This is a genomic window from Streptomyces sp. NPDC030165 (genome assembly GCF_055573595.1).
Genome location: NZ_JBVIBD010000024.1, coordinates 1 through 113,559, shown reverse-complemented (window position 1 = coordinate 113,559; position 113,559 = coordinate 1). Strand labels below are relative to the sequence as shown.

The 113,559-nt window shown below is 71.9% G+C and carries 99 protein-coding genes and 3 pseudogenes (1 of these 102 only partly in view); 48 read left to right on the top strand and 54 right to left on the bottom strand.

The window, feature by feature from the left end; all coding sequences use genetic code 11:
- Both ACZ4Z1_RS34430 and ACZ4Z1_RS34425 read left to right on the top strand, forming a co-directional pair.
- Positions 1-1,590: the 3' portion of a SpoIIE family protein phosphatase gene (locus tag ACZ4Z1_RS34430; protein ID WP_468490592.1), read on the top strand. The gene continues 570 nt to the left of window position 1, outside the view; the window shows 1,590 of its 2,160 coding nt (coding positions 571-2,160); the start codon falls outside the window, past its left edge; its stop codon occupies positions 1,588-1,590.
- A 173-nt stretch (positions 1,591-1,763) separates the two neighbouring features.
- Entirely contained in the window at positions 1,764-3,227 is a 1,464-nt protein-coding gene (locus tag ACZ4Z1_RS34425) for a catalase (RefSeq protein ID WP_468490591.1), read from the top strand.
- 83 nt (positions 3,228-3,310) lie between these two features.
- On the opposite strand, the gene ACZ4Z1_RS34420 is transcribed toward ACZ4Z1_RS34425, so the two are convergent.
- On the bottom strand, positions 3,311-5,554 hold the full coding sequence (locus ACZ4Z1_RS34420; protein ID WP_468490590.1) for a transglycosylase domain-containing protein: 2,244 nt from the start codon (positions 5,552-5,554) through the stop codon (positions 3,311-3,313).
- A 237-nt stretch (positions 5,555-5,791) separates the two neighbouring features.
- On the opposite strand from ACZ4Z1_RS34420, the gene ACZ4Z1_RS34415 reads away from it, so the two are divergent.
- The 7 genes from ACZ4Z1_RS34415 (at position 5,792) to ACZ4Z1_RS34385 (ending at position 14,238) form a co-directional block, all read left to right on the top strand.
- Positions 5,792-6,769, top strand: a complete 978-nt coding sequence (locus tag ACZ4Z1_RS34415; protein ID WP_468490589.1) for an SPFH domain-containing protein — start codon at positions 5,792-5,794, stop codon at positions 6,767-6,769.
- Entirely contained in the window at positions 6,766-7,089 is a 324-nt protein-coding gene (locus ACZ4Z1_RS34410; protein ID WP_468490588.1) for a type II toxin-antitoxin system antitoxin, read from the top strand. The genes ACZ4Z1_RS34415 and ACZ4Z1_RS34410 overlap by 4 nt, the downstream gene beginning before the upstream one ends.
- A gap of 217 nt (positions 7,090-7,306) precedes the next feature.
- Positions 7,307-7,993: an ABC transporter ATP-binding protein gene (locus ACZ4Z1_RS34405; protein ID WP_468490587.1), complete on the top strand. Its 687-nt coding sequence runs from the start codon at positions 7,307-7,309 to the stop codon at positions 7,991-7,993.
- Positions 7,990-10,407: an ABC transporter permease gene (locus tag ACZ4Z1_RS34400; RefSeq protein WP_468490586.1), complete on the top strand. Its 2,418-nt coding sequence runs from the start codon at positions 7,990-7,992 to the stop codon at positions 10,405-10,407. The genes ACZ4Z1_RS34405 and ACZ4Z1_RS34400 overlap by 4 nt, the downstream gene beginning before the upstream one ends.
- Positions 10,408-10,515: 108 nt before the next feature.
- Entirely contained in the window at positions 10,516-11,040 is a 525-nt protein-coding gene (locus tag ACZ4Z1_RS34395; RefSeq protein ID WP_468490585.1) for a PadR family transcriptional regulator, read from the top strand.
- Positions 11,037-11,726, top strand: coding sequence for an ABC transporter ATP-binding protein (locus ACZ4Z1_RS34390; RefSeq protein WP_468490584.1), 690 nt, complete (start codon positions 11,037-11,039; stop codon positions 11,724-11,726). Before ACZ4Z1_RS34395 ends, ACZ4Z1_RS34390 begins: the two co-directional genes overlap by 4 nt.
- Positions 11,727-11,790: 64 nt before the next feature.
- A complete protein-coding gene (locus tag ACZ4Z1_RS34385; protein WP_468490583.1) occupies positions 11,791-14,238 on the top strand; it encodes an ABC transporter permease in 2,448 nt (815 codons plus the stop codon).
- A gap of 86 nt (positions 14,239-14,324) precedes the next feature.
- Here ACZ4Z1_RS34385 and ACZ4Z1_RS34380 read toward each other — a convergent pair whose 3' ends face one another.
- Complete coding sequence (locus ACZ4Z1_RS34380; protein ID WP_468490582.1) at positions 14,325-15,281, bottom strand: LysR substrate-binding domain-containing protein; 957 nt, start codon at positions 15,279-15,281, stop codon at positions 14,325-14,327.
- Positions 15,282-15,877: 596 nt separating this feature from the next.
- Positions 15,878-16,225, bottom strand: coding sequence for a histone-like nucleoid-structuring protein Lsr2 (locus ACZ4Z1_RS34375; RefSeq protein WP_468490581.1), 348 nt, complete (start codon positions 16,223-16,225; stop codon positions 15,878-15,880).
- A 369-nt stretch (positions 16,226-16,594) separates the two neighbouring features.
- Here ACZ4Z1_RS34375 and ACZ4Z1_RS34370 point away from each other — a divergent pair, with 369 nt between their 5' ends.
- The 3 genes from ACZ4Z1_RS34370 (at position 16,595) to ACZ4Z1_RS34360 (ending at position 19,523) form a co-directional block, all read left to right on the top strand.
- Positions 16,595-17,149 (top strand): peroxiredoxin, encoded by a 555-nt coding sequence (locus ACZ4Z1_RS34370; RefSeq protein ID WP_360127556.1) that lies wholly within the window; start codon positions 16,595-16,597, stop codon positions 17,147-17,149.
- A 32-nt stretch (positions 17,150-17,181) separates the two neighbouring features.
- Positions 17,182-17,715 carry an alkyl hydroperoxide reductase gene (locus tag ACZ4Z1_RS34365; RefSeq protein WP_468490580.1) on the top strand — a complete coding sequence of 178 codons (534 nt, stop codon included), beginning with the start codon at positions 17,182-17,184 and terminating at the stop codon, positions 17,713-17,715.
- 89 nt (positions 17,716-17,804) lie between these two features.
- Positions 17,805-19,523 carry an alpha/beta hydrolase gene (locus tag ACZ4Z1_RS34360; protein WP_468490579.1) on the top strand — a complete coding sequence of 573 codons (1,719 nt, stop codon included), beginning with the start codon at positions 17,805-17,807 and terminating at the stop codon, positions 19,521-19,523.
- 25 nt (positions 19,524-19,548) lie between these two features.
- Here ACZ4Z1_RS34360 and ACZ4Z1_RS34355 read toward each other — a convergent pair whose 3' ends face one another.
- The 4 genes from ACZ4Z1_RS34355 to ACZ4Z1_RS34340 all read right to left on the bottom strand — a co-directional run bounded on the left by ACZ4Z1_RS34355 (position 19,549) and on the right by ACZ4Z1_RS34340 (position 24,802).
- Positions 19,549-21,054, bottom strand: coding sequence for an AI-2E family transporter (locus ACZ4Z1_RS34355; RefSeq protein ID WP_468490578.1), 1,506 nt, complete (start codon positions 21,052-21,054; stop codon positions 19,549-19,551).
- Between the two features lie 151 nt (positions 21,055-21,205).
- On the bottom strand, positions 21,206-21,907 hold the full coding sequence (locus ACZ4Z1_RS34350) for an aggregation-promoting factor C-terminal-like domain-containing protein (RefSeq protein ID WP_468490577.1): 702 nt from the start codon (positions 21,905-21,907) through the stop codon (positions 21,206-21,208).
- Positions 21,908-22,311: 404 nt separating this feature from the next.
- On the bottom strand, positions 22,312-23,634 hold the full coding sequence (locus ACZ4Z1_RS34345) for a PhoH family protein (RefSeq protein ID WP_468490576.1): 1,323 nt from the start codon (positions 23,632-23,634) through the stop codon (positions 22,312-22,314).
- A gap of 370 nt (positions 23,635-24,004) precedes the next feature.
- Entirely contained in the window at positions 24,005-24,802 is a 798-nt protein-coding gene (locus tag ACZ4Z1_RS34340; protein WP_468490575.1) for an isoprenyl transferase, read from the bottom strand.
- 123 nt (positions 24,803-24,925) lie between these two features.
- On the opposite strand from ACZ4Z1_RS34340, the pseudogene mgrA reads away from it, so the two are divergent.
- A pseudogene (mgrA, locus tag ACZ4Z1_RS34335) lies at positions 24,926-26,003 on the top strand (L-glyceraldehyde 3-phosphate reductase).
- A 235-nt stretch (positions 26,004-26,238) separates the two neighbouring features.
- Here the strand turns inward: mgrA and ACZ4Z1_RS34330 are convergent.
- On the bottom strand, positions 26,239-26,994 hold the full coding sequence (locus ACZ4Z1_RS34330; protein ID WP_468490574.1) for a prepilin peptidase: 756 nt from the start codon (positions 26,992-26,994) through the stop codon (positions 26,239-26,241).
- A 32-nt stretch (positions 26,995-27,026) separates the two neighbouring features.
- On the opposite strand from ACZ4Z1_RS34330, the gene ACZ4Z1_RS34325 reads away from it, so the two are divergent.
- Entirely contained in the window at positions 27,027-27,437 is a 411-nt protein-coding gene (locus tag ACZ4Z1_RS34325) for a DUF192 domain-containing protein (RefSeq protein ID WP_468490573.1), read from the top strand.
- A gap of 375 nt (positions 27,438-27,812) precedes the next feature.
- Here ACZ4Z1_RS34325 and ACZ4Z1_RS34320 read toward each other — a convergent pair whose 3' ends face one another.
- Positions 27,813-28,001: a DUF397 domain-containing protein gene (locus tag ACZ4Z1_RS34320; RefSeq protein WP_468490572.1), complete on the bottom strand. Its 189-nt coding sequence runs from the start codon at positions 27,999-28,001 to the stop codon at positions 27,813-27,815.
- 11 nt (positions 28,002-28,012) lie between these two features.
- Complete coding sequence (locus tag ACZ4Z1_RS34315; protein WP_468490571.1) at positions 28,013-28,864, bottom strand: helix-turn-helix domain-containing protein; 852 nt, start codon at positions 28,862-28,864, stop codon at positions 28,013-28,015.
- Positions 28,865-29,002: 138 nt separating this feature from the next.
- On the opposite strand from ACZ4Z1_RS34315, the gene ACZ4Z1_RS34310 reads away from it, so the two are divergent.
- Positions 29,003-29,452 (top strand): ATP-binding protein, encoded by a 450-nt coding sequence (locus tag ACZ4Z1_RS34310; protein ID WP_468490570.1) that lies wholly within the window; start codon positions 29,003-29,005, stop codon positions 29,450-29,452.
- Positions 29,453-29,461: 9 nt separating this feature from the next.
- Here the strand turns inward: ACZ4Z1_RS34310 and ACZ4Z1_RS34305 are convergent, their stop codons facing one another.
- From ACZ4Z1_RS34305 to ACZ4Z1_RS34240, 14 genes are all read right to left on the bottom strand, one after another.
- Positions 29,462-30,700 carry a Cmx/CmrA family chloramphenicol efflux MFS transporter gene (locus ACZ4Z1_RS34305; protein ID WP_468490569.1) on the bottom strand — a complete coding sequence of 413 codons (1,239 nt, stop codon included), beginning with the start codon at positions 30,698-30,700 and terminating at the stop codon, positions 29,462-29,464.
- 122 nt (positions 30,701-30,822) lie between these two features.
- Positions 30,823-31,404 carry a TetR/AcrR family transcriptional regulator gene (locus ACZ4Z1_RS34300; RefSeq protein WP_468490568.1) on the bottom strand — a complete coding sequence of 194 codons (582 nt, stop codon included), beginning with the start codon at positions 31,402-31,404 and terminating at the stop codon, positions 30,823-30,825.
- An 84-nt stretch (positions 31,405-31,488) separates the two neighbouring features.
- A complete protein-coding gene (locus ACZ4Z1_RS34295; RefSeq protein WP_468490567.1) occupies positions 31,489-32,118 on the bottom strand; it encodes an OmpA family protein in 630 nt (209 codons plus the stop codon).
- Positions 32,119-32,121: 3 nt separating this feature from the next.
- Entirely contained in the window at positions 32,122-32,700 is a 579-nt protein-coding gene (locus ACZ4Z1_RS34290; RefSeq protein WP_468490566.1) for a hypothetical protein, read from the bottom strand.
- A 32-nt stretch (positions 32,701-32,732) separates the two neighbouring features.
- Positions 32,733-33,440 (bottom strand): pilus assembly protein TadG-related protein, encoded by a 708-nt coding sequence (locus ACZ4Z1_RS34285; RefSeq protein ID WP_468490608.1) that lies wholly within the window; start codon positions 33,438-33,440, stop codon positions 32,733-32,735.
- Entirely contained in the window at positions 33,437-33,607 is a 171-nt protein-coding gene (locus ACZ4Z1_RS34280) for a membrane protein (RefSeq protein WP_030020674.1), read from the bottom strand. The genes ACZ4Z1_RS34285 and ACZ4Z1_RS34280 overlap by 4 nt, the downstream gene beginning before the upstream one ends.
- A 577-nt stretch (positions 33,608-34,184) precedes the next feature.
- The gene (locus tag ACZ4Z1_RS34275) at positions 34,185-35,087 is read right to left on the bottom strand and encodes a DUF5936 domain-containing protein (protein WP_468490565.1); all 903 of its coding nucleotides are present in this window, start codon (positions 35,085-35,087) and stop codon (positions 34,185-34,187) included.
- 52 nt (positions 35,088-35,139) lie between these two features.
- The gene (locus tag ACZ4Z1_RS34270) at positions 35,140-36,084 is read right to left on the bottom strand and encodes a type II secretion system F family protein (protein WP_468490564.1); all 945 of its coding nucleotides are present in this window, start codon (positions 36,082-36,084) and stop codon (positions 35,140-35,142) included.
- A 46-nt stretch (positions 36,085-36,130) separates the two neighbouring features.
- Positions 36,131-37,468 carry a CpaF family protein gene (locus ACZ4Z1_RS34265; protein WP_468490563.1) on the bottom strand — a complete coding sequence of 446 codons (1,338 nt, stop codon included), beginning with the start codon at positions 37,466-37,468 and terminating at the stop codon, positions 36,131-36,133.
- On the bottom strand, positions 37,465-37,890 hold the full coding sequence (locus tag ACZ4Z1_RS34260; RefSeq protein WP_468490562.1) for a TadE/TadG family type IV pilus assembly protein: 426 nt from the start codon (positions 37,888-37,890) through the stop codon (positions 37,465-37,467). The genes ACZ4Z1_RS34265 and ACZ4Z1_RS34260 overlap by 4 nt, the downstream gene beginning before the upstream one ends.
- The gene (locus ACZ4Z1_RS34255) at positions 37,887-38,306 is read right to left on the bottom strand and encodes a TadE/TadG family type IV pilus assembly protein (protein WP_468490561.1); all 420 of its coding nucleotides are present in this window, start codon (positions 38,304-38,306) and stop codon (positions 37,887-37,889) included. Before ACZ4Z1_RS34255 ends, ACZ4Z1_RS34260 begins: the two co-directional genes overlap by 4 nt.
- A gap of 3 nt (positions 38,307-38,309) precedes the next feature.
- Complete coding sequence (locus tag ACZ4Z1_RS34250) at positions 38,310-39,677, bottom strand: AAA family ATPase (protein WP_468490560.1); 1,368 nt, start codon at positions 39,675-39,677, stop codon at positions 38,310-38,312.
- A 13-nt stretch (positions 39,678-39,690) separates the two neighbouring features.
- Positions 39,691-40,413, bottom strand: a complete 723-nt coding sequence (cpaB, locus tag ACZ4Z1_RS34245) for a Flp pilus assembly protein CpaB (protein WP_468490559.1) — start codon at positions 40,411-40,413, stop codon at positions 39,691-39,693.
- Between the two features lie 181 nt (positions 40,414-40,594).
- Positions 40,595-41,599, bottom strand: coding sequence for a hypothetical protein (locus ACZ4Z1_RS34240; RefSeq protein WP_468490558.1), 1,005 nt, complete (start codon positions 41,597-41,599; stop codon positions 40,595-40,597).
- A gap of 232 nt (positions 41,600-41,831) precedes the next feature.
- Between ACZ4Z1_RS34240 and ACZ4Z1_RS34235 the strand changes: the two are divergent.
- Positions 41,832-42,203, top strand: a pseudogene (locus ACZ4Z1_RS34235) (chitinase); the annotation flags it as partial.
- A gap of 91 nt (positions 42,204-42,294) precedes the next feature.
- Here the strand turns inward: ACZ4Z1_RS34235 and ACZ4Z1_RS34230 are convergent.
- Complete coding sequence (locus ACZ4Z1_RS34230) at positions 42,295-43,215, bottom strand: S1 family peptidase (RefSeq protein ID WP_468490557.1); 921 nt, start codon at positions 43,213-43,215, stop codon at positions 42,295-42,297.
- 204 nt (positions 43,216-43,419) lie between these two features.
- On the opposite strand from ACZ4Z1_RS34230, the gene ACZ4Z1_RS34225 reads away from it, so the two are divergent.
- Positions 43,420-44,772 (top strand): M14 family metallopeptidase, encoded by a 1,353-nt coding sequence (locus ACZ4Z1_RS34225; RefSeq protein ID WP_468490556.1) that lies wholly within the window; start codon positions 43,420-43,422, stop codon positions 44,770-44,772.
- Positions 44,773-44,820: 48 nt separating this feature from the next.
- Here the strand turns inward: ACZ4Z1_RS34225 and ACZ4Z1_RS34220 are convergent, their stop codons facing one another.
- Positions 44,821-45,387, bottom strand: a complete 567-nt coding sequence (locus ACZ4Z1_RS34220; protein WP_468490555.1) for a class IV adenylate cyclase — start codon at positions 45,385-45,387, stop codon at positions 44,821-44,823.
- 17 nt (positions 45,388-45,404) lie between these two features.
- Positions 45,405-46,253 carry a helix-turn-helix domain-containing protein gene (locus tag ACZ4Z1_RS34215; RefSeq protein ID WP_468490554.1) on the bottom strand — a complete coding sequence of 283 codons (849 nt, stop codon included), beginning with the start codon at positions 46,251-46,253 and terminating at the stop codon, positions 45,405-45,407.
- A gap of 98 nt (positions 46,254-46,351) precedes the next feature.
- On the opposite strand from ACZ4Z1_RS34215, the gene ACZ4Z1_RS34210 reads away from it, so the two are divergent.
- Entirely contained in the window at positions 46,352-46,747 is a 396-nt protein-coding gene (locus ACZ4Z1_RS34210; RefSeq protein WP_468490553.1) for a recombinase family protein, read from the top strand.
- Between the two features lies 1 nt (position 46,748).
- Here the strand turns inward: ACZ4Z1_RS34210 and ACZ4Z1_RS34205 are convergent, their stop codons facing one another.
- The 4 genes from ACZ4Z1_RS34205 to ACZ4Z1_RS34190 all read right to left on the bottom strand — a co-directional run bounded on the left by ACZ4Z1_RS34205 (position 46,749) and on the right by ACZ4Z1_RS34190 (position 50,765).
- A complete protein-coding gene (locus tag ACZ4Z1_RS34205) occupies positions 46,749-48,248 on the bottom strand; it encodes a GntP family permease (protein ID WP_468490552.1) in 1,500 nt (499 codons plus the stop codon).
- Between the two features lie 125 nt (positions 48,249-48,373).
- On the bottom strand, positions 48,374-48,784 hold the full coding sequence (locus ACZ4Z1_RS34200; RefSeq protein ID WP_398750909.1) for a RidA family protein: 411 nt from the start codon (positions 48,782-48,784) through the stop codon (positions 48,374-48,376).
- Complete coding sequence (locus ACZ4Z1_RS34195) at positions 48,781-49,563, bottom strand: IclR family transcriptional regulator (RefSeq protein WP_468490551.1); 783 nt, start codon at positions 49,561-49,563, stop codon at positions 48,781-48,783. The genes ACZ4Z1_RS34200 and ACZ4Z1_RS34195 overlap by 4 nt, the downstream gene beginning before the upstream one ends.
- Positions 49,560-50,765, bottom strand: a complete 1,206-nt coding sequence (locus tag ACZ4Z1_RS34190) for a sugar kinase (RefSeq protein WP_468490550.1) — start codon at positions 50,763-50,765, stop codon at positions 49,560-49,562. The genes ACZ4Z1_RS34195 and ACZ4Z1_RS34190 overlap by 4 nt, the downstream gene beginning before the upstream one ends.
- Before the next feature lie 152 nt (positions 50,766-50,917).
- Here ACZ4Z1_RS34190 and ACZ4Z1_RS34185 point away from each other — a divergent pair, with 152 nt between their 5' ends.
- Entirely contained in the window at positions 50,918-52,258 is a 1,341-nt protein-coding gene (locus tag ACZ4Z1_RS34185) for an amino acid deaminase (protein ID WP_468490549.1), read from the top strand.
- 224 nt (positions 52,259-52,482) lie between these two features.
- Positions 52,483-54,099 (top strand): N-acyl-D-amino-acid deacylase family protein, encoded by a 1,617-nt coding sequence (locus ACZ4Z1_RS34180; RefSeq protein WP_468490548.1) that lies wholly within the window; start codon positions 52,483-52,485, stop codon positions 54,097-54,099.
- Here the strand turns inward: ACZ4Z1_RS34180 and ACZ4Z1_RS34175 are convergent.
- Positions 54,035-55,897 carry a P-loop NTPase fold protein gene (locus tag ACZ4Z1_RS34175; RefSeq protein WP_468490547.1) on the bottom strand — a complete coding sequence of 621 codons (1,863 nt, stop codon included), beginning with the start codon at positions 55,895-55,897 and terminating at the stop codon, positions 54,035-54,037. The two genes, ACZ4Z1_RS34180 and ACZ4Z1_RS34175, sit on opposite strands and share 65 nt — an antisense overlap.
- 195 nt (positions 55,898-56,092) lie before the next feature.
- On the opposite strand from ACZ4Z1_RS34175, the gene ACZ4Z1_RS34170 reads away from it, so the two are divergent.
- The gene (locus ACZ4Z1_RS34170; RefSeq protein ID WP_468490546.1) at positions 56,093-57,304 is read left to right on the top strand and encodes a pyridoxal phosphate-dependent aminotransferase; all 1,212 of its coding nucleotides are present in this window, start codon (positions 56,093-56,095) and stop codon (positions 57,302-57,304) included.
- A gap of 135 nt (positions 57,305-57,439) precedes the next feature.
- Entirely contained in the window at positions 57,440-57,856 is a 417-nt protein-coding gene (locus ACZ4Z1_RS34165; RefSeq protein WP_468490545.1) for an SCO4983 family protein, read from the top strand.
- Positions 57,857-58,003: 147 nt separating this feature from the next.
- Here ACZ4Z1_RS34165 and ACZ4Z1_RS34160 read toward each other — a convergent pair whose 3' ends face one another.
- Entirely contained in the window at positions 58,004-59,827 is a 1,824-nt protein-coding gene (locus ACZ4Z1_RS34160; RefSeq protein WP_468490544.1) for a phosphoenolpyruvate carboxykinase (GTP), read from the bottom strand.
- 242 nt (positions 59,828-60,069) lie between these two features.
- Between ACZ4Z1_RS34160 and trhA the strand changes: the two genes are divergently transcribed.
- Positions 60,070-60,798, top strand: a complete 729-nt coding sequence (gene trhA / locus ACZ4Z1_RS34155) for a PAQR family membrane homeostasis protein TrhA (RefSeq protein WP_468490543.1) — start codon at positions 60,070-60,072, stop codon at positions 60,796-60,798.
- On the opposite strand, the gene ACZ4Z1_RS34150 is transcribed toward trhA, so the two are convergent.
- Positions 60,772-61,044: a hypothetical protein gene (locus tag ACZ4Z1_RS34150; RefSeq protein ID WP_468490542.1), complete on the bottom strand. Its 273-nt coding sequence runs from the start codon at positions 61,042-61,044 to the stop codon at positions 60,772-60,774. The genes trhA and ACZ4Z1_RS34150 overlap by 27 nt on opposite strands.
- Before the next feature lie 147 nt (positions 61,045-61,191).
- On the opposite strand from ACZ4Z1_RS34150, the gene ACZ4Z1_RS34145 reads away from it, so the two are divergent.
- Entirely contained in the window at positions 61,192-61,824 is a 633-nt protein-coding gene (locus ACZ4Z1_RS34145) for a TetR/AcrR family transcriptional regulator (RefSeq protein ID WP_468490541.1), read from the top strand.
- A 76-nt stretch (positions 61,825-61,900) separates the two neighbouring features.
- Here ACZ4Z1_RS34145 and ACZ4Z1_RS34140 read toward each other — a convergent pair whose 3' ends face one another.
- The 4 genes from ACZ4Z1_RS34140 to ACZ4Z1_RS34125 all read right to left on the bottom strand — a co-directional run bounded on the left by ACZ4Z1_RS34140 (position 61,901) and on the right by ACZ4Z1_RS34125 (position 66,946).
- Entirely contained in the window at positions 61,901-62,377 is a 477-nt protein-coding gene (locus tag ACZ4Z1_RS34140) for a MerR family transcriptional regulator (protein WP_468490540.1), read from the bottom strand.
- A gap of 115 nt (positions 62,378-62,492) precedes the next feature.
- Complete coding sequence (locus ACZ4Z1_RS34135; protein ID WP_468490539.1) at positions 62,493-63,527, bottom strand: MDR family NADP-dependent oxidoreductase; 1,035 nt, start codon at positions 63,525-63,527, stop codon at positions 62,493-62,495.
- Positions 63,528-63,635: 108 nt separating this feature from the next.
- Complete coding sequence (locus ACZ4Z1_RS34130) at positions 63,636-65,675, bottom strand: thioredoxin domain-containing protein (protein ID WP_468490538.1); 2,040 nt, start codon at positions 65,673-65,675, stop codon at positions 63,636-63,638.
- Positions 65,676-65,872: 197 nt separating this feature from the next.
- On the bottom strand, positions 65,873-66,946 hold the full coding sequence (locus tag ACZ4Z1_RS34125) for a helix-turn-helix transcriptional regulator (protein WP_468490537.1): 1,074 nt from the start codon (positions 66,944-66,946) through the stop codon (positions 65,873-65,875).
- Positions 66,947-67,186: 240 nt separating this feature from the next.
- Here ACZ4Z1_RS34125 and ACZ4Z1_RS34120 point away from each other — a divergent pair, with 240 nt between their 5' ends.
- Positions 67,187-68,167 (top strand): UbiA family prenyltransferase, encoded by a 981-nt coding sequence (locus ACZ4Z1_RS34120; protein ID WP_468490607.1) that lies wholly within the window; start codon positions 67,187-67,189, stop codon positions 68,165-68,167.
- Between the two features lie 9 nt (positions 68,168-68,176).
- Here the strand turns inward: ACZ4Z1_RS34120 and ACZ4Z1_RS34115 are convergent, their stop codons facing one another.
- Entirely contained in the window at positions 68,177-68,890 is a 714-nt protein-coding gene (locus ACZ4Z1_RS34115) for a helix-turn-helix transcriptional regulator (RefSeq protein WP_468490536.1), read from the bottom strand.
- A gap of 302 nt (positions 68,891-69,192) precedes the next feature.
- Positions 69,193-70,206 carry a type I glyceraldehyde-3-phosphate dehydrogenase gene (gap, locus tag ACZ4Z1_RS34110; RefSeq protein WP_468490535.1) on the bottom strand — a complete coding sequence of 338 codons (1,014 nt, stop codon included), beginning with the start codon at positions 70,204-70,206 and terminating at the stop codon, positions 69,193-69,195.
- Positions 70,207-70,485: 279 nt separating this feature from the next.
- Here gap and ACZ4Z1_RS34105 point away from each other — a divergent pair, with 279 nt between their 5' ends.
- From ACZ4Z1_RS34105 to ACZ4Z1_RS34050, 12 genes are all read left to right on the top strand, one after another.
- The gene (locus tag ACZ4Z1_RS34105; RefSeq protein WP_468490534.1) at positions 70,486-72,429 is read left to right on the top strand and encodes a non-ribosomal peptide synthetase; all 1,944 of its coding nucleotides are present in this window, start codon (positions 70,486-70,488) and stop codon (positions 72,427-72,429) included.
- A 72-nt stretch (positions 72,430-72,501) separates the two neighbouring features.
- Positions 72,502-76,998: a type I polyketide synthase gene (locus tag ACZ4Z1_RS34100; RefSeq protein ID WP_468490533.1), complete on the top strand. Its 4,497-nt coding sequence runs from the start codon at positions 72,502-72,504 to the stop codon at positions 76,996-76,998.
- Positions 76,991-78,157, top strand: a complete 1,167-nt coding sequence (locus ACZ4Z1_RS34095) for a serine hydrolase domain-containing protein (RefSeq protein WP_468490532.1) — start codon at positions 76,991-76,993, stop codon at positions 78,155-78,157. The genes ACZ4Z1_RS34100 and ACZ4Z1_RS34095 overlap by 8 nt, the downstream gene beginning before the upstream one ends.
- Positions 78,154-79,059, top strand: coding sequence for a diiron oxygenase (locus tag ACZ4Z1_RS34090; protein WP_468490531.1), 906 nt, complete (start codon positions 78,154-78,156; stop codon positions 79,057-79,059). Before ACZ4Z1_RS34095 ends, ACZ4Z1_RS34090 begins: the two co-directional genes overlap by 4 nt.
- Positions 79,056-79,892, top strand: a complete 837-nt coding sequence (locus tag ACZ4Z1_RS34085; protein ID WP_468490530.1) for a class-II aminoacyl-tRNA synthetase family protein — start codon at positions 79,056-79,058, stop codon at positions 79,890-79,892. The genes ACZ4Z1_RS34090 and ACZ4Z1_RS34085 overlap by 4 nt, the downstream gene beginning before the upstream one ends.
- Positions 79,873-80,292, top strand: coding sequence for a 4'-phosphopantetheinyl transferase superfamily protein (locus ACZ4Z1_RS34080; RefSeq protein WP_468490529.1), 420 nt, complete (start codon positions 79,873-79,875; stop codon positions 80,290-80,292). Before ACZ4Z1_RS34085 ends, ACZ4Z1_RS34080 begins: the two co-directional genes overlap by 20 nt.
- Positions 80,289-80,537: a phosphopantetheine-binding protein gene (locus ACZ4Z1_RS34075; protein ID WP_468490528.1), complete on the top strand. Its 249-nt coding sequence runs from the start codon at positions 80,289-80,291 to the stop codon at positions 80,535-80,537. Before ACZ4Z1_RS34080 ends, ACZ4Z1_RS34075 begins: the two co-directional genes overlap by 4 nt.
- A 34-nt stretch (positions 80,538-80,571) precedes the next feature.
- Positions 80,572-81,393 (top strand): SAM-dependent methyltransferase, encoded by an 822-nt coding sequence (locus ACZ4Z1_RS34070; RefSeq protein ID WP_468490527.1) that lies wholly within the window; start codon positions 80,572-80,574, stop codon positions 81,391-81,393.
- Between the two features lie 20 nt (positions 81,394-81,413).
- Positions 81,414-82,784, top strand: a complete 1,371-nt coding sequence (ccrA, locus tag ACZ4Z1_RS34065; protein ID WP_468490526.1) for a crotonyl-CoA carboxylase/reductase — start codon at positions 81,414-81,416, stop codon at positions 82,782-82,784.
- Positions 82,781-84,010: an MFS transporter gene (locus ACZ4Z1_RS34060; RefSeq protein ID WP_468490525.1), complete on the top strand. Its 1,230-nt coding sequence runs from the start codon at positions 82,781-82,783 to the stop codon at positions 84,008-84,010. Before ccrA ends, ACZ4Z1_RS34060 begins: the two co-directional genes overlap by 4 nt.
- Before the next feature lie 12 nt (positions 84,011-84,022).
- Positions 84,023-84,823, top strand: a complete 801-nt coding sequence (locus tag ACZ4Z1_RS34055) for an alpha/beta fold hydrolase (RefSeq protein WP_468490524.1) — start codon at positions 84,023-84,025, stop codon at positions 84,821-84,823.
- Between the two features lie 897 nt (positions 84,824-85,720).
- Complete coding sequence (locus ACZ4Z1_RS34050; RefSeq protein WP_468490523.1) at positions 85,721-89,008, top strand: tetratricopeptide repeat protein; 3,288 nt, start codon at positions 85,721-85,723, stop codon at positions 89,006-89,008.
- A 340-nt stretch (positions 89,009-89,348) separates the two neighbouring features.
- Here the strand turns inward: ACZ4Z1_RS34050 and ACZ4Z1_RS34045 are convergent, their stop codons facing one another.
- Together ACZ4Z1_RS34045 and mca are read right to left on the bottom strand one after the other, a co-directional pair.
- Positions 89,349-89,633, bottom strand: a complete 285-nt coding sequence (locus ACZ4Z1_RS34045) for a hypothetical protein (RefSeq protein WP_468490606.1) — start codon at positions 89,631-89,633, stop codon at positions 89,349-89,351.
- A 7-nt stretch (positions 89,634-89,640) separates the two neighbouring features.
- On the bottom strand, positions 89,641-90,513 hold the full coding sequence (gene mca, locus ACZ4Z1_RS34040; RefSeq protein WP_468490522.1) for a mycothiol conjugate amidase Mca: 873 nt from the start codon (positions 90,511-90,513) through the stop codon (positions 89,641-89,643).
- A gap of 95 nt (positions 90,514-90,608) precedes the next feature.
- Here mca and ACZ4Z1_RS34035 point away from each other — a divergent pair, with 95 nt between their 5' ends.
- Complete coding sequence (locus ACZ4Z1_RS34035) at positions 90,609-91,016, top strand: DUF4307 domain-containing protein (protein WP_468490521.1); 408 nt, start codon at positions 90,609-90,611, stop codon at positions 91,014-91,016.
- A gap of 273 nt (positions 91,017-91,289) precedes the next feature.
- Positions 91,290-91,787, top strand: coding sequence for a transcription elongation factor GreA (gene greA / locus ACZ4Z1_RS34030; protein ID WP_468490520.1), 498 nt, complete (start codon positions 91,290-91,292; stop codon positions 91,785-91,787).
- A 119-nt stretch (positions 91,788-91,906) separates the two neighbouring features.
- On the opposite strand, the gene ACZ4Z1_RS34025 is transcribed toward greA, so the two are convergent.
- From ACZ4Z1_RS34025 to ilvA, 3 genes are all read right to left on the bottom strand, one after another.
- The gene (locus ACZ4Z1_RS34025) at positions 91,907-92,767 is read right to left on the bottom strand and encodes an ABC transporter permease (RefSeq protein ID WP_468490519.1); all 861 of its coding nucleotides are present in this window, start codon (positions 92,765-92,767) and stop codon (positions 91,907-91,909) included.
- Positions 92,764-93,864 carry an ATP-binding cassette domain-containing protein gene (locus ACZ4Z1_RS34020; RefSeq protein ID WP_468490518.1) on the bottom strand — a complete coding sequence of 367 codons (1,101 nt, stop codon included), beginning with the start codon at positions 93,862-93,864 and terminating at the stop codon, positions 92,764-92,766. Before ACZ4Z1_RS34020 ends, ACZ4Z1_RS34025 begins: the two co-directional genes overlap by 4 nt.
- Positions 93,865-94,230: 366 nt before the next feature.
- Positions 94,231-95,637: a threonine ammonia-lyase gene (gene ilvA, locus ACZ4Z1_RS34015; RefSeq protein ID WP_468490517.1), complete on the bottom strand. Its 1,407-nt coding sequence runs from the start codon at positions 95,635-95,637 to the stop codon at positions 94,231-94,233.
- Positions 95,638-95,793: 156 nt separating this feature from the next.
- Between ilvA and ACZ4Z1_RS34010 the strand changes: the two genes are divergently transcribed.
- The 3 genes and pseudogenes from ACZ4Z1_RS34010 to ACZ4Z1_RS34000 all read left to right on the top strand — a co-directional run bounded on the left by ACZ4Z1_RS34010 (position 95,794) and on the right by ACZ4Z1_RS34000 (position 97,435).
- Positions 95,794-96,294, top strand: coding sequence for a MarR family winged helix-turn-helix transcriptional regulator (locus tag ACZ4Z1_RS34010; protein ID WP_031007890.1), 501 nt, complete (start codon positions 95,794-95,796; stop codon positions 96,292-96,294).
- Between the two features lie 242 nt (positions 96,295-96,536).
- A pseudogene (locus ACZ4Z1_RS34005) lies at positions 96,537-97,028 on the top strand (sigma factor-like helix-turn-helix DNA-binding protein); the annotation flags it as partial.
- 155 nt (positions 97,029-97,183) lie between these two features.
- Entirely contained in the window at positions 97,184-97,435 is a 252-nt protein-coding gene (locus ACZ4Z1_RS34000; protein ID WP_468490516.1) for a hypothetical protein, read from the top strand.
- Positions 97,436-97,549: 114 nt separating this feature from the next.
- On the opposite strand, the gene ACZ4Z1_RS33995 is transcribed toward ACZ4Z1_RS34000, so the two are convergent.
- Complete coding sequence (locus ACZ4Z1_RS33995) at positions 97,550-98,710, bottom strand: cystathionine gamma-synthase (protein WP_468490515.1); 1,161 nt, start codon at positions 98,708-98,710, stop codon at positions 97,550-97,552.
- Between the two features lie 173 nt (positions 98,711-98,883).
- Here ACZ4Z1_RS33995 and ACZ4Z1_RS33990 point away from each other — a divergent pair, with 173 nt between their 5' ends.
- From ACZ4Z1_RS33990 to ACZ4Z1_RS33980, 3 genes are all read left to right on the top strand, one after another.
- Positions 98,884-99,990, top strand: coding sequence for a hypothetical protein (locus ACZ4Z1_RS33990; RefSeq protein ID WP_468490514.1), 1,107 nt, complete (start codon positions 98,884-98,886; stop codon positions 99,988-99,990).
- 130 nt (positions 99,991-100,120) lie between these two features.
- Positions 100,121-100,786 carry a peptide-methionine (S)-S-oxide reductase MsrA gene (gene msrA, locus ACZ4Z1_RS33985; protein WP_468490513.1) on the top strand — a complete coding sequence of 222 codons (666 nt, stop codon included), beginning with the start codon at positions 100,121-100,123 and terminating at the stop codon, positions 100,784-100,786.
- Positions 100,787-100,889: 103 nt separating this feature from the next.
- A complete protein-coding gene (locus tag ACZ4Z1_RS33980) occupies positions 100,890-101,306 on the top strand; it encodes a hypothetical protein (protein ID WP_468490512.1) in 417 nt (138 codons plus the stop codon).
- On the opposite strand, the gene ACZ4Z1_RS33975 is transcribed toward ACZ4Z1_RS33980, so the two are convergent.
- The 3 genes from ACZ4Z1_RS33975 to ACZ4Z1_RS33965 form a co-directional block, all read right to left on the bottom strand.
- A complete protein-coding gene (locus ACZ4Z1_RS33975) occupies positions 101,281-102,627 on the bottom strand; it encodes a DUF2786 domain-containing protein (protein WP_468490511.1) in 1,347 nt (448 codons plus the stop codon). The two genes, ACZ4Z1_RS33980 and ACZ4Z1_RS33975, sit on opposite strands and share 26 nt — an antisense overlap.
- Positions 102,628-102,699: 72 nt before the next feature.
- Entirely contained in the window at positions 102,700-103,959 is a 1,260-nt protein-coding gene (locus ACZ4Z1_RS33970) for a L,D-transpeptidase (RefSeq protein ID WP_468490510.1), read from the bottom strand.
- Between the two features lie 196 nt (positions 103,960-104,155).
- A complete protein-coding gene (locus tag ACZ4Z1_RS33965; RefSeq protein WP_468490509.1) occupies positions 104,156-104,542 on the bottom strand; it encodes a hypothetical protein in 387 nt (128 codons plus the stop codon).
- Between the two features lie 115 nt (positions 104,543-104,657).
- On the opposite strand from ACZ4Z1_RS33965, the gene ACZ4Z1_RS33960 reads away from it, so the two are divergent.
- Entirely contained in the window at positions 104,658-104,993 is a 336-nt protein-coding gene (locus ACZ4Z1_RS33960) for a hypothetical protein (RefSeq protein WP_468490508.1), read from the top strand.
- 109 nt (positions 104,994-105,102) lie between these two features.
- Here the strand turns inward: ACZ4Z1_RS33960 and hutH are convergent, their stop codons facing one another.
- The 5 genes from hutH to ACZ4Z1_RS33935 form a co-directional block, all read right to left on the bottom strand.
- Positions 105,103-106,647: a histidine ammonia-lyase gene (gene hutH, locus ACZ4Z1_RS33955; RefSeq protein ID WP_468490507.1), complete on the bottom strand. Its 1,545-nt coding sequence runs from the start codon at positions 106,645-106,647 to the stop codon at positions 105,103-105,105.
- Between the two features lie 70 nt (positions 106,648-106,717).
- On the bottom strand, positions 106,718-107,872 hold the full coding sequence (locus tag ACZ4Z1_RS33950) for a GGDEF domain-containing protein (RefSeq protein ID WP_468490506.1): 1,155 nt from the start codon (positions 107,870-107,872) through the stop codon (positions 106,718-106,720).
- Between the two features lie 141 nt (positions 107,873-108,013).
- Positions 108,014-108,808 (bottom strand): enoyl-CoA hydratase/isomerase family protein, encoded by a 795-nt coding sequence (locus tag ACZ4Z1_RS33945; RefSeq protein WP_468490505.1) that lies wholly within the window; start codon positions 108,806-108,808, stop codon positions 108,014-108,016.
- Between the two features lie 68 nt (positions 108,809-108,876).
- Positions 108,877-110,088 (bottom strand): adenylate/guanylate cyclase domain-containing protein, encoded by a 1,212-nt coding sequence (locus ACZ4Z1_RS33940; protein WP_468490504.1) that lies wholly within the window; start codon positions 110,086-110,088, stop codon positions 108,877-108,879.
- A 372-nt stretch (positions 110,089-110,460) separates the two neighbouring features.
- Entirely contained in the window at positions 110,461-111,255 is a 795-nt protein-coding gene (locus ACZ4Z1_RS33935; RefSeq protein ID WP_468490605.1) for a biotin--[acetyl-CoA-carboxylase] ligase, read from the bottom strand.
- Positions 111,256-111,576: 321 nt separating this feature from the next.
- Between ACZ4Z1_RS33935 and ACZ4Z1_RS33930 the strand changes: the two genes are divergently transcribed.
- Both ACZ4Z1_RS33930 and ACZ4Z1_RS33925 read left to right on the top strand, forming a co-directional pair.
- A complete protein-coding gene (locus ACZ4Z1_RS33930; RefSeq protein ID WP_468490503.1) occupies positions 111,577-113,166 on the top strand; it encodes an acyl-CoA carboxylase subunit beta in 1,590 nt (529 codons plus the stop codon).
- Positions 113,167-113,233: 67 nt separating this feature from the next.
- Complete coding sequence (locus ACZ4Z1_RS33925; protein WP_468490604.1) at positions 113,234-113,449, top strand: acyl-CoA carboxylase subunit epsilon; 216 nt, start codon at positions 113,234-113,236, stop codon at positions 113,447-113,449.
- Positions 113,450-113,559 lie beyond the last annotated feature (110 nt).

The window sequence follows — 113,559 nt, the reverse complement described above, 5'->3', positions numbered from 1 at the left end:
GTCTACCTGCGCGACCCTCTGCCGGTGGGCGACGAGCGCCCGACCGGCCCGGTGGTGCTGCGGCTGCGCCGTACCGACCGGATTCCCGAGGAGCCGGACACCAACGGCGGGCGGCTGCCGATGCTGCCCGCGCAGCCGGACCTGAGCCCGGCGATGGGCGGCAGCGCGGCGGAGCTGTCCGAGGTGCTGCCGGGCGGGCCGCTGGCAGAGGTGCTGCGGGGCGTACGGCCGCTGTTCGGCGAGGTGCAGGCGGCGCGTGCAGCGCTGCCGGAGCTGCTCGGCCCGCTCACCCACCTGCCCGCCGGGCACCGGGTGATCCTGGCGCCACTGCGCGGCCGCCGCCGGGTGATCGGCGCGGCGGTGTTCCTGCGCCGTCCGGACCGCCCGGCCTTCGAGGCGGACGACCTGCTGGTGGCGGCGCAGCTGGCGACGCACACGGCGCTGGGCGTCGACAAGGCGGTGCTGTACGGACGCGAGGCGTACATCGCCGACGCGCTCCAGCGCACGATGCTGCCGGACTCGCTGCCGCAGCCCACCGGTGTCCGGCTGGCCAGCCGCTATCTGCCGGCCGCCGAGACGGCGCGGGTGGGCGGCGACTGGTACGACGCGATCCCCCTGCCCGGCAGCCGGGTGGCGCTGGTCGTCGGGGACGTGATGGGCCACTCCATGACCTCCGCGGCGATCATGGGCCAGCTGCGTACCACCGCGCAGACCCTCGCCGGGCTGGACCTGCCGCCGCAGGAGGTGCTGCACCACCTCGACGAGCAGGCGCAGCGGCTCGGTTCGGACCGGATGGCGACCTGCCTGTACGCGGTCTACGACCCGGTCGCGCACCGCATCATGGTCGCCAACGCCGGGCACCCGCCGCCCGTGATGCTGCACCGCGGCGGGCGCGCGGAGGTGCTGCGGGTGCCGCCGGGCGCGCCGATCGGCGTCGGCGGGGTGGACTTCGAGGCGGTCGAGCTGGACGCGCCCGCGGGCGCCACGCTCGTGCTGTACACGGACGGCCTGGTGGAGTCCCGGATCCGCGACGTGTGGACCGGCATCGAGCAGCTGCGCGAACGGCTGACCGAGACGGCCCGGCTGACCGGGCCCAATCCGCCGCCGCTGGAGCCCCTGTGCGACGAGGTGCTGGACATGCTCGGCCCGGGGGACCGGGACGACGACATCGCGCTGCTCGCGGCCCGCTTCGACGGGATCGCGCCGAGCGACGTCGCGTACTGGTACCTGGACCCGAAGGCGCAGACGGCCGGGCAGGCGCGCCGTCTGGCCCGCAGGGCGCTGTCCCGGTGGGGCCTGGAGGAGCTGACCGACCAGCTGGAGCTGCTGGTCAGCGAGGTGGTGACGAACGCGGTGCGGTACGCGGAGCGGCCGATCACGCTGCGGCTGCTGCGGACGGACGTGCTGCGCTGCGAGGTCGGTGACGACGTGCCGCAGCTGCCCCGGCTGCGCCAGGCCCGGCCGTCCGACGAGGGCGGGCGCGGTCTGTACCTGGTCAACCGGATGGCCCGGCGCTGGGGCGCGACGCGGCTGAGCACGGGCAAGGTGGTGTGGTTCGAGCTGTCCATGCCGTTCGGGGGCGCCCCGTAGGCAGCGGCCCGAGCGCGTCGTCGTACGCGGCCGCCGGGGCGCCACGGGGCGGGCCGGCGGCCGGACTTCGTCTCGAACCGGACGGCGTCCAACGGTTGCCGACACCGCGTCGGCGGAGTTGACTTCTCCGGTGGACAGGGACTGACGACCCCACCACCGGGAGGCGCTCCGCCATGACCAGCTCCGCGCACGACGTCCCGCGTACGACGACCAACGCCGGCGTCCCGGTCGAGAGCGACGAGTACTCGCTCTCGGTGGGTTCCGACGGCCCGCTGCTGCTCCAGGACCACTACCTCATCGAGAAGATGGCCCAGTTCAACCGCGAACGGGTGCCCGAGCGGGTGGTGCACGCCAAGGGCAGCGGCGCGTACGGGTTCTTCGAAGTGACCAACGACGTCAGCCAGTTCACCAAGGCGGACCTCTTCCAGCCGGGCCGTCGCACCGAGATGCTGGCCCGCTTCTCGACGGTCGCGGGCGAGCAGGGCTCGCCGGACACCTGGCGCGACCCGCGCGGCTTCGCGCTGAAGTTCTACACCGAGTACGGCAACTACGACCTGGTCGGCAACAACACGCCCGTCTTCTTCGTGCGGGACCCGAGCAAGTTCCAGGACTTCATCCGCTCGCAGAAGCGCCGCCCGGACAGCGGGGTGCGCGACCACGACATGCAGTGGGACTTCTGGACGCTGTCGCCCGAGTCGGCGCACATGGTCACCTGGCTGATGGGCGACCGCGGCATCCCGAAGACGTACCGGAACATGAACGGCTACGGCTCGCACACGTACATGTGGGTCAACGGCGGCGGCGAGCGGTTCTGGATCAAGTACCACATCAAGACCGACCAGGGCATCGACTTCCTCACCCAGGAGGAGGCCGACCGGCTCGCGGGCGAGGACGGCGACCTGCACCGCCGCGACCTGTACGAGTCGATCGCGGCCGGTGACGCGCCCTCGTGGACCATGTACGTCCAGGTGATGCCGTTCGACGACGCGCCGGACTACCGCTTCAACCCGTTCGACCTGACCAAGGTGTGGCCGCACGGCGACTACCCGCTGATCGAGGTCGGCCGGATGACGCTGGACCGCAACCCGCAGGACTTCTTCGTCCACATCGAACAGGCCGCATTCGAGCCGTCCAACATGGTGCCGGGCATCGGCCCGTCGCCGGACAAGATGCTGCTGGGCCGGCTGTTCTCCTACCCGGACACCCACCGCTACCGCATCGGCCCGAACTACGCGCAGTTGCCGCCCAACCGCCCGCACTCGGTGGTCACCTCGTACGCGAAGGACGGACCGATGCGCTACGAGCCGTCCCGTGCGGCGGCGGTGTACGCGCCGAACTCGTACGGCGGTCCGGCGGCCGACACGCAGAGCTTCGGCGACCCGGCGGGCTGGCACGCGGCGGGCGAGATGGTGCGCGAGGCGTACAAGCTGCGCCGCGATGACGACGACTGGGGCCAGGCGGGCACCCAGGTACGCCAGGTGCTGGACGACGCGGCGCGCGGGCGGCTGGTCGACAACGTGGCCGGGCACCTGTCGAAGGGCGTGAGCCGGCCGGTGCTGCTGCGCGCCCTGCAGTACTGGCGCAACGTGGACAAGGCGCTCGGCGACCGGATCGCCGCGCGGTTCAACGGCGGCTGAGCCGCGCCCCGGGCTCCGTGCGAAAGGGCCGTGGCCCCCGCCCGAAGGCGGGGGCCACGGCCCTGCGGTGTGCCGGCCGTCCGTCAGCCGAGGTCGTCGAATCCGCCCGGGCCGCCGTCGTTCCCATTGCCGCCGCTGCCGGTCGACGGGGAGGCCGGAGGCGACTCCGGGGGCGTCGAGGGCGTCCGCGACGGCGTGTGCGACGGCGTGCGGGACGGCGTTTGCGACGGGGTGTGCGACGGCGTCTGGGACGGTGTCTGCGACGGGGTCTGCGACGGCGTCTGGGACGGGGTGTGCGAGGGGGTGTTGCTCGGCGGCGGGGTGTTGGTCGGGGCCACCCCGGCGCCGAGGTCCGTCTCCAGGTCGAACTTGGCCCCGGTGTCGTCGCCGATCGCCGCGGCGGTGTAGGCGGCCCAGACCTCGGCCGGGTAGCCGCCGCCGTTGACGCGGCCGCCGCCGCCGGTGCCCTTGAGCGAGACCTGCTTGCCGCCCTTGGCCTCCTCGCCGAACATGCCGACCGCGGTGACCAGCTTCGGCGTGTAGCCGACGAACCACGCCGACTTGTTGTCGTCGGAGGTGCCGGTCTTGCCGGCCGCCTGGTAGTCGGTGCCGCCGATCGCGTTCTTGGCCGTACCGTCGTTGACCACGCCGCGCAGCACGGAGGTGACGGTGTCGGCGGTCTCGCGGGTCAGTACCTGGGAGCCGATGGGGTCGGGCAGCTCGGTCTCCTGCGTGCCGTGCTGCGCCTTGACGACCAGTGCCGGGTCGACCTTCTTGCCGTGGTTGTCGAGCGTGGCGTAGGCGGCGGCCATCTGGAGCGGGCTGGCGCCCATGCTGCCGAGGGTCATGGCGGGCTGGACGTCCATCCGGCTGCCGTCCATGCCGAGGCCGACCGCGGTCTTCTTGACCTCGTCCAGGCCCACGTCCGCGCCCATCTGCGCGAAGACGGAGTTGACGGAGTTGTTGGTCGCCTGCTGGACACTGATCCGGCCGTAGCTGACCTCGTCCTCGTTCGGCGGCGCGAACGGCTTGACGCTGTTGGTCACCGGGCGGCGGTTGCGGCCGTCGTAGACCGTGTCGGGGGTGATGGGCACCCCGGACTGGGTCTTGGCGTGGTTCTCCAGGGCCGAGGCGAGGATGAGCGGCTTGAACGTGGAGGCGGGCTGGAAGTCGGCCCGTGTGGCGTTGTTCGTGTAGTGCTTGGTGTAGCCCGCGCCGCCGTACATCGCCAGGACGTGGCCGGTCTTGGGGTCGACCGAGACGGCGCCGAGCTGGGCGTCCCGGTCGGCCTTGCGGCGTTCCGGCGCGAGCTTGGAGGTCAGCCTGCGCTGGACGGCCTTCTCCAGCTCCTGCTGCTTCTTCTTGTCGATGCCCAGGGTGATGGTCCAGCCGCCCGCGGCCAGTTCCTTCTCGTCGACGCCCTTGCGGATGAGTTCGTCGTTGGCGGCGTTGACGAAGTAGCCGATCTGGCCGGCCACGCCGGGCAGCGGCTTGGGCTTGACGGGCTGCTGGAAGGCCTGCTTCTGCCGGTCAGCGGCGCTCAGCCACTTCATCTCGACCATGTTGTCGAGGGTGTAGGCCCAGCGCTCCTGCACCCGCTTCTTGCCGGCGGGGGAGGCGATGGCCCAGTCGTACTGGCTGGGGGCCTGGAGCAGGGAGGCCAGGTACGCGCCCTGGCTGACGGTCAGCTTGTCGACGTCCACGCCGTAGTACGCCTGGGCGGCGGCCTGGATGCCGTACGCTCCGCGGCCGTAGTAGCTGGTGTTCATGTACCCGGCGAGGATGTCGTCCTTGCTGAGTTTGTTGTCCACCTTGAGGGAGATGACGATCTCCTGGAGCTTGCGGCTGACCGTCTGCTCCTGGCTCAGGTAGTAGTTCTTGACGTACTGCTGGGTGATGGTGGAGCCGCCCTGCTTGCCCTGGCCCTTGAGGGTGTTGAGGATGCCGCGCAGGGTGCCCTTCAGGTCGACGCCGGAGTCCTGGTAGAAGGTCTTGTTCTCGGCCGCGACGAAGGCGCGCTGGACATGCTTGGGAATCTGTTCGATCTTGACGGTCTCGCGGTTGAGCAGGCCCTTGCGGGCCATGATCGTGCCGTCGGCGTACTTGTAGACGTTGCTCTGGGTCGTGGCCTGGTCGTTGCCCTCGTCGGGGACGTCCACGTACAGGTACAGCCCGATGAAGCCGAGGATGCCCAGCAGGCACACGCCGAGGAAGGCTCCGAGGAGCTTCTTCCAGGTGAAGAACCGGCGTATGCCGCCCTTCTTGCCCTTCGGCTTCGCCCGGCGTTTACGTCCCTGCGCCGCTCGCCTCGCGTCCGCTCGCCCCATCGCTCCCGCAACTCCAGTCGTTCCGCCCCCAATAACTCAGCTCACGAAGCTAACACCGCATCTGTCAACAAATACTCATCGATCAAGGCTTTTGCCGACGTGACAAAGAGCACCCGGACTGGGGGAACCGTCCCGTGATGATGCCGTACCGACCTGAGAGGCTTCTTAAAGTGATATCACTTTGCTAGTCTCACGACAGCACAGCACGGGGTACGTCACGAAGAACGGGGAGAAGACATGTCCGACCAGACACCGGCCGGCGGCAACGACGGAACGGGCGGCGGCGCGCAGCTCGCGGCCGACGCCCCGCATATGCCGCGCCCGCAGGTCCGCGAGACGGTGGCGCACAGCATCCCGGGCGGCCTGGGCCTGCTGCTCACCGTCCTGGGCGCGTTCGCGGGACTGGCCCTGATCATCGTCGGCGGCGTCACCGGCTCGCACGGCGACAACGCGGTGGGCGTGCCGCTGGTCGTCGTCGGCGTCCTGCTGCTGGTGGGCTCGCTGTTCTGCATGACGGGCGTGAAGATGGTCGCCCCGGGGGAGGCCCGGGTCATCCAGCTCTTCGGCCGCTACGTCGGCACCATCCGCGAGGACGGCCTGCGCTGGATCAACCCGCTGACCACCGCCCGCAGGATCTCCACCCGCGTCCGCAACCACGAGACCGCGGTCCTGAAGGTCAACGACGCGTACGGCAACCCGATCGAGCTGGCCTCCATCGTCGTGTGGCAGGTCGAGGACACCGCGCAGGCACTGTTCGAGGTCGACGACTTCCTGGAGTTCGTCGCCACCCAGACCGAGGCGGCGGTGCGGCACATCGCGATCGAGTACCCGTACGACGCGCATGACGAGGACGCGCTGTCGCTGCGCGGCAACGCCGAGGAGATCACCGAGAAGCTGGCCGTCGAGCTGACCGCCCGGGTGCAGGCCGCGGGCGTACGGATCATCGAATCCCGCTTCAGCCACCTCGCGTACGCTCCGGAGATCGCCTCGGCGATGCTCCAGCGGCAGCAGGCCGGCGCGGTCGTGGCGGCCCGCCAGCAGATCGTCGAGGGCGCGGTCGGCATGGTCGAGATGGCGCTGGCCCGCATCAGCGAGCAGGACATCGTGGAACTGGACGAGGAGCGGAAGGCGGCCATGGTCAGCAACCTGATGGTGGTGCTGTGCGGCGACCGGGCCGCGCAGCCCGTACTGAACACCGGCTCCCTGTACCAGTGAGTGAGGGCGGCTCCCACGACGCGTCCGGGGCCGCCGGCCCCGGGGGCGGCGAGCAGGACCCGAAGCGGCGGGCGCAGCGGCGCAAGCAGATGCTGCTGCGGCTCGATCCGCTGGTGCACGACGCGCTGGCCCGCTGGGCCGACGACGAGCTGCGCAGTGCCAACGCCCAGGTGGAGTTCCTGCTGCGCAAGGCGCTGGCGGACGCGGGGCGGCTGCCGAAGGGCGCGGGCGGGCTGCCCCGCAGGGGGCGGCCGCCGAAGGCCGCCGCGCCGGAGCCGGAGGGCGGCGGGGAGCCGGAGGCGCCCGGTCAGGGCGTGTGAGGACGAGGGATGCCGGAGGTCCGGCCCGTGCGCGGGCCGGACCTCCGGCTGTTGTCGGAGTGCGTATACACCATAGGTATACACGCAATGTAGAGTGACGTCGTGTCCTACCGGGCATGCTGCGGGCACCCTGCGCGGTACCCGCGGCAGGCCCCGCCGCGGAGCCCCCGGCCCCGCCGCCCGGACCGTCCCTGTCCGCACTTCCGGAGGCCCTCGTATGACCCCGGCCGGTTCTCTGCTCAAGGCCAGCGCCCTGCACAAGGCGTACGGCTCGACCCGCGCGCTCGACGGCGCCGAGTTCTCCATCCACCCCGGCGAGGTCGTCGCCGTCATGGGCCCCTCCGGCTCCGGCAAGTCGACCCTGCTGCACTGCCTCGCCGGGATCGTCCGCCCGGACTCCGGCAGCGTCCTGTACGGCTCGCGCGACCTGACGCAGATGAGCGACGCCCGGCGCAGCGCCCTGCGCCGCGCCGACTTCGGCTTCGTCTTCCAGTTCGGGCAGCTCGTCCCCGAACTGACCTGCCTGGAGAACGTGGCCCTCCCGCTGCGCCTGAACGGCGTCAAGCGCAAGGAAGCCGAGCAGCGCTCCCAGGAGTGGCTGGAGCGGCTGGAGGTCGGCCCGGTGGCGGCCAAGCGGCCCGGCGAGGTCTCCGGCGGCCAGGGCCAGCGCGTCGCGGTGGCCCGCGCGCTCGCCGCCCGCCCCCGCGTGATCTTCGCCGACGAACCCACCGGCGCCCTCGACTCCCTCAACGGCGAACGCGTGATGACCCTGCTCACGGACGCGGCCCGGGACACCAACGCCGCCGTCGTCCTCGTCACCCACGAGGCCCGGGTCGCCGCCTACTCCGACCGCGAGATCGTCGTACGCGACGGCAAGGCCCGGGAAATGGCGGGCACCGTATGACCGCCGTCGACCACCGCCCCGGCCCCACGGGCCACGACGAGAACCCGGCCAAGGCCCCGGCCGGCCTCGCCGTCTGGTTCCGCGACCTGGTCATGGGCATGCGCTTCGCCGTCGGCAGCGGCCGCGAGGGCTGGACCCGTACGGCGCTGACCGCCGTCGGCGTCGGCCTCGGCGTGGCCCTGCTGCTGGGCGCGTCCTCCGTACCAAGCCTGCTGGCCAACCGCTCCGAGCGGAGCAACGCGCGGAACATCGAGATCGGGGACCAGCAGGCGCCGCGCTCCGACAGCTCCTTCCTCTTCCACCGCGTGGGCTCGCAGTTCCGCGGCGACAGCGTGGACGGCGTCCTGCTGCGTCCGGAGGGCAGCCACCCCGCGCTGCCACCCGGCGTGGACAAGATGCCCGGACCGGGCGAGGCGGTCGTCTCCCCCTCCTTGAAGCAGCTCCTGGACTCCCCGGACGGCAAGCTGCTGCACGACCGGCTCCCGTACCGCGTGGTCGGCACCATCGGCGAAGCGGGACTGATCGGCCCCACCGAGCACTACTACTACGCGGGCAGCGACCAGCTCTCCCTGAAGGACAGCGGCACCAACCGCGCCTCCGCCTACGGATGGCAGATCCAGTCCCCCGGCATGGACCCCGTCCTGCTGGTCCTGATCCTGATCGGCTGCGTCGTCCTGCTCATGCCGGTCGCCATCTTCATCGCCACCGCCGTCCGCTTCGGCGGCGAGCGCCGCGACCGGCGGCTGGCCGCACTGCGCCTGGTCGGCGCCGACAACCACATGGCGCGCCGGATCGCCGCCGGTGAGGCCCTTCTCGGGTCACTGTTCGGGCTGGCCGTCGGCGCCGGGCTGTTCCTGTTCGGCCGGCAGTTCATCGGCACGCTCGACATCAGCAGCCTCAACGCCTTCCCCACCGACCTGTCGCCGGTCCCCGCCCTGGCCGTCCTGATCCTGCTGGCCGTACCGGCGTCGGCCGTCGTCGTCACGCTGTTCGCGCTGCGCGGCATCGCCATCGAGCCGCTGGGCGTCGTCCGCAGCGCGGTACCGCGCCGCCGGCGGCTGTGGTGGCGGCTGCCGATCCCGCTGGCCGGGCTGGCGATGCTGGCGGCTTTCGGCTCGATCGACGAGAAGAAGGGCACCGCCAACACGTACCTGATCGGCGCAGGCGCGGTCCTGACCCTGCTGGGTCTGACCATGCTGCTGCCCTGGCTGGTGGAGGCGGTCGTGGCGCGCTTCGAGGGCGGCCCGGTCCCCTGGCAGCTGGCCACCCGCCGGCTCCAGCTGAGCAGCAGCAGCGCGGCCCGCGCGGTCAGCGGCATCACGGTCGCGGTGGCCGGTGCCATCGCGTTGCAGATGCTGTTCACCGGCGTCGGCGACGACTACACCAAGCCCACCGGGCAGGACGCGTCGCGGGCGCAGCTCCAGGTGCTGCTGCCGGCCAGGGACGGCGCCGCCACGCAGAAGATGATCGACGCGTTCGAGGAGACCAAGGGCGTCAGCGGCGTCATCGCCACGGTCGGGTCGCGGGTCGTCTCCCCCGGTCCGGAGCGCGGCCAGGGCGGCTTTCCCCTGAGCACCTCGCTGACGGTCGGCAGCTGCGAGACGCTCCAGGAGATCTCCCGCCCCGGCCCGTGCAAGGACGGTGACGTCTTCCTGATCAACGGCAGCGGCCCCGACGCGTTCGTGGACGAGGACCTGCCCAAGGTCGTACGGCCCGGCGCCCAGGTGCTGCTGAACGACTTCGACGAGAACGGCAAGATCGTGGGCCGGCCCGGCCCGTGGACCCTGCCCCGTACGATCCGTCCCGTCACGGCCCGGCCCGACCCGGCCGGCGAGCAGGCCACCGGCCTGTTCGCCACCACGGGCGCGGTCGACGTCAAGAAGCTGGCCGGGCCCACCGCCAGGGCCTTGGTGCGGCTCGACCCGTCCGTCCCGGACGCCGCCGAGCACGCCCGCAACACCGCGGCCCGTATCGACGTGACGGCCAACGTCTTCCAGCTCATGGACACCAGCGACGACCGGCGCTTCGTCAGCGTGCGCAACGGCCTGCTGATCGCGTCCGTCGCGACCATGACGCTGATCGCCGCCAGCATGCTGGTCACCACCCTGGAGCAGCTGCGCGAACGCCGCCGCCTGCTGTCGGTCCTGGTGGCCTTCGGCACCCGGCGCGGCACCCTCGCCTGGTCCGTGCTGTGGCAGACCGCCGTCCCGATGGTCCTCGGCCTGACGCTCGCGGTGGCCGGTGGTCTCGGGCTCGGCCGGGTGCTGCTGGGCCTGGCGGACAAGAGCGGTGTCGCGTGGTCGGTGGTGTGGCCGCTGCCGCTGTTCGGCGCCGGTCTGATCCTGCTCGTGACGCTGCTCAGCATGCCGCCGCTGTGGCGCATGATGCGCGCGGACGGGCTGCGTACGGAGTGATCCGGCGCCGCCGGAGTCCCGAGGTCCGCGCGACGGACCCAGGGCTCCGGCGGTGCTATGCACAACGCGTATACACCACGGCTGTAGCGACGAAGTAAGGTGGTCGGCATGTCAATCGGTCATACGCTTCTGGGCCTCCTGGAGTCCGGCCCCCGCCATGGCTACGACCTGAAGCGGGCGTTCGACGAGCACTTCGGCCACGACCGCCCGCTGCACTACGGACAGGTCTACTCGACCATGTCCCGCCTGCTGAAGAACGGCCTCGTCGAGGTCGACGGCATCGAGGCGGGCGCCGGACCGGAGCGCAAGCGGTACGCCATCACGGACGCCGGCGTCACCGATGTCGCCCAGTGGCTGGCCCGGCCCGAGAAGCCCGAGCCGTACCTCCAGTCGACGCTCTACACGAAGGTGGTGCTGGCCCTGCTCACCGGACGGGACGCCGCCGAGCTGCTCGACACCCAGCGCACCGAGCACCTGCGCCTGATGCGCGGCCTGACCGAGCGCAAGCGCAAGGGCGACCTCGCCGACCAGCTCATCTGCGACCACGCGCTGTTCCACCTGGAGGCGGACCTGCGCTGGCTGGAGCTGACCGCCGCCCGCCTGGACAAGCTGGCCGCGGTGGTCCGCGCGTGACGCCCGAGGGTTCGCTGCTGGTCGCGAAGGCCCTGCACAAGTCGTACGGGCAGACGGCCGCGCTGGACGGGGTGGACTTCTCCATCCACCCCGGTGAAGTCGTCGCCGTCATGGGCCCCTCCGGCTCCGGCAAGTCGACCCTGCTGCACTGCCTGGCGGGCATCGTCCTGCCGGACTCCGGCACGGTCCGCTACGGCGACCACGAGGTGACGGGGATGAGCGACGCGCAGCGCAGCGCCCTGCGCCGGACGGACTTCGGCTTCGTCTTCCAGTTCGGGCAGCTCGTCCCCGAACTGACCTGCCTGGAGAACGTGGCCCTCCCGCTGCGCCTGAACGGCGTCAAGCGCAAGGAGGCCCAGCGGCACGCCCGCGAGTGGCTGGAGCACCTGGAGGTCGAGGACACCGAGACCAAGCGGCCCGGCGAAATCTCCGGCGGCCAGGGCCAGCGCGTCGCGGTGGCCCGCGCGCTCGCCGCCCGCCCCCGCGTGATCTTCGCCGACGAACCCACCGGCGCCCTCGACTCCCTCAACGGCGAACGCGTGATGACCCTGCTCACGGACGCGGCCCGGGACACCAACGCCGCCGTCGTCCTCGTCACCCACGAGGCCCGGGTCGCCGCCTACTCCGACCGCGAGATCGTCGTACGCGACGGCAAGGTGAAGGACATGCTGGCGGGCCTGCGGTGAACCCGCCCGACGACCGCACCGCGCCCGCTCCGGGCGGGACCGGCGCCACGGACGGTACCGCCGGATGACGCTGCTCGGCCCGCGTACCAAGGCCGGAACCGCAGGCCCCGGCGGGCGCGGCGCCCCGTCCGCCGCTCCAGGGGAACCGGTCGTACCCGGCTCGTCTCCCGCCGGCCCGGCCGTCTGGGCCCGCGACCTCGCCACCGGACTGCGCTTCGCCGCGGGCGGCGGCCGGGAGGGCTGGATCCGTACGGCGCTGACCGCCGTCGGCGTCGGTCTCGGCGTGGCCGTCCTGCTGCTGGGCGCGTCCGTGCCCTCCCTGATCGACTCCTGGCACGGCCGGGAGAAGGCCCGCGAGAACCTGGGTCAGGCGCACCCGCCGCGCCCCGCCGACGACACACTGCTGTACGCCCACGCCGACACCCGCTACCACCACCAGAACATCCGCGGCCGGCTCGTCAAACCCGACGGGACGCACCCGCCGAAACCGCCGGGAATCGCCGCGCTCCCGGGCCCGGGAACCATGCTGGTCTCCCCCGGCCTCAAGGAGCTGCTGGATTCGCCGGACGGCTCGGCGCTGCGCGACCGGCTCCCGTACCGCGTCGTGGGCACCATCGGCGACGCCGGCCTGCAAGGACCGGCCGAACTGACCTTCCTCGCGGGCAGCTCAGCGCTGACCGAACGGCTCGGTGCCGACCGTATCGACCACTTCGGGCTGGAGTTCGTCCAGCGTCCGATGCGGGCCCCCGCGGTGGTGCTGGTGATCATGACGTGTGTGGCGCTGCTGACGCCGGTCATGGTCTTCATCGGCACCTCCGTACGGTTCGGCAACGAACGCCGCGAACTCCGGCTCGCCGCACTGCGCCTGGTCGGCGCCGACATCCGCACGACCCGGCGGATCGCCGCCGGGGAGGCGCTGCTCGGATCGCTGGCGGGCCTGGTGCTGGGCGCCGGGTTCTTCCTCGGCGGGCGGCAGTTCGCCTCGGTGGTGACCCTGTGGGACATCAACGTCTTCCCGTCGGACATCGTCCCGGGCCCGCTGCTGGCCGCGCTGATCGCGGTGCTGGTGCCGTCCGCCGCCGTCCTGGTGACACTGTTCGCGCAGCGCGGTGTGACGGTCGAGCCGCTGGGGATCGTCCGCAGCCGGCCGCCCGTCCGGCGCCGGCTGTGGTGGCGGCCGCTGGTGCCGCTGGCCGGCGCCGGGCTGCTGGTGACCGTCTCACGGGACGTCGACCGGGTGGACAGCGCGCTGAACACCTCCCGGCTCGCCATCGGCGCGACCCTCCTGCTGCTCGGCGTCACGGCGCTGCTGCCGTGGCTGGTCGACGCGGTGGTACGACGCCTGCACGGCGGCCCGGTGCCCTGGCAGCTCGCCACCCGGCGGCTCCAGCTCAACAGCGGGGCGGCCACCCGCGCCGTCGCCGGGATCACCGTCGCGGTCGCCGGGGCCATCGCCGTCCACATGACGTTCACCGGGATGCAGGCCGGGTTCGCCGAGACCTACGCCCGCAACGGCCGCCCGGTGGTCGAGATGACCGGGGGCACGGAAGGCTGGGACCAGACCCGGCGCGCGCTCGCGGTGCTGCGCGGCACCGACGGCGTCAGCCGGGCGGGCGGCACGATCGAGTCCTCGGTGTCGGCCGCGGGCGACCGGGGCCGGGTGATGGAGGGCAGCGGCTTCCGCATGGCGGACGGCGTGTTCGTCACCGTCGGCGACTGCGCCGAGCTGGCCCGGCTGGCCGAAATCGGCCCGTGCCGGGACGGTGACGTCTTCCGCACCGACAACCTGGACAAGGACACCTTCGCGCGGCCGGGCGCCCTGCTGAACCTCGACCCGCCCGAAGGCACCGGCCCCACCCGCCCGCCGCAGCTGTGGACGCTGCCCGCCACGGCCCGGACCGTGCCCGCCAAGACCGGCGACGACGGCCTGCCCACCCACGGCATCCTGAGCACCCCGTCCGCGGTGGACGTGCACCGGATGCACCACCCCCTGATGCACCTGACGGTCCGCTACGACCCCGCCACCCCGGACGCGGTGGAGCACGTCCGTACGGCGGCGGCACGCGTCAACCCGTCGATGGCCGTGGTCTCACTGGCCGAGAACCGGCACGACGGCCAGTACGACAGCCTGCGCACCGGCCTGTTCCTCGGCGCGGTGGTCACCCTGCTGCTGATCGGCGCGGGACTGGTGATCTCCACCGTGGAGCAACTGCACGAGCACCGGCGGCTGCTGTCCGTACTGGACGCGTTCGGCACCCGGCGCGCCACGCTGGGCTGGTCGGTCCTGTGGCAGACCGCGATCCCCGTCGTCCTGGGCCTGGTGCTCGCCGTCGGGGGCGGGCTGGCGCTGGGCACACTGCTGCTGTGGATGATCAACAGCGCGGTGTTCGTGGACTGGCCGGTGGTGGCGGGCATGGCGGGCGCCGGGGCCGGGGTGATCCTGCTGGTGACGGTGGCCAGCCTGCCGCCACTGTGGCGGATGATGCGGCCGGACGGGCTGCGGTCGGAGTAGGCGGGCCGGGGCCGTCAAGGGCGCGTGTGCGCCAACCGGTCACGTACGGGTGCAGGAGAGCGTACGAGCGTGCCGTACGGCCGGGGTCACTCGACGATGCGTACCGGCAGGCCCCTCATCGCCTCGCGCAGCGCCGCCGCGAACTCCTCGAACTCGCCCTGCCGCGCCGCGCCCGCCCGCATGGCCAGCGCGATCCGCCGGGACGGCGCCGGGTCGGCGAAGTACCCGGTGGTCAGCTGGTCGTTGCGGGCCGTCTCGACCCGCAGCGCGGTACGCGGCAGCAGCGTGACGCCCAGGCCGCCCGCGACCAGCTGCACCAGGGTCGACAGCCCGGCCGCGCTGGTCGTCACCGGCGCGCCCTCGTCGCGGCCCGCCTCCCGGCAGATGTCCAGCGCCTGGTCGCGCAGGCAGTGCCCCTCGTCCAGCAGCAGCAGGTCCATGTCCTTGAGCGCCTCGCGCGGGATGTCACCGCGCCCGCCCAGCCAGTGGTCCTGCGGCGCGACCAGCACGAAGTCCTCGTCGAACAACGGGAGTTCGGCGACCGTCGGCGCGCCCAGCGGCACGGCGAGCAGCAGCAGGTCCAGCCGCCCCTGCTGGAGGCCGTCCAGCAGCGAGCCGGTCTGCTCCTCGTGGACCTGGAGCTCCAGGTCGGGGTAGGTGTCGTGCACCAGCCGCAGCACGGTCGGCAGCAGGTACGGCGCGACGGTCGGGATCACCCCGAGCCGCAGGACGCCGGTGAACGGCGCACGGGCCGCCTCCGCCTCCTCCATGAGGCCACCGACCGCTTCCAGGACCGTGCGGGCGCGGGCGGCGACCCGCTCCCCGGCGGGCGAGAGCAGCACCTTGCGTGTCGTACGCTCCAGGAGCTGCACCCCGAGGGCCTCCTCCAGGGCCGACACGGCGCCGGACAGCGCGGGCTGGCTCATGCCGATCTCCGCCGCCGCCTCCCGGAAGTGCAGGTGCTCGGCCACCGCGACAAAGGCCCGCAGCTGCGCCAGACTGGGCTGCCGCGGCCGGGCCCCGGGATTCGAGGGGGATGCCACCGATAGCCACCTCCGATCAGAGTGATCCAGTCTAATGGCGCGGGAGGCGCCTCCCGGGGGAGGACTTTCCGGGAAGGGCGGCGGTGAAGGCCGTGGTGTACGGCCGGCCGGACAATTGCCGCAGCGTGTTACCGACGGGTTTCGGCGCGGTGCCGGCCGGTACCTCCCGGCAGCCGCGCGCAGCACATTCCGCGGTCCGGGATTCACCTCATGCTTTTCTCGGCGATCACCCGAGGGGATTGCGAACCGGCCGCCCGGCCGGATTCTCCGGACTCGGCACCGTTTCCCTTCGCCGGGCACAGCACACGCCACATGGGCACCCCACCTCCGGCGCCGTACCGGATACGGCCCCGGCGGGTGCGGATACGTCCTGGCGGGATACGGGCCGGAGGGATTCGCACCGGCGGGATACGGGCCGTTCCGGCCGCCGTACCGCCGATTTCCCGACGGTCGCGGCCCACCGCAATTCGGACGGCGGCAGCCGACGCCGATTCTCCGGCACACCGGCTGCCACCAGCACCGTTCACCAGGCCACCGGCCTGGACCGGCCGAAATACGCCCGCCGTCACGACGTCTTCGGCCGGTGCGGACGAGACCTACTTGTTGGCGTTCTGGTACGCCTCACGGATATCGGCGGACACCCGGCCGCGCTCGTTCACCTCGTAGCCGTTCTCCTTGGCCCAGGCGCGGATCTTCGCGGTCTCACCCGAACCCGAGGCGGAGCCGCTCGCCTTGCGCGCCCCGGCGGCACCCGCCTTCACCCGCCCGGTACGGCGGCCGGCCTTCAGGAAGGGGCCGATCGCCTCCAGCAGCTTGTCGTAGCTGTCCGGGGCGAGGTCGACCTCGTATGCAATACCGTCGACCGCGAGGGAGTGCGTGGCGACCTCTGCGGATTCTTCTCCGGTGAGGTCATCCGTGTAAATAGTGACGATCTTCTGTGCCATGCGGGTGATTGTACGTCTCACGGCTCGCGATGGGACCAGTCTTGGTGAGGTGCGTGAACCGGGGAACATCGTTTCGGAGATAGCCGGTGGATTCCCCGGATTACCGCCCCTTTTCGACCGATCCGGCATTGTTGTGCACGGCCGTGCATACATCACGGCGGACCGGTTCCGCCAGAGGGACATATCACTTCCGCCCGGGACCCACCCGGGATCCACCCGCCAGCGCCTCGGCAACTGATAGCCAGCCCCGATCAACGAGGCATGATCTGGCTATTTCCCCGATCAATGCCCCCTGTGGCAGTGTAGGGAACCGTCCAACCCCTCGCGTAAGCGCCTGAATCAGGACTTACGGCACACGAAGGAGAGCCTGTGCTCACTGTCGGTGACAAGTTCCCCGAGTTCGATCTGACCGCCTGCGTGTCGCTGGAGAGCGGCAAGGAGTTCGAGCAGATCAACCACAAGACCTACGAAGGCAAGTGGAAGATCGTCTTCGCGTGGCCCAAGGACTTCACCTTCGTCTGCCCCACGGAGATCGCCGCCTTCGGCAAGCTGAACGACGAGTTCGCCGACCGCGACGCCCAGATCCTCGGCTTCTCCGGTGACTCCGAGTTCGTGCACCACGCCTGGCGCAAGGACCACCCGGACCTGACCGACCTGCCCTTCCCGATGCTGGCCGACTCCAAGCACGAGCTGATGCGCGCGCTCGGCATCGAGGGCGAGGACGGCTTCGCGCAGCGCGCCGTCTTCATCGTGGACCAGAACAACGAGATCCAGTTCACCATGGTGACCGCCGGTTCCGTCGGCCGTAACCCCAAGGAGGTCCTGCGGGTCCTCGACGCCCTGCAGACCGACGAGCTGTGCCCCTGCAACTGGAGCAAGGGCGACGAGACCCTCGACCCGGTCGCGCTGCTCTCGGGCGAGTGAACCGCGGCTAGCGAACCGGAAGGAGATCCGACATGGCTCTCGACGAACTGAAGTCCGCCGTCCCGGACTTCGCCAAGGACCTGAAGCTGAACCTCGGTTCGGTGATCGGCAACAGCGAGCTGCCCAAGCAGCAGCTGTGGGGCACCGTCCTGGCCTGCGCGATCGCCTCGCGCTCGCCGAAGGTGCTGCGTGAGCTGGAGCCGGAGGCCAAGGCCAACCTCTCCGACGAGGCGTACGCCGCGGCCAAGTCCGCCGCCGCCATCATGGCGATGAACAACGTGTTCTACCGGACCCGGCACCTGCTGTCGGACCCGGAGTACGGCACGATGCGCGCCGGCCTGCGGATGAACGTCATCGGCAACCCGGGCGTGGAGAAGGTCGACTTCGAGCTGTGGTCGCTGGCCGTCTCGGCCATCAACGGCTGCGGCATGTGCCTGGACTCGCACGAGCAGGTGCTGCGCAAGGCGGGCGTGGACCGCGAGACGATCCTTGAGGCCATCAAGATCGCTTCCGTCCTCCAGGCCGTCGGCGCCACCCTCGACGCCGAGGCCACCCTCGCCGAATAGGTGAACCGGGGGTGTCCGACGGGCGCCCGGCCGGTACGACAGAGCCCCGCGGACCACGTGTCCGCGGGGCTTTGCGCATAATGGGGCAAATGTCCGCGCCGCTGCACCTTCTCGTCCGGTGGATCAAGCGCCCGTACTGGGACGCCCCCGATCCCTCCTGGCTCGTCCGGCGCTGGCCCGACCTCACCGCCTGCTGCGCCGCGGCGCTCTTCTTCTGGCTCTCCCTCACCCCGTCGCTGCTCCCCCGCCCCTGGTACCTCCAGGGCCTGGTCGGCGGCATCACGGCCGCCATCGGCTACGCCGCCGGCGCCCTGGCGAGCAGCCTCTTCCGCGCCCTGTGCCGGTGCCGCCCCGCCGAACGCGCCCGCGCCCGCTGCTGGCTCGCCTTCCACGTCCTGGGCATCGCGCTGTCCACGGCGGCCGTCTCCTGGAGCGCCCACGCCCAGCGCCGCCTCCGCCGCCTCCAGGAGGTCGAGCCCTCCCTGGTCTGGCACACCCCGATGATCATCCTGATCGCGGTGGCGGTCTGCGCGCTGTTCGTGCTCCTCGCCCGCTGCGTACGCCTGGTCGCCCGCCGGCTCGCCCGGTTCTTCGGCCGCTGGGTGCCGCGCCCGGCCGCGTACGTGATCGCCGCGGCGCTGACCGCCCTGCTGGTCGCCATCGGCTCCAAGGACGTCCTGTACGAGCGCGGCTTCATCGACATCGTCGACCGGGTCTCCAAGGCCGCCAACCTGAGCACCGCCGACGGCATCACCCAGCCCGCCTCCGCGTACGTCTCCGGCGGCCCCACCTCCGTCGTCGACTGGGAGGAACTGGGCGCCGAAGGCCGCAACTTCATCGGCTCGGTGCCCCGCAAGCAGGACATCGCCGCGTTCACCGGCCGGCCCGCCAAGGACCCGGTACGCGTGTACGTCGGCGAGCAGGAGGGCGGCGACACGCACTTCCGGCGCACCGCCGACCTCGCCGTACAGGAACTGGAGCGCACCGGCGGCTTCGACCGCAAGGTGCTGGCGCTGCTGGGGACCACGGGCAGCGGCTGGGTGGACCCGCGGATGCCGGAGCCGCTGGAGTACATGTACGGCGGTGACTCCGCGATCGTCGCGACCCAGTACTCGTACCTGCCGTCGTGGATCTCCTTCCTCGTCGACAAGGAGAAGGCGGCACGGGACGCCCGCGCGGTGTTCGACGCGGTGTACGCCAAGTGGTCCGCGCTGCCCGCCGACGACCGCCCCAAGCTGGTGGTCGGCGGCGAGAGCCTGGGCACGTACGCGACGGAGGCGGGCTTCGACGGCCTGGACGACCTGCTCGGCAAGGTGGACGGCGCGCTGCTGGCCGGGCCGCCCAACGTCAGCCCCATCTGGAACGAGGTGACCGCCGGACGTGACCCCGGCAGCCCGGTGTGGCGCCCGGTCTACGACCACGGGCGGCACGTGCGCTTCGCGCAGTACCCGGAACGGGATCTCGCGCGCGCTGACGGCCCGTGGGAGCACCCCCGGGTGGTCTACCTACAGAATGCCTCGGACCCGGTGGTCTGGTGGTCCCCCGACCTGCTCTGGCACCGTCCCGCCTGGCTGGACCGGCCGCTCGGCCCGGACGTCACCGGGGAGATGCGTTTCTGGCCCGTCATCACCTTCTGGCAGACGACCGTCGACCTGGCGGTGTCCTTCGGCGCGCCGCCGCCGCACGGCCACCGGTACGGCACCGGCGCGGTGGACGGCTGGGCGGCGGTCGTTCCGCCGCCGGGCTGGACCGACCGGGACACGGCCCGGCTGCGGGCGTACGAGGGCGCGAAGGACGCACCGTACTGAACCGCTGCCCGGGCCCGGCATTCGGTCAGTCCTGCGGGTCGGTGCCCTTCGGCAGGTCGCTCCCCTTCGCCGGATCGCTCCCCTTCGGCGGGGTCGGCGCGACGTCCAGCGCCGTGGCGCCGTGCGGGGGCGGCGCCATCCTGAGGGCCTGTTCCGTGGAGTACGAGCGCAGATAGCCGACGACGGTGTTGGTGACCGCGACCAGCGGGACCGCGACCACCGCGCCGCCGATACCGGCGACCAGTCCGCCCGCGGCCACCGAGAGGATGACGGCGAGCGGGTGGACCCGTACCGCGCGGCCCAGGATGAAGGGCTGGAGGATGTGGCCCTCGATCTGCTGCACGGCCAGGACGACCGCGAGCACCATCAGCGCGGCGAAGACGCCCTGTGTCACCAGCGCGACCACGCACGCGAGCGCGCCGGAGACCACCGCGCCCACCAGCGGGATGAAGGCGAACAGGAAGATGAAGACGGCGAGCGGCACGGCGAGCGGCACGTCGAGGAAGTAGATGCCGATGCCGATGAAGATGGCGTCGATCAGGGCCACTATCACCGTCCCGCGCACGTAGGCGGTCAGCGTGCGCCAGGCGCGCGGCCCGGCGCCCGCGACGCCTTCGCGCGCCGCGCTCGGCACCAGCTTGAGCACCCAGTTCCAGATCCGCCGGCCGTCGTACAGCAGGAAGAGCGTGGTGAACATCGCCAGCAGGATGCCGGTGAGCACCTCCAGGACGACGGTGACGCCTTCCAGGCCGGCCGAGGTGATCGCCTCCGTGTTGGCGCCGACGGCGTCCTGGAGGTTCTTGGCGATGTTGTTGATCTGGTCCTCGGTGACGTGGAACGGGCTCTTGAGGAGCCAGCCCTTCAGCTCGGTGATGCCTTCCTGGATCCGGCTGGAGACCGAGTCGATGTTGTCTTGGACCTGCCAGACGACGAACCAGCCGACCAGGCCCATGATGACGAACCCGGCGATGAACGTCAGGGCCGTGGCGAGCCCCCGCGGCACGCCCCGGCGCTTGAGCCAGGCGACGGTCGGCTGGAGCAGCGCGGTGATCAGCAGCGCGGCGACGAACGCCAGCACGACGAGCTGGATGGAGGTGATGACCTTGGCCAGCACCCAGATCGCCGCGGCCAGGATCAGCAGCCGCCAGCTCGCCTCGGCGGCGACCCGCACCCCCCACGGCACCGCGGCCACCGGGTCGGGACGGGCCGCGACGGCGGGCGCGTACGTCGGCGGGGCCGGTACCGAGTCCGGCTGCCGGTGCGTGTCTTGCGATGCGCCCGGCGCGTCGGCCGGCCCACCGTCGGGCTGCACACCGGCGTACGTGTCGTCGTGGGGCGCCTGGGACCCGGGCGCGTGCCCGGCACTCCCCAGCTGTCGCGGGTGGCTCTCTTCCTCACCCAAGGAGTCCGACGGGCTCCCTTCAGGGGGGATCCCCATCGCCTCCGCGCGGCGCCGCTGGTCCTCCAGCCGCTGCGCGATCCGCGTCAGACCTGCGCCGAGGCCACCGACCCACTGCGGCAATCTGGACATGTCGCTTCCTCTTCCCCTCCCGCCCCCCGGTGCTGTCAGGACGACGTTACCGGTGCGGGACGCACAAAACCCCCGACGCCGTCGCGGCCGGGGGTTTCGCGTACGAAGCGGAGAGGCGGACCACTTTACGCGGTGGGCCGCCACGACCGTTCTAGTACCAGTGGTTGTTCTGCCAGAAGGACCAGGCACCGCACGGGCTGTTGTAGCGGCTGTTCATGTAGTTCAGCCCCCACTTGATCTGGGTGGCCGGGTTGGTCCGCCAGTCGGAGCCCGCGGAGGACATCTTGGTGCCGGGCAGTGCCTGGACGAGGCCGTAGGCGCCGGACGAGGCGTTGGTGGCGCGGTAGTTCCAGCCGGACTCGTGGTCCACGATGTTGCTGAAGCACTGGAACTGGTCGGCCGGCAGCATCTGCCGGGCGATGGCCTGCGTCTCGGCGATCGAGTACGACGCCTTGGCGGTGAAGGTGGACGCGTCGCGCGCGGCGGAGCGGGAGGCTTCCTTCTCCTTCTCGCGCTCCTTGGCGTCCTGCTCGGCCTTCGCCTTCTTCTCGGCGGCGTCCTTCTTGGCCTGCGCGTCCTGGGCGGCGGCCTTGCGGGCCGACTCCTGCGCGGACTTCAGCGCGGCGGCGTCCGCCTGGGTGGACGCTTCGTCCGCCTGCTGCGTAAGGGAGGCCGTCTGCACCTGGGCCTGCAGGCCCGCGGGGACGTCGGCGATCGTCGCGTCGGCCGCGGCGGCTTCGGTGTGGGCGACCGAGCCCTGCTCCTGGCCTGACGCGACACCGACAACGGCGCCGACGGTGGTGACCGCGGTGGCGGAGGCCACGGCGAATCCCCGGACCGAAATCCGGCTCACACGCTTTCCTTCCAGCATCGTCCGCATAGGTGACCTCGCGGACGCAATCGTGCCCCTGGCGCTGGCCTCCCCTTGTTCCGCCCCCGGTCGAGCGGAGGGGACGGCTGGTCACGGGAGGCGCTGGCCCGGTACGTCCCCCTCGGGGTCCGCGTGGTGCTCGGGCGGCATACGGCGACGCTATGCAGTTCTGGGGTTCCGCACCGCTGGGGGTGCTGGTGTGCCGTATGCGGGGCCTGACAGGACCCAGACTCTGCCCGAACCGGACGCGCGGAATCAATTCATCGTTGCGTGTGAAAGCTCACACCCCGTTTGCCGCCGACGATTTGCGGAAATCCCCGCGCAGCACGGCGCCGCCCGGCTAAGCTCCTGCGCTCCTGCCGGGCGGCGCCGTACTCCACGAACGGTCAGATCCTGCCGTCCTCCAGCATTTCGGTCACCAGGGCCGCGATCGGCGACCGCTCCGAGCGGGTGAGGGTGACGTGCGCGAACAGCGGATGGCCCTTGAGCTTCTCGACGACCGCCACCACGCCGTCGTACCGGCCGACCCGTAGGTTGTCGCGCTGCGCGACGTCATGGGTGAGCACGACACGCGAGTTGGCGCCGATCCGGGACAGCACCGTCAGCAGCACGTTGCGCTCCAGCGACTGCGCCTCGTCGACGATGACGAAGGCGTCGTGCAGCGACCGGCCGCGGATGTGGGTCAGCGGCAGCACTTCCAGCATGCCGCGCCCCACCACCTCTTCGATCACGTCCGAGGTGGTCACCGCCGACAGCGTGTCGAAGACGGCCTGGGCCCACGGGCTCATCTTCTCCGCCTCGGTGCCCGGCAGATAGCCCAGTTCCTGCCCGCCGACCGCGTACAGCGGCCGGAAGACCATCACCTTGCGGTGCTGCCGTCGCTCCAGTACCGCCTCCAGGCCCGCGCACAGCGCCAGCGCCGACTTGCCCGTACCGGCCCGGCCACCCATCGAGACGATGCCGACCTCCGGGTCCAGCAGCAGGTCGAGCGCGATCCGCTGCTCGGCGCTGCGCCCGTGGATGCCGAACGCCTCCCGGTCGCCGCGCACCAGCCGTACGCTGCCGTCCGCCGTGACCCGGCCGAGCGCCTTGCCGCGCTCGGACTGGAGCACGAGCCCGGTGTGCACGGGCAGCCCCTCGGCCTCGGGCAGATACGCGCTCTCCTCGGCGAACAGGCCGTCGATCTGCTCCGCCGTCGCGGTCAGTTCCGCCATGCCCGTCCAGCCGGAGTCCGTGATGGCCAGTTCGGCGCGGTACTCCTCCGCCAGCAGGCCCACCGCGGACGCCTTGATGCGCAGCGGCAGGTCCTTGGAGACGACCGTGACGTCGTACCCCTCGGCCTGGAGGTTGCGGGCCACCGCGAGGATCCGCGAGTCGTTGTCGCCCAGGCGGAAGCCGGCCGGCAGGACGCCGGGGTCGGCGTGGTTCAGCTCGACCCTGAGGGTTCCGCCCAGTTCCCCGATGGGGATCGGGGCGTCCAGCCGCCCGTACCGCACCCGGTACTCGTCGAGCAGGCGCAGGGCCTGCCGGGCGAAGTAGCCGAGTTCCGGATGATGCCTCTTGGCCTCCAGTTCGGTGACCACGACGACCGGCAGCACGACTTCGTGCTCGTCGAAGCGGGACATTGCGCCTGGGTCCGCCAGCAGCACGCTGGTGTCGAGGACATAGGTGCGCCGGCCGTTCTCACGGCGCTGCTTGCTGTTCACCACGGGTGGACGTACCCCCTCGGATGAGGTCGGGGTGCGACGGCGTCGCGGAAGTGGGGTCGCCGCGCCGTCGGGCGGCGGGCGACGAGGCCGGGCTCGGGCCGCGATGCACGGGCCGAACGCCGGCCCTCCGCGTCGTCCGTGCGGTCCGCACGGTCGTCCGTGATGCGCAAAGGGCCTCCCGGGCGGACGGCCCCGTGCCGTCCGCTGAGATACGGCATCCGATGACTGGTACTGCCGGATACCGACCTGGAAGGGATATTCCCGCGAACGTGCGCACCCATGCAATGGCATATGACGCACGGTCGGTGAACGCTTGGTTACGGATTTGGCGCGGGAGCACTCCCGCGCCTGAGGGGGCGGGCCGGGTGGCCTAAAACCCGTAACGCCGGTGACGGGCGGCGTAGTCGCGCAGGGCGCGCAGGAAGTCCACCTTGCGGAAGGCCGGCCAGAAGACCTCGCAGAAGTAGTACTCCGAGTGGGCGCTCTGCCAGAGCATGAAGCCGGAGAGCCGCTGCTCACCGCTGGTGCGGATCACCAGGTCCGGGTCCGGCTGGCCTCGGGTGTAGAGGTGCTCGGAGATCAGGTCGATGTCGACGATGTCGGCCAGTTCTTCGAAAGAGGTGCCGCGCTCGGCGTGGTCCAGGAGCAGCGAGCGCACCGCGTCCGCGATCTCCTGCCGGCCGCCGTAGCCCACGGCGACGTTCACCAGGATGCCGGTGTGGTCGGCGGTGGCCTGCTCGGCCTCCTTGAGCACCCGCTGGGTGTCGGACGGCAGCAGGTCGCGGTTGCCGACGTGGTGGACCCGCCAGCGGCCGTCGGCGGCCAGGCCGCGCACGGTGTTCTCGATGATCCGCAGCAGCGGGGTCAGTTCCTTCTCGGGCCGGTCGAGGTTGTCGGTGGACAGCAGCCACAGCGTGACCACCTCGACGTCGGTCTCCGCGCACCAGCCCAGCAGCTCGGTGATCTTTTCGGCGCCGGCCTGGTGGCCCTGCACGGTGGTACGGCCGTCGGCGCGCGCCCAGCGGCGGTTGCCGTCGAGGATGACGCCGATGTGCTTGGGAACCTGGTCGTGATCGAGGCGGCCTTCGACCCGGCGGGCGTAGAGCCTGTAGACGAGGTTGCGCAACGCGGGCGGGTACGGGATGCGCACCCCGGAAGATCGCAGCATGTGTGGTCAAGCCCCTCCGTGCAAATGGCGGTCGCCCCCGTCGCCTCAAGTCGGCAACTTTACGTCGCTCACGTCCCGGCGACCCAATCAGGTGTGTCACAACTCCGTGATAAGGAGATGACCATGACTGATGCCTCTGTCCACATTGCCGCGAAAACGCGTTACGACTCCATGGAGTACCGCCGCACCGGCCGCAGTGGTCTCAAACTCCCCGCCGTCTCCCTGGGCCTGTGGCACAACTTCGGCGACGACCGCGCCCTGGAGTCCCAGCGGGCGATCCTGCGCCGCGCCTTCGACCTGGGCGTCACCCTCCCCCAAGAACTCCGATGAACTCCGTTCAGGGGGGACCCCCACCGACCTGGCGAACAACTACGGTCCGCCGCCCGGCTCGGCCGAGCTGAACTTCGGAAAGATCTTCTCTCAGGACTTCCGGCCCTACCGCGACGAGATCGTCCTCTCCACCAAGGCCGGATATCTCATGCACCCCGGTCCGTACGGCGAATGGGGTTCGCGCAAATATCTCCTCTCGTCGCTGGATGCCTCACTGAAGCGGATGGGTGTCGATTACGTCGACATCTTCTATTCGCACCGTTTCGACCCGGACACCCCGCTGGAGGAGACGATGGGCGCCCTGGCGTCCGCCGTCCAGCAGGGCAAGGCGCTGTACGTGGGCGTCTCGTCCTACTCCTCCGAGCAGACCCGCGAAGCCGCCCGCATCCTGCGGGAGATGGGCGTGCGGCCGCTGATCCACCAGCCCTCGTACTCGATGATCAACCGGTGGACCGAGGACGACGCCCTCCTGGACACGCTGGAGGCGGAGGGCATGGGCTGCATCTCCTTCGCGCCCCTCGCCCAGGGGCTGCTGACGGACAAGTACCTGGACGGCATCCCGGAGGGCTCGCGCGCGGCGCAGGGCAAGTCCCTCGATCCGGGCCTGCTCTCGGACGACGTACGGCGGCGGCTGCGCGGCCTGAACGGGATCGCCGCGCGGCGCGGCCAGTCCCTGGCCCAGCTGGCGCTGTCCTGGGTGCTGCGGGACGAACGGATGACCTCGGCGCTGATCGGGGCGAGCAGTGTGGCGCAGCTGGAGGCCAACGTGGCGGCGGTGGGCGCGCCGAAGATCACGGATGAGGAATTGTCCGAGATCGAGGAGTTCGCGAAGACGACCGACGGTGTGAACATCTGGGCCAAGCGCGGCTGATTCTGTTCGGTCCGTGACACCTTCGCGAGACGTGCCCCGCATCCCGTAGAAACGTTCGCACCACCCGTGTACGAAACCCGCCCCGTCATGATCATGGCGGGATCCGTACCCGGGCAAAAAAGCGGGCCGGTCCGTGGGGGGGGATACGGACCGGCCCGAGGGGGGTTTCCACCATAACCCCGCCGAGGGGGTGCTCAGTGCAACTTCGGGCGGAGCGGCGCGGCCGATTTCTTGATCAAGGTGCCGCCGCAGCCCCCAGAAGCACCCCCAGGAGCGCCCCGATGATCATGAATGGGCCGTACGGCATGGCCTGTTTGAGCCCATCATCACGGCGTTCCACGCCCCCGGCACGCCTCAGCAGGAGCCCGCAGCCGTAGAGCGCGCCGAGCAGCAACCCCGCGAACGCGCCAGTGATCAGAATTGCCCAGCCGTACCACCCAAGAGTGACCCCCAGCCCGATCGCCAACTTGACATCCCCAAGCCCCATTCCCGCCGGATTGACCAAATATAGGACGAAATAGAACCCTCCGAGGGCAAGCCCTCCGGACAACGCTCCACCCCACGCTCCCGCCCCTCCCCCACCCAGCGCGACGAGCCCCAGCAGCAGCACGGCACCGGCCGCCAGCGGCAGAGTCAGCACATCGGGCAGACGCCGCACCCGCCAGTCCACGACGGCGAGCAGCACCGCCACGGGAGCAACCGCGAGCCACACCGCCAGTTCAGGCCGCGCCCCGGTGGCCGCGGCGAGCAGCGCGCACACCAGAGCCGTGACCAGGGCGGTCGCGACCGCCCCCGGCCCGTACGCCCCACAGTCACGACAGCGCCCCAGCCCCACCCAGCCCCACAGCGGCCCGGCAACCGGCCGCCCGCACGGACAGCGGGCACGCCGGGCCTCCCCCGCCTCGACAGCCAGCCGGTACGCGGGGCGCGGCACCAGCAGCCCGGCCACGACCCCGTACCCAGCGGCGAGAACCATCAACATCACAGCCACACGGCCGACCCTAGGCTGATAAAACGCTTCCCATGCCCCACTGGCAGAACGGATCAGGAACGCTCCGCTTCGTACAGCCCGGCGCCCCGGAAACGACGCCCGCGGACGGAGCACCCGCCGGCAACCCGCCCGGACGTGCGCCCATCCCCCTGGAGATCGCCGCCTCCTACCGGGCGCGCGCCCGCGGCCTGCTGGGCCGCGACGGCATCGACGGCGCCCTGCTCCTCACCCCGGCGAGCGGCGTACACACCTTCCGCATGCGCTTCCCGCTCGACGTCGCCTACCTCGACCGGAACCTCACCGTCCTGGCCGTACGCACCATGCGCCCGGGGCGTCTCGGACGCCCCCGCCTCCGCGCCCGGCACGTACTGGAGGCGGAGGCCGGCGCGATGGCCCGCTGGGACCTGCGCCCCGGCACCCGCGTCAGGATCGACACTCCCTGACCCTCCACCCGCCCGGAAGCTCGGCACCGCCGGCACGCCGCATCAGCTGGTGGCTCGTCTCCCTGCCGCGGACCGGCCACTCCCAGGGCAGGAGCAAGCAGGCAGGCCCGCGCGATGCGCTTCCAGCTGATCGCGTGTGAGCGGTGCGAAACCGACCATAGGGCACATACCCGCATATGTACTATCTTCCAGCACCAACCCACCTCCCGAAGGCCCGCAATTACCCCTTCCAGTCGGCACGCCCGACCGTCGGCCCCGGAAACAGCGCCCCGGACCGTCAACACGAGCATGACCGCGCCACTCCGGCCCTCACGGGGCGCCCCCTGGCGCGGTTGTATGACTGTGTGCGCACCAGTCGCACCCGGCCCTACCGCCTCATCGGCCGAGCGCGCCCCCCTGGACGGACCGCACCAGCCCACCAAGCGCGGCGGGGCTGACGGTGACGACCATGGAAGGGGCGTCGCTTTCGCGGAGCAGCACCGCCTCCCCGGAAGGCGCCGCAAGTTCGATGCAGTTGCTGGCGTTGCCGCTGTATGAAGACTTCTGCCAGTCGGGTACGGACACGATCGAGCCCTTCAGAGGTCGTTGATGATGGTGTGAATGAAGTCGCGTGAAGCGGTCTCTTCGAGTGCCATGGCTTCGAAGCGCTTCATGAACGTGCGGTACCTGTCCAACTGGGCGTCCGCATACTCGAACACCGCCCCGTGCTCAGTGTCGAGTTGCACCGTGTCCAGTTGCGGGACCACCCCCTCCGCGTAGACCACTGTCTGCCCGGCACCTGGGAAGATCCCCGCCGAGAACGGAATCACCAGCACCGTGATCCGCTCCCGCTCGCTCATGGCGACGATGTGCTCAAGCTGCTTCCGCGTAAGGGAGTGCCCGCCGAACTCCATACGCAACGCAGCCTCGTGAATGATTGCCGTGTACGGCACCGGAGGGTCTCGGTACAGAACTTCCTGGCGTTTGATCCAATGGGAGACCAGGTGCTCCACGTGCGGCGGCGAGGGCTCGGGGACATTCTGCAGGAAGGTCAGGCGAGCGTAGTCAGTCGTCTGCAACAGGCCGGGCAGGTGCGAGACTTGCGCGGTCCATATGGCCGTCGCGTGCCGCTCCATCTCCGCGAGGTCGAGCAGGTCGGGAGGCAGCTTCTCCCGGTAATCCTCCCACCAGTCGCGTTTTCCGCCGGCCGCCATGACGGCAAGCGCCTCCACAAGTGCGGCGTCGGCGCAGCCGTAAGCCCGCGCCAAGGTGCGCACCCGCTCCGCGCTCACACCGATGCGTGCCACTTCGATGTTGCTGACCCGCGATTGCCCCAGACCGGTCAGGGTGCCGGCCTCAGTGGCGCTCAGACCGGCTCGCTCACGCAGCTTTCGCAGCTCGCCTCCTAGGCGCCGCTGCCGGACAGTCGGCGCTTCCCTGGCAGGCATACGGCACGCACCTTCCGATCGGGTGAGCACCAAATCTACATCGGGGTACTGAAGTACCCGCAGTGCGTGGACTACAGAACCCGGCATGCACTACCTTCCGTATCGGACCAACTACTTCTCGCAGTAGTGGAGATGCACATGCCCCTGCACGCAGTCACCCCCCTCCGGCACCCCGCCTACCGCCACGGCAACTGGGAATACAGCCTTCGGCTCCCCCACAGCCCGCTCAGCCCCGGCATCGCCCGCGCCACCACACGACTCGTACTGGACCGGCACTCGCTCGACGAACTCGGCGACAGCGCGCAGCTCCTGGCCTCGGAGCTCGCCACGAACTGTTACCTGCACGCGCCCGGACCGGCGCGGCTTCGGCTCTCCTGGGAGACCGGTGTGGTGCGGATGAGCATGTGGGACACCGGCCGCATTCTGCCCGGCGTCGCCGAGCGGTCGACGGTGGACGGTGCCATCGCCGGCGCCGGACGCGGCCTGCGGCTCGTGGGGGCGTACGCCGACGACTGGGGCTGGTACGCGCTCGACCCGAACCGCCTGGGCGTCGACGGCAAAATCGTGTGGTGCGAGCTGTACCGCTGACCTCGCCGCTCAGTCGGCCGCCGCCATCGCGTCCGGCGTCCGGGCCGCCACCGTACGGGAGTCCATACGGGATTCCGTACTGGATTCCGTACGGGACTTCGTGCGGCGCTCGGCCAGGGCCGCCCACAACGCCGCGCCCAGCGCGGTCACGCCGACCGCCGCGCCCACCCAGGCCACCGACGTGAAGCCGTAACCGGCGTCGATCGTCAGGCCGCCCAGCATCGGGGTGAGGGTGATGCCGACGTTGAAGGCGGAGGTGTTGACCGCGGGGGCCAGGGTCGGTGCGCCCGGGGCGATGGTGAACACCCGGGACTGGACGACCGGGTTGGTGACGTAGCCGGTCAGGCCGAGGGCGAAGACGAGTGCGATGGTCACGGCCAGGTTCCCGGCCGTGAGGGCGAGCAGGGCGGAGGCGGCGGTCAGGCCGCCGATGCCGAGGAAGAGGGTGCGGAGCGGGTGGCGGTCGGCGGTGCGTCCGCCGAGGGTCATGCCGAGGAGTCCGCCGACCCCGTACAGCGCGAGTACGGCCGGTACCAGGCCCGTCGGCAGGCCGCTCACCTCCGTCAGCAGGGGTGCGAGGTAGCTGAAGGTGACGATGGCGGCGCCGAAGCTCAGCGTGGTGAGGAGGTAGGAGATCCAGAGGGCGGACCGGGCCATGGCGGCGCTCTCGCGGCGTACGGAGGGGAGTTCGCCGTGGTCAGGGCGCCCGGCGGGCAGGGCGGCCAGCAGGGAGATCAGGCTGATGACGGTGAGGGCGACCACGCCCCAGAAGGCCGCGCGCCATCCCACGTGCTGGCTCAGCACCGTGCCGGCCGGTACGCCCACGATGGTCGCGAGCGCGAGTCCGGTGCCGACGACCGACAGCGCCTTGCCCTTGGCGTCGGCGGACACCAGGCTCACCGCCGTCGCGGCGGCCACCGCCCAGAAGCCCGCGTACGCGAAGGCGCTGACGATCCGCGTCGCGAACAGCACTCCGTACCCCGGGGCCAGCGCACCGACCACGTGCCCGGCCACGAAGACGAGCTGGAAGGCGACCAGCGCGGTCCGGCGCGGCAGGCGCAGGGTGCCGATGGCGAGGACGGGCGCGCCCACCACCATGCCGATGGCGAACGCGGACACCAGCAGTCCGGCGTCGGGGATGGAGACGCCGAGGTCGGCGGCCACGTTGGGCAGCAGTCCGGCGAGCATGAACTCGGAGGTTCCCTGGGCGAAGATCCCCAGTCCGAGGAGGTAGACGGCTATGGGCATGGCTTGCGTACTCCTGTGGGTGAGTTGTGAAACACGGATTATGTATTGACCAGTCCAAAACCAGGACAGAAAAAGAGGGCCGGAGGGAGCCGGCCCGATCGCAACCGCGTGGGGGCGCCCCGTCAGAACGCCGCCATGAATCCCTCCACGATCCCTTCGAGCGCCGCGCGATCGGCCCCGCAGCGCGCCGAGACGCGCAGGCCGCCGACAGCCGCGATGACCAGGTGGGCGAGAGCGCGCGCGTCCTTGTCCGCGCCGATGTCGCCGTCCCGCTGCCCGGACGCGATCGCGGCGCGGATCGCCTCCAGCCGCAGCCGGTAGTCCCGCGCCAGCTCGCCCGCGACCTCCTCGTCACGGTCCGCCATCTCGACGGCGGCGTTCACGACCAGACAGCCACGCCGGGCACCCTCGTCGCCGCACTCCTCGTCGACGACCCGCTGGAGGTGCGTACGGATCTTCTCCCGCACGGGCAGACCGCTCTCCAGGAGCGCGAACAGTTCGCCGTTCCGGTCCGTCATGTACCGGTCCAGCGCTCGCCCGAAGAGGTCGTGCTTGCTCTTGAACGTGTTGTAGATGCTGCTGCGCCCGAGGCCGGTCGCCTCGCACAGGTCCTGTGTGGACGTGGCTTCGTAGCCGGCGGCCCAGAACGCGTCCATCGCGGCGTCGACCGCCCGCTCCTCGTCGAACTTCCTGGGTCGGGCCATGGGGTGAGGCTACAGGTATTGGAACAACCAGTCCAATACCTGGCGGAGTGGCCTGCCCGGCGAACTCCACCGGGCAGTCACGCCCTACGACCCCGTACGCGGAAAGCTCACCTCGACCCGCCGGTTCTTCTTGCGGCCGTCCTCGGTGGCGTTGTCGGCGATCGGGTACTGCTCGCCGTAGCCGCGGATCTGGAAGGTGATCGTCGGGCCGAGGTCCTCGGCCAGTTCCCGCTGGACGGCGTTGGCGCGTTCCTTGGAGAGGACCAGGCCGTGCGCGGCGGTGCCCAGGTTGTCGGTGAAGCCGAAGACGCGCAGGTTGGTGGCGTGCTGCTTCTTGATCTCGGCGGCGATGGTGGTGATGCGCGACCGTGCGTCGGGGGAGAGTCCGGCGCTGTCCTTGGCGAACAGGACCTCGGCCTGGAGGGCGAAGGTCACGTTGGAGTTGGTGTCCTGGCGCCGCTCCGCGCCGTCGTCGGTCTCGACGATGGACTTGATGTTGAGCACCTTGGCGGGGGCGAGGGTGGCGCCCTGGACCATCCGGAGGTCGGGGTCGCGGGGGTCGATCCTGACCGGCGCGGTGGTGTCCTCGGAGACGCCCGGCGGGTCGTCTGCGTGTGCGGCCGGCAGGGCCGGGGTGAGGGTGAGCAGGAGGGCCGCGGCCGCGGTGACGGCGGCCCGTGCCGTGCGGGTCGTGGTCCCGGACGTGGTGGCCATGGGTCAGTCCGAGAGCGGGACGGTGGCGGGCGGCATGGTCGGCAGCTGGAAGTCGACTTCGGTCACCTTGGCCGGCGGGGCCGGGAACTGTGCGAAGACGGGCCGGCTCTCCCCAGGTTTCAGGCCGCTCAGCCCGGTGGTGCACAGGCACTCGCCCTCGGTGTCCCGTAGTACCAGGTAGCGCTTCTTGCCGGCCTTGTCGACGAGGGTGGCGCCGGAGACCGAGGAACGCGAGCGCATGCCGGTCTCGTTGGACCGCCAGTTGATCGCGTTGAAGATCTTGTTGCCGTTGTTGGTGACGGTGCCGCTGACCGTGACGAAGCCGCCGGTGTCCCGGACCGCGGAGTGCAGCGTGACGACCACCCCGTCCGCCCCTTTGACCTCACCGATGGCCTGCTTGGTGTCGGCGGCCGGGGTGCCGCGTCCGGTGTCCTTCGGGGCGGCGGCCCGCGTCGACGGCTTGCCGTCCGCGCCGCCGCTGCCGTCCTCCCCGCCGCAGCCGCTGACGACGAGAGCGAGGCCGGCGGCGATCGCCGCGGCGGCCACTCTCCTGGTGGCCTTCGAAGGGCGCCCGGTCTTCATGGATGCGATTCCCTCTGCTCGTCGTCGGCTGGTCATTCGGCAAGGCGTACGGAGAACAGGTCGGCGGCTTCGGGCAGGCCGCGGGGGTCGGCGGGGTCGACGGTCCACTCTTTGCCGTCCTCGCAGGTGAGATGCGCGGCGGGGGGCCCGGGGGGCGGGTCGTCAGCGGGCGGGTCACCTGCGGGCGGGGGGCCGCCGTCGCCCTGGCCCGTGTCGGAGCCGTCGCCCTGTCCCTGGCCGTCGCCCTCCCCCGGCGCCGGTTCCGGTCCCGGCGTGCAGCGCGGCTCGACCACCGCCCTGGCCCGCGCCGAAGCGTGGGTGTTCTCGGTCCCCGGGATCACCGAACGGCCCACCGTCTTACGGGTGTCGGCCTCGACGGCGAACGAGGTGGGATACGAGTCCGGGGTGCAGGTCGCGTCGGCGTCGTTGCGGCCCGCGAACCACTGGGCGTTCGCGCACGCCTCGTCGCCGGGGACACCGCGGGCGCCCAGCAGGTCCTCCCAGGGCGCGCCCGTACGGATCGCGTCGAGGAGTTCCGCGCTCAGCTGGTCGCGATACTTCTGCCCGGCCGCCAGCGCGGCCGCGTCCGCCGCGGTCTGCGCGGAGTTGCGCGTCGCGGCGGCCTGCCCGACCGCGAAGAACGCGAAGGCGAGGAAGAGCAGGCCCGCCACGGCCACGATGTACACGGGAAACGCCTGGCCGGCGTCGCTGCTCCGGCGGCGGGACGCCGCCCGGGTCAGATGCCCACGACCTCGGAGATCTTGTTGGAGATGGCCGTCGCGATCTGACTGCCGAAGTCCGTGGTCGACAGGACGAGCACGATCGCCACCACCACGGCGATGATGCCCAGGTACTCGATCGAGGTCTGTCCCCGGTCGTCGCCCTTTCCCCACAACCGCTTCGCCATCGTGTTCCCCTCCATGGGCGGCCGGGCCGCTCCGGTCCGGATGGTCTGCCCCCGTGGTGCCGCACCGCGCGCACGCGTCGTACGGCGGGCCGCCGTACGGGCGAGGGCCGTACAGGCGCACACCGAACACACGTACACCGGACGTGCGCACGCTGCGCACGCGCACGCTCGCGACACGAGAAAAATACGCCGGAACACCGGTCCCGGGACAGGGCGTCCGCCCGCATTCCTTTCCCATGGGCCCGGGTTGAAGCATCGGCCGGTGAATTCGGGCGCCAGGACTGCCTGACTCATCCACAACATCCGGTAAGGCGGGTTTCTCCGGTGCGCCCGGATCATCCGGTACGCCCGTCCCGTCCGACGGCATCGTCCCCACCCCCGCCCGTCCTCGTCGACAGCGCCGTTGCCACCCGCCCCGGTGTGCCCGGCGGTGCGGCCGGGGCCGGGGAACACATGGATGCCGACTGTGCCATATACCGTTGCGTACGCGAAGGGTGTTTGCCCAACAGGAGCCGTTTCGAGACGCGGAAGAGGGCCTGGGGGCACCGGAGTTGACGCCCGGCCCGCCCGGCGCACCTCAGTCACCCATCAGTGAGCCGAAGTTCGTTCCCGAGCCGAGGAAGAAGCCCGCGACGAGCAGGATCATCGTGGCCGGGACCATGAAGGTGGTGACCACCATGGTCGCCTTGGGCACCGCTCGGGCGGCGCGCCGCCGGGCGTTCTGCGCGTCGGTGCGGCGCATGTCGTCGGCGATCTGGATGAGCGTGTCGACGATCGGGGAGCCGAGCTCCTCGCCCTGCTGGAGCGCGGTGACGAACTGGGCCACCTGCTCGGAGTCGTTGCGTCTGCGCAGTTCCTCGAACGCCTCGCGGCGGCTGACGCCCATGTCCATCTGCCGCAGGGTGATCCGCAGCTCGTCGGCCCACGGGCCTTCGTACTTGCCGGCGACCCGGTCCAGGGCCTGGCGGAAGCCCAGTCCGGCGCTGACCACGACGGCCAGCACGTCGAGGAAGTCGGGCAGGGTGCGTTCGATGGTGTCCTTGCGTTGGCGAATCGCGGCCCAGATGCCGACCTCGTTCCAGAGGAATCCGAAGGCGACGAGGAGGAGGGCGAGCAGGAACTGGGAGCGCAGCAGCATGACGAGCGCGCCGCCGAAGCCGAGGAAGCCGTAGACCGCGCGGCGGGCGGCGTAGCGGTCCACGGTCAGGCCGCCGGGGTTGCCCGCCAGATCGATGCGCCTGCGTACTCTGGCCACCCGCTTCTCCCCCATCAGACGTAGCACGAGGGGCGCGTAGCGCATGCCCGCCCGGTCCACCGCCGAGCCGACGACGGTGGTCCGGGAGGAGCCGACCTCCAGGGCGACGGCGATGTCCGGGGGCAGCCTGGCCTCGCGCCGGTAGAGCGCGACGCCGTAACAGATGCCCGCCACGGAGAGGGCCAGGGCGAGGGCGAGGAGCAGTCCGGTCGTTCCGATTCCCATGGGTGGGTGCTTTCGGGTGGGGAGTGGGCAGGGCGGTCGGCGGCCGGGGCCGTCAGACGTCGATCTTGGAGATGCGGCGGATCACGAAGAACCCGACGGCGTACAGGACGAAGGCCACGACCACCGCGGCCTGCCCCGGGAACGTGGCCGTCATCCGGTCGATGGCCCCGGGCGCGATGCGGTTCATCAGCAGCAGCGTGCCCAGGCCGAGCAACGGCACGACGTACGCGGTGACGACGACCTGGGAGAGCTGTGTGCGCACCTCGCGCCGGGTCTCCTTGCGCTCCTCCAGGGTCTTGGTGAGATTGCGCAGCGAGCCGACGACCGTGCCGCCCGCGCGGTTGGACAGCACCAGGGTGGTGACGAGGACGACGAGTTCGCGCGAGGGCAGGCGGGCGGCGAGTTCGTCCAGGGCCTCGTCGAGGGAGTGGCCGACGGCCAGCTTGTCGGAGACCTTGGCCAGTTCCTCCCCGGCGGGCGCCTCCAGTTCCTCGGCCGCCATGCCCAGGGCCGTACGCAGCGCCAGCCCGGCCTGGGTGGCGTTGGCGAGGATGCGGGACAGCTCGGGCAGCTGGTTGATGAACTTCTCGATACGTTTCTGCCGCTGCCAGTTGAGGAAGGCGTACGCGGACCAGACGGCCGCCAGCGCCGCGAGCGGGCCGAAGAAGGGCGCCAGGACCGCCTGCGCGACGAGCCAGACCCCGGCGACCACCGCGAGCAAACCGATGAAGAACTCGCCGGGGGTCACGTCCAGACCGGTGGCGGCCAGCCGCAGTTCCAGGCCGCGCCCGAGGCGGGTGGCGCGCAGCCGTCGGTCCACGGCGGCGAAGCGGCGGCCGTGGCCGTCGCGGGGCAGGCCGTGGTCGTCGGAGAGCCGGTCCACGAGGGCCTGGTGGCGCTCGCGTCCGGTCGCGTACAGCCGCAGGCCCACGACGGCCAGCACCGCGCAGAGCAGGGTGATGCCGAGGGTGAGCAGGGCGATGTCGTCCAGGGGCATGGGCGCGGGTCCGTCCTCCGGTGGGTGAGTCGGTGGGAGCCGGTGGCTAGGAGGCTTCGCGGGTGGCGAGCTGGTCGGCGGTGGCCGCCACGCCGAAGGCCGGGGGTACGGGTTCGTCGGCGAGGTAGAGGCGTTCGGCGACGCGGCGCGGCAGCGGGTGGTAGCGGAAGCGGCCGCGTACGGTGCGGTCGGCGCCGCTCGGCTCGGCCTCGAAGCGGCAGACGGTGGCGATGCGGTAGTCCGCGTGGCCGTGCGAGTCGAGGATGGCGATCTCGCCGATGCGGCGGGAGCCGTCTGCGTGCCGGGTGATCTGCACGATGCAGTCGACGGCGCTGTTGATCTGGTCGCGCAGCGCCTCGAAGGGTACCTTGACGTCGGACATGGAGGCGAGCGTCTGGAGGCGCATCAGGGCGTCCTCGGCACTGTTGGCGTGCACGGTGGCGAGCGAGCCGTCGTGGCCGGTGGACATCGCCTGGAGCATGTCCAGGGTCTCGCCGCCGCGGACCTCGCCGACGATGATGCGGTCGGGGCGCATGCGCAGGGAGTTGCGTACGAGGTCGCGAATGGTGATGCGGCCCTTGCCCTCCACGTTGGGCGGCCGGGACTCCAGGCGGATCACATGGTTCTGCTGGAGCTGGAGTTCGGCGGCGTCCTCGACGGTGATGATCCGCTCGCCCTCGGGGATGAGGCCGGAGAGGGCGTTCAGGAGGGTGGTCTTGCCGGCGCCGGTGGGCCCGGAGACGACGACGTTGAACTTGGCCCGCACCAGCCCGGCCAGCAGCATCACCATCTGGTCGTCGAGCGTGCCCATGCCGATCAGTTCGGGCAGCGTGTACGCGCGGGGGAAGCGGCGGATGGTGAGGGTGGCGCCGTTCAGGGCGAGCGGCGGGATGATGACGTTGACGCGCTCCCCGGAGGGCAACCGCGCGTCGACCATCGGGTTGGACTCGTCGACCCGGCGGTTGACGGTGGAGACGATGCGCTCGATCGTCTGCATGAGCTGCTCGTGGGAGGCGAAGCGGACGGGTACGAGTTCCACCCGGCCGTGCCGCTCGACGTACACCTGGTCGGGGCCGTTGACCATGATCTCGGTGACGGAGGCGTCCTCCAGGAGCGGTTCCAGGACGCCGAGGCCGAGCGCCTCGTCCACCACACGCCGGATGAGCTGGGCGCGTTCGGCGGTGGACAGGACCGGGCCCTCGCGGCTGATGATGTGGCCGAGGACGCGCTCCAGGCGGGTACGGCGCTCGGCCGCGGCGAGCGCCGACATCTCGGCGAGGTCGATCTCCTCCAGCAGCTTGGCGCGGTACACGGCGACGAGGTGGCCGTCCTCGCGGCCCGCCGGGGGAGCCTCCGGCGCGGCGATGCGGGCTTTCAGGCTCATGGGGTGGTGGGTCCTCCGGGTTCGGCGGGCAGGGCCATGGTGGCGCTGCGGGTGGCGTGCCAGGGGCCGGCGCCGGGGATGACGGACGGGATCTCGACGGTCGCGGTGGCCTGGACCTCGCCGCCGCCCTCGGACGCCTGGACGTCGGCGTCCGCGCCGACCCAGTTGCTCATGGCCGCCTTGCCCGCCGCTTCCGGGCTCGTCTTGCGGTCGGCCTCGTCGAGGGTGGCCGTACGGGCCGCCGCGCGCGCTCCCGTACCGGCCTGCTGGACGGCGTACGCGGCCAGGCCGAGCTGGATCACGGCGAGGGCGACGACCAGCAGGAGCGGCAGGAAGCCGAGGAATTCGATGGAGACCTGGCCGCGGTCGTCGCGCCACGGACGAGGCCTTCGCTGTCTCCGGGTACGCACCGTCGTCGTCACGCCCCCTCCTCCGCCACGCCCGCCGTGCCCGTGACGCTCCACGGGAAGTCCCCGGCTCCGGGGAAGAGCACCGGCACCTTGAGGCTGACCTTCGCCTTCCACAGGCCGTCCTCGGCGCCGCAGGAGATCGTGGCGCCGCCCTGCCACGCGCCGGGCAGGTCCTCCTTGGCCGCCGCCACGCACGCGCCCGCGCCGCCCGTCTCGGTCGCGGTGCCCGCCCGGGCACCCTTGTCCGCCGAGTTGGCGGCGAGCGCGTACGTGTAACCGACGAGCACGAACTGCCAGAGCAGGACGAGAGTGATCAGGATCAGCGGGGCCAGGCCGAGGAGTTCGACGGAGACCTGGCCGCGGTCGTCGCCCGGCCGTGGGCGGCGCTCCGCCCCCGTGGCCGCCGCCCGCCCGGCTCTCCCCCGCACGTCTCAGCCCTCCTCGTACGGACCGGCCGGGCCGAAGGCTCCCGACGCCCCCGGTGCCCCCGGCTCCCCCGCGACGGCCCCGGCCGTCAGCGCCTTGCGCCGCCGCCCGGTCAGCGGCGTACGGGCACGGTGGCTGCCCCGCCCCTGCCGTGCCGCGGCCGGCGCGTCGACCAGGCCCAGCTCGCCCGCCAGCGCCCACAGCGCCTGCCGGACGGCGGACCGGGCGTCCAGGTCCTGCATCCGGCCGGCGTCGACGTACGGCTGGAGCTCCTTGAAGCCGGCCGGTACGGGGGTCCGGGCGACCCGGGTGCCGGTGGCCTTGCCGACCAGCGGCGGCTGGATCTCGGTGTTACGGGTGAGGCGGTTGACGACGGTCGTGGTGTCCTCCGCCTTGCGGACCTGGAGCCGGTCCCACAGCCGTACGAGGCGCTTGGCGGCCCGTACGCAGACCACGTCCGGTGTCGTCACGAGCAGGGCTGTGTCGGAGAGCTCGACGGCGGCGGCGTTGGCGGACTGCATCTGGGACCCGCAGTCCACCACCACCAGCTCGTAGCGCGAGCGCAGCGCCGCCAGGACCGTACGGGCGGCCCGGTCGTCCACCTCCTCGCCGCGCTCGCCCTCCTCCGGAGCCAGCAGCAGGCCGAGGCCGGTGTGGTGGGCGTGCACGGCGTCCTGGAGGACGCGTACGGAGATGTCCTGGATGTCCGCGAGGTCGACGATCGAACGGCGGAACTGGACGTCCAGATAGGAGGCCACGTCGCCGGACTGAAGGTCCATGTCGACCAGCGCGACGCTGCGCCCGGCGGCGCGCGCGGCGAGCGCGAGCTGTACGGCGGTGACCGTCGTGCCGACGCCGCCCTTGGCGCCCGTGACGGTGACGAGCGTGCCGGCCGGGCCGGACGCCGCCTCGTGGCCGCCGCCCAGATGGACCCGTACGCCGGACGCCCACTGGGCCGCGGCCTGCACCCGGGCGGCCAGTTCGTCGTAGCCGAGCGGCAGCCCGACGATGCCGCGCGCGCCCGCGTCCATGGCGGCGGCGAACAGGGCCGGGCCCGCGTCGGTGGTGATCAGTACGACGCCGACGGCGGGGAAGCGCAGCGCGATGTCGCGGATCAGCTCCAGCGCGGGCACCGGGCCGATGCGCTCGTGCACGAGGACGACCTCGGGCAGCTCGTCCACGGCGGACGGCGGCCCCGGCAGCTCCGGGGACCCGGCGGCGGCCCGGGACGCGGCCTGGTCGAGCGCGTCGGCCAGGGCCGTGGAGTCGGCGACCGGCGGCGCGGGCTCGGCGCCCGGCAACTGGCTGAGCAGCGATGACACGGCGCGGGCGGCGTCGGGTTCACCGACCGCCGGGAGGATGCGGATGGTCACCAGTGCCTCCGGGTCATTTGTCGCCGTCGAGGGTGTAGGTACGCTCGCCGGGCGGGATCCCGGCCTCGGTGCCGGGGGCGACGAGGGCGAGCCGTACATGGGTGGCGAAGGACTCCGCGTAGGCGACGCGCTGGGCGTCCTGGGTGCTCAGCGCGAAGGTGATCGGTACGGCGTCGGTGGCGCGGCGGGTGCTGGAGGAGCGAGTGTCGCCGGGGTCCTTGTTCTCCAGCGGCGTCAACTTGCCCCGGTCGATGACCTGGGCGTTCGCCACGATCACCTTGGAGACGGGCCGGTCCTGGGCGCGCTTGCCCTCGAAGGTGGCGTAGATGTTCACCCGCGCGCCCGGATTGATCTTCCCGGCCACGCCGGTGGCCGCGTCGATCATGATGGCGATCTCCTGCTGCCCCGGTTTGAGCGCCGGGCGGTCGACGACCATGTCGTCCTGGAGGAGCGAGCCCTTGTGCAGCGGCGTCACGGCGATCTTCCCGCGGACCCGGGCCAGGTCGGTGACGGCGGTGGACGGCAGCCAGCGCTCCGGTATGTCCACCTTCTCGAACTGCCCGGGATCGAGCGCCTGGTAGGCCGCCACGTCCGCCTTCAGCCGGTACGCGGTGCGCTCGGGGCCGACCTTGGACTCCACGTTGCGGATCACCGACAGCACGCCGACGAACGCGCCGAGCGCGCACAGGACCGACAGGAGCAGCAGGATCACTCCGCGGCGCTGGCGTGAGTTCATGAGTGCGGGACCTCGTCGTGATCGGTACGGGCGGGGGCGGGGCGGACGGCTCGGGGCGGTCGCGGCGGATGCGGTGTCCGGTGGAGCCGCCCGCGGCAGGGCGGTCCGCACGGCCGGCACGGGTCCGGCGCGAGACCGGGCGGGTCCGGCGCGAGACCGGGCGGGTCCGGTGCGGGGCAGGTCAGCGTGCCCGTACGGCAGCCCGCCGCCCCGGCTCGGGCCCGGGGACGCCGCCCGGTGAGACCGGTCCCAGGCCCCGGCGGCGCAGCAGGGACGAGGCGGGCGTGGCGGCGTCCGGCCCGGGAAGGGAGCGCGCGGAACCGCTCGTACGCCGCCCGCCGCCCGTACCCGGTACGGCGGCCGTCGCGCAGCAGAACGCACACCGGTCGCCGATGAGTTCGAGACCGCACCAGCGGCACTCCTCTCTCCGTACGGACGCCACGAGCTGGTAGAGCACCGAGAGATCCGGGATGGCCGCCGCGAACTCGGCGACCTTGTGCGTGCCCCACCACGCCGCCGACTCGGCGGGCAGCGGGACCTCGTACGCGCCCTGCACCTGCCAGGACCGGGCCAGGACGCCGCCGACCCACTCGCCGGACAACTGGCCGCGCGCGTAGGCGAGGCGGGTGGCGAAGCCGGGCGGGCGCAGACCCGCGTCGGCGGCCCGCTCCGCGTGCCGGTCCAGGTGGACGAGGTGCGGCTCCGGGTTGGCGAGCACCGCGAAGTGCGTGCCGGGCACCCAGGACCGCAGGTGGGAGCGGAGGTCCGTCGGCACCCTGTCGAGGCGGGCGACGCTGCCGAGCAGGGCGCCCGCGTGCACGTAGTGCGCCAGCAGGCGGGCGGCGCAGGCCAGCAGCCCGGGGCTGAAGTCGCACAGGGACAACTGGCGCAGCTGGTGGGCCAGGACGGCGAGCCCGAGCGGCGGCAGATCCAGCGGCAGGATCGCGAACCGGTCGCTCTCCAGGACCGCGCGCAGGGTGTGCAGCCGCCGGACGTGGTCCGGCGGGCAGGCGGTGGAGTAGAGCGCGACGAGGTGGCCGTGGTGTTCGAGCACCGCGCCCAGTTCGGTCAGCGCGTCGTCCAACGGCTGGGCGTGCGGGGCCCGTACGACCACGGCGGCCGGGGTCTGCCGGTCGGTGGCGGGCAGCGCGAGGTCGGCGCTGGTGACTGCAATCGCGGTCGGCACGTCGCGTCCCCCACTGCTCTGCTGGCGCTGTCGGCACTGTTGGCGCTGTCGGCACTGCTGTTGGCTCAGCACCTTATCGGCGAGTTCCGCCCCGGAGAACATGTTCTGGGGTACTGGGCGCCCGGCTTGGCATCTCCGTACCCCTGCGAGCCCAACTCCCCCCACGGAGACACCAGTGGTACGCGCACGTTCAGAACAGCAGGGGCAGCAGGGGCATACGGGCCAGCAGGGGCAGCCGGTACGGAACGAGTACTTCAAGGCGGCCCTGAACATCAAGGGCTTCCTGACGGTCGTCACCATGCAGTACTACAAAAGCGGCTCGATGAACGGCTGCGACGGCAAGGTGTACTCCCAGGGCACGGTCGACTTCCTCACCACGCTCGCCTGCGTCCAGCTGGAGGGCGGGCTCGACCCGTCGCAGGTGGGACTCGGCGTCCCGGCGTCATCCCCCGCGGCGGGCGGCGGGCACGCGCCGCCGTCCGTGGTGAACGCGGCCCTGGACTGCCTGACGCAGGGCAAGAACTGCGGCTCGTTCAAGCCGCCGAAGACCTACCCGGGGCTGCGGCGGGGCGCGATGGCCTGGTCCACGAACTGGGACGCGGCCGGACGCGCGGTGCTCGGGGCGCCGCGCGGCCGGATCACGTTCTACGGGCTACGGGCTACGGGCTACGACGCACCCTGCGTGCCGTCAGCCGTCACGGCTTGGGAAGCACGCACCCCTGCCGCCCCAGGTCCAGCTTGTTGCCGGTGCCGAAGCACTTGGGAATGGTGTAGATCTGCTGGGCGTAGTTGATGCCCTTGCGGACGGTGACCTTGCCGTTCTCGTCGACCTCGCACGGGTTGTTCATCGTGCAGCGGCCGCCGCTTTCGTTGCCCGTGTTGTTGATCGCGGCGACCTTGCCGGTGGCGGTGTCGATGACCGGCGAGCCGGACGTGCCGCCGATCGTCTTGCAGGCGGAGGTGTAGCGGACCGAGTCCTTCATGACGTAACCCCCCTCCTTCAACTGATGCACGAACCCGTCGATGTTGCAGGAGTAGGTCTTCTTCCAGTACCCGGAGACGACGGTGATGCCGGCGCCCTTGGCCGGGTGGGTGGTGGCGATGTCGAGCGCCTTGATGCCGTAGCGCTGCTTTATCTGGGCGTAGGTGGAGGAGAGTTCGTAGAACGACACGTCGGTGTCGGTCATGGTCGCGTACGCGACCTTGGTGGCGCGTACGGTGCCGAGGTTGCCGGCCGAGGCGCTGAGCACGGTGAAGCTGCGGCTGGAGGGCTGGTCGACGACGACCTCGCCCGGGTCGGGCATGCCGCTCTCCAGACAGTGGCCGTTGGACATGACCAGGGCCGGGTCGTTGTCGGTCGAGGTGGGCATCCGGACGATCGAACCCGAGCAGTTGCTGAGCGCGACCGTACCCGCGAAGTTCACGGCCTTGGCCTTGGCCTGCGGCGCGGCCGGGGCGGCCTGCACCGGCTGGAGCTGCGGCGCCGCCGCGGTCCGGGCCGCACCCCGGTCCGCCGTGTCCGGCGTCGTGACGGCGTTGGCCGTGCCGGCGGCGCCCACGAGCGCCGTGGCGCCCAGGACGGCCGTGGCCAGGGCGCCGACGAGAGGTCTGTTCATGTGGGGGTCCTCTCAGACTGGTGAGTCCGGCGTGGCGCCGGACTTGTCGTGCGCATTGTTGGTGCGGCACAGGCCGCTGGCAACAATCTTCCGGAAACCGGCGCGAATTTGGCGTGTTTGCGTCAACGCGAAGCATTGACCGAGCCATGCCACGGCAAAACACTGGCGCCGTCGCTCGCCTCACACCCCCACGGAGGTCACACCATGCGACCACGATTACGCGGCAGACGGACCACCGTCCTCACCGCACTCCTCTCCCTCGCCCTGGCCGCACCCCTCGCCGCCCGCGCGGAGGACTCCCCTCGTCAGTCCCCCTCCACCAGCACCGCTGCCGCCGGCACCACGGCGGCCGACACCGGAACACCCCGCCAGTACGAGATCACCGGCCTCGCCACCGCCGCCCAGCGCAGCGCACTCGCCTCGGCGGGCGTGTCCATCGACGAGGTGCACGGCCGCACCGTCGTCATCACCGCGGACACCGCGCAGGCCGCCCTCGTACGCAAGCTCGGCCACCGGCTGCGGGCCCTGCCCGCGCCCCCGCCGGGCACCGGCGACCGCGTCAAGGACTTCCCCTCCGGCTACGGCAAGTACCACAACTACGCCGAGGCCACCGCCGAGATCAACGCGCTCGTCGCCAAGTACCCGGCCATCCTCAGCAAGCGCGTCATCGGCAAGTCCTACGAAGGCCGGGACATCCTCGCCCTCAAGCTCAGCAAGAACGTCGCCCAGGACGAGAACGAACCAGAGGTCCTCTTCACCGCGCACCAGCACGCGCGCGAACACCTCACCGTCGAGATGGCCCTCTACCTGCTCAACGACTACACGTCCAAGTACGGCAGCGACCCACGCGTCACCAAGATGCTCGACTCCCGCGAGATCTGGGTCGTGCCGGACGTCAACCCGGACGGCGGCGCGTACGACATCGCCACCGGCTCCTTCCGCAGCTGGCGCAAGAACCGCCAGCCCAACAGCGGCTCCGCGAACGTCGGCACCGACCTGAACCGCAACTGGGACTACAAGTGGGGCTGCTGCGGCGGCTCCTCGGGCAGCACCGGCTCCGAGACCTACCGCGGCCGGGCCCCCGCATCCGCCCCCGAGGTCAAGGTCGTCGCCGACTTCGTGCGCGGCCGGGTCGCCGGCGGGGCCCAGCAGATCAAGACGGCCATCGACTTCCACACGTACAGCGAACTGGTGCTGTGGCCGTACGGCTACACCTACAGCGACACCGCCCCCGGCATGACCCAGGACGACCGCGACGCCTTCGCCGCCGTCGGCAAGTCCATGGCGGCCAGCAACGGCTACACCCCCGAACAGGCCAGTGACCTCTACATCACCGACGGCTCCATCGACGACTGGCTCTGGGGCAACCAGAAGATCTTCGCCTACACCTTCGAGCTGTACCCCTCCTCGGCGGGCCAGGGCGGCTTCTACCCGCGCGACTCCGTCATCACCCGGGAAACCGCGCGCAACCGCGACGCGGTCCTGCAGCTCCTGGAGAACAGCGACTGCATGTACCGGTCGATCGGCAAGGAATCGCAGTACTGCACGACGGGGTGAGGTGGCCCCCCTCTTGTGGCCGGGCCCGCCGCGCGGCGGGCCCGGCCGTCAGGATTCCCGGGTACGCCGCGCCCGTACAGCGTCGGTGTACAACTCGGCGGTCAGGTCGCCTTCTCCGATCCCCAACCGAGCGAGCACCGCCCGCACGTCCCCCAGAGCGTCGCGCAATTCTCCTCGACCCGCCACCTGCGTCTCCAACTCGACGTACGTCCCGTCGATTTCCGGAACGCGGACGAGGGTGGCGAGCATCGGCCGGCCGTACGCGGTGAACTCGTAGTTCCGGCAGCGCTTCTCGAAGGCGATCACCTCGATGTATCCGAGCCCCTTGAGCATGGCCCGGACGGCTGCCGGGTCGCCGATAGCCGTCTCGTACTCCGGCTTCGACCCCGACCCTTCGTCGACTCGCGCTTCTTTGTACGTCAGCAGGGACCGCGTTCCGTCCGGACCGTCCACGGTACGGAGCCGCAGCTCCCGGTCGCCCGCCTCCAAATTCGCGCCCGAGGTATCGAAATACGTGTCCCGATACACCTCGTCACGCCCGGCGGCCAACCGCTCCAGACGCTCCTGCACCACCGCAGGTCCGCGCACGTGCGCTTTCAACTCGGCTTCGATCATGGCCCTGCCCCCAGTTGTCATACCGTACGTTCACCGTCGGCCACGGTCGTTTCCACCATGCGCCGGAAGCCACGGAACAGCGGACCGTGCGGCGTCTCCACCACCTTGTATGTCGCGGACTCGTGTCCTTCCCATCCGGAATCGAAAGCAGACACGAACATGGTGGAGTCCAGTCGGATGATCCGCCATGTGGGCAAGGACCTGTACCGGTACACCGCTACGTCACCGCCGTCGGCAAGTTCTCGTAGCCGCGCCTCGGCGAGTCGTACCCCGCCGGCCAATGATTCCGCCGACTCACCGATTTCTGCCGCCCGGCGCGCCAGTGCAGGTGCCGCGGGATCCAGCAGGAGAACCCGCACGCGCGGGGACGTTTCCTGCGGCCGGGTCAGGCAAGGGCGCAGCAGCGAGTCTTTCAGACCGATGAGGCCGAGTCCGCGTACGGCCAGTACGTCCCACTCCGACGCGGTACGCGCCTGCTCACGAATGTCCTGCGCCGCTGCCGACTGTGTTGGGTAAACGCGGACCACTTCGGGGAACGACGCCAGGTCGAAGGCCGGGCCACCAGCACGGCGTTTCCGACCCGCCGCCAGGCCGAGCAGGTGGCGTGCGTCATCCGGCAAGCTCAGTCCGTCGGCGACCCGCTCGAACACGTCGAGGCGTGCCACTTCACGGCGCCCGTTGATGACCTCGTTGACGCGTGCCTGCGTCATGCCCACCGCCATGGCGATACGGGCCTGGCTGGCGCCACCGTACTGCTGCACATGACGGAACACAGCGCCGATGTCTCGTGATCTCAACGCCTGGCGTACATCCGCGTGCTGCCAGGCACAGTCCGGCAATTCGACCGGCACCATCGCCGTCACCATCGGCGCCCCTCGTGCTCACGGTGGGATGGAAAGTCATCCCACCGTGAGATTACCGGCCGGGTATCGAGATCCGAGTCGCAAAGCACGAAGCTCACGGGGTGAACACAGCTACCTCGTCTCCGCTCGTCTTCATCTACGACCGCAACGCGACGCGGTCCAGCGCCATCCTCGATCTACGTCTTTCCGGCTGCGTCAACTACGCCGACCGCCATGGCTGGCAGATCGCGGGGCTGTGGGTTGACCGGGGGGACAACGCTCTCAGCACCACGCGGCCGCAATTCTCGGCGCTTGTCGAGGCGATGCGCGCCCAAGCGGGGCGCCGGGCCACGATCTGCCTCGTGCATCACTGGTGCAGGCTCGCTCATGACGAGGCACTGCGCCGCGCGCTTCAGCAGCGCGTCGCCCGGACCCACGGCTGTACGGCCACGACCTTCGGTGATTCCGACGAGCAGGAACACACGCTGCTGGCGGGACTCGGCCGTGGGAGAAGCTGAACTACACCACCAGACTCACCGCCGCCGCCACCGCGAACCCCACCACCGACAGCACCGTCTCCAGGACCGTCCACGACTTCAGGGTGTCGCGTTCGGAGATGCCGAAGTACTTGGCGACCATCCAGAAGCCGCCGTCGTTGACGTGGGAGGCGAAGATCGAGCCGGCCGAGATGGCCATGATGATCAGGGCGAGGTGGGCCTGCGGCAAACCCTGGCCCTCCACCAGGGGAAGGACGATGCCGGCCGTGGTGACGATGGCGACCGTGGCCGAGCCCTGGGCCACGCGCAGGACCACGGAGACCAGCCAGGCGAGCAGGATCACGGGCAGGCCGACGTTGTGGAAGGTGTCGGAGAGGGCGTCGGCGACGCCGCTGCCCTTGAGGACGGCGCCGAAGATGCCGCCCGCGCCCACCACCAGCAGGATGTTGCCGACCGGCTTGAGGGACGCGGTGGAGACGGTTTCCAGGGACTTGCGGGACCAGCCGCGGCGGATGCCGAGGAGGTAGTAGGCCAGGAGCAGGGCGATGGTCAGGGCCACGAAGGGGTTGCCGAAGAATTCGACGACGGAGCGGAGAGTGGAGGGGGAGAGGGTGATGGAGGAGAAGGTGGCGAGGAGGATGAGGACGAGGGGGGCGCCGATGATGGTGAGGACGGTGCCCAGGGCGACGGGCTTTTCGCGGGGCTCGACGCCTGCGGCGGTCTGTTCGGCGATCACCGCGGCGCGGGCCTCCTCCGCGGCTTCGACCATGTCCTGCGGTACGGGGACGAACAGGCGCTTGCCGATCCACGCGGCGTAGCCCCAGGCGGCCAGGACGGCGGGGATGCCGCAGACGACGCCCATGAGGATGATCCAGCCGAGGTCCACCTTGAAGAGACCTGCCGCGGCGACCGGGCCGGGATGCGGGGGGAGGAAGGCGTGGGTCATGGAGAGGCCGGCGAGCAAGGGCATGCAGTAGAGGAGGATGGACTTGCCGCTCCTCTTGGCTGCTGCGTAGACGATGGGCGCCAGGACGAAGATGCCCACGTCGAAGAAGACCGGGATGCCGAAGATGAGGCCGGTGAGGCCCATGGCGAGGGGCGCGCGGCGTTCGCCGAAGACGCCCAGCAGGCGCACGCTCAGGACTTCCGCTCCGCCGGAGACTTCGAGGATCGCGCCGAGCATGGTGCCCAGGCCGATGATGATGGCGACGTGTCCGAGGATGCCGCCCATGCCGCTCTCTATGAGGGAGGGGAGGCTGGATTTCTGGACTGTGCCGAAGAGTTCGGTGACGGAGAGGCCCGCGGAAAGGCCTACGGCTATGGAGACGCCCAGTAGCGCCACGAAGGGCTGGAGGCGGACTTTGATGATGAGGAAGAGGAGCAGGAGGATGCCGAGGGCGGCGACCGTGAGGAGGCCGGGGGTGCCCGGTATGAGGGCGAGCAGGCCGCCGGTGTGGGGTGGCGTCGGTGGTGCGGCGGGGGCCGCGGCAGCGGCGAGGGCAGCGTGGTCAGCATGGATCATGTGACGACTCCGTTGTCGGACAGGGAAGTTCCAGGCAGGGGGGACCGCGGCACGGCGCCCCGGGCGTGCGGGGCGCCGTGCCGTGCGGCGGGTTCAGCGGCGGTAACGGCAAGGGGAGGCCCTGGTCAGCCCAGCACCGCGAGGGCGTCGATCTCGATGAGCAGGCCCTTGGGGAGGCCGACGTACACCGTCGTACGGGCGGCCGGCGCCTCCTTGAGGCCCTCGGCCTCGAAGTAGGCGTTGTAGATCTCGTTCATCTCGGCGAAGTGGCCGGTGTCGGTGAGGTAGACGCGCATCATCATCACGTCGTCCCAGGTCGCGCCGCCCTCTTCGAGGATGGCCTTGACGTTGGCGAAGGTCTGGAGGGTCTGCTCGCGCAGGGTGGGCCCGGCCGGGGTGGGGGCCTGGCCCTCGACGGCGGGCAGGAAGCCGACCTGGCCGGCGACCTGGAGGATGTTGCCCTTCTTGACGCCGTGGGAGAACTTGGCGGGCGGGGTGGTGTGGGTGGCCGGGGTGAGGGCGGTCTTCTCGGTCATGGGCGGGCTTCCTTCTGGTCGTGCGTGTCGGGTACGGGGGCGTTTCCTGAGTACTCCCGGCTGATGGCGTCCGCGGTGCGGCGTACCAGCGGGAGCAGGGTGAGGAGTTCCTCGGCCGTGACGACGACATTCGGCGCGGAGACCGACATGGCGGCGACGAGCCGGCCGTCCGCGCCGCGGATGGGGGCCCCGACGCAGTTGATGGACTCCTCGTGGCCGCCGAGGTCGGTGGCCCAGCCCTGTTCGCGCACCTTGGCCAGCTCGGCCAGGAAGGCCTGCGCGTGGGGTGTCGAACGGGACGTGTAGAGGGGGTATTCGAGCTTTTCGGCGAGCGCGCGGCGCTCGGGCTCGGGCAGGTCGGCGAGGAGCAGTTTGGCGACGGCGGCGACGGTGATGGCGACCGGCTTGCCGATGCGCGAGTACATCCGTACGGGGTAGCGGCTCTCGACCTTGTCGATGTAGAGGACCTCGTTCTCCTCGTACACCGCGAGGTGCACGGTGTGCCCGCACTTCTCGTTCAGCTCGACGAGGTGGGGGTGGGCGATCTCGCGTACGTCGAGGTTCTCCACGGCCTGCTGGGCGAGGGCGAAGAGCCGGGCGCCGAGGCGGTAGCGCTGGTCGCTCTGGCGGTAGACCATGCCGTGCTCGTGGAGCGTGCGCAGCAGGCGCAGGGCGGTGGACTTGTGTACGCCGAGACGGCCCGCCACCTGTTCGAGGTTGGCCGGGCCTTCCGCCAGCAGGGGCAGGATGCTCAGTGCGCGGTCGACTGTCTGACTCATCGTGTACGGACCTCCACCCGTGGGTTGTGCACCCCATGGCTGGTGGTGCCGCTGCTGCGGTCAGTGGGTGCGTCACCGTCGGTGGTCCAGCCGGGGCCGAGTCGCAGTCTCCCCCAGGCGGCGGGGTCGAGGCCCGCAAGGCGGTCGGCGAGCTCGCGGGACGGGGGTGTGCCGACGTCTCCGGAGACGGTGAGGGAGGCGGCGGCCATCAGGTGGCCGTGCCGGATGCGGGTGAAGACGGGCAGGTCGCGGAGGGTGGCGGAGAGGAATCCGGCGGCGAAGGCATCTCCGGCGCCGACGGGCGCGACGACGTCGACGGTGAGGGCGGGGGCGGTGGTGACCGTGTCGGTGCCGTCGGCCTGGCGGGCGTACGCGGTGGCACCGTCGGCTCCCTGCTTGACGACGAGGACGGGGGGCTCGGGCAGGGCGTCGCGTACGGCGTCGGGGCCGTGCAGGTCCCAGGCGGCCGCGGCCTCGTCCTCGCCGACGAAGACCAGGTCGCAGCCGCGGGCGAGGTCGAGGAGGAGTTCGGGGCCGCGTACGGTGCGGTCGCGCCAGAGGCCGACGCGGTAGTTCACGTCGAAGGAGACGAGGGGGCGTCCGGGGGCCGGGGCCGTGAGGGTGCGCAGTACGCCGAGGCAGCTGTCGGACAGGGCTGCCGTGATGCCGGTGAGGTGCAGGACGCGGGTGTCGCGCAGGGCGTCGGTGTCGAGCAGCGCGGGGGACATGGCGGAGGCGGCGGATCCGGCGCGGTAGTACGCCACCTCGGCTTCGCCGGCCGCCGTCTCCGTACCGGTGGCGCGTTCGCCGGCCGTACGGAAGTAGACGCCGGTGGGGCGGTGCGGGTCGCGTTGGACGTGGGAGACGTCCACGCCGCAGGCGGCGACGGTGTCGCGGACGTGGTCGCCGAAGCCGTCGGCGCCGAGCCGGGAGATCCAGCGGGTGCGGTGGCCGGTGCGGGCGAGGGCGCAGGCGACGTTGGACTCGGCGCCGCCGATGCCGCGCTCGAAGGAGGGCACGTCGGCGAGTCGGCCTGGCCGGGTGGGCATGAAGGTGACCATGGTTTCGCCGAGGCAGACGACGTCTACGGCGTCGGACTGCGGCCGGGCGGGCGCGGTGCCGTCCGGCGCGTCGGTCCGGGCGGGCGCGGGACCGTCCGGCGCGTCGTTGCCCTCGGCGCTGACGGTGCTGGACGTGGTCACGATCTTCTGCACTCCTTTGCGTACGGGCTCGTTGAGCCGTTCCGCGACGTGTTACGCACCATTGACCCGGCGATGGCTCGGATGTTAGACAGCAGTAAGCGATATGCGCAATGGGTGTTGCAGAGAATGCAACAAGGACTTGAGGAGGCCCCATGGCCGCCGCGCCCCACGCCGACAGCAGCGCCACCGGCGCCGCCCCCGGCGCCGACGCAGCCACCGCCGAGCGCCGCGCGAGGACCCTCGCGGACGAGCGGGTCGACCACCGCTTCAAGGGGCTGCCCCCGGACGCCGAAGGCCGTACCGTCGGCGAGCTGGCGGCCGACCGCCGCAACCTGTTCACCGGCGGCTTCACCACCCCCGTCCTCGCCCTGTCCGCCGAGTCGCTGGAACACAACCTGGCGCTGATGGAGACCTACGCCGAGCGGCACGGCCTGGCCTTCGCCCCGCACGGCAAGACCTCCATGGCCCCGCAGCTCTTCGCCCGCCAGCTCGCCCGCGGCGCCTGGGGCATCACCGCCGCCGTCCCCCACCAGGCCCGCGTCTACCGCGCCTACGGCATCCAGCGGATCTTCCTCGCCAACGAGGTCGTCGACGCCGCCGCGCTGCGCTGGCTCGCCGCCGAACTGGACGCCGACCCCGGCTTCCGCTGCGTCTGCTACATCGACTCGCTGCGCGGCATCGAGCTGATGGACGCCGCGCTGCGCGAGGCCGGCGCCACCCGCCCGGTGGACGTGGTCATCGAGCTGGCGGCCGGCGAGGGCGCCCGTACCGGCGCCCGCACCGACACCGAATGCGTCGAACTGGCCGACGCCGTGGCGGGCGTGGACACCCTGCGCCTGGTCGGCATCGCCGGGTACGAGGGCGAGGTGCCCGACGCGACGCACGAGCGGGTGACGGCCTGGCTGCGCCGCCTCCTCGCGCTCACCGTCACCCTCGACCGGGCCGGGCGCTTCGCCGACCTGGACGAGATCGTGCTCAGCGCGGGCGGCAGCGCCTGGTTCGACGCGGTCGCCGAGGTCTTCGACGAGGCGCCCGAGCTGTCCCGGCCGCTGCTGAAACTGCTGCGCTCCGGCGCGTACGTCTCCCACGACGACGGCCACTACCGCCGCCTGACACCCTTCAACCGCGTCCCCGACGAGGGTGCCCTCCAGCCCGCCTTCCGGCTCTGGTCCCAGGTCGTCTCCCGCCCGACCCCGGAGCAGGCGTTCCTGAACGCGGGCAAGCGCGACGCGGCGTACGACCTCGATCTGCCGCGGGCCCAGGCCGTACGGTCCGGCCGGGACGGCAGCGAGCGGCCCGCGGACGGCGTCACCGTCACCAAGCTGTCCGACCAGCACGCCTGGGTCACCACGGAACGGGCCGGTGACCTGGAGGTCGGCGACTGGGTCGGGCTGGGCCTGTCGCACCCGTGCACGTCCTTCGACAAGTGGCAGCTGATCCCGGTGGCCGAGGCGGACGGCACGGTCGTGGACTACGTCCGTACGTTCTTCTGACGGACCCGTGGCCCCTTCGAGGGCCGCAGACTCCGGCGCGGGGCACCACCCCCGAGTCCCGCGCCGGACGCCGGGGGCACCCCCGCCCCCGGCCGGCGCGCCCCCGGGCGCGCCCGGGTCCCGCTCCGGTGCATCCCCCCGTCACCGGAGCGGGGCCCGATCACCCTGGCCGCGCGGCGCGGCCCGGATCAGAGCCTGTGTCTGACAGGAAAGGCAGTTCGGTCATGGACACCGTGGTCCGCGACGTACGCGTCATCGACGGCTCCGGCACCCCCTCCTACCGGGCGGACGTCGCCCTCTCCGGCGGCCGGATCGCCGAGATCCGCCGGGAGACGGACTCCGGGCCACGCCCCAGCGCCCCCCGCGTGGTGGACGGCGCGGGCCTGGCCCTCTCCCCCGGCTTCATCGACATGCACGCGCACAGCGACCTGGCGCTGCTGCGCGACCCGTCGCACGAGGCGAAGGCGGCGCAGGGCGTCACCCTCGAAGTCATCGGGCAGGACGGCCTGTCGTACGCGCCGGTCGACGACCGTACGCTCACCGAGGTCCGCGCGCAGATCACCGGCTGGAACGGGGACGGCTCGGACATCGACTTCAGCTGGCGCACGGTCGGCGAGTACCTCGACCGCCTCGACCACGGCTTCGACGGGCAGGGCATCGCCGTCAACGCGGCGTACCTCGTCCCGCAGGGCACGGTCCGTATGCTCGCCCTCGGCTGGGACGACCGCGCGGCCACGCCCGCCGAGACCGCCCGGATGCGGCAGCTCCTCGCCGAGGGCCTGGAGCAGGGCGCCGTCGGCCTGTCCTCCGGCCTCACCTACACGCCCGGCATGTACGCGGACGACGCCGAACTCGCCGAACTGTGCCGGGTCGTGGCGCGTTACGGCGGCTACTACTGCCCGCACCACCGCTCGTACGGCGCGGGCGCCCTCGGCGCGTACGAGGAGATGATCGGCCTGACCCGGCAGGCGGGCTGCGCCCTGCACCTCGCCCACGCCACCATGAACTTCGGCGTGAACAAGGGCCGTGCCCCCGAACTCCTCGCCCTCCTGGACCGCGCCCTGGAGTCCGGCGCCGACATCACCCTCGACACGTACCCGTACACCCCCGGCTGCACGACCCTGGTCGCCATGCTGCCGAGCTGGGCGAGCGAGGGCGGGCCGGACGCGGTTGTGGACCGGCTGCGGGACGACGCGGCGGCCGAACGCATCCGGCACGTCATGGAGGTGGAGGGCGCGGACGGCTGCCACGGCGTGCCGATCGAGTGGGACACCATCGAGATCTCCGGCGTCTCGCATCCGGCGCTGGAGGGGTACGTCGGCCGGACGGTGGCCGAGTCGGCGCGGGAGCGCGGCGAGGAGCCGTGGACGACGGCCCGGCGGCTGCTGGTCGAGGACCGGCTCGGCTCGACGATCCTCCAGCACGTCGGCCACGAGGAGAACGTCCGCGCGATCATGCGCCACCGCGTGCACACCGGCGGCAGCGACGGCATCCTCCAGGGCCACAAACCGCACCCGCGGGCGTACGGCACGTTCCCGAAGTACCTGGGCACGTACGTACGGGAGCTGGGCGTGCTGCCGCTGGAGGAGTGCGTCGCGCACCTGACCTCGCGCGCCGCCGCCCGGCTGCGGCTGCCCGACCGCGGCCTGGTCCGCGAGGGCTACCGCGCCGACCTGGTCCTCTTCGACCCGGACACGGTCGGCGCCGGGTCCACCTTCGATGCGCCGCGCACGCTGCCGACGGGCATCCCGCACGTCCTGATCGACGGACGGTTCGTCATCGAGGACGGGCGGCGGACGAATGTGCTGGCGGGGCGGTCGGTGCGGCGAACGCGCGTCTGACCAGGCATAACAGCTCGTCGCCGTCCGCAGCGACGCCCAGTGCGCCCAGGGCGCGGGCGGTTTCCTGACGGGCGGGTGTGACCCGGCCGGCGTAGAAGACGACCGGGCCGGTGTAGCGCTCTTCCCGGCGCAGCGACTCCACGTGGGTGAATCCGGCCCGGCCGTCCGAGCCCCGGGCGATGTCAGAGATGATCAGGGACGGCGTCCGGGCGGCGATGGCGGCGTCGGCGGACCGGGAGTCGATGGCGGTCTCCACGACCGCCCCTTCCCCCCGGAACCAGGCGACCAGGGTGACGTTGTTCTCGGGATGGTCGTCGACCCAGAGGATCGTACGGCTGGTGAAGGGCTCGATGGCGGCCGCGGGCATGGGCGGCCCGTAGTCGATCGTGCCGGGTTCCGGCCCGTACACACCGGCCCGTACGGACGGCACGTCGGTCACCGAGGCCGGCTCCCGCCGCGGCAGCGTCACCATCGACGGCGCGCCCTCGCGCAGCCTGCGCACCAGTTCCCCGGAGCGCGGCAGGCCGAGCAGGCCGTCGAGCAGCGAGTTGAAGCCGGGGTCGGTGACCATGCCGGGGAAGACGGTGGGCAGTTCGCGCTCCAGGCGTTCCAGCGCCGCGCGTGTGTTCACCGGATCGGGCGCCACGTCACGCTGTTCCAGGAAGGCGTTCACCAACGGCCGCTCCTCCTCGGGGACGTTCCCCGGGGCCCGCAACAACGTCCGCACCCTCCGGTACGTACAGAAGTCCGCGATCACGTCGCCCGCGTCGGCCCCCGGCGGGCTCGTCATCATCCGGTAGAAGTCGGCGTAGAAGTACTGGATCAGCAAGGTGCGCAGCACCGCCTCGGGCGGGTGATCCGCCCACATCGGGTTCAGGGTGGCCTCCAGGACGAAGCCGTTGACCAGCCGTTTGATGCGGCGGGGGTTGCGGGCCGAGCGCTCGGCGAGCAGTTCGACCAGCGGCTCGTCGAGCAGCTGCTCGATACCGGCGGTGCGCGCGCACCACTTGATGTACTCCTGTACGCCCTGGCCGTCGGCCACCGGGATGCGGTAACTGGTCTGGAATATCTTCTCCATGAACGTGGTGCCGGCGGGCGACAGGTCGCGCAGCAGACCGCTCGGGCCCATCGCCGAACGGTCGCAGCCGATGACGAACGCCAGCCCCGGCACGTCCAGGTAGACCTTGACCGCCTCGCACACCGCGAGCACCGTCTCCTCGGAGCAGCGGTCCAGGTCGTCGATGAAGACCACGAGCATCCGCCGCGGCGCGTACGCCGCGTTCTCGGCCCACTCCTGGGCCAGGTCGCGGATCGCGTCGCGCATCTCGTTGCGCGCCTGGGAGTTGACGGACAGATGGCTCCACAGCTCGTCGACCAGCCCGGCGGCGCCCAGCGGGCCGGCCGCCACGGTGGCGAGTGCCCGCAGGACGCGCAGCAGCGCCCGCTGTTCGGAGGCCCGGTGCAGCGCCCGCCGCAGCAGCCTGCGGTCGAAGCGCATCAGCACCGACTTGATCAGCCCTTCCAGGGCGTCCGCGCCGGTCGAGGTCCAGGCGTTGTACCAGACGGTGTGCACTTCGGGCGCCGAGGTCAGTTCGGCGTCCACCAGGCGCATCAGGCTGCTCTTGCCCATGCCCCACCCGGCGTCGACGGCGAGCGTGAAGGGGGTGGCGGAGCGGGAGGCGATCAGCAGATCGGCGAGCTGCTCGGCGGCGCGGCCCGCGCCCAGCAGGTCGGTGCCGGCCGAGTCCACCGGCTCGTCGTTGAGCAGCGCGAGACGCTGCGGTGCGGATGCCGCCATGTCACCCCCATGCCGCCCCCGTGGTCGTGTGCCCCGGAGCGTACCGCCGGCGCGCGAGCCGCGGAGGCCGTTCACCTACGCGCCCGTGCGCCCCCGCCCGCCATGACACCGGGTGAGCAACCCCACACCTCCGGCTCCCCCGGCGTGAACTAAAACACCAGGCGGGGCGTGTTACGCGCCCGTATGGTGGCTGACATGCAGGTGATCCAGTCAACGAAGCTCGCCAACGTCTGCTACGAGATCCGGGGTCCGGTCCTTGAGGAGGCGATGCGGCTCGAAGCGGCGGGTCATCGCATCCTCAAGCTGAACACCGGCAACCCGGCGGCGTTCGGATTCGAGTGCCCGCCGGAAATCCTGGAGGACATCCTCCGCACGGTCGGCACCGCGCACGGTTACGGCGACGCGAAGGGCCTGCTCTCCGCCCGGCGCGCGGTGATGCAGCACTACCAGACCAAGGGCATCGAGCTGTCGGTCGACGACGTCTACCTCGGCAACGGCGTCTCCGAGCTGATCCAGATGTCGATGCAGGCACTGCTGGACGACGGCGACGAGGTGCTCGTACCGGCCCCGGACTACCCGCTGTGGACCGCCTCGGTCTCGCTGTCCGGCGGTACGGCGGTGCACTACCGCTGCGACGAGCAGGCGGACTGGATGCCGGACCTCGCCGACATCGAGCGCAAGGTCACCGACCGCACCAAGGCCATCGTCGTCATCAACCCGAACAACCCGACCGGCGCCGTGTACGACGACGAGCTGCTGCGCGGCATCGCGGAGATCGCCCGCCGGCACAACCTGATCGTCTGCGCCGACGAGATCTACGACAAGATCCTCTACGACGGCGTCACCCACACCCCGTTCGCCGCCCTCGCCCCCGACCTGCTGACCCTGACCTTCAACGGGCTCTCGAAGTCCTACCGGGTGGCGGGCTACCGCAGCGGCTGGATGGCGGTCTGCGGCCCCAAGGCGCACGCGGCCTCCTACATCGAGGGTCTGACGATCCTGGCCAACATGCGGCTGTGCGCCAACATGCCCGCACAGCACGCCGTCGCCACCGCCCTCGGCGGCCACCAGTCGATCAACGACCTGGTGCTGCCGGGCGGGCGCCTGCTGGAACAGCGGGACACCGCGTACGACCTGCTCACCCGGATCCCGGGGATCACCTGCACCCGGCCGAAGGGCGCGCTGTACGCCTTCCCGAAGCTGGACCCGAAGGTCTACAAGATCAAGGACGACCGGCAGATGGTGCTGGACCTGCTGCGCGCCGAAAAGATCATGATCGTGCACGGCACGGGCTTCAACTGGCCCGAGCCGGACCACTTCCGCCTGGTCACACTGCCCAACAAGGACGACCTGACGGACGCGGTGACCCGCATCGGCAGGTTCCTGGACGGCTACGGACAGTACTGAGCGCGCCCGGGCGTGCCCCGGGGGCCGCGCCCCGGGGCACACCACGCCGCACTCCGACTGTACGGATCACAACTTTAGACACTGTCTAAGCTAGGATGGTCTCCTAGCCGTTGAGCGTTGCCAGGAGGCCGTCCCATGTACGAACCGATCCGCACCAAGTCGGTCCACTCCATGGCCGCCGACCGGGAGGTCCCGCACCGTTCCCGTACCGAGGAACTGGACATCCGGCTCGCCGGCCATCTGACCGCGCTGCTCACCGTCACCGACGAGCTGCGCGCCACCGCGCCCGACCCCGCGCTGGACGACGCCGCCGAGCGCATCGCCGAGCAGGTCACGCGGCTGCGCGGCGGGGCGTACCCGCTGCGGGCCGCACCCACCGGCGGCGGCGACCCGGCCCGCGCACCCCGGCTGCACCGGCGGGCCCGGATGCTGGCCGGGAGCGCCCTGGCCGTCGCCACCTCGCGCGCCGACACCGCGGCCGCCGCACTGGCGGCGGAGCGGATGGAGACTCACGAGGCCCGTGCGGCGGGTCAGGAGCTGGCGACGGTCTGAGCGACGGGCCGCCGGGCGGGGACCAAGGAGAAAGAGACGGCCGGAGCCGCGTGTTCGTGCACGCGGCCCCGGCCGTCGATCGTGGCGGTCCGGCGCGCGCCTGCGTCCGCTTTCGCGTCTGCGTCTGCGCCGGACCGTTTCGCCGTACTACCCCAGGCGGCGTACGAGCGCGTGGTACTCGTCCCACAGCTCCTTCGGCGTGTGGTCACCGAAGGTGTTCAGGTGCTCGGGGATGAGCGCCGCCTCCTCACGCCACACGTCCTTGTCGACGGTGAGCAGGAAGTCCAGCCCGGCGTCGTCCAGACCGAGGCCGTCGGTGTCCAGCGCCTCCTTCGTCGGCAGGATGCCGATGGGCGTCTCGACGCCCTCGGCCTTGCCTTCCAGGCGCTCGACGATCCACTTCAGCACCCGGCTGTTCTCGCCGAAGCCCGGCCACACGAAGCGGCCCGACTCGTCCTTGCGGAACCAGTTCACGTAGTAGATCTTCGGCAGCTTCGCCTGGTCCTTGTCGGCGCCGACCTTGATCCAGTGGCCCATGTAGTCGCCCATGTTGTAGCCGCAGAACGGCAGCATGGCGAACGGGTCCCGGCGCAGCTCGCCGACCTTGCCCTCGGCCGCCGCGGTCTTCTCGCTCGCCACGTTCGCGCCGAGGAAGACACCGTGCTGCCAGGTCAGCGACTCGGTCACCAGCGGTACGGCGCTGGCGCGGCGGCCGCCGAAGAGGATGGCCGAGATCGGCACGCCCTTGGGGTCCTCCCACTCGGGCGCGATGATCGGGCACTGGCCGGCCGGGACGGTGAAGCGGGCGTTGGGGTGGGCCGCCGGGGTGCCGGACTCCGGCGTCCAGTCGTTGCCCTTCCAGTCGGTCAGGTGCGCGGGCAGTTCCTCGGTCATGCCCTCCCACCACACGTCGCCGTCGTCGGTCAGCGCGACGTTGGTGAAGACCGAGTTGCCCCACATGGTCTTCATGGCGTTGGCGTTGGTGTGCTCGCCGGTGCCGGGCGCGACGCCGAAGAAGCCGGCCTCGGGGTTGATCGCGTACAGGCGGCCGTCCTCGCCGAAGCGCATCCAGGCGATGTCGTCACCGATGGTCTCGACGGTCCAGCCGGAGATCGTGGGCTCCAGCATCGCCAGGTTCGTCTTGCCGCAGGCGCTCGGGAAGGCGGCGGCGACGTACTTGGCCTCGCCCTGCGGCGGAGTGAGCTTGAGGATCAGCATGTGCTCGGCGAGCCAGCCCTCGTCGCGCGCCATGACGGAGGCGATGCGCAGCGCGTAACACTTCTTGCCCAGCAGGGCGTTGCCGCCGTAGCCGGAACCGAAGGACCAGATCTCGCGGTCCTCGGGGAAGTGCGAGATGTACTTCGTGGAGTTGCAGGGCCACGGCACGTCGGCCTCGCCGTCGGCCAGCGGGGCTCCGAGGGTGTGCACGGCCTTGACGAAGAAGCCGTCCTCGCCCAGTTCGTCCAGGACGGCCTGGCCCATACGGGTCATGGTGCGCATCGAGACGGCGACGTACGCCGAGTCGGTGATCTCCACGCCGAGCGCGGCGAGCGGGGAGCCGAGCGGGCCCATGCAGAACGGGACGACGTACATCGTCCGGCCGCGCATCGCGCCGCGGAAGATGCCCTGCTCACCGGTGAAGATGTCGCGCATCTCCGCCGGGGCCTTCCAGTGGTTGGTCGGGCCGGCGTCCTCCGCCTTCTCGGAGCAGATGAAGGTGCGGTCCTCCACCCGGGCCACGTCCGACGGGTCGGACGCGGCGTAGTACGAGTTGGGGCGCTTGACCGGGTCCAGCTTCGTGAAGGTGCCCTTCGCGACGAGCTCCGCGCACAGGCGCTCGTACTCCGCCTCCGAGCCGTCGCACCACACGACGCGGTCCGGCTGGGTGATGGCTGCGATCTCGTCGACCCAGGAGATCAGTTCCTGGTGGTTGGTCGGTACGGGGGAGGGAGCCGCGTTGTCGCGCGCCACGATCGCTCCTAGATGAGGGTTTGGTCGGACCACTGTCCGCTCACATGCCGGCAGAGCCCGCTTCTGACGTTGCCTGCCCCTTGGGGGCTGCGACCCGGATGCTTCGCGACCGCTCATCCGGTGCCGACCGCACTCATTTGATCATCCGGTCCCGATCCGCATCTGTCCAGAGGAGGTTCTCGTGACCGTCACCACTTCCGGACCGATCCGTAACTTACGGTTGCGTAGGTAGCATTGCGGCCATGACTTCCGCGCCCGACGCCGCCGAAAGCCGCACTTCGCCCGTGACCAGCGCGGCCGCCGACGCAGCATCCGCGGTCGCCACCATGGCCGCACCACTCAAGCCCAAGCTGCGGGGCTGGCTGCACGCGGGAATGTTTCCCGCCGCCCTCATCTCCGGTGTGGTGCTCACGGCCCTGGCCGACAGCACCCGCGGCCGGATCGCCTGCGCCGTCTACACCCTCTCCGCCTGCCTGCTCTTCGGCATCAGCGCCCTCTACCACCGCGGCAATTGGGGCCCGCGCACCAGCGCCCTGCTGCGGCGGCTGGATCACGCCAACATTTTCCTGATCATCGCGGGCACCTACACCCCGCTGACCATGCTGCTGGTCCCCGGCGGCCGCGGCCAGGCGCTCCTGTGGGCCGTCTGGGCGGCCGCCCTCGCCGGGATCGCCTTCCGCGTCTTCTGGGTGGGCGCGCCACGCTGGCTCTACACACCCTGCTACATCGCGATGGGTTGGGCGGCCGTCTTCTTCCTCCCCGACTTCCTGCGCAAGGGCGGCATCGCCGTACTCGTCCTCGTCATCGTCGGCGGTGTCCTCTACAGCGCCGGCGGCATCATCTACGGCATCAAGCGCCCCAACCCCTCACCTCGGTGGTTCGGTTTCCACGAGGTCTTCCACTCCCTGACCCTGGCAGCGTTCGTGGTGCACTACGTCGGCATCTCACTGGTCGCCTATTCGCACGCCTGAGGCGCCCGGCGCGGCACCCGCGCCGCCCGCGACACCGCCGGCGCCACGCGCGCCGGCGCCCCCGCGCCGGCGCGCGGTCCCCGCGCCTGTCCGTGGCCGTGGCATCGAAGCCGCGGCCACCTGCCATGCCAGGGCCGCCACCCCGGCCAGGACCAGCGCGACCACCGCGGCCGTGCCACCGACGAGGAACCCTCCGACGCACAGCGCTGCCGCGAACACGGCGAACACATCGATCGCGGTACGCATACCCGCAACACCCCCTCCAGGCATCACTGACAGTGACCTTGCCCTTGTTGAAGCGTTACACACACCACTGACAAACAAGGAGATATCAAGGAACACCGCGGGAGCGACACCCCTGACGCATCCGGGAGCAACGGTCACCGGCCGACAATGACGTCCATGGCCCCAGTACAGAAACCCGCCGCTCAGCCCGGCACCGCCAAGGTCGGACTGCGGGAGCGCAAGAAGATCCGGACCCGGCAGGCGATCCGCCGGGCCGCCTACCGGCTCTTCGAGGAGCAGGGATACGAGGCGACCCACGTCGGCCGGATCGCCGAGGCCGCCGACGTCTCCCCCAGCACGGTCTTCCGCTACTTCCCCACCAAGGAGGACATCGTGCTCACCGACGAGTACGACCCGCTCCTGGAGGAGGGGCTGCGGGCCAGGCCCGCCGGCGAGCCGATGACCGAGTCGCTGCGGCATGTGGCCGTCGAGGCGCTGCGGCGGCTCTCGGCCGAGGAGCGCACCGATCTGGTCCGGCGCGTCCGGCTCGTCCGGGAGGTGCCCGCGATCCGCGGCCGTACGGCCGAGAACGCCGCGCGGGACAGCGCGATGATCAGCGCCGTACTGGCGGAACGGACCGGCCGCTCCCCTGACGACCTGGAGGTCCGGGTGGTCGCCACGGCGGTCCTGGCGGCCCTCCAGGAAGCGCTGTTGAACTGGGCCGAGGAAGGCCGGCGGGACGATCTCGGGACCGTCGTCGGCCGGGCCATGGACGTGCTGGCGCGGGGGCTGACGCTGTGAGCGGGCGCTGCCCTTGTGCGCGAAGGCTGGCTCCGGGAGCGGAGGCTGACGCGGTGAACGGGGGGGCGCGCCCGCCTCACTCCCGCAACGCCCTCCCGTACGGCGCCACGCGCCCCGGCTCCCGGGCCGGCTCCCCCAGTCGCCGGGCCAGCCGTCCGCGTAGCCGCGTCAGCCGTTCGATCCGGGCGTCCAGGTCGGCCAGCCGGCGGCGGGCCACCTCCTCCGCCGTACGGCAGTGTCCCGGCCCGCCGTCCGCCGCGCCGCCCGCCGGGCTGTCCCCCTCGCCGCCCGGGGCGCGGTCCCATGCGAAGAAGACCTCCGGTACGCCGTCGGGCGGCAGCGCGTCGAGGAGCGGAGCGAACGACCGGATGTCGCCCACGGTCAGTCCGGCGTCGAGCAGTTCGCGCACCGTGCGCAGCCGCCGTATGTCCTCCGGCTCGTACACCCGGTGCCCCGACGGCGTACGCCGGGTGATCACCAGCCCCTGCTCCTCGTAGTAGCGCAGTGCCCTGGCCGTCATACCCGCCGCGGCCGCGGCGTCCCCGATGCGCATCCGGTCCTCCCCCGCCGGGGCCCGGTCGGTGGTGCCCCGCTGCGTACGTCAACTCCCTCAGACCGTACGTCGTCGGTCCGGCGCCCACCGACGGCCGGCGCCACGGGGAGGCTGCTCACAACTCCACGAGTACGGCCCCCAGGTGCCGTCCCTCGACCAGTTCCCGCAGGGCGACCGGGGCCTCTCGGATGCCGTGCAGTCGCGCGTGCGGGAAGGTGAGCGTGCCGTCCCGGAGGCCGCGCCCGAACACCTCGTTCCACTCGGCGACCAGGTCGTAGTGGTCGTAGAGCGCGACGCCGCGCAGGGTGATGCTGCGCGCCACGAGGGACAGCGTGTCGATCCCGGTGGTGTCCCCGCCGGAGCCGGAGAGCTGGTGGGAGAGCGCACCGACGAGCGCGATACGGGCGCCGCGGTTGGCGAGCGCGACGGCGGCCTGCAACTGCTCACCGCCCACGTTGTCGAAGACGGCGTCGACACCGTCCGGTGCGGCCTTGCGCAGCTGCTCCTCGATCGGGCCTGCGCCGCGGATCACCACCGCGTCGTACCCCAGCTCGCCGACCAGGTGGTCGGCCTTGCGCTGCGACCCCGTACTGCCGATGACCCGCCCGGCGCCGCGCAGCCGGGCGATCTGGCCGGCCAGCGACCCGACCCCGCCGGCCGCGCCGGACACGAACACGGTGTCGCCCGCGCGCACCTCGGCGCCCCGGACGATACCCATGTAGGCGGTCGGTCCCTGCGACAGGTAGGCGGCCGGGTCGGGCAGCAGGTGCCGGTCCCGGCGGTGCGCCCCGGCGGCGTCCACCAGGGCGTACTCCCGCCATCCGAAGTTGTGTTCCACCAGGTCGCCGGGGGCGAAGTCGGTACCGGGCGCGTCGACCACCTCACCGACGGCCGACCCGTACAGCGGCTCCCCCGGCACGAAGGACGGCATCGGGACGGTGGTGTCCTCGTCCATGAGTGTCCGCATGACGGCGGCGACGGCCATGGTGGTGTTGCGTACGAGCACCTGCCCGGCCTTCGGCTCGGGCACCGGCACCTCGACGACCTCGAACAGATCGTCGGTGAGCGGACCCTGCGGGCGCCGGGTCAGGCGGACTTCGTGGTGGGTGGCGGGGAGGGCGCCACCGGTACGGTTCGTGCGGTTCGTCATGCCGTCACGCTAGAAGTTGACGCCCGCGTGAAGTTCAAGTCGGCTTTGGGCTTAGGACTTCGGACGGAGGGGCGGCGGGACCACGGGACCGGCCACGGCCCTTCCCCGTCAGCCCCCGCGCAGCTTCTCCCCCAGCTCCTCGGCGTCCACCGTCGGCCGCTCGCACGTGAAGTGGCGGCAGACGTACGCGGCGGGCCGGCCGTCGGCCAGCGGGCGGTCCTTCAACAACGGCACCTCCTCCGTACCGGGCGCCCCGAAGGCGACCACCGCGCCGGGCGCGGTGCTCAGGAGAGCGGCGCGGTGCAGTGCCCGGGTGGCCGGGTCGCCGTCCGGGCCGACGACCGCGACCTCACGCGGCCCGTCCAGCGCGGCCTCGGCGACGGCCAGCCCCCACCCGATGAAGCGCGGCGCCCGGCCGCTCAGCGCCTTGACGATGCCCAGGGCGCGTTCGGCGGCGTCCCGGTGCGGGGCGCTGCCGGTCAGCGCCGCGTACGACAGGAGTGCGCCGGCGGCCGCGGTCCAGCCGGACGGCGTGGCGTTGTCGGTGGGGTCCTGCGGGCGGCGGATCAGCTGCTCGGCGTCGTCGGCGGTGTCGTAGAGCGTGCCGTCCCCGGCGGTGAAGTGGACGAGCACGGTGTCCAGGAAGAGGCCCGCGAACTCCACCCACACGCCCTCGCCGGTGACCGAGGAGAGCGCGACGAAGCCCTCGGCGACGTCCGCGTAGTCCTCCAGGACACCGGCGTTGGCGCCCGCCACGCCGTCGCGCGAGGTGCGGTGCAGCCGCGCCTGCCAGTCCATGTGGACGCGGACGAGCAGGTCGGCGGCGTCCGTGGCGGCCTGCACCAGGTCCGGGCGGTCGAAGTAGGCGCCGGTCTCGGCGAGGGCGGCGATGGCCAGGCCGTTCCAGGCGGCGACGACCTTGTCGTCCCGGCCGGGGCGCGGCCGGGCGTCACGGGCCGCGCGCAGCCGCTCCTTGATGCTCGCGATCCGCGCCGCGTCCACCAGGTCGTCGGTGTCGGGCAGTTGCAGGACGGAGGCGCCCTCCTCGAAGGTGCCCTCCTCCGTCACACCGAAGTAGTGCGCGGCGACCGCGGCGTCCTTCTCCCCCAGGACGTCACGCAGCTGCTCGGGCGTCCATACGTAGTACGCGCCTTCGACGTGCCTGCCGCTGCCGTCGTCGGAGTCCGCGTCCAGCGCGGAGGCGAAGCCGCCCTGCTCCGTACGGAGCTCACGCACCATGAACTCGGCGGTACCGACGGCGACGCGGCGGGCCAGGTCCGACCCGGTGGCGCGCCACAGGTGCGCGTACGTACGGCACAGCAGCGCGTTGTCGTACAGCATCTTCTCGAAGTGCGGCACCGTCCAGGACGCGTCGACCGCGTAGCGCGCGAAGCCGCCGCCGAGCTGGTCGTAGATCCCGCCGCGGGCCATCGCCTCCGCGGTCGCCTGCACCATCTGCAGGGCCGCCTCGGACTGCGTACGGGCGTGGTGGCGCAGCAGGAACTCCAGCGCCATGGACGGCGGGAACTTGGGCGCCCCGCCGAATCCGCCGTGCACGGCGTCGAAGTCGCGGGTCAGGGTGAGCAGCGCGGTGGCCAGGTCCTCCGGGCCCGGCGGCACCGGATCGCCCTTGGCCAGCGATGCGGAGAGCGACCGCGCGGACAGGTCGGCGACGATCCGCCCGGCGACCTCGCCCACCTCGTCGCGGCGGTCCGCCCAGGCGCTCCGCACGCCCTGGAGGACCTGCGGGAAGGACGGCATCCCGTGGCGCGGCGCCGGCGGGAAGTACGTACCGAAGTAGAACGGCTGGGCCTCGGGCGTCAGGAAGACGGTCATCGGCCAGCCGCCCTGCCCGGTGGCGGCCTGCACGGCCTCCATGTAGACGGCGTCCACGTCGGGCCGCTCCTCGCGGTCCACCTTCACCGGCACGAAGTGCTCGTTGATCAGCGCGGCGATGCCCTCGTCCTCGAAGCTCTCGTGTGCCATCACGTGACACCAGTGGCACGCCGAGTAGCCGACCGACAGCAGAACCGGGACATCACGCCGCCGTGCTTCCTCGAACGCCTCCGGCGTCCAGGGCCACCAGTCGACGGGATTGTCGGCATGCTGTAGCAGATAAGGCGAGGTCACACCAGCCAACCGGTTCATACGACCCAGCCTCTCACAAGGCCCGGCCCCACCGGCGGGGCCCGCACAGGCCCTGCCTCGCATGGCCGAGCCGCGTTCAGGTACACGGATGCCCCAGGTCGGGCAGCGCGGCGTCCGCGGCCGCGGTACGGACGACGGGATGGTGGACGTCGCCGGTGGCGTCGTACCGGCCGGCAGGCCCCTGGAACGGCGGGAGTTCAGTCCGCCGGCCCCGGGTGCCTCCGCTCCAGCATTCCCGCGTGGGCGGCGGAGACGCCGGCCTGGAAGCGGCTGCGGGCGCCGAGGCGGTCCATGATGGTGGCGATGTGGCGGCGGACGGTGCGTTCGGAGATGCCGAGGCGGCGGGCGATGAACTCGTCCTTGTGTCCGGCCGCCAGCAGCCGCAGGATGGCGCTCTGGACGGCGCCGAAGGTCTCGCCGTAGCCGGCGGCGCAGGGCTCGAAGTCCATGGCGGACTCCCAGGAGTGGGCGTGCAGCCGGCCGAGGACCTCCACCGCGGCCGCGTCGTAGAGGACGGTCGCCTCGGGGGGCTCGGTGACGAAGGCGAAGGCCGCGCCGCGGCCGAGGACCAGCAGGCTCTGCGGCGGCGCGTTGCAGGTGCGCACGTGGGCGCCGGCGTCCGCGAGGCCGCTGAGGAGTCTGCGGGCCCGGGCGTGGGCGCGCACCGTGTGCGGGGCGACGACGCGCACCTCGGCGCCGCGGTCCAGCAGCGCGGCGAGGAACGGTTCGACCAGGTGGAGCGGGTGGCCGTCGGGGCTTTCGCCGGACTGCATGAACAGCGCCTCGCCGGTGCAGCGGGAGACCGCGTCCGCCAGCCGTCTCCGCGTCTGGTGGCCGTCGCGGAGGGTCACGGACGCCTCGGTGTACGGCTCGGAGCGCTGCACCGTGTCGAAGACGTCGCCGAAGCGCTTGAGCTGGCCCTGGATGCCGGTGAGGGTCAGGCGCCGGTCGTAGATCTCCCGTTCGAGGGGTGCGACGAGTTCCCCGTGCGCCGTGCTCGGGCCGACGGCGACCAGCCGGCTGCGGTCCTCGTCGAGGAAGGAGACCAGCCGCAGCGCCGCCAAGTGCCGCAGCGCGCCGTCGACCCGCGCGTACGGGGCGTCGAACGCCGTCTGGATCTCGGTCGCGGAGGTCGACGGGCGGCGCAGCACCCAGCCGTAGATCTCGGCGGAGAACTCGTCGTCGTAGACCATCTCGTCGAGGTCCATCCGGTGGATGTCCGCTTCGTCGAGGGGCGTCTTGTCGCGGAGGGCCACGTCGTCGCGGGCCATGGGCAACACTCACCTCCGGTGCGCTGGATGGTGCCGTGCCGGACGCGAGGCGACGGTCGGCGTTGACGGTCCGCGTCCGTGGTGATCATGCCTGATCGGCGGGGTGCGGTGAACGGCTGTGATTCCAAGGGAGGATCCGGGCGGCGGGAATCTGCGACTTTGGTTGTAGTTCAGCTTGCAACCAGATCGCGGCAAGGGTTCCGGTCCGGTGGGGTGTCTAGGCTGCGGCGCGTGACTGAGATGGGGGAGCCGTCCACACCGGGCGGGCAGATGACATGTACAGGACGTAGACGGACAGGCGGCGGCGTACCGGTCGTACGGCTCGCGCGGCTGTGCCTGGCGGAGGCCAGGCCGCAGGTGCAGGGGATCTTCCTGCTGCGGTTCGCGGTGGGAGCGGCCGGAGCACTGCCCGCAGCCGCAGGCCGGGGTCCGTCCGCCGTGGGAGCACTGGCGGCGGGGGCGGTGGCCTGGTGGGGCGCCGTGGTCTTCGCGTACCTGCTGAACGGGGTGACGGACGTCGTCGAGGACCGGGCCAACGGGTCACGGAGGCCGATCGCGCGGGGAGCGCTGCCGGTCCGTACGGCCGGGGGAACCGCCGCCGCGGTGGCGGTGGCCGCCCTGGGGCTGAGCGCGGCCGCCGGCGGCGGACTGGTGTGGTGGACGGCCGCGTTCCTGACGCTGGGCTGGGCCTACTCGGCACCGCCGCTGGCGGCGAAGCGGTGGAGCCTGTCCTGCTCGGCGGTGGTGTTCGGGCTGGGCTGGACCAGCTATGCCGCCGGGGCGGCCGCGGCCGGAAGCGGACTCGGGCGCACGGAACTGGTGTTCGGCACCACAATGTCGGCGTGGATGGCACTGGTCGGCGCGGTGGTGAAAGACCTGTCCGACGCCGACGGGGACGCTGTCGGCGGGCGGCACACCCTGGCGGCGCGGCGCGGGCTCGGCGCCGCACGGCGGCTGGCCGTCCTCGGCGCGACGGTCGTCGGAGTGGGCGCGCCGGTCGCCTCGCTGGTGTGGGCGCCGGTGGCGCTGGCCGGGGCCCTGCCGCTGTCCGCCGGGGCCGGGTGGGTGGTGGCGGAGTGCCTGCGGGCGGGCCGCGGCGACCGCCGGGCGGACAGGCAGGACCGGCAGGTACGGCGCGGCGCGTACCGGGCGTTCATGGCCACTCAGTACGCGGCCAACCTCACCATGCTGGGAGCCCTGTCGGTCCGCGCCGCGGTGTAGCGCGCGGCCTCAGCGGTCGGTGTGGCCGCCGAACGCCTTGTGCACGGCGTCCATCCGGGACGAGGCCCCTAACTTGGCGAAGATGTTGGACAGGTGGCGTTTGACCGTGGGCTCGGTGATGCCGAAGCGGCGCGCGATCTGCCGGTTGGTCATCGCGTGGGCCACCGCCTCCAGCACCTCTCGCTCCCGGGCGGTCAGCGTCGCGCCGGACGGGCCGGGCTCCGCCTCCTCCGGCGCCGGGCCCGGTCCGTCCGGCGCGGCACGGCCGGAGGCCAGGATGCGGCCGCGGGCCTCCTCGTAACCGAGCATGCCCGCGTGCAGGCGGCCCCCGGCGGCGGCGCGGAAGGCGGCGTTGACACGCGTCCACACCTCCGGCCGGTGCACCAGGGCCTCCTGGTCCGTGGCCTTCTGCACCGCGGGCTCCAGGGAGGACCAGAGGATCTCCACGGCCCGCACCGACTCGGCGGCCGGTATCTGCTGCAGCGCCCGGTAGGAGCCGAGCAGCCGGGTGTACTCCTCCGGCCCGTCCGTCTCCTCGGGCTGGGCGGACTCCAGCGCGTCGGCGCACTCGTTGAGGATGGCCAGCGCCTGCCGCCGGCACTGCCGCCAGACCTCGGGGCGGGTGGCCAGCGGGCTGTCCACGCGCAGCAGACTGGCCCAGTACGCCACCATGACCTCGGGGATCCTGGCACGCAGCGCCCGCGCAGCCCTCGCATACGCCATGCTTCCCCCCTCTTGTCCCCCGGGCAGCGGACCGCAGCGGAAGGGCGCGACAGGCGCCCGGCCAACGATCGTACTCGGGGCAGGAGAGAAGCCGGATCGAGCCAGGCGGAAGCCCTGGCCGGTCGTGCGGCCGAAGAAGCCGCCGGAGACCGACTGTTCAAGGGCTTCGGTGGCCTCGTACCCTCCGGCGGGGAAGTCCTGGTACAGCCGCGCAGAACGGCCGGGCCGGACCGGCATCCGTACGGCGTACGGCATGTTCTGCCGTCTCCCTCGGGAGCGGGCCCGCGGCCCCCTGGCGGGGATCAGCCGAGGTTGCCCAGGAGGCTCACCACGTCCAGGGTGCGGTGGGAGAAGCCGGCCTCATTGTCGTACCAGCCGACGACCTTCACCAGAGAGCTCTCGCTGCCGTCGTCGACGACCATGGTGAGCGGCGCGTCGAAAGTGCAGGAGGCGGACGTGCCGATGATGTCCGTGGAGACCAGCGGGTCCTCGCTGTACACCAGAAGGTCCTTGAGCGGGCCGCGGGCCGCCTCCGCGTAGGCGGCGTTGACCTCCTCCACCGTGACCCGGCGGCCGACCTCGACGGTCAGGTCGACGATCGAGCCGTCGACGACGGGGACCCGCATGGACAGGCCGTCCATCAGCCCGGCCAGCTCCGGCAGCACGGTGCCGATGGCGCGGGCGGCACCGGTGGTGGTGGGCACGATGTTGTTGGCCGCGGCGCGGGCGCGGCGGAAGTCGCGATGCGGCGCGTCGTGCAGGCGCTGGTCGCTGGTGTAGGCGTGCGAGGTGTTCATCAGGCCGCGGCGCAGGCCGAAGTTCTGGTGCAGCACATGGGCGAGCGGGGCGGCGCAGTTGGTCGTGCAGGAGGCGTTGGAGACGATCCGGTGGTCGGCGGTCAGCTCGCCTTCGTTGATGCCGTAGACCACGGTGAGGTCGACCTGTTTGGCCGGGGCCGAGATCAGCACGCGCTTGGCGCCCGCGTCCAGATGGGCCCCGGCGGCCGCGCCGTCGGTGAAGACGCCGGTCGACTCGACCACGACGTCGACACCCAGGTCGGCCCAGGGCAGTTCCGCCGGATTCCGCTCCCGCAGGGCGGGGATCGTGCGCTCGCCGATCACGAGGTTCCCGTTCTCGGCCGCGACCGGCTCGGCCAGCCGGCCGTGCACCGAGTCGTAGCGCAGCAGACTGGCCAGGAGTTCGGGGTCGGTCAGGTCGTTGACGGCCACGATCTCGATGTCCGGCCGGGACAGCGCGATGCGGGCGACCGTGCGTCCGATGCGGCCGAAGCCGTTGACGGCGATGCGCGTTGCCATGGTGTCGGCGTCTCCTCGGGGTGACGGAATCTTGCCGGGAACGGGCGGATGGAGCTGCCCTCCGGCAGCCTAGGGTCTTTCGCCCGCCGAGCGGCGCGCCGGCCACTGGCCGCTACCGGACAGTCCGCTTCCGGCAATTGAACCGCCACTCCCCCTCGTATAGCTTTGCCGCGCCCTCGAATTGCCGGGCCGCTCAAGAGATTGCATCCTGTGCAACTGCGCCAAGATCCACGGCAATTCGAAGAACTCACAGTTGCGGGGGAACGCATCGTGGAATCGGTGAGGCATGCGGACGCCGGAACCATCTCGATCGTGGAACAGCTCCACCGAATCGCACGGAACGCGCCGGACACACCGGCCGTTTCGGACGCGACGGAATCCCTGACCTATGCGCAACTGTGGGCCCGGACGGAGGCCATGGCCCGCCTGCTGCGCGCGGGCGGCGGCGTTCCCGGCCGGCCCGTCGGCATATGCATGGCGCCGACGGCCTCCCGGCTGGCGGCGATGCTGGGCACGATGCGGGCCGGCTCCCCGTACGTGCCGATCGACCCGCACTCCCCGGACGGCCGGATCCGCGCCGTCGTCGAGGGGGCCGGGGTCGAGCGGGTGCTCGTCGACGAGACCACCGCGGGGCGGTTCGCCACGCGGCCGCACGAGACGCTGGACGCCTCCGCGTGGCCGTCGTTCGCCGGCACGGGAGGGGACGCGGGAGTGGACGCGGGAGTGGACGCGCCAGCCTCCGCCCCGGCCTGGCCGCGCGGCTCCGACCTCGCCTACGTCATCCACACCTCCGGGTCCACCGGCAAACCCAAGGGCGTCGCGGTGGAACACGGCAGTGTCAGCCACCTCTTCGACGCGCTGGACGAGGTGATCCCCCAGCTGCCGGACCGCTCGGCCCAGTGCTGGCTGGCGGCGGCGAACTTCTGTTTCGACATGTCGATCGTGGACCTGTACTGGCCGCTCACACGGGGAATCCCCCTCGTCATCGGCGACATCGACGCCCTCGCCGGGCGCTCCGAGGAGGGGGCCGAGTTCCTGACCGGGCAACTGGCGAGCGGCCGGGTCACGCACTTCCAGTCGACGCCCTCGCTGGTGCAGCTGATGTTGCAGGACCCCGTGCTCGCCGACGCCGTGCGCGGGCTCCACGTGCTGGTCATGGGCGGCGAGATCGTGCAGCCTGAGCTGGTCGCGCGGCTGCGCCCGGTGCCGTACGTCTTCAACGGTTACGGGCCCACCGAGACCACCGTCTACACCACGCTGCACCCCTGTACGGACGCGGACGCCGCCGCCGGGCAGGTGCCTGTCGGGCGGGCGCTGCGCGGCGTGCAGCTCCGCGTCGTCGGCGAGGACGGGCGCGATCGGCCGCACGGAGAGCCCGGGGAGCTCCTGATCGGCGGCACCGGGCTGGCCCGGGGCTACCTCGACGACGCCGAGCTCACGGCCCGCAAGTTCCCGGTACTGGGAGAGGGCGCGGACCGGCGGCGCTGGTACCGCACCGGGGACCTGGCCACCCTCGGCGCGGACGGCACCGTGCGCTACCGGGGGCGCATCGACAGCCAGGTCAAGGTCCGCGGATACCGGGTCGAGCTGGGCGAGGTCGAGGCGGCGATCCGCGCGGTGTCCGGCGTCGAGGAGGCCGCGGTGTTCCCGGCGCGGGACGACAGCGGCCGGGTGGTCCGGCTGACCGCGGCGGCGAAGGCCACGGCGGGCGGGGTCACCGGGGACGACGTCCTCGCCCGCGTCGGCCGGGTGCTGCCCCCGTACGCGGTGCCGCAGTCGGTGACGCTCTTCGAGGAGCTGCCGCTCGGCCCCACCGGGAAGCTCGACCGGAAGGCGCTGGAGCGCCGGCTGGCGCAGCCGCCGGCGTCCGCGGTCCGTACGGGTTCCGGTGGCGCGGAGCCGGGCCGCGGGGGCGTGGAGCGGGCCGTCGCCGAGGTCTGGAGCGCGGTCCTCGGCACCGATGTGCCGGCCGACAGCGACAAGAATTTCTTCGACCTCGGCGGGAATTCGGTGCTGCTCGGCTCCGTCCTCACCCGCTTCCGCCGGCGCTTTCCCGAGGCGCAACTCAAACTCGTCGAGATGTACCGCTATTCCACGGTGCCCGCGCTGGCGGCGCGAATCCGCAGCGGGCCGGCCGCGGGGGCGCCCGCCCGGCAGGGAGTACGCCGGTCCGCCCCGCTGAGCGCGGCCGACCGCAGGCGGCTGGCCCGTCACGCCGAATAGCCGGGCAACATATTCCGATCACGATCGCCGTACGCATTTCCGGCCATGGGCATGGAAGACAAGGATTCGGCAGTGAACCACCGCGGATTGAGTGAACACGACCCACAGAACATCGCCATCATCGGCCTGGGCTGCCGTTTTCCGGGCGCGGAATCCCCGGCGCAGTTCTGGTCGAACCTGGTCGCCGGGGTCGAGTCGGTGCAGGTGGCGGGAGACGCCCCCGACGGATGGCTGCACGCCCGGTCGACCCTGGACGGAATCGAGGACTTCGACGCCGGCTTCTTCGGTTACAGCCCCCGCGAGGCCGCCCTGCTCGACCCGCAGCACCGGCTGTTCCTGGAGGTCTGCTGGGAGGCCCTGGAGGACGGCGGCGCGGCCGGGCGGCGGCGTACCCCCGGCATCGGGGTGTACGCCGGCAGCGGCACCAGCCTCTACCTGATGCACCACCTCAGCGGCCAGGCCGGCAAGCCCTTCCCCAACTACCTGGACTCCACCGGGGACCTGCAACTGGCGATGGCCGCCGAGCGCGACTACCTGACCAGCCGCGTCTCCTACAAGCTCGACCTGGACGGCCCCAGCGTCAACGTGCAGGCCGCCTGCGCCACCTCGCTCTACGCGCTGCACCTGGCCTGCCAGGCGCTGCTGGCCGGCGAGTGCGACCTGGCGCTGGCCGGGGGCGCGCACGTGCCGGTGCCGCAGATCGACGGGTACCGGCCCGAACCCGGGCTGGTGATGTCGCAGGACGGGCACTGCCGTGCGTTCGACGCCGGCGCCACCGGCACCGTCTTCGGCAGCGGCGTCGGCGCTGTGCTGCTCAAGCCCCTCGGACAGGCACTGGCCGACAACGACCGGGTGTACGCGGTCGTACGGGGCACCGCGGTCAACAACGACGGCGCGGGCAAGCCCGGCTTCAGCACCCCGAGCGTGTCCGGGCAGGCCGCCGTCATCCGCCAGGCGCTGGCCGCCGCCGACGTCGAGCCCGCGACGGTCGGTTACGTGGAGGCGCACGGCACCGCGACGCCGACCGGCGACCCGATCGAGGTCGAGGCGCTCACCGAGGCATTCCAGGGCGCGGCCCCGCAGTCCTGCGCGCTGGGCTCGGTGAAGACCAACATCGGGCACCTGAGCTGGGCCGGCGGCATCGCCGGGGTGATCAAGACCGCGCTCGCCCTGTGGCACCGCAGACTGCCGGCCTCGCTGCACTTCCGTACGCCCAACCCGGCGATCGATTTCGCCGGTTCACCGTTCTACGTGCAGTCCGAGACCGCCGACTGGCCGCGGGGCGACGGCCCGCGGCGCGCCGGGGTCAGCGCGTTCGGGCTCGGCGGCACCAACGCGCACGCGGTGCTGGAGGAGGCGCCCGCGCCCGCCGGCGCCGGCCGCGCGGAAGGCCCCCAGGTGCTGCCGCTGTCCGGGCGCAGCGAGTCCGCGCTCCGTGAGCTGGCCTCCCGGGTCGGCACGGCCCTGCTGGCCGACGCGGCGCCGGAGCCCGCCGACGCGGCGCACACCCTCGGCACCGGGCGCCGCCACTTCGCCCACCGGGCGGCGGTCGTCGCTCCGGACCGCAAGACCCTCGCCGCGCTCCTGGGCGCCGTGGCGGACGGCCAGGAGGACGCCGCCGACCGCTTCGAGGGCGAGATCGGCCTCGCCGCCGGGAAGGCGCCGGGCGTGCCGCCGCGGCTGACGATGCTCTTCTCCGGGCAGGGCGCCGAGTACCTGGAGGCCGGCCGCGACCTGTACCGGCACGAGCCGGTCTTCCGCGAGGTCCTCGACGGCGCCGACCCGGAGTTCGAGCGGCACACGGGGCAGCCGCTGACGGAGTTCCTGTACCAGGACGCCGCCCGCCGCGGCATGCCGGTCGCAGGCATCCGGCTGGCGCAGCCGGTCGTGTACACGCTGCAAGTGGCACTGGCACGGCTGTGGGAGAGCTGGGGCCTCACGCCGGACACCCTGGTCGGGCACAGCCTGGGCGAGTACGCAGCGGCGCACTGCGCCGGGGTGTTCGACTTCGGGACGGGGCTGTACCTGGTGTGCGAGCGCGCCCGGCTCCTGGAGACGCTGCCCGAGTCGGGTGCCATGGCCGCGGTCTTCGCCGGCGCGGAAGAGGTACGCGAACTCCTCGCGGGACAGGACGAGATCGGCATCGCGGCGGTCAACGCCCCCAACCGTACGGTGATCTCCGGCGACCGGAGCGCGCTGGAACGCGTACTCGCCGAGGCCGAGCGGCGCGGCCTGACCTGCCGGCGGCTGCGCATCGGCCGCGCCGGTCACTCCGCGCAGATGGACGCCATCCTGGACGACTACACCGCCGTCCTGGAGACGGTCGAGATGCGCCCGCCCACGCGCACCCTCGTCTCCACCCTGACCGGCGCCGAGGCCGGTGCGCAGATCGCGTCCAGCGGGTACTGGCGGCGGCAGCTCCGCGAGCCGGTGCGATTCCTCGAAGCGGTCCGGACGGCCGCCTCCGGGGGCTCCGATGCCGACGTCTTCCTGGAGATCGGTCTGTCCAACACCCTCACCGGCCTCGTCCCGCTGGCACTGGACGACGGCGGGCCGGGCGAACCGGTCTGCCTGGAGGCGCTGCGCTGGGAGCGTGACGATCTCGCCTCCACCCGGCTGGCGCTGGCCGGCGCGTACGTGGCCGGGGCCGAGGTGGACTGGGAGGCGGTGGCGCCGGGCGGCCGCACGGTCTCGCTGCCCACCTACCCCTTCCAGCGCAGCCGCCACTGGGTCGCGCCGGCCAAGGCCGCCTCCGGCGCCGCCGACCGCGTGGACAGCGACGCCATGGGCGCCCTCGACGCGGACCCGCAGCACGACGGCACCGGGCACTACGTGGTCACCTGGACCGACGCCCCCGAGCCGGTCACGCCGCGGGCCGTGGACCGCTGCCTGCTGCTCGCGCCCTCGGCGCCGTCGGCCACTGAGCTGTCTCGGGAGCTGACACGGCTGGGCGCACAGGTGCGGGTCCACGTGCTCGACGAGGACGAAGACCAGGAGGCGGCCGTCGCGGCCGTCGCGCAGGCCCTCACCGACCACCGCCCCGACCTGCTCCTCAACGCCATCCCGGCGCTGCGCAGACGCGGCGCCGACCTCGCCGGGCTCCCGTACGCCACCGGATCGGTCGCCGACGACGTGGCGGCCGCCGGCGGCCCGGCGACCCTGCTGGCCTTCCAGGCGGCCTCCGCGGCGAACCTGCCCGGGCTCACCCTCTGCACGGTCACCTCCGGCGCGCACCGGGTGCTGGCCTCGGACGACGTAGTGCCCGCGCAGGGCGCGGTGACCGGTATGGCGCGCACCGCACGCACCGAGTTCCCGACCATGCGCCACCTCCTCGTCGACCTGGGCGCCGCCGACACCCGGCAGCGCTGGCCCGAGACGGCCGCGCGGCTGGCCGCGGCCCCGGCCGCGGCACCGGACGGGGACGCCGAACTGGCACTGCGCGGCGAGCGGGTGCTGCTGCCCCGGCTGCGTCCCGCCGCGCCCCCCGACGGGGGGCCGCGCGTCCGTGTCGGCCCGGACGGCTGGTACGTCGTCACCGGGGGCCTGTCCGGGGTCGGCCTGGAGTGCGCGCAGGCTCTGCTGGAGCTGGGTGCCCGGCGGCTGGTGCTGTGCGGCCGCCGCGCGCCCGGAAAGGAGAGCGCCGGGCGGCTGGCGCGGATGGAGCGGCAGTACGGCGCGCAGATCCGCACGGAACGGGTGGACGTCACCCAGCGGGCGCAAGTGGACCGGCTGTTCGCCGAGTACTGCGCCGGGGATTCGGCGGTGCACGGCGTCGTGCACGCCGCCGGCCTGGTCGACGACGCCATCATCGACCGTACGGACTGGGCCATGATGACCCGGGTGCTGGGCCCGAAGGCGCAGGGCGCCTGGAACCTCCACCGAAGCGCCGCCGCGCATGCGCCGGACCTCCGCCTGTTCGTCCTGACCTCCTCCTACGGCGGCCTGTTCGGCAACCCCGGACAGGCCGGGCACGCCGCGGCCAACACCTTCCTCGACGCCCTGGCGGGCCACCGCCGCGCGCTCGGGCTGGCCGGGCTCTCCCTCGACCTGGGTTCCTGGTCGGACGTCGGCTTCCTGGCCGGGAACGAGGAGTTCCTGCGGGGGCTGGAGCAGCAGGGCATCGGCACCATCTCCGCCGACGAGGGCCGAGCCGCCGTGCGGGCCGCGGTCGAGGGCTGGCCCGCCGGCCAGGTCGCCGTACTGCCCACCCGCTGGGACCGGCTCGACCCCGAGCACCATCTGGCGTCCAACCCCGTGCTCTCCGGGGTGACCGGGAGCCGCGGTGCGCAGGCCGAGGCGGTCCCCCCGGCGCCCGCGGGCCCGGACGACGTCCTGGCCGCCTGCCGGCAGGTGGTCTCCCGAGTGCTGGGCTACGGCGACGCGGAGCTGGCCGGGCTCGACCTGACGGATTCCGGCATGGACTCCCTCAACGCGCTCACCATACGCAACCAGCTCCAGCGGCTGCTGTCGGTGCCGCTGCCGGCCTCGATCTGCTTCGACCGGCCGACCCTCACCGAGCTGGCCGCCGACATCGAGAAGCGGATGACGGAGATACGTGACCGTGACTGACCTGGAAATGGAGCACATCACCGGCACGGCCGCGGAGGAATTCCGCCCGCTGGCCGAACGGTTCGAGCGCCTGCACCGCGACGGCGCCGACTCCGGCGCCGAGCTGTGTGTGTACGTGCACGGCGAGGAGCGGGTCGCCCTGCGCTCCCGCGGGCGGGAGCCGGACCGGCTGCAGAACGTCCGCTCGGTCAGCAAGGCCCTGCTGTCGATCGTCACGCACGCCCTGCACGAGCGCGGCGACATCGACATCGACGCCCCGATGGCCGACGTCTGGCCGGCCTTCGCCGCCGAGGGCAAGGGCTCCCTGACCCTGGCCACCTTCCTCAGCCACCAGGCCGGGCTGATCGGCGTCGACCGGCCGCTCACCGTCGACGACGTCCTCGAACGGCACCCGGCCGTCGAGGCGCTCGCCGCGCAGCGCCCCTACTGGGAGCCCGGCACCGACCACGGTTACCACGACCTGACCTTCGGCTGGGGCGTGGGCGAATACCTGCGGCGGTCCACCGGGAAGTCGGTGGACGAACTCTTCGAGGCGGAGCTGCGCAAGCCGCTCGGCGCCGAGGTCCGTATCGGCATCGACGACTTCACCCGCTTCGTCCCCTTCCAGGAGTCCGGCCCCGCGCGCACCGGCACCGCCGCCGAGGTCATCCACCTGCTCGGCGACCGGTCCTCCTTGCTCAGCCGGAGCCAGCTGAACCCCAACCTGCTGAACGCCGAGAAGTCCCTGCGCTACCTCAGCGCCGAGATCCCCGGCTGCAACGCCGTCTCCACCGCCCGGCCACTCGCGCGGATCTTCGCGGCGACGCTCGGACCGGTGGACGGCGTGCGGCTGTGGAACGAGGACACCCTGCGGCGGGCCTCCCGGCTGCGGCGGCGCGGCACCGACCGGGTCTTCGCCCGGGAACGCGCCTACGCACAGGGCTTCATGCTGCCGGACAGCCACCTGCCGCAAGCAGGCCTCGACGTGGCCTCCTTCGGCCACTACGGGCAGGACTGCTCACTGGTCTTCGCCGTGCCCGAGGACGGCCTGGCCTTCGCCCACACCTCCACGCAGCTCAACCACCGGCTCGACCAGTACGCGAAGACCGACGACCGCGCGGCCCTGCTCGGCCGGGCCGCCGTCGCGTGCGTACGAAAGACGATTGGGGACTCGCCATGACCGACACGCTCATCACCGGTAGTCCGCGCCTGCAGAGCATTCTCGAACGGCTGAGCTCGATGTCGATCGAGGACTACTACAACCCGTACAAGATGTTCGAGTGGCCGGACACGCTGCCCGAACAGATGTGGTGGATGAGCCCCGAGCTGACCACGACGTACGGCACCGAGGTCGCCGAGGAGCTGTCCCAGGAGCAGCTGTACGCGCTGTCCAAGTACGAGAGCGTCAACTTCTACAGCCTCAACGTGCACGGCATCCGGGAACTCCTCATCGAGGTCACCCACCGCATCCACACCGACGACTTCGCCCTCTCCTCGGAGTTCTTCCACCACTTCATCGGTGAGGAGAACGAGCACATGTGGTTCTTCGCCGAGTTCTGCCGGCGCTACGGCAAGAAGATCTACAAGCAGATCCGGGGCGGAGCCGAGACCGTACCGCCGGGGAACGCGGCGAGCCTGCTGGTCTTCGCGCGGATCCTGATCTTCGAGGAGCTGGTCGACCACTTCAACGAGCGGATGGGCGCCGACGAGCGGCTGCACGAGACGGTCCGGGGCATCAACCGCATCCACCACCAGGACGAGTCCCGGCACATCGCCTTCGGCCGGGAGCTGGTCAAGGTGCTCTTCGAGAACTTCCGCAGCCGGGCCACGAAAGAAGAGCTGGAGCAGGTCAGCAGCTATCTGAAGCGGTACCTGACCTACAGCTTCGAGACGCTCTACAACCCGCAGGTCTACAAGGACGCCGGGATCCCGAAGCCGCTGGACGTGCGGCGGCGGCTGCTCGACGGGCCGCGGCGGCGAGAGTTCGAGGCGCAGGTGTTCCGCAAGACGCTGCCGTACCTGACCAGACTGGGCATCGTCCAGGACGGGCCCGCGGAAGCCGTCGAGGGGGCGGCGCAGTGACCGCCCCGGGAAGCAGCCGCATCGATCAGGGCCTCGCGCTCCTCGGTCCGCAGGAGACGGCGCTGCTGCGGCTCCTCGACGACACCTTCGGCCGCTGGGGGGCCGAGGCCGGCGCCGGGGAGATCTCCGCGCCGCCGCTCTACCCCGTGGACACCCTCGCGCACCTGGACGTGTACGTGAACTTCCCCCACCTCGCGCTGGTCGCCGGCGGGCTGGAGACGCCCACCGACGGGCCCGCGCAGGGCCGGTTCGCGGCCGGGCAGACGGCCGAGGCGCACCTCGGCCTCTCCACCGCCACCTGCTTCGGCGCCTACCTCCTCTTCCAGGACACCCGGGTGCCCCCGGACACCCTGGTCACGCTCGTCAACCGCTGCTTCCGCAAGGAGGACCACTTCGACGGGCTGCGCCGGCTGCTCAGCTTCCAGATGCGGGAGATCGTCGCGATCGGCACGCACACGCACACACAGACCGTGATCGCCCGCTTCCGGGAGCGGATCGAGAAGTTTCTCGCGCTGCTCCTGCTCGACGTGCGGGTGGAGGCCGCGACCGACCCGTTCTTCCAGGCCGGGGGCGCACGGGCGCTGCTGCAGAAGATGGAGCCGGTGAAGTACGAGTTCCAGGTCGACGGCCTCGCCATCGCGTCGGTCAACACCCACCGGAACTTCTTCGGCGAGCGCTGCCGGATCACCGTCGAGGACGGCGGGACCGCGTTCACCGGCTGCGTCGCCTTCGGGCTGGAGCGCTGGCTGGCCGTCCTCATCGACCGCCACGGGAGCGCCGACAAGGCCCGCACCTCCGTCGAGCAGGCGCTCCGTGAGCTGGGCCCCGTCTAGCGCGCCGCGGGTCGCGGTGGACCTGGTGCTGCTCTCCCGCGCCGAGGAGCTGCTGCGGCCGGACCGCCGCCCGGTGCTCGACCGCATGCTGCTTCCTGAGGAGACCACGGCCTGCACCCGAGGGGGCGTGCTCGACGCCAGCGCGGTTGCCGGGGTGCTCGCCGTCAAGGAGGCCGTCTTCAAGCTGTTCCACGTACGCGACCGGCCGCTGCCCTGGCGCTCCATCCGGGTGGCAGGCGGGCCGGGCACCTGGCCCGCCGTGCAACTGGACGGACCGGCCGCCCAGTTGGCCGAGGCCGCCCGACTGCAGTCCGGGATATCGGTCAGCCTGGCCCACGACGGCGCCTACGCCGTGGCGGTCGCGGCGGCCGTCCACACCACCGAAGGGATGCCCCTGTGACCACCCAGCCGCAGACGACCGGGTTGGACGCCATCAAGCACTGGATCCTCGCCAAGCACGAGGACCGCACCGACATCGCCCCCGACGAGGACCTCATAGAGAACCGCCTCGTCGACTCCCTCTCCTTCGTCGAGTTCGTCTTCCTGATCGAGCAGGCCGGCGGCCGGGAGATCGACATGGACAGCCTCGACCTGGGCGACGTGCGCACCCTGGCCGCCATCGAGAAGCGCTTTCTGGCCGGCTGAGCCCGTCCGCCGCGACCGAAAGGGAAGACCCCGCGTGGAAGACATCTCCTACACCGCCCAGTGGACCGCGGCCGCCCGCGCCCTGGAGGGTGACCGCAGCGACGGACTGTTCACCGACCCGTACGCACAGGCGCTCGCCGAGCCCCGCGGCTTCGAGCTGCTGGAGCGCTACCGGGGCGCCGCCGTCAGCGACTTCATCGCCGTACGCACCCGCTACATGGACGACGCCATCGGCCGCATCCTCGGCGGGACCGGGATCCGGCAGACCGTGCTGCTGGCGGCCGGCATGGACGTGCGCACCCACCGCCTCGACTGGCCCCGGGACGAGGCCGTCTACGACGTCGACCACGGCGCGCTGCTCACCGAGAAGCAGCAGCGGCTGCGGCGACTCGGGGCCGAACCGAAGGTGCCGACGGTACCGGTCGCCGCCGACCTGGCCGGGGACTGGCTGACAGCACTGAAGTCGGCCGGCTTCGACCCTGCCGAGCGCACCCTGTGGGTCGCCGAAGGCCTGCTCTTCTTCCTCACCGAGGAGCAGGCCGGGCAACTGCTGGAGACGGTGGCCGGGGCCGCCCCGGCCGACAGCCGCCTCGTCGTCGACATGACCAGCGCGACGCTCCTGCGGCACCCCATGACCCAGCCGTTCCTGCGCTCCCTGCGCGAGGACGGCACGCCCTGGCAGTTCGGCACAGACGATCCGGCGGGCTTCCTGGCCGGGCACGGCTGGCGCGTCGAGGACCTGAAACAGCCCGGCGAGCCGGGTGCAGGCCAAGGCCGCTGGCCCTACCCGGTGGCCCCGCCCGGCACGCGCGGCGTACCGCGGAACTGGCTGATCAGCGCCGTCGCGGCGGCGTGAGGCGACAAGGAGGAACCCGGATGAGTGTGAGCGCGCAACCGGAAGCCCTGGCCCACGGCACCGCCACCAGGGAGCAGGCCGAGCAGGTCCCGGTTCCTGACGCATATGTCGCCGCGCATCTGCGCGCGGAGGACGTCGGCATGTTCGGCGCCGCCTCCGACAAGGACGTACGCAAGTCACTGCGGGTCGGCCAGGTGCCGATGCCCGAGCTGGCGCCGGACGAGGTGCTGCTCGCCGTCATGGCCAGTTCGGTGAACTACAACACCGTGTGGTCGGCGATGTTCGAGCCGGTGCCGACCTTCCGCTTCCTGCGCCAGTTCGGCGAGCAGGGCGGCTGGGCCGAGCGGCACGACCAGCCGTACCACCAGGTCGGCTCCGACGCCGCCGGGGTGATCCTGCGCACCGGCTCCGGGGTCCGCCGCTGGCAGCCGGGCGACCACGTGGTGGTGAGCCCCGCCTACATCGACGACCAGGAGCCCGGCACCCAGGCCGACGGCATGCTCGGCGCCGAACAGCGCGCCTGGGGGTACGAGACCAACTTCGGCGGGCTCGCCGAGTACGCCGTCGTGCGGGCCAGCCAGCTCGCCCCCAAACCGGCCCACCTGACCTGGGAAGAGGCCGCGACCAACACGCTGTGCGCGGGCACCGCCTACCGGATGCTGGTGGGCGAGCGCGGCGCGCGGCTCAAACAGGGCGACGTGGTACTGATCTGGGGCGCGGCCGGCGGACTCGGCGCGTACGCGGTGCAGTTCGCGAAGAGCGGCGGGGCGATCCCGGTCGGCATCGTCAGCTCGCCGCACAAGGCCGAACTGCTGCGCAGGATCGGCTGCGACATCGTCATCGACCGCAACGAGATCGGGCTCACCGGGGCGGCGGACGACGACCCGCTCCGGGTGCTGGAGATCGGCAAGCGGCTCGGCGCGCTGATCCGCGAACGGGCCGGACGGGACCCGGACATCGTCTTCGAACACGTCGGGCGGGCCACCTTCGGGATCTCCGTGTTCGTGGCCCGCCGCGGTGGCACCGTGGTCACCTGCGGTTCCAGCAGCGGCTACCAACACTCCTACGACAACCGCTATTTGTGGATGCGGCTGAAGCGGGTGATCGGCAGCCACGTGGCGAACCTTCAGGAAGTATGGGACTGCAACCGGCTGTTCGAACTCGGCCGCCTCGTACCGACACTGTCGGAGGTCTACCCGCTGGACCGGGCGCCCGAGGCGGCACGGCTGGTGCAGACGAACCGGCACGCGGGCAAGGTGGCCGTGCTGTGCCAGGCGCCGAGGGAAGGACTCGGCATCACGGACGCGGCGCTGCGCGCCGCCGTCGGCGAGGAGCGGCTGCGGCTGTTCCGGGAGACCGGCGGACCCGAGGAGGAGAGCGAAGAACAATGAGCAACAACGAGGAGACCGCGCAGGCGGTCGGCGACGCGACGGCACCGGCCGCGGACGCCCCGGCGAAGGAGACCCCCTGGCGGGGGCAGACGGCGATCCTGGCACTCGGCGCCTTCATGGTCGGCACCGACGGGTTCATCATCGTCGGGCTGCTGCCCGAGATCCGCACGACGCTGCACGTCAGCACGGGCGCGGCCGGCCAGATGGTCAGCCTGTTCTCCCTCGCCTACGCGCTGCTGGGGCCGGTGCTCGCCGCGTTGACGGGGAAGTGGTCCCGCAGCCGGGTACTGGTGGCCGGGGCGTTGCTGCTCGCGGCGGGCAACGCCGTGACCGCCTCGGCGGACTCCTTCCCCCTGGTGCTGGGCTCGCGTGTACTGGCGGGCGCGGGCGCCTCGCTGTTCATGGCGAGCGCCGTGGCGACGGCCGCGTACCTGGCCGGGGAGGCACGGCGGGGCCGGGCCATCGCCATGGTGACCGCCGGGGCGACCCTCGCGCTGGTGCTGGGGGCGCCGCTGGGCACCCTGATCGGCGGGGCCTGGGGCTGGCAGGCGGCCATCTGGTTCGTCGCCGCGGTCGCCGCGGCGGTCGCCGCCGTGCTCGCCGTACTGCTGCCGCCGGTGCACCTGGGCGCCGGCGCCTCGCTGCGGGAGCGGATCGCACCGCTGACCGACGGGCGGGTGCTGCGGGTGCTGGTGGTCACACTGCTGGCGTTCGTCGCGATCTTTCTGCCCTTCACGTACATGAGCGCCGTCTTCGAACCGGCCGTCGGCGGCGAGCAGTCCCGCCTCGCGCTGCTCCTGCTCGTCTTCGGCACCGCCGCCACCTGCGGAAACCTGGGCGCCGGGGCACTCGCCGACCGCTACGACCCGCGGCGCGTCGTCATCGGCGCGACCATCGGGATCGCCGCGGTGTTCCTGGTGATGCTGCCGATCCGGGAGAGCTTCGTGCCCGTGGTGATCGCCACGGCCTTCAGCGGCGTCGTCTCCTACTCGGTGATCGGCCCGCAGCAGCACCGCATCATCGCCTACGCCTCCCCCGGGGGCGCCCCGCTGGTGACCTCCCTCAACACCTCCGCCGCCTACCTGGGCAACTTCCTCTCCAGCGCGCTGGGCGCGGCGATCCTCACCCGCTCCGCGGCCCTGGTGCTGCCGGTCGCCGCGGCCTTCGCCGCCGTCGCGTCGCTGCTCACCTGGTGGCTCTCGCGCGGCCGCACCCCGACAGAATAGGAAGACCACCGCATGGTCAGCATGACGCAGTACAGCGTCGACGTCGCCGGCATACCCGTCGGCTACTACAAGGAGGGCCAGGGCCCCGAGCTCGTCCTCGTCCACGGCGGCACGGGGCACCCGGAGACCAGCTTCGCCGGCCTGCTGGAGGAGTTCACGCCGTACCGGACCGCGATCGTGCCCGGCTATTCGGGCAGCCACCTCACCCCGCTGCCCGAGGGCGGTACCGACGCGGTCGACGTGGAACTGCTGGCCGACCAGGTGCTGGGCGCGGTACGGGACGCCGCCGACGGCCCGGTGGACCTCTTCGGCATCTCCACCGGCGCCGTCGTCGCCGCCGCGGCCGCCGCCCGGGCGCCCGAACTGGTGCGCCGCGTCGTGCTGCTGGGCGGCTTCGTGCACTACCGGGAGCCCTGGCAGCGCCTCCTGGTCCGGGTCTGGCGCCGCCTCGCCGAGCTGGACGCCAACGCCTTCGCCGAGTACACGCTGCTGCACGTCCTCTCGGACGCCCACCTGGACGCGATGAGCGCCCAGGAACGCCTCGCCCTGCGGGCCGGACTGGCGCCCACGGAGGGCATGGTGGCGCTGATCGACTTCGTCAGCAAGGTCGACATCAGCGCGTACGTACCGAAAATCGAGGCGCCGACGCTGGTCGTCGGGATGAAGCACGACCAGCTGGTACCGGTGCGCTATGCCCGGAGGTTCCACGCCGCGATCCCCGGCAGCGAGTACGTGGAGATCGACTCGGGGCATGCGGCGGCGATCGAGAAGCCGGCCGAACTCCAGAAGATCATCGGAGAGTTCCTGGCCTGACCCGCGCTTCGCCGGGGCGCTCCGCGTCCGGTGAGGTCGGTCGCCCGGCAGGTCGGGGGCATCGTCGAGACGGGTTCCGCGTGGCGGGGGGGGCGGTTCCTGGTTCGGGGGCGCCCGGCCGGTGCGACTGATCTCGGTGGTCAAGCCGAAGCAGCGGCGCGCGTTCCCGGCGCGGCGCGCCTTCCCGCCGCAGCGCGCGTTCCCGGCGCGGCGCGCGTTCCCACCGCAGCGCGAACTCCCCTCACAACACGACTCCCCCTCACAGCACGTCTCCCCCGTCACGACCCGCCTTCCCGTCACAGCACGTCTTCCTGCGCGGCAAGGCGGGTCGGCAGGTCGGCTGCCGGCCGGTCTCGCCGCGGATGTTCCTGGGCGACCCCAAGTCGGCGGGTGAGACCGGCTACCGGTATCTCCGCGAGACTTCCTCCTCGCCCGCCCGCACGGCGCCCTCGTCACCGGCGCGCGCGATGCGCGCAGCGCGGGTGGCCTGCCAACGGGTGAATCCGCTCGTCGTTGCCGGCCTCTCTCCGGCGCGGTCCCTTGCGTGGGCAGCGCGGCGTCAGGTGCCACGGCGCCGCCCGACCGGTGGGTTTCCGGGCAGGCCCGGCGGTCACCGGCGTGCCGGAGCGGAAACGGGGAAGCCTCCTGAGCCAAGTGGTTCGGCATGAGGCGGTCTTCCCCGGGAAGGCCCCGCGGTGGACGGCGGGAGGACCGTGCGGGGAGTTATCCACAGGCCTGCCGGATTTCGCGCGGAAGCGGAACACTGTGGGTACGGAAACCGATCACCGCGGGCCGGGACGGGGGCGCTGCCCCGGCCGTCGGGGAGCGCTGGGAGGCCGGCGGGTCCGGGAGCACCGGAACCTGCCGGGACGCTGGGAACTGCAGGAGGGGGAAGGCATGGCGGGCTCACTGGCTGTGCTGCGTGACAGTCACCGGGCGGATGCGGAAGGGCTGTTGTCGCGGGCCGTCGAGGAGGAGGTCCGGCGTTCGGACGGGACGCTGGACCGGGGCGTACTGCTGGCCCGGGCGCACGCGGTGCTGGACGATCTGGCCGGTACGGCGTCCGAGGAGTACGGCGCGTACGTGCACGCGCTGGACGAGTCGGCGGCCGGGCAGCGCCCGCTGTCCGAACGGCTGTCGCGCAAGGAGCTGAGCACCCCCGCTGTGGCCACCGCGGTCGCGGCCGTCGCCGCCTTCGGCACGGACCTCGCGTTCGGGACGGGGCCCGGCACGGCCCTCGGCGCCGGTGCCGCGGTGGCGGCCGCGGGCGCCGCGGCCACCGTCGTGAAGCTGACGGCGGGGCACTGGCCCGCGGCCCACCGGCAGGCAGGGATGCGCGGGCAGCCGGGCGGCCCCGAGCAGCTGCGGCTCCAGTGGCTGACGGCGCTGGAGGTGCGCGGCATCCGGCCGTTCCTGGACCAGCAGCGGATGCTGACGGCGGCGACGCGCGGCGGCTCCTCCGGCGCGCCCGCGGCCTCCCGCAGCAGCCGGGTGCCGCAGCTGCGCGGCGCGGACCGCAGTGCGGCGGCCCGCCAGCGGTCCGTGCTGGAGCAGTCGTTCGCGCATCTCCCGCAGCCGGAGCAGCCGTTCGCGGGACGGCGGGCCCATCTGTCGCAGATCGCGCAGTGGGTGCACGCGGCCCGCGCGAGTACGGAGACCCGGCCGACGGTCGTGGTGCTGCACGGCGAGCCCGGTTCGGGGCGTACGGCGCTGGCGGTGCGGGCGGCGCACCAGCTGCGGGACCAGTTCCGCGGCGCGTGCGTGGTGGACCTGCGCGGAGACACCCCGGGCGAGACGCCGCTGCCGACGCGGGACGCGCTGCTGCATCTGCTCAACCGGCTCGGCGCGCCACGCGAGCAGCTGCTGTTCCGGGAGCGGCCCTCCCAGGAGCAGCACGTCAAGCGGCTCGCGGAGCTCTATCACAAGCACCTGACGGGCCTGCCCGTGACGGTGCTGCTGGACGACGCCTCGGACCCGGAGCAGGTGCGTCTCCTGGTGCCGGACCGCTCCGACAGCCTGGTGCTGGTGACGACCCGCGAGCCCATGGAGCTGCCCGGCGACCTCCAGGCGTGGGTGCACCAGCTGCCGGTGGGCGCGCTGGACTCGGCGGGCACCGAGGAGCTGCTGCGGGCGGCTGCCGACGAGTCCGAGGGCGAGACCGGGCCGTACGACCACCGGTCCGTGGAGCGGATAGCGCAGCTGTGCGCGGGGCTGCCACTGGCCCTGCGGGTGGCCGGCTCGTCGCTGGGTCCCCGGTCGCCCGCCACGCTGGCGGCGGACCTGGAGGAGAGCGCCGCGCGCTGCCCGGCCGCGGGAGGCCGGGCGACTCCGGCGGAGGCGGCACTGTGGCTGCGCTACGGCGACCAGCCGGAGACGGCCCGCCGGCTGCTGCGCCGGCTGGCGCTGGTGGGGCGGGCCAGTCTGGGGGCGGCCGCCGCGGCGGCGCTGCTGGGCGTGGACGTGCCGGAGGCCGAGCGGCAGCTGTCGGCGCTGGCCGCCGCGGGCCTGATCGAGCACGTACGCAGCGACCGCTACCGCCTGCACGCCCTCGTGCACCACTTCGCCCATGCCCGCCTGGTGGACGAGGAGGACCCGGCCGAGCGCGGTACGGCCCAGGAGCGGCTGATCCGCAGCTACGCGGAGCTGGCCGACTCGGTGATCCGCCTGGTGGACGGCCGTACGTCCACCCGCGCCGACCGCTTCGGCTCGCACGGCTTCACCTCGCTGGACGCGGCGCTCCGGTGGCTGGACGACGAGTCCAGCTTCATCACCGCCGCGCTGCGCCACGCCGACCAGGACGTGGACCAGGCGACCGTCTCGCACCTGCTGGGCGCACTGGCCGACTACTGCCTGCTGCGCGGCGACCTGTACCGCCTCGGCGAGCTGAGCGAGCTGACCAAGGCCGCCGACCGGGGGCTGCTCGTCCGGTCCGTGCAGTGGCGCACCGGCGTCGCGGCCCGTCAGCTGGGTGAGCTGGACAAGGCCCGTACGACCCTGAGCTCGGTGGTCGACCTGTATTTCGAGGCGCAGCACCCGGTAGGTGCCGCGCGGGCCCTGCGTGACCTGGGTATCACGCTCCAGCAGCAGGGCAATCTGACGGAGGCCGCGGCCAAGCTGCGCGAGGCCATGGAGATGCAGTCAGGCGAGGACGTACGCGGTGACCGGGCGTGGACGCTGCACGCGCTGGCGGCCGTGGAGCGCGACCGCGCGCAGGTGGCGGAGGCGCTGTCGCTGCTGCGCGAGTCCCTGGACCTGCACCGGGAGAGCGAGAGCCTGCACGGCCAGGCGTGGGCGCACTTCCAGCTCGGCCAGGTGTATCTGCGGATGGGCGAAGTCCCGGAGGCGGAGCGCGAGTTCCACGCGGCCCTGGACCGGTACGGCCGTACGCGCGACGACCGCGGCGAGGCGTGGGCGATGACCCAGCTGGCGCGGGCCCGGCTGGTGGACGGCGACCCGGACCCGGCGGTGGACCAGCTGCGCCAGGCCCTGCCCCTGCACCGCCGCCACGAGGACGCACGCGGCGAGGCGTGGACGCTGTACTACCTCGGCCAGTCGCTGGAGGAGCAGGGCGACCTGGACGCGGCGCTGCGGCACCTGGAGCGTTCCCGGACGATGTTCAGCCGTATGCAGGACGGCTACGGCCTCGCCTGTGCCCGGCACCACTCCGGGCGCGTCACCCGGGACCTGCGGGCCGCGCAGACCGGCTCGCTGCGCAACAGCGGCTTCGCCCGGCAGCTCCTCCAGGACGCCCGCAAGGACTTCCAGCGGATCGGCGTCCCGCACGGGGAGGCGTGGTCCTGCCTGGAGTTGGTGATCATCGACGCGGGCAACGGGCGGACGGCGCAGGCGCTGCAGCTGGCCGACGAGGCGGCGCGGACGTTCGCCGGGTACGGCGACCGGCGCGGCGAGGACTGGGCCCGTTTCCTGCGCTGCACGCTGCTGCCGTTCGCCTCACCGGGCGGCTCGGTGGTCGGCACGGCGGTCGCGCAGGAGGAGCTGGCGCAGCTCGCGCAGGACGGACACGCGACCCGCGACTCCAAGGTGGAGGACTGTGCGGAGACGTTCGCACTGCTGCTGGAGCGCGGCGTCGAGCCGGAAACGGGATGGGAGGCCTGGCGGCTCGGCATGGTCCCGAACCGCCACGCGCGCGAGGTCATGGGGGTGACCATATCTTCGACGCCGTGAAGGGGCTCCCCTGGGCGCCGTAGAGCCGGGGGGCCTCGTCGCCGTGACGGGAGGGCACCTCGTCGCCGTGGCGCGAGGCGTTCCCCGTCGCCGTGACGCGAGGTGACCCGCGTCTCCGTGGCGCGAGGTTCCCCTCACTCACCGTGACGCAGGGCGTTCCTCCTCGCCGAGACGGGAGAGGCCCCTTGCCGCCGTGACGGGGAGGGGCCTCGTCACCGCGACGAGAGGTGCCGCCCCTCGCCACGATGACGCCGGACGGGCCGATGGGCAGCGCCCCACCCCGCCCGGCGTCGAGGGACGCCGCTCAGCCCGCGCCGGGCGCTGAACCCGCCGCGAGCGCTCAGCCCGCCTTGGGCTGGGCCTTCCCCGAGGGCTGCCCCTTCACCTGGCCCTTCGCCTGGCCCTTCGCCGCCTCCGTACCGCCGGAGGCGGCGGGCGTCTCCCGGGGCTCCTCGAAGTCGACCTTCTTCATCTGCTTGTTCATGGACTTCATCAGCAGCCACACGGCGCCGCCGATGACCGCGAACACAATGAAGCCGAGGACGCCCGGGGTCACCTTGTCCTTGTCGAAGCTGTCGGCAAGGGTGACGAAGTGCGTCACGGCGAGGGTGCTAGTCGCGCTCATCATGGAGTCAATTGTTGCGGATGCCCGCGAAGAGGTCGTCCTCGGGGAGGGACGTGTCGACGAGCGACTTGGCGAGCTCGTACTCCTCCGTCGGCCAGACCTCCTTCTGGATGTCCATCGGCACCCGGAACCAGCCGCCGTCGGGGTCGATCTGCGTCGCGTGCGCGATCAGCGCCTTGTCGCGGATCTCGAAGAAGTCGGCGCAGGGCACGTACGTGGTCAGCGTGCGCTCGCGGCGCTCGAACTCCTTCCAGCGCTCCAGCCACTCCCCGTACGGGGACTCCAGGCCGCGCTCCAGCAGCGCCTCGTGCAGCGCGACGGTGCGCGGCCGGTTGAAGCCCTGGTTGTAGTAGAGCTTCTGCGGCTGCCAGGGCTCGCCGGCCTCCGGGTACTTCTCCGGGTCGCCGGCCGCCTCGAAGGCCACCATCGAGATCTTGTGGGTCATGATGTGGTCGGGGTGCGGGTAGCCGCCGTTCTCGTCGTAGGTCGTGATGACCTGCGGCTTGAACTCGCGGATCAGCTTCACCAGCGGCTCGGCCGCGGCTTCGACGTCCTGGAGGGCGAAGCAGCCGTCGGGCAGCGGCGGCAGGGGGTCGCCCTCGGGCAGCCCGGAGTCGACGAATCCCAGCCACTCCTGCTTGACGCCCAGGATCTCCCGGGCCTCGTCCATCTCCTTCTTGCGCACCTCGTGGATGTGCTCCTCGATGTACGGGTCGCCCTGGAGCTTGGGGTTGAGGATGGAGCCGCGCTCCCCGCCCGTGCAGGTGGCGACCAGCACGTCCACCCCCTCGGACACGTACTTGGCCATGGTGGCCGCGCCCTTGCTCGACTCGTCGTCGGGATGGGCGTGGACTGCCATCAGTCGCAGCTGCTCAGTCAAGACTCGATCCTCAGTGAAAGGCCGGAGAAGATGTTTCCTATAGTGACCGAAGCGCGGGGCGATTAATTCCGTAGCCCCCGGCAGGAGGAGCGATCATGACCGCGGTGCGCGAAGGGCTGCCCGACGGACGCTACGGCCGCTCCGCCGACCAGCGCGCCGACCGCAAGCTGAAGATCATCGGTGCCGTGCTGGGCGTGGCGCTGCTCGGCATGGTCGGCTGGTCCGGATTCTCCTACATCTCCGGGCAGGACCTCAGCGGCCGGGTGATCACCTGGAACCGTGTCTCGGACAGTGCCGTCAAGGTGCACCTGGAAGTCGTCAAGGGCAAGGACGACACCGGTACGTGCACGCTGCGCTCGCAGGCCGACAGCGGCGCCGAGGTGGGGCGCAAGGACGTCACCGTCGACGCGCCGAAGGAGCAGGTGGACGTCGAGGTCACGATCCGTACGACGGCCAGGGCGACCAACGCCGTACTGGTCGGCTGCACGTCCTCGGACGGCTGACCGCAGGCCCGCAAGCCGTGGCCGCAGGCCCGGAGACCGGAGCCCGGAGGTCGGCCCCCGGAACCCGGGCCCGTGCCGCAGGCCCGCGTGTCGCCGGGTCCCTCCCGGCCCGGCGCTCTGACCGGCCACGATCTGGCCCGATGACGTTCCCGGCGATTTTCCCCTTCCCCGTTTTGTGCCGGAATTGTTAGGCTCGTGGTTTCGCCCACCCGTGGAGGCGCAGCCTTCCTGGTAGGGCGTTTGATTTATCCCCAGCACCGACGAGGAGCACCTGTGACCCAGACCAGCGACAACGTCACCTGGCTGACCCAGGAGGCGTATGACCAGCTCAAGGCCGAGCTGGAGTACCTGTCTGGTCCCGCACGCGCCGAGATCACCGAAAAGATCGCGGCGGCCCGCGAGGAAGGTGACCTGAAGGAGAACGCCGGGTACCACGCGGCCAAGGAAGAGCAGGGCAAGCAGGACCTTCGGATGCGCCAGCTCAAGCAGCTGCTGGAGACGGCGAAGGTCGGCGAGGCTCCCGCCGCCAGTGGTGTCGTGGCCCCCGGCACGGTCGTCACCATCGCGTTCGACGGAGACCCGGACGACACCCTGACGTTCCTGCTGGCCTCGCGGGAGTACGCGAGCTCGGAGATCGAGACCTACTCCCCGCAGTCCCCGCTGGGCGCCGGGGTGAACGGCAAGAAGATCGGCGAGACCGCCGAGTACGAGCTGCCCAACGGCAAGACGGCCTCGGTGAAGATCCTTGAGGCGAAGCCGTACACGGGCTGAGCGCCCGGCGGCCCTGCCCGCAGCCTGACGACGACCGGCCCGGAGCCCCAGCGGCTCCGGGCCGGTCGCTCGTGCGTACGAGCCGGTGGGACGCTCCCCGGCCCCGGCCTGCCCCCGCCTCAGGCTGTGGCCGACCGGTACTTGCGTACCGCGAGCGTCCGGAAGATCACGATGATCACGACGGACCAGAGCAGCGACGCCAGCACCGGCTGCTGCATGGGCCAGGCGTCGGGCACCTTGTAGTTCGGCGGCAGGTTGCCGAACAGCTGGCGGGCGGCCTGGACCGTGGCGCTGAAGGGGTTCCACTCCGCGATGTGCCGCAGGAACGTCGGCATGTTGTCGGACGGCACGAAGGCGTTCGAGATGAACGTCAGCGGGAAGAGCCAGATCAGCCCGCCCGAGGTGGCGGCTTCCGGCGTCCGTACGGACAGGCCGATCAGCGCGCCGATCCAGGAGAACGCGTAGCCGAGCAGGAGCAGCAGGGCGAAGCCCGCCACGATCTTGCCGATGTTCTCGTGGGCGCGCCAGCCGACCAGGAAGGCGACGACGGCGAGGACCACCAGCGTCAGCGCGGTCTGCACCAGGTCCGCGAGCGTACGGCCGGTGAGGACGGCGCCGCGGGCCATCGGCAGCGAGCGGAACCGGTCGATCAGGCCCTTGTGCATGTCGTCGGCGATGCCCGCGCCCGCTCCGGCGGTGGCGAAGGTGACCGTCTGCGCGAAGATGCCCGCCATCAGGAACTCGCGGTAGGCCGCGGGTGAGGTGCTGCCGCCGACGGCGATGGAGCCGCCGAAGACGTAGCTGAACAGCACCACGAACATGATCGGCTGGATCAGCCCGAAGATGACCATTTCGGGGATCCGCAGCATGCGGATCAGATTGCGCTTGGCGACGACCAGGGAGTCCCGTACGGACTGGCTGACCGCGCCGCGCCGCTTCGGTATCCCGGCCCGCGGCGCGGGGTGCGTGACGGTGCTCACTTGGCGGCCTCCTCGGTGTCCTGGGCCCGCTTCGACGCGGCGTCCTGGGCCCGCTCGGACCTGGTGCCCCGGCCCCGTTTCGACGCCCGGCGCGACGGCCGGCCCGCGGGTCCGCCGCCGTCCGCGCCGTCCCCGTTGCCGCCGTTGGCCTCCGCCGTCTCGGCGGCGTGGCCGGTCAGGGAGATGAACACGTCGTCCAGGGTCGGCCGGCGCAGTCCGATGTCGTCGATCTCCACGCCACGTACGTCGAGTTCGCGGATGACCTCGGCGAGCAGCTTGGCGCCGCCCGTCACCGGCACCGTGATCTTGCGGGTGTGCCGCTCGACCTTGCTGTCGCCCTTGCCGAATCCGCGCAGCACCTCGTCGGCCGTGGCGATGTGTTCGGCGGCGTGCACGACGACTTCCACCCGCTCGCCGCCCGTACGGGCCTTGAGCTGGTCGGAGGTACCGCGGGCGATGACCTTGCCGTGGTCGACCACGCAGATGTCGTGCGCGAGGTGGTCGGCCTCTTCGAGGTACTGGGTGGTGAGCAGCAACGTCGTACCGCCGGCGACCAGTTCCTGGATGACCTCCCACAACTGCTGGCGGTTGCGCGGGTCCAGGCCGGTGGTGGGCTCGTCCATGAACATCACGGGCGGGCTGACGACCAGCGCGGCCGCCAGGTCGAGCCGGCGCCGCATGCCGCCGGAGTAGGTCTTGGCCGGCCGGTCGCCGGCGTCGGAGAGGTGGAAGCGTTCCAGGAGCTCGGTGGCCCTGGCCTTCGCGTCGCGCCCGCTCATCTGGTAGAGCTGGCCGACCATCATCAGGTTCTCACGCCCCGTCAGGTATTCGTCCACGGCGGCGAACTGGCCGGACAGGCCGATGGAGCGGCGTACTTCGTCGGGGTGCTTGAGGACGTCGATCCCGGCGACGACCGCGGTGCCGCGGTCCGGCCGGAGCAGGGTGGTCAGGACCCGTACGGCGGTGGTCTTGCCCGCACCGTTCGGGCCGAGCAGTCCGAGGACGGTTCCTTCGGGGACGTCGAGGTCGACGCCGTCCAGAGCCCTCACCTTGCCGAAGGTCTTCACCAGACCCTCGGCGTAAATGGCGCCTGGCATGTGGTTACTCCCAAGGTATGGGTTAACTCCAGGAAGAATTTTACGTTTGCCGGACATATGGCGCATGAGGGGCCATATGGGCTGCTTGAGCAACGCGAACCAGCATGAGCCGTTCTATGGGCATATACCCGGCATCGAGGGTGCGCCGAACCCGCGGCATCGCCCCCGTGAACCCGGACCATACCTCAACGCGATACATCGCGATATACGTCAGATGGCGTTTGCGGATGCGCGGCGCCTCAGCCGCGCGCCGCGGCACGCGCCGCTCCACGACGGAGTGACCCGCCGCCGGCCCATGACGATGCGCCCCACCGTCAGTCCACGACGACACACCCCGCCATCAGCCCATGACGACGCGCCCCGCCGTCACCCCATGACGGTGTAACCCGCCGCCCGCAGGGCCGAGCTGACGTCCGTGCAGTGCTCCGGGCCCTTGGTCTCCAGATGCAGCTCCACCTCCGCCTCCGTGAGCCCGAGCCGCGGATCGGTCCGCACATGGCTCACGTCCAGGACATTGGCGTCGACCTCCGACAGCACCGCGAGCAGCGTCGCGAGCGCCCCCGGCCGGTCCGTCAGCCGCAGGCGCAGCGACAGGTAACGCCCCGCGGCGGCCATGCCGTGCCGCAGGATGCGCTGCATCAGCAGCGGATCGACGTTCCCTCCGGACAGCACCGCGACCACCGGCCCCTCGAAGGAGTCGGGCCTCGACAGCAGCGCCGCCACCGGACTCGCCCCCGCCGGCTCCACGACCAGCTTGGCCCGCTCCAGGCAGAGCAGCAGAGCGCTGGAGAGCTCGTCCTCGGACACGGTACGGACTTCGTCGACGAGATCGCCGATGATCTCGAACGGCACATCGCCCGGCCGCCCGACCTTGATGCCGTCCGCCATCGTCGTGGGCGCCTCGATCGAGACCGGCCGTCCGGCCGCCAGCGAGGGCGGATAGGCGGCCGCACCCGCCGCCTGCACTCCGATGATCTTCACGTCCGGCCGCAGCGCCTTGACCGCCAGCGCGATGCCCGCGGCCAGCCCGCCGCCGCCGATGCCCACGACGATCGTGCGCACCTCCGGGCACTGCTCCAGGATCTCCAGGCCGACCGTGCCCTGGCCCGCGATGATGTCCCGGTGATCGAAGGGATGGATGAAGACCGCGCCCGTCCCGTCAGCGTACTCCCGGGCGGCGGCCAGCGTCTCGTCCACGACCTGGCCGTGCAGCCGCACCTCGGCGCCGTACTCGCGGGTCGCGGCGACCTTCGGCAAAGGGGCTCCGACCGGCATGAACACCGTCGAGCGCACCCCGAGCAGCGAGGCCGCCAGCGCGACGCCCTGCGCGTGGTTGCCGGCGCTGGCGGCGACCACGCCGGCCGCCCGCTCCCGCGGCGACAGCCCCGCGATGCGTACGTACGCGCCACGTATCTTGAAAGAGCCGGTACGTTGCAGGTTCTCGCACTTCAGATGCACCGGCGCGCCCACCGAACCGGACAGGTGCCGGCTCCCCTCCAAGGCGGTGGACCGCGAGACGCCGGACAGGATCTTCTGCGCCTCCCGTACGTCCTCCACGGTCAGGGCGGCGGAGGCGGCGGCCACCGGGCCCGCGCCCGGCCCGGAAACGGAGGCGGAACCGGAACCCGACGCCGGTGCCGCGCCCGCACCGGGCGCCTCTTCGCGTGCCGGGACCGAGACCGGGCCGGACTGCCGGCCGGCGGCAGAAGCGGAAGCGGAATCCGAAGGGGAACCGGGGGCGGGAGTGTGCTCGTGCGGCGTGTGATCGGCCATGAAGCCCAGTCTTACAGTTCGGACGGCGGCGGGTACGCGGGGCCGCCGGACCGGTGCCACAGGGGCACGTCTTTGGGCAGCGCCGGTACGGTCCGCGCCGGGGCCGCGTACTCTGTCCCCCAATCCGTACGCATCCCATGAAGCGAGCTCCCGGCCATGCCCACCTCTTCGGACATGACGACCCACACCGACCCCGCTCTTCTCGACGCGCTGCAACACCAAGTCGCCGTTTTCGCCCGCCGCGCCGAACAGAGCCGGCTCGGCGGCGTCGGCCAGGCACGCAATTCCATGGACCGTGCCGCCTACCTGCTCCTCAACCGCCTGGACAAAGAGGGCCCGATGGGTGTCAAGGCGCTGGCCGCCGGCATGGGCATCGACTCCTCGACCGTCACCCGGCAGGTCGCCCCGCTGGTCGACTCCGGCCTGGTCAACCGCGCCTCGCACCCCGAGGACGGCCGGGCGGTCGTGCTCCAGCTCTCCGAGCGCGGCCGGTCCCGGCTGGAGGAGGTACGGGCCTCGCGCCGCGCGCTGATGGCGCTGGTCACGGAGGAGTGGACGGAGGAGGAGCGGGACTCGTTCTGCAGCCTGCTGACGCGCTTCAACGCCTCCCTGTCCACGGTCACCGCGACACTGCCGCCGGTACCGTCCAGCTCTTGAGGCGGACCGGCTCTTGAGCCCGGTTGGGCTCCTGGGGTCGGTTGGCGCCTGAGGTCGGCTGGGGCCGGCCGCCGGGGCCGGCCCTGAGACGGGCATACGGGCGGCCGGGCCCGCGGAAGGCAGGAGGGCCGGCCTGCCTCGGGGCGCTTCCCCGCGCGGCTCCCGCCGTCCGCGCCCGACGCGGCCCCGGTTTTTCCCTGCCGCCTCTTGACCGCGTGCCGGGCCTGCCGTGCCATGGAGCTGTGCGAGAGCGGCGGGCAGCCCAGGAACGCCGTCGTGCCCGGGAGTTCGAGGCGTTCGTCGCGGGCGCGGCCGGCCGTCTGCTGCGTGCCGCCACGCTCCTGACCGCCGAGCCGGAGGGCCGGCCGGCCCCCGGCGCCGAGCGCCTGCTCACGCTGGCACTGGCCCGTACGTACGCGGCCTGGGACCGGCTGCGCGGCGAGGACCCGTACGACCGCACGCGCCAGGAGATGGCCGCCCGCTTCGCGCACTCCGCCTGGCGGGAACGCCTCCCCCGCGCCCTCGGGCGCGGCGGGCGCCTGCCGCCCGGCGGCCTCCTGGGGCGGCTGTCCCCGCAGGAGCGGCTGGTACTCGTCCTGCGCCTCTACGAGGGCGTGGCCGAGGAACAGGCCGCGGCGCAGCTCGGGCTGCCCGCCGAGCGCGTCCACACGCTGTGCCTGCGGGCCGTGGGGCGGATGCGCAGCAATCCTCCTGCCGGGCGCGCGGAGCCGCCGGTACGGGCCGACGCGCGGGCGCCGAAGCCCGACCGCGTACCGGACGTACCGGATGCGCCAAACGCACCAGACACGCCAAACACGCCTAACGCATCAGGCACACCAGACACACCGCAACCGCTCCTGCCACCCCCGCACACAGAAGCGGCGGCGCCATGAGCCTTCCGGACCGCAAGGAGGCCGAAGTACGGCGGATGCTGGACGGGCCGCACCCGCCGGTCCCGCCCGGCCTGGCGCTGCGCGCCGCCGTGAGCGGCCGCCGGCTGCTGGTCCACCGGCGGCTGGCGCGTCAGGCGCTGTGGCTGCTGGCCGTGGCGGCACTGGCGGCACTCCTGGTCTGGGCGGCCGTCGACCAGCCGTGGCTGCCGCCGCCGGCGCACACCACCCCTCCGTTGGAAGGGTGGTGAGCGGGGGCCGAGCGCTCCGAGCGCCGCTGTCCCAGCGCCCGGGTGCCGCTCGGCCCGGCGCCTGACGCCCGGGCCTGGGCCTGGATGCCGATTGCCCCAGCGCCTGGGCGGTGCTTAGCCCAGCGCCTGGGTCAGGTCCGCGACCAGGTCGTCGATCGACTCGATGCCGACCGAGAGGCGTACGAGGTCGTTCGGGACCTCCAGCAGCGAGCCCGCCGTCGAGGCGTGCGTCATCTTGCCCGGGTGCTCGATCAGCGACTCCACGCCGCCCAGCGACTCACCGAGGGTGAACAGCCGCGCACGGTTGCAGACCTCGACCGCGGCCTGCTCGCCGCCCGCGACGCGGAAGGACACCATGCCGCCGAAGGAACGCATCTGCTTGGCGGCCGTCTCGTGGCCCGGGTGCTCCTTCAGGCCCGGGTAGTAGACCTGCGTCACCTTGTCGTGCGAGGCGAGCAGCTCGGCGATCCGGGCCGCGTTGGCGCTGTGCCGGTCCATCCGTACGGCCAGCGTCTTCAGCCCGCGCATCACCAGCCACGCGTCGAACGGGCCGGCCACCGCTCCCATGGCGTTCTGGTGGTAGGCCAGTTCGTCACCCAGCTCTGCGTCGTTGACGACCAGCGCGCCGCCGACCACGTCCGAGTGGCCGCCCATGTACTTGGTCGTGGAGTAGACCACCACGTCAGCGCCGAGGGCCAGCGGCTGCTGGAGGTAGGGGCTGGCGAAGGTGTTGTCCACGACCAGGCGGACCCCGGCGTCGCGCGCGACGGCCGCGAGCGCGGGGATGTCCGTGATGCCGAGGAGCGGGTTGCTGGGCGTCTCCACCCAGATCGCCTTCGTACGGGGGCGCAGCGCGTCCCGTACGGCCTGCGGGTCGGAGGAGTCGGCGACCGACCACTCCACACCCCACCGCTCGACGACCTTCGAGATGAGGCGGAACGTGCCGCCGTACGCATCATTGGGGATGACGACGTGGTCGCCGGGGACCAGGAGGGTGCGCAGCAGGCAGTCCTCGGCCGCGAGCCCGGAGGCGAAGGCCAGGCCGCGGCGGCCGCCGTCGAGGGCGGCCAGGTTCTCCTCCAGGGCGGTACGGGTCGGGTTGGCGCTGCGGCTGTACTCGTAGCCGCCGCGCAGCCCGCCCACGCCGTCCTGCTTGTAGGTGGACACCTGGTAGATGGGCGGTACCACCGCGCCGGTCGCCTCGTCGGGCTCCTGACCTGCGTGAATGGCAAGGGTCTCGAAATTCTGTGGGCGCTGCTCGCGCTGATCGCTCATGTCTGCCGAGGGTAGTCGTCCACACCCGCGAACTTTTCGGAACTTTCTGCTTCGCTGGATAGTGGATACATACAAGACACATTCGCGCTCCGCCCCCGCACCACCCTGCTGCCCCGCGCCGCCCCCATCCTCACCCCATCCGCATCCCACAACCGGAATCCGAGACTGACCACATGGACGCTCTGCTGGTTCTCTTCGCCGCTGCCGCTCTCGGCGGTCTCGTCCTGTTGCCCTGGCTGCGGCGCCGGCAGGCCGCCCAGCAGCAACAGCAGGGGCTGGCGGTGGCCGCCGACCCCATGGTGGGCTACGGCTTCGTACCGGCCCAGGAGCTCGACGTACGGCTGCCCGGCCCCGACCAGGAGCTGGAGGACGCCCTCGACGAGATCCGGCGCAGCCACGACTGGCGCCCGGCCGCGCAGCTGCTGAGCGCCACCGGCGACGACTGGGAACGCCGCTGGCAGCGCGTGCAGACGCTCGCCGGGGCCGCGGCGTTCGAGCTGGCGGAGCGGCCCGGGCAGGGCGGCATCTGGCTGCGTACGTGGCGCTCCGAGGCGCCCAAGGACCCCGGAGGCGCCCAGACGCACGCCCAGTTCCTCGTCATCCAGGCGCTGCGCGACCCCGGCTCGCAGGACTTCCGCATGATCCTGGAGGAGGCCCGGACGGTCTGCCACGAGGCGGCGCTGCTGGCCCCCGGCAGCCCCGTCCCGTACCTCACCGAGCTGGCCGTCGCCCGCGGCCTCGGCGACCGCCGCGCGGACTACGACGCCCTGTGGTCGAAGGTCACCCAGCGTGCCCCGCACCACATGGGCGCGCATCTGGCCGCCCTGCCCTACTGGTCGCAGAAGTGGCACGGCTCCAAGGAGGAGGCCGCCGCGTTCACCGAGAGCGCCGCCGCGGCCGCCCCCGCCAAGAGCCTGCTGCCCGCCCTCCCGCTCTTCGCCGTCTACGACCATTTGCCCGAGGCCAACATGGTCCGCGGCCTCTTCCAGAGCTCCGTCGTGGAACGCGCGATAGAGGGCGCCCACTTCGCCCTGCGCGAGGCCCCCGCGGACCACCCCGTGGCCCCGCACGTCCGGCACCTGCTCATCTGGTTCCTCGTACACGCCGAGCGCTACGAGGAAGCCGTGGAACAGCTCCGCCTGGTCGACGGCCACGTCGGCGCCGTCCCGTGGTCGTACGGCAGCAGCCCCGCCGCCGAGTACGCCGCGTTCCGCGCCTTGGCGGTGGCCGGCTGGCAGCGCGGCGGCGGCACATCGTCGCAGTTCTGGCCGCACCCGTGACCACCGGCCCGGCGACGGTCCGCGCCCCCGGAACGCGCCTCGCGACGCGCCCTGGAATGCGCTTCCCCCTCCCCGCGTTGTCCCAGCGGGCCGCCACCGCCCCTTCCGCCGACCCCTGGAGCGAGACCCCATGCTCTTCAACCGCTTCAAGAACGCCCTCCCCTCCCCGGAGGAGGCCCTGAAGGGCCGCCCCGAGCGGGACTTCACCGTCCCCGACCGGCACACGGTCCTCGGCAACCCGCTCCTCGGCCCCTACCCGGCCCACCTGCGCATCGCCGACTTCGGTCTGGGCTGCTTCTGGGGCGCCGAGCGCAAGTTCTGGCAGACCGAGGGCGTCTGGACGACCCTGGCCGGCTACCAGGGCGGCCACACCCCGAACCCCACCTACGAAGAGGTGTGCAGCGGCCTGACGGGCCACACCGAAGCGGTCCGCGTCGTCTACGACCCCGCCAAGGTCTCCTACGCCACCCTCCTGAAGCTCTTCTGGGAGTCCCACGACCCCACCCAGGGCTTCCGCCAGGGCAACGACACCGGCACCCAGTACCGCTCCGCGATCTACACCCACTCCCCCACCGACCAAGAATCCGCCGAAGCCTCCCGCACGGCCTACCAGTCCGTCCTGACCGCCTCCGGCCACGACACCATCACCACCGAAATCCTCCCCGCCGCCACCCGCCCCTTTTATCCGGCCGAGGCCTATCACCAGCAGTACCTGGACAAGAACCCGGGCGGGTACTGCGGGATCGGCGGGACAGGAGTCTCGTGCCCGGTGGGGGTGGCGAAGGCGGAGGGGTGAGCCGGGGGGCGGCGGATGTCTCCGGCGGAAGTCGCGGTCTCACTTTCAGACGGACAACTCCTGCCGGGCGTCATCGCTTCCCTGAGACGCCACCCTTTTCTTCATGGCTACTTCGGGGGCACGCGGCGGTCGTCTCGGCGGACTGGGTCAGTGGTGGGGTGTTCTGGCCGGCGCCTTACTGATCGCGGCGTGGGTCAATGCCGCGGCGGGCCCGGCCGTGGTGGTCACCCTGTCCGCCGTCGTGTTCCTGTGGAGCTTCTTCCAGGCACCGGTGACGTGCGGTGCCCCGGTGCGGGGCCGCATGGACGGCTGCCGCAACAATGCCTCCGGGCTGCTGCTGGGCTGCCACATCCGCCAACACCGGTGGCAGAAGCTGAAGTTGCTGGTCGTCCGCCGGCAGGTGCGCGCGTTCTGTGCCGGGCTGTTCTCCGACGGCAAGGCGACGGTCGTCACGCTGGCCGGACTGGGGAGCTTCGTCTCCGGGCTCGTTGCCCTCATCCCGGGGGCCGTCGTTCACTGAGCCGACGTCCGGGCGCCGCCTCCGGGCGTCGTCCCAGGTGGGCGCGGTTGGCCGCGGCCGCGCCCTGTTCCCAGCCCGCGGCGTCGCGTACGCCTCGCATGCGGACGGCGGCGGTGTCGGGGAACAGTTCGCCGGTGGTCTCGGCCACGGCGACCTCGCGGGCGGCCAGGACCGGGAGGAGGTCCGGGGCGTCGGTGGCGGCCTCGGCGGTGGTCTCCTCGGTGGCCGTGGCCAGACGGGTGCGGATGCGGTCGGCGTAGGCGACGAGGAAGGTCTGGCGGAAGTCGCGGGTACGGCGGGACCGGCCGCGGCTGTGGTGGGCGTCGCCCGCGCGGTGCATGGCGGTGGTGGCCTGGAGGAGCAGTGAGGTGTAGAGCAGTTCGGCGGCCTCCAGGTCGGCTTCGAAGCCGATGAGCGTGGAGAAGCCCACGTCTTCGGACCAGACGGCCTGGCAGCGGTTGGCGGCGGCGACGGCGTCGAGCAGCAGTGCCTTCGCCTGCTCGTACGGGCCTTCGATGCCGATGCGGATGGCGGAGGGGGCGGGGGAGGCGGCGCGACCAGCGCCGTGGCGAAGCCCGGGCCCGGCGCCGTCGCCGGTGCCTGCGTCGGCCCCGGCGTGGTCGAGCAGCGCCTCGTCGATGCTGTGCCGCGCCATCAGCTCCTGGGCCTTGGCCGACAGCGCTTCCGCCTCGTCCGGGTAGTCCGTCGCCTCGGCCTTGGCCAGCAGGCCTCGGATGCGGCCCAGCGTCCGGGATTCGGCGGGCGTGTTCGCACGCACCGGCCGGGCGGCCGGTAGGGGCGTGATGCGGGGCAGGCGCCCCAGGACGCGCAGCGCTGCCAGTACGTCGTACGTCGTCTCGAAGCGCGAGGTGCGGCGGCGGTGCGCCAGCTCCTCCAGGTAGGACGTCTCGGACGTCCACCAGGTCACGGCTTCCAAGTCGCGCAGCTGCGTCGCCCAGCGGGGGCCGCGGGCGCGCTCCGCCGCCCGCCCCGCGCGCTGTGCCTCGGCCGCCATCGCGTCCACGACGACGGCGGTGCGCGGGCCGCCGCCCGTCTCCCGCCGTACGATCCGCTCCAGGTCGGCGGGCTGCCAGCCGCCCAGCCAGCAGCGGTGTACGCCGTCCTCCGCCGCGGCCAGCAGCGCGGCGCTGACGGCCTCGGGGCCCGCGGGCGCCGCCGCCAGCATCGAGGCGCCGGTCTCCAGGGCGTCTTCGGCGGGTGTGCCGTCCTCGGCGTACCGGACGCTGCCGAGTACGGTCCCGACCAGTTCACCGGCCGCGGCCCGGCCCTGCTGCCGCGGTCCGTCCTTGCGCTTGCTCACATGGTCACGATACGGAGGGCGGGCCCCCGCCGGCGCGCCGGTGGGGGCCCGCCCTCGAAGAGGCGCGGTGCGCTACTTCACGGCGCTGCCGGCCACCCACTCGTTCCAGTCCATGTTCCAGCCGTTGAGGCCGTTGTCCGGCTTGATGGTCCTGTCCGGGGAGTTGACCATGTGGACGACATCGCCGACCAGGGAGTTCTGGTAGAACCAGGCGCCGTCCGTGCCGGGGTCACCGGCGCCCTTGACGTCCTCCAGGCCGATGCAGCCGTGGCTGGTGTTGGCGGTGCCGAAGATGCCCTTGCCCCAGTAGTTGCCGTGCAGGAACGTGCCGGAGCTGGACAGGCGCATGGCGTGCGGGACGTCGGGGATGTCGTACTCGCCCTTGCCGTCGTTGTTGGTGAAGCCGACGGTGGAGCCGTCCATGCGGGTCTGCTGGTACTTCTCCGAGACGACCATCTTGCCGTTGTACGTCGGGTGGTCCTTGCTGCCCGCGGAGATCGGGATGGTCTTGATCGTCTTGCCGTCGCGCACCACCGTCATCTGGTGGGTCTTGGCGTCGACCGTGCTGACCTGCGACCGGCCGATCCGGAAGTTCACCGTCTTGTTCTGGACGCCCTTGACGCCGGGGGCGGCCTCGACGCCGTCCAGCTTCAGGTCGACGGTGACCTTGGAGTTGGGCTTCCAGTAGTCCTTCGGGCGGAAGTCCAGGCGCTGGTCGCCGAACCAGTGGCCGACGACGTCCTGGTTGCTGCTGGACGCCACCTTGATCGCGGACTGGACGTCCTTCTTGTTCTTCACCGGCTTGTCGAAGTTGACCGACACGGGCATGCCGACGCCGACGGTCGAGCCGTCCTCCGGCGTGTAGTTGCCTATGAAGCTGTTCTTCGGGGAGACCGTGGTGAAGGTCGAGTGCTCCACCGCCTTGCGGCCCTGGGAGTCGGCGGCGTGGGCGGTGATCGTGTACTTGGTCGAGCGCTCCAGCTGCTTCTTCGGCTTCCAGGAGCTGCCGTCGGCGGCGAGCGTGCCCTCGACCGGTTTCTTGTTCTCACCGGCGGTCATCGTGACGTCGGTGAGCTTGCCGCTGTCGACGGTGACCTTGGCGGCGCTGTTGATGCCCGCGTCGGCGGATCCGTTCTTCGGCTCGATCTTGATCTTGGCTTCGGAGGCGTCCTTCGCCGCCGCCTCGTCGACCTTCTTCGTGTTGTCCTGGCCGGCCCCGTCACCGCCGTCACCGCCACCGCACGCCCCGAGGGTCAGTACACCCCCGAGCAGCGCGGCAGTGGCTATCAGGCCCTTGCGACGCTTGCTGTCCGTCATCACACGATTCTCCATTGCCTTGCTGCCGAACCCGGGAACCCCCGAGCCGGGCGTCGCACCGCATACTGCCGGGCGACACCTCAGGAACGTCTGTTCCGTTTCGTCCGTTCCATACGTGGGGCGGTTGTGGGAAACGCCACGCAACCCCCGTACGGCGACGGACGTCGCACGGGGGTCGCGCGTCAGCGGTGGCCGGCGGCCGGCCGCCTCCTCAGAAGCGGACGCGCGCCCCGCCGTCCCCGGACGCCTCGCTCTGGTCGGCCTCCTCGTCCTCCGGGAAGCCGTCGTCCTCCGCGTCGTGCCCGAGGACCCACTCCGCGTCGGCGTCGTAGTCGATCTCCTCGCTGCTCCACGACGCCTGCGTCAGCTCCACTCCCGGCACGCCCTCGACCAGGTCGAAGGGGTCCACGAGGTACGCCAGCGCCTCCGCCGGATCGGTCTGGACCGTTTCCCGCGCATGCCCGCGCTCCTCCGCGGGTAGAGAAGGGTCACCGTTGATGTGGTCGAGTGCCGCGCCGGTCAGCCGGTCCGAGTCGGCGACCTCCATGACCAGTTCGACATGGAGCCGGACAAACCGTGATGTCTCGTCATTGCTCATGTCTGGGAGCGTAAGCACCACCGGCTCCTGACTTCCCCACGACCCGCGGCTGTCACTAACATCTGTTGTCAACGGTCAATTTGCCGAGCCCACAAGGGGGATCGTTTCCGTGCCCGTGACCGCACGTCGACCACTGCTGACCGCCGCAGCCGCGGGATCGGTACTGCTCGCCCTGTGGTTCGTACCGTCCGCGAACGCCACCGTTGAACACGGCGAACGGACGACGCACGACGCCTCCCGGTCGGCCCAGCAGGCCACCGGCACCACGTCGCACGCTGCCGCGCGGCCCGGCCAGGACCAGCGGGAATCCGGGGACGGGCAGGAAGCGCTGCTCGCCGACACCGGCGCGTTCGACACCACGCCGTACGTCGTCGGAGGCGCCGCCTTCCTCGGCATCGGCGCCGGGCTGGTCGGCTTCTCCGTCCGCCGCACGCGCGGCGACGTGGCCTGAGAGCCGGTGGCACCGCCCCGACCTGGCAAAGAAGCGCGCAGAACCGCGCGGGTCTCCGCGGCCGCGGTCCGGCGGAGCGGGCCGCGACCGCTCCGCCGGACCGGCCGTCTCAGGCCAGCTCCCCGGTGACCTGCTCGACCGCCTCGACCAGCCGCCCGCTGCGGACGAAGTCGTACGCCGCCTCCAGGTCCGGCGCGAGGAAACGGTCCTCCCCCGGCCCCTGCACACCCGCGGCCCGTACGGCGTCCAGCACCGCGCGGGTGGCCGGCGCCGGGGTCAGGCCCTCGCGCATCTCCACCGCCCGGGTCGCCGCGTACAGCTCGACGGCGAGCACCCGGGTCAGATTGTCCACGGCGGTCCGCAGCTTGCGCGCCGCCGACCAGCCCATCGAGACGTGGTCCTCCTGCATCGCGGAGGACGGGATGGAGTCCACCGACGCGGGCGCGGCCAGCCGCTTCATCTCGCTGACCAGCGCCGCCTGGGTGTACTGGGCGATCATCAGGCCCGAGTCGACCCCCGGGTCGCCGGCCAGGAAGGCGGGCAGGCCGTGCGAGCGGTTCTTGTCCAGCAGGCGGTCCGTACGGCGCTCCGCGATCGAGCCGAGGTCGGCCGCGGCGACGGCGAGGAAGTCCAGTACGTACGCGACCGGCGCGCCGTGGAAGTTGCCGTTCGACTCCACCCGGCCGTCCGGCAGCACCACCGGGTTGTCCACGGCGGCCGCCAGCTCGCGGCCGGCGACCAGCCGCGCGTGGTCCAGCGTGTCCCGGCCCGCGCCCGCGACCTGCGGGGCGCAGCGGATGGAGTACGCGTCCTGAACGCGCGGCGCATCGTCCTGGTGGTGGCCGGTGAGTCCCGAACCGGCCAGGACCTTGAGCATGTTGGCGGCGGAGGCGGCCTGGCCGGGGTGCGGGCGGATGGCGTGCAGCTCCGGCGCGAGCACCTTGTCCGTACCGAGCAGCGCCTCCAGGGAGAGGGCCGCGGTGATGTCCGCCGTGGTGAACAGACGGGCCAGGTCGGCGCAGGCCATGATCAGCATGCCGAGCATGCCGTCGGTGCCGTTCAGAAGGGCCAGGCCCTCCTTCTCGCGCAGCTCGACCGGCGCGATGCCGTGCTCGGCGAGCAGCTCACCGGCCGGCCGTACGACGCCGTCCGGGCCCTCCGCCTCGCCCTCGCCCATGAGCGTCAGCGCGCAGTGCGACAGCGGCGCCAGGTCGCCGGAGCAGCCCAGCGAGCCGTACTCGTGGACGACGGGGGTGATCCCCGCGTTGAGGATCTCCGCCATCGTGCCGACGACGAGCGGCCGGACCCCCGTACGGCCGGAGGCCAGGGTCTTCAGGCGCAGGAACATCAGCGCGCGCACCACCTCGCGCTCCACCCGCGGCCCCATGCCGGCGGCGTGCGAACGCACGATGTTGCGTTGCAGCTGGGCCCGCAGCTCCGGGCTGATGTGGCGTACGGCCAGGGCGCCGAAGCCCGTGGAGACGCCGTACACCGGGTCCGGCTTGGCGGCGAGGTCGTCGATGACCGCGCGGGCGGCGGCGACGGCCGCCGTGGCCTCCTCGGACAGCTCGATACGGGCGGCGCCGCGGGCGACGGCGATGACGTCCTGTGCGGTCGTGCCGGACGTCCCCAGCACCACAGTGTGCATATCCATATTCAGGCACCCTAGAGACTGAATCCCTGGATGTCACCACTGGGTCTCCGGCACGCACCCACGCGCCCGGTCACCGCCGGAAGCGACGGCGCTCCGTCGACGAGGCACGCTCCGGCGCGTCCGCCAGCCGGACCACCGGATCCTGCGTACCGCCGTCCCGGCCCGCCACCACCGGTCCCCGCGAGCCGGCCCCCTTCGCCCGGTACTGCGCGGCGTCCGCCAGCCGGAACAGCCTCCGGGCCGAGCGCACCGGCCCGATCGGGTCACCGGTCGACGCGACTCCCACCGCCACCCCCTCACCCAGCTCCAGATCCGCCGCCCGGTCGCACAGCTCGCCGGCCACCTTGGCCACCTCGTCGGCCGAAGGACCCACCGTGAGCAGGCAGAACTCGTCCCCGCCGAGCCGGGCGGCGAGGGTGCCCGGCAGTATGGCGCCGCACAGGGACAGCACCGAACCGAACCGTTCCAGCAGCCGGTCCCCGACGGCGTGCCCGCACGAGTCGTTCACCCGCTTCAGCCCGTTCAGATCGCACACCACCAGGCTCACCACCGCCCCGTCCCGCCGGTGCCGCTCCAGCGCCTCGTCGAGCCGCATGTCCACCGCACGCCGGTTCGCGAGCCCGGTCAGCGCGTCCGTGAACGCCAGCCGCCGGGCCTCCGCCAGCCGCTCCGTCTGCGCGATCCCGGCCGCCGTCACCGCCGCCAGCACGGTCGCGAAATCCGCGTCCGCCCGCGAGAAGACCGTCCCTCCAACCGCACGGGCCACATACAGCTCCCCCCACGCACGCCCGTGCAGCACGATCGGCGCGACCACGCAACACCCACGCCCCCTGCGCCGCAGCGCGGCCACCCGCTGATGGTTGTACGGGCCCTCGTCCGCCCCGTCCTCAACGGTCTCGACCCAGGCGTTCGGCTGACCGCCCCCGGCCCACTGCTCGTGCAGAAACCCGACGATCTCCGGGAACTCGTGCACCGGATACGACTCGTCCTCCGGGTACTCCACCTCCCCCTCGGCCAGCTCCCCGACGTTGACCAGCACCTTCAGCTGCCCCAGCTCACGCTCCCAGGCCGAGATCGCCGCGAACGAGCCCCCCAGAGCCGCCCGCACCCCCTCGGCGGCGGCCCGCACCGACTCCCGCGGGGTGTGCGCCGCCGCCATCGCCTGCGCCAGCGCCACCACGGCCCGAAGCCTGTCATCGCCCTCGCCCGCCACCGGACCTCGCATTCCGTCACCGTGAGCACTACGTGTCACTACAGCGTAGGAACGTTCGGGGGCATTCGCGCTTTCCGACGAGGCGGGGCCGGGGCGAGGCGCGGCGAGGGGACCGAACCGAAGGCGCAAGACGCGCGCCCCCGGGCGGAAGCCCTACTCCCCCGGCCACTCCGGCCGCCGCTTCTCATTGAACGCGGCCACCCCCTCGGCCCGGTCGGCGGAGAACGCCACACTCCGCCAGGCCCCGTCCTCCACGTCCAGCCCGGTACGGAGGTCGAGCCCGTGCCCCAACCGCAGCGCCCGCTTCGCCGCGCGCAGCCCGACCGGCGAGTTGCGGGCGATGCGTCCGGCGAGGCCGAGGGCCTCCTCCGTGTCCCGGCCCTCGTCCACCACCTGATCGACAAGTCCCAGGCCGAGCGCCTCCGCGGCCTCCACCTTCCGCCCGGTGAAGATCAGCTCGGCCGCCCGCGCCGCCCCTACCCGCCGCGGCAGCAGCTGTGTACCGCCGCCTCCGGGAATGACGCCGACCGACACCTCGGGCAGCCCGACCACAGCCGTACGGTCCGCCACGATCAGGTCGCACGACAGCGCCAGCTCGAACCCGCCGCCGAGCGCGAAGCCGTGCACGGCCGCGACGGTGGGCATCGGCAGCTCCAGGACGCCGGTGTAGGCGGCCCGGGTGCGCGGCCGCTGCCGCATCAGGTCGGCGTCGCTGAAGGAGTTGCGTTCCTTCAGGTCCGCGCCCACGCAGAAGGCCCGCTCGTGGGTGGAGGTGAGCACGGTGACGCGGACGTCCCGGTCGGCGGCGAGCGCGGCGCAGGCGGCGCTGATGCCGTCCGCCATGGCCGTGGACACGGCGTTCATCGCCTTGGGCCGGTCGAGCCGCAGCTCGGCCACGTACCCATGCCGGTGTACGCCCACGAAGTCCCCGAAGCGTTGCGTGTCCATGCAGCACCCTCCCTGGTTAACGATCGTTCCGTCACCTTAACCAGGGGCGCAACAGCCGGCGCCGTACCTCAGCCCCGCCGGCTGAGAAGCCACGGCTCGACGACCCCCAGCCCCCGCACCGGCCGCTGCCACATCGGCTGCAGGGCGAACCGGTACTCCGGCAGTGGCCCGGCCCCCTCCTCCGCGGCCGCGGCAGCGGCCTTCGCATCGGCCTCGGAGACCGGCGCCTCACCCGTACGCCCCAGCTCCTCCGCGAACGCCTCGTCCACCAGCACCGTGTCCTTCGGCGCTATCGACGTCAGGCGGCTGGCCAGGTTCACGGTCGTACCGAAGACGTCGCCCATCCGCGTCGTGACCGTCCCGAACGCGATGCCGACGCGCAGCTCGGGCATCGTCTCGTCGTTGGCCATGGTCTCGATGAGGCGCAGTCCGATCTCGGCCGCCGTGCCCGCGTCGTCGGCGGCGAACAGGACCTCGTCGCCGAGCGTCTTGATGAGCCGGCCGCCGTGCGCGGCGACCAGGTCGGCGGCGGTGGTCTCGAACGCCTCGACCAGTTCGCCGAGTTCCTCCTCCTCCAGACGGCGGGTGAGCCGGGTGAAGCCGACGAGGTCGGCGAAGCCCACCGCGAGGCGCCGGTCGACCATCTCCGCGTCGTCCTGGGCCTGCACGACGCGGCCGGTCGCTGCGGCGAGCTGGCGGCGCCAGACGTAGACCAGGAACTCCTCCAGCTCGGGCAGGAGGAGTTCGACGAGGGGGTAGGTGATCTCCGTACGGGTCAGGCCGGAGTCCTGGGGCTCGGTCAGGCCCTCCAGGAAGGAGTCGATCTGCCAATCGGCGAGGCGGGCCGTGGTCTGTCCGGTGGAGCGGGCCACCTGCACCGCCATCGCCTCGCTGAGCAGGCCGGCCTCCACCAGGCCGGCCAGCCGCCGCAGTGCCAGCACGTCGGCCTCGGTCAGCGCCTTGACCTGGCCGATGTCCGCGAAGCCCATGGCGCGCCAGAAGCGGGAGGCCAGTTCCATGGAGACGCCCGCGCTGCGGGCCGCCTGGAAGGGGGTGTAGCGGCGGTCGGCGCCGAGGATCAGCTGTTCCAGGCGGATGGCGATGGTGTCGTCGTCGGGGTCGGCTCCCGCGCCGTCGGCCCCCGCGCCGTCCGCACGGGTCCCGTCGGCGCGCGGCGCGCCGTCCGCAGCCGCCGAGTCCCCCTCAGGAGGAGCGGCCCCCGTCTCACGAGGGGCGATGTCCGCTTCGCGCGGGCCGGCGCCCGAGTCGTCGGCGGTCACCGCTCGCTCCCTGTCCGTTCCCTGCGCACTGCCCTTCCGATCACTTCTCGCTCGTTCGCCCGCTCCGCGGCGGACGGCCTCAACGATACGGCAGGTGTGCTCTGGCTCACTCTCACACCTCGTCGCTATCGCCCCGTTCGACACATAAGTGCGATTGCTCCCGAGGTTTCTTGACCAGGATCTGATCGTTTTTGACCGCCAGGCGGACGGGGAAGAGCCCGAAGCCGCACGCCGGCGCACCGGCACGGCCGCCCCGCCCCACGCCGCCCGGCCACCGTACGAGCCGCGCCCGAAACTCCGCCCCGCCGGTTGGACACCGGTTGGACGGCCCCCGGGCACCCCGGAGCAGACCGCCCCCCTACCCCCTACCCGTCACGACTCCCCCGCCGGCCGCACATGCACGATGTCCCCCGCGGCAACCGGCCGCTGCATGCCTTCCTCCGTGGCGAGCACCAGCCGCCCGTCACCGTCGATGGCCACCGCCTCTCCGAGCAGTGCCCGGTCGCCGGGGAGTTCGGCCCGTACGGAGCGGCCGAGCGTGGCGCATCCGGCCGCGTACGCGTCCTGGAGACGGCAGGCCGCCGCGTCGCCGTCGGCCGCGGTCCACTGCCCGTACCAGTCCTCGACCGAGCGCAGTACGGCCCGCAGCAGCGGGTCACGGTCGGTGACCTTGGCGCCGGCCAGGGCGAGCGAACCGGCGCCGGGTACGGGCAGTTCCCCGGCGCGCAGCGTGACGTTGAGGCCGATGCCGATGACCACGCCGTCACCGGCCCGCTCCGCGAGGATGCCGCCGGCCTTGCGCTCCTCGTCACCGACGGTGACCAGCAGGTCGTTGGGCCACTTCAGGGCGGTGTCCACGCCCGCGGTGCGGGCCACCGCGCTGGCGGTCGCCACTCCGGCGAGCAGCGGCAGCCAGCCCCAGCGCTCCGGGGGGACCCTCGGGGTGAGGTAGAAGGAGAAGAAGAGGCCGGAGCGCGGCGGCGCCGACCACCTGCGGTCCAGTCGGCCGCGCGCGGCCGACTGCTCCTCGGCGACGAGGACGGTCCCCTCGGCCAGCCCTTCGGCGGCCCGCGCGGTGAGGTCGGTGTTGGTCGAGCCGGTCGAGGGCACGACGTCGACGCCGGTCCACAGCGAGCCGGACCGCAGCAGGGCGCGCCGCAGCGCCATCGCGTTCAGCGGCGGCCGGTCCAGGTCGGACCAGCGCCCGCCGGAGCCCGGTGCCGCACCCGAACCCGCGCCCGAGGCCGCTCCCGAGCCCTCCCCCGGGCCCGATCCGGCCCGCGCCGCATCGCCGTCGCCGTTGCCCGAGCGGTCTTTGTCCTGGTTTTCCGGTGGTTGAGGCGTCATGGCCCCAGCCTAGGTGTGGTCAACGACGCAGTGCCCCTGAGCAGTCCCGCCGATACGCTACGAAGCGGTAGCCCATCCCGTTCAACCCCCGTACCACCCTCGTACGAGCACCAGTCCAGGACGAGCAGGAGCCGCATCCCGATGTCCGAGCCGGAAGCACACATCACCACCACCGCGGGCAAGCTGGCCGACCTCCAGCGCAGGATCGAGGAAGCCACCCACGCCGGGTCGGCGCGGGCCGTGGAGAAGCAGCACGCGAAGGGCAAGCTGACGGCGCGTGAGCGCGTGGAGCTGCTCCTCGACGAGGGCTCGTTCGTCGAGCTGGACGAGTTCGCGCGGCACCGTTCGACCAATTTCGGGCTGGAGAAGAACCGGCCGTACGGCGACGGCGTCGTGACCGGTTACGGCACCGTCGACGGCCGCCCGATCTGCGTGTACTCGCAGGACTTCACCATTTTCGGCGGTTCGCTGGGCGAGGTCTACGGCGAGAAGATCGTCAAGGTGATGGACTTCGCCCTGAAGAACGGGTGCCCGATCGTCGGCATCAACGACGGTGGCGGCGCCCGCATCCAGGAGGGTGTGGTCGCGCTCGGCCTGTTCGCGGAGATCTTCCGCCGCAATGTGCACGCCTCCGGCGTGGTGCCGCAGATCTCGCTGATCGTCGGCCCGTGCGCGGGCGGCGCGGTCTACTCCCCCGCCATCACCGACTTCACGGTCATGGTCGACCAGACCTCGCACATGTTCATCACCGGGCCGGATGTCATCAAGACCGTCACCGGCGAGGACGTGGGCTTCGAGGAGCTGGGCGGGGCCCGGACGCACAACACCACCTCGGGCGTCGCGCACCACATGGCGGGGGACGAGAAGGACGCCATCGAGTACGTCAAGGCGCTGCTGTCCTACCTGCCGTCCAACAACCTCTCCGAGCCGCCCGCCTTCCCGGAGGAGGCGGACCTGGAGACCTCGGAGTACGACCGCGAGCTGGACACGCTGATCCCGGACTCGGCGAACCAGCCGTACGACATGCACACCGCCATCGAGCACGTCCTCGACGACGGCGAGTTCCTGGAGACGCAGGCCCTGTTCGCGCCGAACATGCTCACCGGCTTCGGGCGGGTGGAGGGCCACGCGGTCGGCGTGGTCGCCAACCAGCCGATGCAGTTCGCGGGCACGCTGGACATCGACGCGAGCGAGAAGGCCGCGCGGTTCGTGCGCACCTGCGACGCGTTCAACGTCCCGGTGCTGACGTTCGTGGACGTACCGGGCTTCCTGCCGGGTACGGACCAGGAATGGGACGGCATCATCCGGCGCGGCGCCAAGCTGATCTACGCGTACGCGGAGGCGACGGTTCCGCTGATCACGGTGATCACCCGCAAGGCGTTCGGCGGCGCGTACGACGTCATGGGCTCCAAGCACCTGGGCGCGGACCTGAACCTGGCCTGGCCGACCGCGCAGATCGCGGTGATGGGCGCGCAGGGCGCGGTCAACATCCTGCACCGCCGCACGCTCGCCGCGATCGAGGACCAGGACGCGCAGGACGCCCGCCGCCAGGAGCTGATCCAGGAGTACGAGGACGCGCTGCTCAACCCGTACGTGGCGGCCGAGCGCGGCTACGTGGACGCGGTGATCATGCCGTCGGAGACCCGCCGGCACATCGTCCGCGGACTGCGCACGCTGCGCAACAAGCGCGAGTCGCTGCCCCCGAAGAAGCACGGCAACATCCCGCTGTAGGGCGGGCCGTGCCCGTCACCAGCGCTGTCCGCCGTTCGCCGCAACCCCTCCAGGAGGTCGGTTGACCATGATCAAGGTCGTCCGGGGCAACCCCACACCCGAGGAGCTGGCCGCCGCACTGGCGGTGGTTCGCACCCGCGCGGCGGCGGCCGCGGCTGCCGCCGCCGACGCGCCCGGCACGGAGCGTACGGACGAATGGGCCGACCCGGCGTCCACCATCCCGCGCCGCCGGCTGCCGCACCCGGGCCCGCGGGCCTGGCGCACGAGCTACTGGCCGCGCTGAGGCTCCGGGGCCGGGCTAGGAGCTGTCTTCAAATGTCACGCCCACATCAGGAGCGATGCGAGGGTGACGGCTGCTTGGTAGGACTCGGCGGTCTTGTCGTAGCGGGTGGC

Coding starts and splice junctions, on each gene's coding strand:
- ACZ4Z1_RS34425 (WP_468490591.1), top strand. CDS start 1,764: ATGACCAGCTCCGCGCACGACGTCCCGCGTACGACGACCAACGCCGGC.
- ACZ4Z1_RS34420 (WP_468490590.1), bottom strand. CDS start 5,554: ATGGGGCGAGCGGACGCGAGGCGAGCGGCGCAGGGACGTAAACGCCGG.
- ACZ4Z1_RS34415 (WP_468490589.1), top strand. CDS start 5,792: ATGTCCGACCAGACACCGGCCGGCGGCAACGACGGAACGGGCGGCGGC.
- ACZ4Z1_RS34405 (WP_468490587.1), top strand. CDS start 7,307: ATGACCCCGGCCGGTTCTCTGCTCAAGGCCAGCGCCCTGCACAAGGCG.
- ACZ4Z1_RS34400 (WP_468490586.1), top strand. CDS start 7,990: ATGACCGCCGTCGACCACCGCCCCGGCCCCACGGGCCACGACGAGAAC.
- ACZ4Z1_RS34395 (WP_468490585.1), top strand. CDS start 10,516: ATGTCAATCGGTCATACGCTTCTGGGCCTCCTGGAGTCCGGCCCCCGC.
- ACZ4Z1_RS34385 (WP_468490583.1), top strand. CDS start 11,791: ATGACGCTGCTCGGCCCGCGTACCAAGGCCGGAACCGCAGGCCCCGGC.
- ACZ4Z1_RS34375 (WP_468490581.1), bottom strand. CDS start 16,225: ATGGCACAGAAGATCGTCACTATTTACACGGATGACCTCACCGGAGAA.
- ACZ4Z1_RS34365 (WP_468490580.1), top strand. CDS start 17,182: ATGGCTCTCGACGAACTGAAGTCCGCCGTCCCGGACTTCGCCAAGGAC.
- ACZ4Z1_RS34360 (WP_468490579.1), top strand. CDS start 17,805: ATGTCCGCGCCGCTGCACCTTCTCGTCCGGTGGATCAAGCGCCCGTAC.
- ACZ4Z1_RS34355 (WP_468490578.1), bottom strand. CDS start 21,054: ATGTCCAGATTGCCGCAGTGGGTCGGTGGCCTCGGCGCAGGTCTGACG.
- ACZ4Z1_RS34340 (WP_468490575.1), bottom strand. CDS start 24,802: ATGCTGCGATCTTCCGGGGTGCGCATCCCGTACCCGCCCGCGTTGCGC.
- ACZ4Z1_RS34325 (WP_468490573.1), top strand. CDS start 27,027: ATGCCCCACTGGCAGAACGGATCAGGAACGCTCCGCTTCGTACAGCCC.
- ACZ4Z1_RS34315 (WP_468490571.1), bottom strand. CDS start 28,864: ATGCCTGCCAGGGAAGCGCCGACTGTCCGGCAGCGGCGCCTAGGAGGC.
- ACZ4Z1_RS34310 (WP_468490570.1), top strand. CDS start 29,003: ATGCCCCTGCACGCAGTCACCCCCCTCCGGCACCCCGCCTACCGCCAC.
- ACZ4Z1_RS34305 (WP_468490569.1), bottom strand. CDS start 30,700: ATGCCCATAGCCGTCTACCTCCTCGGACTGGGGATCTTCGCCCAGGGA.
- ACZ4Z1_RS34300 (WP_468490568.1), bottom strand. CDS start 31,404: ATGGCCCGACCCAGGAAGTTCGACGAGGAGCGGGCGGTCGACGCCGCG.
- ACZ4Z1_RS34295 (WP_468490567.1), bottom strand. CDS start 32,118: ATGGCCACCACGTCCGGGACCACGACCCGCACGGCACGGGCCGCCGTC.
- ACZ4Z1_RS34290 (WP_468490566.1), bottom strand. CDS start 32,700: ATGAAGACCGGGCGCCCTTCGAAGGCCACCAGGAGAGTGGCCGCCGCG.
- ACZ4Z1_RS34280 (WP_030020674.1), bottom strand. CDS start 33,607: ATGGCGAAGCGGTTGTGGGGAAAGGGCGACGACCGGGGACAGACCTCG.
- ACZ4Z1_RS34275 (WP_468490565.1), bottom strand. CDS start 35,087: ATGGGAATCGGAACGACCGGACTGCTCCTCGCCCTCGCCCTGGCCCTC.
- ACZ4Z1_RS34270 (WP_468490564.1), bottom strand. CDS start 36,084: ATGCCCCTGGACGACATCGCCCTGCTCACCCTCGGCATCACCCTGCTC.
- ACZ4Z1_RS34265 (WP_468490563.1), bottom strand. CDS start 37,468: ATGAGCCTGAAAGCCCGCATCGCCGCGCCGGAGGCTCCCCCGGCGGGC.
- cpaB (WP_468490559.1), bottom strand. CDS start 40,413: ATGAACTCACGCCAGCGCCGCGGAGTGATCCTGCTGCTCCTGTCGGTC.
- ACZ4Z1_RS34230 (WP_468490557.1), bottom strand. CDS start 43,215: ATGAACAGACCTCTCGTCGGCGCCCTGGCCACGGCCGTCCTGGGCGCC.
- ACZ4Z1_RS34225 (WP_468490556.1), top strand. CDS start 43,420: ATGCGACCACGATTACGCGGCAGACGGACCACCGTCCTCACCGCACTC.
- ACZ4Z1_RS34220 (WP_468490555.1), bottom strand. CDS start 45,387: ATGATCGAAGCCGAGTTGAAAGCGCACGTGCGCGGACCTGCGGTGGTG.
- ACZ4Z1_RS34215 (WP_468490554.1), bottom strand. CDS start 46,253: ATGGTGACGGCGATGGTGCCGGTCGAATTGCCGGACTGTGCCTGGCAG.
- ACZ4Z1_RS34205 (WP_468490552.1), bottom strand. CDS start 48,248: ATGATCCATGCTGACCACGCTGCCCTCGCCGCTGCCGCGGCCCCCGCC.
- ACZ4Z1_RS34200 (WP_398750909.1), bottom strand. CDS start 48,784: ATGACCGAGAAGACCGCCCTCACCCCGGCCACCCACACCACCCCGCCC.
- ACZ4Z1_RS34195 (WP_468490551.1), bottom strand. CDS start 49,563: ATGAGTCAGACAGTCGACCGCGCACTGAGCATCCTGCCCCTGCTGGCG.
- ACZ4Z1_RS34185 (WP_468490549.1), top strand. CDS start 50,918: ATGGCCGCCGCGCCCCACGCCGACAGCAGCGCCACCGGCGCCGCCCCC.
- ACZ4Z1_RS34180 (WP_468490548.1), top strand. CDS start 52,483: ATGGACACCGTGGTCCGCGACGTACGCGTCATCGACGGCTCCGGCACC.
- ACZ4Z1_RS34175 (WP_468490547.1), bottom strand. CDS start 55,897: ATGGCGGCATCCGCACCGCAGCGTCTCGCGCTGCTCAACGACGAGCCG.
- ACZ4Z1_RS34170 (WP_468490546.1), top strand. CDS start 56,093: ATGCAGGTGATCCAGTCAACGAAGCTCGCCAACGTCTGCTACGAGATC.
- ACZ4Z1_RS34165 (WP_468490545.1), top strand. CDS start 57,440: ATGTACGAACCGATCCGCACCAAGTCGGTCCACTCCATGGCCGCCGAC.
- trhA (WP_468490543.1), top strand. CDS start 60,070: ATGACTTCCGCGCCCGACGCCGCCGAAAGCCGCACTTCGCCCGTGACC.
- ACZ4Z1_RS34150 (WP_468490542.1), bottom strand. CDS start 61,044: ATGCGTACCGCGATCGATGTGTTCGCCGTGTTCGCGGCAGCGCTGTGC.
- ACZ4Z1_RS34145 (WP_468490541.1), top strand. CDS start 61,192: ATGACGTCCATGGCCCCAGTACAGAAACCCGCCGCTCAGCCCGGCACC.
- ACZ4Z1_RS34140 (WP_468490540.1), bottom strand. CDS start 62,377: ATGCGCATCGGGGACGCCGCGGCCGCGGCGGGTATGACGGCCAGGGCA.
- ACZ4Z1_RS34135 (WP_468490539.1), bottom strand. CDS start 63,527: ATGACGAACCGCACGAACCGTACCGGTGGCGCCCTCCCCGCCACCCAC.
- ACZ4Z1_RS34130 (WP_468490538.1), bottom strand. CDS start 65,675: ATGAACCGGTTGGCTGGTGTGACCTCGCCTTATCTGCTACAGCATGCC.
- ACZ4Z1_RS34125 (WP_468490537.1), bottom strand. CDS start 66,946: ATGGCCCGCGACGACGTGGCCCTCCGCGACAAGACGCCCCTCGACGAA.
- ACZ4Z1_RS34120 (WP_468490607.1), top strand. CDS start 67,187: ATGGGGGAGCCGTCCACACCGGGCGGGCAGATGACATGTACAGGACGT.
- ACZ4Z1_RS34115 (WP_468490536.1), bottom strand. CDS start 68,890: ATGGCGTATGCGAGGGCTGCGCGGGCGCTGCGTGCCAGGATCCCCGAG.
- gap (WP_468490535.1), bottom strand. CDS start 70,206: ATGGCAACGCGCATCGCCGTCAACGGCTTCGGCCGCATCGGACGCACG.
- ACZ4Z1_RS34090 (WP_468490531.1), top strand. CDS start 78,154: ATGACCGACACGCTCATCACCGGTAGTCCGCGCCTGCAGAGCATTCTC.
- ccrA (WP_468490526.1), top strand. CDS start 81,414: ATGAGTGTGAGCGCGCAACCGGAAGCCCTGGCCCACGGCACCGCCACC.
- ACZ4Z1_RS34060 (WP_468490525.1), top strand. CDS start 82,781: ATGAGCAACAACGAGGAGACCGCGCAGGCGGTCGGCGACGCGACGGCA.
- ACZ4Z1_RS34055 (WP_468490524.1), top strand. CDS start 84,023: ATGGTCAGCATGACGCAGTACAGCGTCGACGTCGCCGGCATACCCGTC.
- ACZ4Z1_RS34050 (WP_468490523.1), top strand. CDS start 85,721: ATGGCGGGCTCACTGGCTGTGCTGCGTGACAGTCACCGGGCGGATGCG.
- ACZ4Z1_RS34045 (WP_468490606.1), bottom strand. CDS start 89,633: ATGAGCGCGACTAGCACCCTCGCCGTGACGCACTTCGTCACCCTTGCC.
- ACZ4Z1_RS34035 (WP_468490521.1), top strand. CDS start 90,609: ATGACCGCGGTGCGCGAAGGGCTGCCCGACGGACGCTACGGCCGCTCC.
- ACZ4Z1_RS34020 (WP_468490518.1), bottom strand. CDS start 93,864: ATGCCAGGCGCCATTTACGCCGAGGGTCTGGTGAAGACCTTCGGCAAG.
- ilvA (WP_468490517.1), bottom strand. CDS start 95,637: ATGGCCGATCACACGCCGCACGAGCACACTCCCGCCCCCGGTTCCCCT.
- ACZ4Z1_RS34010 (WP_031007890.1), top strand. CDS start 95,794: ATGCCCACCTCTTCGGACATGACGACCCACACCGACCCCGCTCTTCTC.
- ACZ4Z1_RS34000 (WP_468490516.1), top strand. CDS start 97,184: ATGAGCCTTCCGGACCGCAAGGAGGCCGAAGTACGGCGGATGCTGGAC.
- ACZ4Z1_RS33995 (WP_468490515.1), bottom strand. CDS start 98,710: ATGAGCGATCAGCGCGAGCAGCGCCCACAGAATTTCGAGACCCTTGCC.
- ACZ4Z1_RS33990 (WP_468490514.1), top strand. CDS start 98,884: ATGGACGCTCTGCTGGTTCTCTTCGCCGCTGCCGCTCTCGGCGGTCTC.
- msrA (WP_468490513.1), top strand. CDS start 100,121: ATGCTCTTCAACCGCTTCAAGAACGCCCTCCCCTCCCCGGAGGAGGCC.
- ACZ4Z1_RS33980 (WP_468490512.1), top strand. CDS start 100,890: ATGGCTACTTCGGGGGCACGCGGCGGTCGTCTCGGCGGACTGGGTCAG.
- ACZ4Z1_RS33970 (WP_468490510.1), bottom strand. CDS start 103,959: ATGGAGAATCGTGTGATGACGGACAGCAAGCGTCGCAAGGGCCTGATA.
- ACZ4Z1_RS33965 (WP_468490509.1), bottom strand. CDS start 104,542: ATGAGCAATGACGAGACATCACGGTTTGTCCGGCTCCATGTCGAACTG.
- hutH (WP_468490507.1), bottom strand. CDS start 106,647: ATGGATATGCACACTGTGGTGCTGGGGACGTCCGGCACGACCGCACAG.
- ACZ4Z1_RS33950 (WP_468490506.1), bottom strand. CDS start 107,872: ATGCGAGGTCCGGTGGCGGGCGAGGGCGATGACAGGCTTCGGGCCGTG.
- ACZ4Z1_RS33945 (WP_468490505.1), bottom strand. CDS start 108,808: ATGGACACGCAACGCTTCGGGGACTTCGTGGGCGTACACCGGCATGGG.
- ACZ4Z1_RS33935 (WP_468490605.1), bottom strand. CDS start 111,255: ATGGCGCTGCGGCGCGCCCTGCTGCGGTCCGGCTCGCTGTGGACCGGC.
- ACZ4Z1_RS33930 (WP_468490503.1), top strand. CDS start 111,577: ATGTCCGAGCCGGAAGCACACATCACCACCACCGCGGGCAAGCTGGCC.
- ACZ4Z1_RS33925 (WP_468490604.1), top strand. CDS start 113,234: ATGATCAAGGTCGTCCGGGGCAACCCCACACCCGAGGAGCTGGCCGCC.